A 115,343-nucleotide genomic window follows, 5' to 3' on the forward strand; every position below is an offset into this window, starting at 1 on the left:
GAGTCCGGCGCCCACGGCTACCTGCTCAAAGACACCACAGCCACCGAACTCGAGCACGCGCTGGAAGCCTTGCGCAACAACGAACGTTACTTGAGTCCGGCCATCGCCCACACCGTGATCAACCAAGCGCTGACCCGCAATCAGAAGCAGCAGCCGGAAACCGCCGACTCGCACAACCTGACTGCCCGACAGCTGGAAATCCTGCGTTTGATCGTGCGCGGCAAATCCACCCGGGAAATCGCCAATGGCCTGGGCTTGAGCATCAAGACTGTCGAGACCCACCGTTCGCAGATCATGAAACGCCTGCAAATCTACGATGTGGCGGGCCTTGTACTGTTCGCCGTGCGCGAACAGATCATCAGTCTGGACGACTGACTGACGGCTTGATGGTCAAGAGCGGCGAACTCCTCGGCAGGTGAACCTGCAACGCCGCTGGCCGTGCCTCGAACCGCATGCTGCTGCCTTCCAGCGGCTCACCATCAAGATTGATGTACAGCCCTTCAGCGACCTTGATTTCGACCCAAGGCAATCGGGTTCTTACAAACATGTTGTCGATACCGAAACCATCGCTGAGCAGCGACTTCAATGTGCCGGCCAACTCCTGTGGTGCTGGCAAGATGCTGATATCAAGCAAACCGTCATCGGCCAGCGCCTGCGGACACAATACATGTCCGCCACCCGCCTGACGCCCGTTGCCGATTCCCAATGCCAGCAACTCGCCGCTCCAGTGAAAATCCGGCCCTTGCAGCTCACCATAAGCGGCATGCAGCTCACTGAACCGCGACAAACCGGTGAACAGGTAGGCTGCACCACCCAATACTTTTTTCAGCTCCTCTGAAGTATTGGCCGTGACCTGACTGCCGAAACCGCCGGTAGCCATATTCAGGAAGACCTGCCCGCCCACTTCCCCCAGATCAATGTCACACGGCGGTACATCGAGAAGCTCAAGCGCATTGGCCGGCTCCTGCGGGATCCCTGCTGCGCGGGAAAAGTCGTTGGCGGTTCCCAAAGGCAATAGCACCAGACTGGCTTTACCCGGATGCGCCGCGAGGGTTTCGGCGATGTCGCGCAACGTGCCGTCTCCGCCGCCAGCAATAATTTTCGTGTAACCGTCCGCCAACGCTTGCTCCACCCATCGCTGGGCATCCCCCGCTTCCCAGGTCAAGCGCACCGCCAACTCCCAGCCTTGCTTGCGCTTGTTCTCTACCGCGGTGCGAACGGCCTCGTTGAGTGCCTGCTTGCCATGCAGAACCAACAGCGCCCGGCGTTCACTCATAGCGTCACTCCCTGAATTGAATCGATTGAAACATGTTGACCGCCGTGTCGCGCAAAAAAGCCACAGGAATGACAATTAATTCAATTGCCGGCCGAAGCGTCCTACACACAGGTACTTTTTCTTACGAAACATGCGGAATCGGCTCAATTGACCACACAGGACAGTTGGGTCAACGTGTGCCGGCGGTATCAATCATCAATCCGACAACACAAGGACGTGCATGTAATGAGTGGAAACTCCCCAAAGTTTTTTAATAGCTCGAAAGATGAAAAAGGTAGCTGGCGTACATTTGAAACAGCAAGTGGATATGTCCATGTCAAGCCATGAAGCCAGAATGCCAGTGAGTCCGGTTGCCCCTCTCGCCGAATGTCGTGCGAGTCACAAGTCCGATTTCAAAAACAGCACCAAGACCACTGGAGAAACTGATATGGAACCTCGTGTGACCGAGCTGGAAACCCACCTCAAATACATTCGACGGGACATGGACGAAGTCCGGAGTGACGTCAGAACGATCAAACACCGTCTCGCCTACTCGGCGGGCGCAACAGCCGTAGTGCTGTGTCTGCTGGGTTGGGTGGCCAATAGCCGATTCGACCAGCTTGTTGCACTGATCAGCCATTGACCGAACGAAACATTGCAGGCGTCGACAGGATCAGTCGACGCCTGCATTTGCGGGGCGGGGGTCAGCCCAGGAGATCACTCAGCGGAATGAAGACGACTTCGTCTCCTTCAAGCAGAGTGCTCCCCTCCAATACTTCAACCAATCCGTCTGCCCACACGGCGCTGCGCAGCACACCTGAGCTCTGGTTGCGGTAGATAGTCGCCCGCCCCTGCTCAAGACGACCCCGCAAGTATTCACGCCGGTTGCCGGCAACAGGCCAGACAAAGCCTGCTGGCACCTTGAACTTCAGAGGGCCGACATCCCGCACACCTTGGCGCCTCATCAGGTAAGGCCGAGCAAGCAACGCGAAGGTCACCAACGTCGAAGCCGGGTTACCGGGCAACCCGATAACGGGCGCATTGCGGAAATGGCCAAATGTCAGCGGCTTTCCGGGTTTGATTGCCAGCTTCCAAAGGCCCAGTTCGCCCTCTTCTCGCAAAGCGATACCCAGAAAATCAGCCTCCCCCACCGATACGCCTCCAGTGGAAAGAATCAGATCAACATCCTGCAACTCACCCAAGCGAGCACGGGTGGCCGCCAGATCATCCGGAAGAATGCCCGCGTCGATCACTTCACAGCCCAGACGCTGTAACCAGCTGCACAGCAGCACCCGATTACTGTTGTAGATCTGCCCTGGCCCCAGCGGTTGACCCGGCTCGACCAATTCGTCGCCGGTGGAAATCACCGCCACTCGAACCTTGCGCACAACCGTCAGACCGGCGCAGCCCAGCGAAGCAGCCAAACCTTGCTCAATCGGGCCAAGCCGGGTTCCGGCCGACAGGATCAACTCACCGACAGTTGTTTCCTGGCCTTGTGGGCGAATGTTCTGGCCGATCTTCATAGGTTCGATGAAGCGTACGGTTCCATCGCTCTGAACGTCAGCGTTTTCCTGCATTTCTACGCAATCTGCGCCGGGCGGTACCGGCGCTCCCGTGAAGATGCGCGCACAGGTACCGGGTTTCAGAGTTTCGGGAGACTGCCCGGCAAACACCTTTTGACTGACTGGCAGAGGTTCGCCGGTCCAGTCGGCCAGGTTGAGGGCATATCCATCCATGGCGCTATTGGGCCAAGGTGGCAGATCGAGAGGCGAAATCAAATCTTCGGCCAGCACCCGACCTTCGACCAGCGCCAGTGGTAAATACTCATGCTCGACGATTGGCGAGGCCTCGGCCATATCCAGCAAACGCGCCAGCGCTTCCTCGACCGGCATCAGCGAGCCCATCTTGCCCGGCTTACCCACGGGACTCACAAGGCATCGCCTTTTTCAGATGAGGCACGAAATTGCACGGGCGGTGGCGAGCGTCCAGTTGCTCGCCAAGAATGCCATCCCAACCAGTGCGCACGGCGTTGGTCGAACCCGGCAAGCAGCAAACAAGTGTGCCATTCGCCAGGCCGGCCAGCGCACGGGACTGCACGGTAGAGGTGCCGATATCGGCCACCGAGATCTGCCGGAATAACTCGCCAAACCCATCCACTTGCTTGTCGAGCAAGCACGCGACGGCTTCAGGCGTGCTGTCACGCCCGGTGAAACCGGTGCCACCTGTGATCAGCACAACCTGCACGACATCGTCGGCAATCCAGTTGGCGACTTGCGCGCGAATTTTGTAGAGGTCATCTTTAAGCAAGACACGCTCAGCCAGAATGTGGCCAGCCGCAGTCAAGCGATCGACGAAGAGCTGACCCGAGGTGTCAGTTTCCAGGGTTCGGGTATCGCTGACAGTCAGAACCGCAATATTGAGCGGCACGAAAGGTACATCAGCCTTGGCTTTCATAGGCTCGTCCAGTTGTAGGGGAAACAGCCTGGTGTTATATCACAGCGCCCCCTTTTTTTGCCGCCCCTCTGGAGAGCAGCCATGACCTTGAAGACGCAACTGCCGCCCTGCTCCATTCTTCTCCTGGCAGGCGGACGCGGCCAGCGCATGGGCGGTCAGGACAAAGGTCTGGTGGAGTGGCAGAGCGAACCGCTGATCGCACATTTGCAGCGCAAGACTCGCCCACTGACTGATGACCTGATCATCTCCTGCAATCGCAATCGCGAGCGTTATGCGCTGTTCGCCGATCAATTGGTGATGGACGACGAGAGCGACTTTCCAGGACCATTGGCGGGCATTCGTGCTGGCCTGAAAGCCGCAAGCCATCCTTACCTACTGGTATTGCCATGCGATGTCCCGAGTATCGACGCAGCACTGCTGCACGACATGCGCGAAACCGCCAACCAGAATCCTGACAAACCTTTAATGTTGCGCCACGGCAAACACTGGGAACCTTTGCTCTGCGTGATTCCGGCCGCACTTTTACCAGCCTTCGAAGACGCCTGGGGCGCCGGTGAACGCAGCCCTGGCCGAGTGATGCGCAGCTTGGGCGCCACCGCCCTGCAATGCCCCGACAACGACCCGCGACTGGCTAACCTGAACACCCTGGACCTGTTAAATTCGCACAACACCGTGTCAGACTGACACTATCGAAGGAACTCTGACGTCTTGTGTACGTCTCAAGCTCAGTAACCAAAAGAATTCACATTCGGAGACACACTCATGACTCAACGGACCCTCGCCACTTTCATGCTCGCACTGGGCCTCGCTACCCTTGCCGGTTGCTCGTCGCCAACAGTGATCACCTTGAATGACGGTCGCGAAATCCAGGCCGTCGACACCCCGCAATACGATGAAGATTCAGGTTTCTACGAGTTCAAACAGCTGGACGGTAAAGAAACCCGCCTCAACAAGGATCAGGTTCGTACCGTTAAAGAGCTGTAAGCTCCACGTCGACAACGGATACAGAAAAGCCCGCATTTCCATGCGGGCTTTTTCATGAACACTCAAAAAGTACGGACGGCATCACCATTGCAGGGTGATACGACTCTCGAACTCGCGCTCCTCACCTGTTACCGGGTCGATAAAACGAAGTCCTTGCGCCAAGAGCTTCAGCGGATTGGCATAGTCGTCCTCAACGTCTTTTAGCGCATCCGGGTAAAACGGATCGTTGCAGATACTTGCCCCCAGCGCGGTCATGTGGACACGCAGCTGATGTTTCTTGCCGGTCACCGGAAACAGGCCATAGCGCCAGAGATCGCCATTCTTCTCCCGAACCTCGACAGCCGTTTCGGTGTTACTGACTCCCGGCCCCTCCTGCATGCGGAAAAACGGTTCACCATCGATCAGGCGGCTTTCATGCACCAACGGGAAATTCAGTTCAGGTAAGGCAGGGGCAATGGCTTCGTAGCGTTTGTCTATCTGCCGCGTCGGAAATAGCGACTGATACGCCGAGCGGGTTTGTGGATTGGCCGAAAAAATCACCAGCCCCGCCGTATGCCGGTCGATACGGTGCAATGGCACCAGATGGGGATTATCCAGACGCCGGATCAGCCGGCGCAGCAAGGTTTGCTCGACATACTCGCCGGCCGGCGTAACCGGAAGGAAGTGAGGTTTGTCAGCCACCACCAAGTGCTCATCGGCATAGAGAATCGACTCGACCACCGGGATCGGTTTTTCGTCCGGCACTTCGCGAAAATAGTGAATCCGCAAGCCTTCCTTGTAGGGCAAGTCCACCGCTATTGGCTGCCCATGACCATCGAGTACCCGCCCCCGGGCGATTCGGTCCAGCCATTGCTCGCGACCAATGGCGCTGAAATGCTCGCACAGACAATCGAGTACGGTCAGCCACTTACCGAGCGGCAGATAAAGCGTGCTGGCCTGATTTTGCGCAGCAGAGAATGTAGATATGGACATACGGAAATTCGGACCCTCAAGGCAGGCTGGCATTATCCAGCAATGAAGGAAGCGAACCTAGCGCAGAATCCTCAGGCAGGAATCAACTTGAGTGCCGCTGCCTCGGTGAATTCCTTGAGCCAGCGCAACACATCGACAGCCTCCCAGCGACCCGGGTCATACAAGGCGTAGAGCAAACCCTGATAGCCAACCACATCCAATTGCTTGTGGTAACCGGCGCGCTGAAACAAGGCCTCAATCTCGGCAAAACAAGTGTTGAAATGCAGTTTATTGAATGGCGTCTTGCCTTCCGTGACCAGTCCGTCAAGGCGCAATTCGAGAACGGCCTCGCGCACCACGTCAACCGACATCCGGTTCACGCTGTTCTTCAACTGTTCGACATTGACCACGGTTCGTCCCTCTGACCCAATTACTGTATGCCCATACAGTAACCGAATAAATCGTGAAGTGCCAAGGGATGGATTCGCATCGGCGACCAGCGGGATAATCCGGCAAAGCTCCTCAACCAAGGAACGCCGCGACCTCATCGGCACTGAACGGCCAGCCCAGTTCCGCACCGGTGTCGACTCGGCGCAGCACCGGAATCCGCAGGCTATAGGCCTCAAACCAGCGCTCGTCCTCAGCGATATCCACCAGTTCGACAAGCAGGCCGTGCTCGACAAAGGGCATCAATTCGGCTTCAGCGACTTCACACAAATGACACCCCAGGGTGCCGAACAACTGACATTCAGGAGGCATGGTTACTCAACCAAAAATTTAATGAAATTATTCTAGGCCTCCCCTGGAAACCCGTCGAGCCACCACCGCCCAAAGGCTTCAGCGCCTCTTTGGCGCTTCACTCGCAAAACCCTGACGCAAATCAGTTCACGCAATAACCAATTACGCGATGCTCCCGCTCTTTTTGCCTCTACGCTTGAGAAGCCAGAGCCTGACATCGGAGTGCCTAGTGTTTGCCAACCTGTTGATCATCCTCGCCTCATCCCTCGTGATGATTGCCCTGTTCCGTCGTCTGCGGCTACCGCCGGTGCTGGGTTACCTGTGCGTGGGGCTGCTGGTCGGGCCGAGCGCATTCGACTGGGTCAACGAGAGTGAACACCTGCCAGACGTGGCCGAACTGGGCGTCGTGTTTCTGCTGTTTTCGCTGGGCCTGGAGTTTTCCCTGTCGAAGATGATTGCGTTGCGCCAGGTGGTGTTTCGCCTGGGCAGCCAGCAGGTGCTGATCAGCGCAGCGCTGTTGGGTCTGCTGCTGATGCTGCTGGGCATGCCGATGACTCCAGCGCTGCTGCTCGGCGCCGGACTGTCATTGTCGTCCACGGCGATCGTGACCAAAGAGCTCGGCAGCCTCGGCGAGGTATTCAGCAGCCACGGCCAGAATGCAGTCGGCGTATTGCTGTTTCAGGACGTTGTCGCCGTTTTGCTGCTGACGCTGGTGCCGGTGTTCGCCGGCAGCAGCGATCAAGCATGGTATTGGGCATTGCCGCTGACCCTGGCGAAAACCGGGGTGCTGTTTGTCGGCCTGCTGTTCGCCAGTCGCTGGTTGCTGCCTCGGCTGTTCCAAGAAGTGGCCGCTTCGCGCTCTGCAGAGTTGTTTGTGCTGTTGGCGCTGGTAATTGTGCTACTGACTGCATGGCTGACTCATCTGCTGGGTCTGTCCCCTGCACTTGGCGCCTTCCTCGCCGGCATGTTGCTGGGTGAAAGCCACTATCGGCATCAGATCGAGGCCGATATCCGGCCCTTCCGCGACATTCTGCTCGGGGTATTTTTCGTCAGCATCGGCATGCTGATCGATCTGCAATTGTTCGTCAGCCACAGCCTGTTGATTCTCGGCCTCACACTCGGATTGATGGTCATCAAGGGCATAGTTGTGGCGCTTCTGGTGAAGTGGCGCGGCAGTGACAGCGAAACCGCGTGGCGCAGCGGTCTGGCCCTGGCCCAGGGCGGCGAATTCTGTTTCGCACTGATGGCGCAAATGCAACAAAACAGCCTGATGCCCGAGGAATTGGGGGCGATGCTGCTCGCGGCAACCTTCTGCTCGATGCTACTGACACCACTGTTGCTGCGGGCTGCTCCACGCATCGCTGCGGCCCTGCATCGCAAACCCAACCAGGAAGCACAGATCGAGGAGATCAGCGCGCTCAACGCCGAACTCGACAAGCATGTGGTTATTTGTGGATACGGCCGCGTCGGTCAATCGATCGGCCGCTTCATGCGCAACGCGCAGCAACCCTACATTGCCTTGGACAACGACCCGGTGCGGGTACAGGAAGCCGCAACCGGGGAAAGTGACGTGCATTATGGCGATTGCTCACGCGCAGATCTCCTGACCGCCGTCGGCCTGCTTCGCGCAAGGCTGCTGGTGATCGCGGTGGATCAGAGCGATGTCGCCCTGCGCATCCTCAAGGAAGCCCGCCGGCTCAACGCACATGTACCGACTCTGGTGCGCACCCGCGACGACAGTCAATGGGCCGAATTGAAAGCCGCCGGCGCCACCGAAGTGGTGCCGGAACTGTTGGAATCGAGCCTGATGCTGGCCTCGCACGCCTTGATCATGCTCGGTTTGCCGGCGCATCAGGTACAGGAAAAAGTCGATCTGGTACGCATTGATCGCTATCGCCTGCTGCACGGTTTTTACCCCGGTGCCGACCATGAGGAAACTTAGTCCTGACTCACCGCGCCGATCTTGTGCAATGACAGGTCGGCGCCGTAATACTCCTGTTCCTGACTCAGGCGCAGCCCATGCAATGCCTTGATCACACCGTACACGGCGAAACCACCAATCAGCGCCACTGCAACGCCGAGTGCGGAGCCAATCAATTGGCTGATCAGACTCACGCCACCGAGACCGCCGAGCGCTGTCTGGCCGAAGATCCCGCACGCAATCCCACCCCAAACGCCGCACAAACCGTGCAATGGCCACACACCCAACACATCGTCAATGCGCCATTTGACCTGCGCAGCGGTAAAGCACCAGACAAACAGTGCACCGGCAATGGCCCCGGTTATCAGCGCGCCGACCGGATGCATCAGATCAGAGCCTGCGCAGATCGCCACCAACCCGGCCAACGGGCCGTTATGCAGAAAACCCGGGTCATTGCGTCCGACGATCAATGCCGCCACGGTGCCACCGACCATCGCCATCAACGAGTTGACGGCCACCAGACCACTGACCCCTTGCAGCGTTTGCGCGCTCATCACGTTAAAGCCGAACCAGCCAACAATCAGGATCCACGAGCCCAATGCCAGAAACGGGATGCTCGACGGCGCGAAGGCCACCAGTCGCCCTTCGCGATAACGCCCGTTGCGCGGGCCGAGCAACAACACCGCCGCCAGCGCCAGCCAGCCGCCCATGGCATGCACCACCACAGAACCGGCGAAGTCATGGAACGGCGAACCGAACTGCGCCGTCAGCCAGGCTTGCAGGCCATAGTTGCCGTTCCAGATCATCCCTTCGAAAAACGGATAGATGAATGCCACGATCAGCGCCGTGGCGCACAATTGCGGAACAAAGCGTGCTCGCTCGGCAATGCCGCCGGAAATGATCGCCGGAATCGCCGCTGCAAAAGTCAGCAGGAAGAAAAACTTCACCAGCCCATAACCATGATCGGCGCTCAACACCGCCGCCGGTTGCATGAAGGTCACACCGTAAGAAATCCAGTAGCCTATAAAGAAATAGGCCAGGGTCGAGACGGCGAAATCGCTGAGAATTTTCGACAATGCGTTGACCTGGTTTTTCTGGCGGACCGTACCGACCTCCAGAAAAGCGAAACCGGCGTGCATTGCCAGCACCATCACCGCACCGATCAAAATGAACAACGTATTGGAGCTGTGAACCAGCGTGTCCACAGCGCTTTGCAGATTTTCCATAAAGAGGCAGACCTGAGGGCTTAAAAAGGCACCAAAGCAGTTCATGCGGGCATTTCATGCACCAAGTTGCGACCAAGCCGTCATTAACCCTAGGGGCTGATGAACCACCTTGGCGCACAAGGTCGATGTCCTGACACGAACATGGATTGTTGGAATTAGGGTTTTTCTGCTTGCGTGCCCAGCAACCGCGCACGACAGCTGGGCGACGCACCACGACACAGCAAAAGTTGTACCAGTCATTTGTACTGAACCTTCGCGCAGGGCTCATACTCGAACGATTCAGACGCCACCTACGGAGATCCACCATGGCCAGCATCAAGGCAAAGACTGCTCAAGAAATCCTGATCAACGACTTCCAGACATTAGTCGCCGACACCGAACGGTTGCTCGAGCACACCGCCAGTCTGGCGGGCGATCAGGCCGATGAACTGCGTGATCAGATCCACGACAGTCTGCTGCGTGCAAGGGAAACCCTGAAACTGACCGAAGACACTCTGCGCGATCGTAGTCAGGCCGCTGTCACTGCCACGGAAGATTACGTATCGGCCAACCCTTGGCAGTCCGTTGGTATCGCGGCAGGCGTCGGCTTCCTGATCGGCCTGCTGGCCACTCGGCGCTGATCATGTCGATCGGTGAATCCGGCCCGACTGCGGGCACCGCCTCCTCCACGCGGCGTTTGGGCGCTGCCGTCCTTGGCTTGTTGCACAGTCATGTCGAGCTGTTCGGCATCGAATTGCAAGAGCAGAAAGCACGCACCGTTAGCCTGTTGCTCTTTGCGGGCCTGGCGTTGGTGTTTGCCCTGCTGTTGCTGGTCGGTTTGTCGACATTGGTGTTGATTGTGTTCTGGGACACCTACCGTCTCCCGGCGATCATCGGCCTGTGCGTGTTCTACACCTTGGCGGCAATCTTCTGTGGCTTGCGCCTCAAGGCTGCGATCTTCGATGAATCCTCGCCCTTCCACGGCACGCTCGAAGAGCTGGCCAATGACCGGGAGCGCCTGCTGCCATGAGCCTGCCTGAACTTCCTCATAACAGCTCACGCCGGGAAATGCGCAAAGCGCTTATCCGCCTTCGTATGGAAATGCACCGGCAGGAAATCCGCCATGAAGCCGGTCAGGTGATGCAGCCCCTGCAGCGGATGCGCGGCATGACACAAAACCTGCAGGGTGGCTTGGGCATCAAGCACGCGCCGCTGTGGGGCGTGGCGGCTGTCACACTGCTGGGCTTTATTACCGGCAAAGGCGCGAAAAGCGGCGGCGTCGGGGGGCTGACCCGATTGATTCGTCTGGGCACCAGCCTTGGGCCGCTGATCAAACTGGTGATGCAGGGTTCGGGCAAACGCTGAACGGACGCATCTGGCTACATTCTTGCAATAGCCGCGAGATGAACCTCCTGTATCCGGAGGTTCAATCCTCTCGCGCCTACCCGGTAGACGGGGTCCAACCAGAACAAGAACGACTAAGGAGGCCCCGTGATCGACGGGCAACCGCTCGCCTGCTTTCAGCCTTTCATCGACACGGCCACCGGACGCATAGCAGGCGTCGAAGCGTTAGGACGCCTGCGTCAGGCTGACGGTCAACTGACCTCGGTCGGGCCATTGTTCGCCGACAGCCGCACGCCTGCCATCGCGCTGCGCCGCCTTGATCGGCAGATTCGTGACAACGCCCTGAGTCGCTTGCATGAAGCCCCGGCTGACTGGTTTCTCAGCCTGAACATGTCGCCGCGCTGGATCAGTCGACTGCGCTCCGATCAAGCGCTACCCAGCCTTAAACAACTGGCACGCCATAATGTTGATCCGCAACGTATCGTGTTCGAAATCACCGAATTGGGGGGCAATGGTGAGCGCCTTGCCGAAGTGGTCGCGCGCTATCGCCAGGCCGGTGCGCGGATTGCCATCGATGACTTTGGCGCCGGTTATTCGCAACTTGATCGAGTGCTGGCGTTGCAACCGGATATCCTCAAACTCGACATGCGTTTATTTCAGGCCGCCGCCCTAGGCGGCCCGAGCAGTGATGTTGTGAAAGCGCTTGCACAAATGGCCGAGAAAACCGGCTGCTGGATCATCGCCGAAGGTGTCGAGACCGAAGCCCAACTGAATTTCGCCCTCGAGTGCGGTTCACGTTACGTGCAGGGTTTTCTGTTCGCCCGGGCCCAGGAAGCCTTCTATCCGACAGACGCTTTTGTGCAACGTTTTGCCGAGCTACGCCAGCGGTACGTTCGACAGAAACTCGCCGAACGCGGACGGTTGATGCAGATGCGCAAGCAACTCAGTGAATTAATGGCAATCCTGCAAAACTGGGCTCAGGCTCACGCGCCACTCAGTGCATTGCCACAACTGGAGGCCTTCCCATGGCTGCTGCGGTTTTATCAATGCGACCGTCACGGCACGCAACTGACTCCCAATCTGGAATGGCGCAACAACGGCTGGGTCGCCGATAACCGTTATCTGGGGCACAACTGGTCATGGCGCCCGTACTTCTACCATTTGCTCGCCGAAGGCTGGGAGGAAAGGCGCCTGACCCTGTCCAACACCTACCGCGATGCCACCAGCAACCAGTATTGCCTGACGGCCGGACAGTTTTTCGACAACGGCGAACGGTTGCTGTTGATCGACATCGATGCGGCGGGGCTGTAGTTCCGCTTGCAGGTGCCGCCGTGAACCGGGAAGCTAGGGCAATTCAGTCACCAGACGGAGAGAATCAGCCTTGGATTGGCACACCCTGCTCAACCGCGAACGCCTCGGAAAGCCCCTGCACAGCCCGCAAGAGCTCGGCCGCAGCCCTTTCCATAAAGACCATGACCGCATCATTTTCTCCGGCGCCTTCCGCCGCTTGGGTCGCAAGACCCAAGTGCATCCGGTGTCGAGCAACGACCACATCCACACGCGCCTGACCCATTCACTGGAAGTCAGTTGCGTCGGCCGTTCGTTGGGCATGCGCGTCGGTGAAACCCTGCGCAATGCCCTTCCCGATTGGTGCGATCCCGCCGACCTGGGGATGGTCGTGCAATCGGCTTGTCTGGCTCACGACATCGGCAACCCGCCGTTTGGCCATTCAGGTGAAGATGCCATTCGCCACTGGTTTCAACAGGCGGCCGGGCGTGGCTGGCTTGATGGCATGAGTGAAGCCGAACGCGCCGACTTCCTCAATTTTGAAGGCAATGCCCAGGGTTTCCGGGTGCTCACGCAGCTTGAGTACCATCAGTTCGACGGCGGCACCCGCCTGACCTACGCCACGCTTGGCACGTATCTGAAATACCCGTGGACAGCCCGTCACGCTGACTCCCTTGGATACAAAAAACACAAATTCGGTTGCTATCAGAGCGAGTTGCCACTGCTCGAACAGATCGCTCACAAGCTTGGACTGCCGCAACTGGAAGACCAGCGCTGGGCGCGCCATCCGTTGGTGTACCTGATGGAAGCCGCCGACGACATCTGCTATGCCCTGATCGACCTCGAAGACGGTCTTGAGATGGAGTTGCTGGAATACGCCGAAGTCGAATCGCTGCTGCTCGGACTGGTGGGTGATGATCTGCCGGAAACCTATCGTCAGCTTGGCCCGCAGGATTCGCGTCGACGCAAACTGGCAATCCTGCGTGGCAAGGCCATCGAGCATTTGACCAACGCGGCGGCGCGGGCCTTTGTCGAGCAACAGGACGCACTGCTCGCCGGCACGTTGCACGGCGATCTGGTCGAGCACATGCACGGCCCGGCCAAGCGCTGTGTATTGAACGCCAAGGACATTGCCCGCAAGAAGATCTTTCAGGACAAACGCAAAACCCTGCACGAAATCGGCGCCTACACGACGCTGGAGATTCTACTCAACTCGTTCTGCGGTGCTGCACTGGAACAACACAACGGGCGCACGCCGTCGTTCAAGAGTCGACGTATTCTCGATTTGCTGGGCAATAACGCACCGGATCCGCAGGGTTCGTTGCACACTTCATTTTTACGCATGATCGATTTCATTGCAGGCATGACCGACAGCTACGCCAGCGAAATGGCGCTGGAGATGACCGGTCGCTCCAGTCGCTGATTCGGCCCCATTCGGTCGGCATTCAGCCGGCTGAATGTCTGGCGATCACTTTCTCTGCTCAATCGCTTATGAGACGGGCACATTCAGCAGTTTTATGGCGCGACGTAACGGCAAAACAAACAAAAACAAACAAGCCACGAATCAGCACACTTAAACACCTATAAAAAACCATTAACAACCAGCACTTGCAAAACATTCAAGCCGAACTATAAGCCACTGCAATTCCTGTACATCCTTACGCCCAACCTAGTTCGACCGTAGTACCTTTCCTCATTAACTGTAGGAATAATCCGATAACGCGACTGAAGCCAAGTCACTTCATGCGAGCCTTCATCTATCTGGGCTAAGGTGCGCGCTTTATTCGTGCTTGTATGGGATTTGATTATGAACTCCGTTTTTATTGTCGACGATCACCCGGTCATCCGTCTCGCCGTTCGCATGCTGCTGGAACATGAAGGTTATAAGGTCGTCGGAGAGACCGACAATGGGGTCGATGCCATGCAGATGGTGCGCGAGTGCATGCCGGACCTGATCATTCTCGACATCAGCATCCCAAAACTCGACGGTCTGGAGGTACTGGCGCGATTCAACGCCATGAGTTCGCCGTTGAAAACCCTGGTACTGACCGCGCAATGCCCGACTTTATTCGGAATTCGCTGCATGCAATCCGGTGCGTCGGGCTATGTATGTAAACAGGAAGACCTAAGCGAATTGGTCAGTGCTATAAAGGCGGTACTTTCCGGTTACAACTATTTCCCCAGCCAAGCGTTGAATCCGGTTCGCAGCGACGATATTCGTTATACAGAACTGGAACTCTTCAAGTCCGTCAACGATCGCGAGTTGATGGTATTGCAACTGTTTGCCCAAGGACGCACCAACAAGGAAATAGCCAAAGGCATGTTTCTCAGCAATAAAACCGTCAGCACCTACAAAAAACGCCTTATGCAGAAACTCAAAGCCAAGTCCCTTGTAGAGCTTATCGAGATGGCCAAACGTAACGCACTCGTGTGAGAGCCAGCATGCCCAGTCGTTTAAAAGACTATTTAATTACGTTGAGTGCCGGTCTGTTCTTGAGCAGCAATGTGTTCGCCATGCCTTTTGATTCACCGGACTATAACTTGCTCAGCCGCTCGGCGAGCGAATCGGTGCCAGTGGCACTCGAACAGTCTCAACGACAGTGGCTGCAAACCCGTAGCGAGTTGGTACTGGGCACCTCCGCTCCCGATTACCCCCCCTTCGACATGACCGCCAGCGGTCGCGATTACGAGGGGCTGACCGCCGACTATGCGGGGCTTCTCAGTCAAACCATCGGTTTGCCGATCCGGGTCAAACGCTTTCCCTCCCGGGAGGCCGCGATTCACGCGCTCATCGACGGCCAGGTTGACCTGCTGGGTACGGCGAACGGGTTCGAAGCCAGTAATGCCGACATCACGCTATCCGAACCGTACGCAATTGATCAGCCAGTGCTCGTTACCCGCGAAGACGAAAACCGCTCCCTGACCGAAGGCCTGGCAGGCCTGCGACTGAGCATGGTGTATCACTACTTGCCGCCCCCTGACGTCAAGATGCTTTATCCCAAAGCGCTCATTACCTGCTACCCCTCCTATCAAAACGCGATCAACGCCGTCGCGTTCGATCAGGCCGATGTATTTCTCGGTGACACGCTTTCCACCCATTACATGATCAACAAGGGCCACCTGAACAACGTCCGCATGGCCAATTTCGGCAAGCAGGAAGCCCTCGGATTCAGCTTCGCCGTACGGCGTAACAATCCGCAATTGCTGGGCATCATCGACGCCGTGCTCAAAGCGGTTCCACGCAGCGAACGGGACAACATCGCCAAGCGCTGGAGCGCAGGCAGCGACCTGCTCCTCACCGATCAGAAGCTGCAATTGACCAGACGCGAAGAAACATGGCTCAAACAGCATCCCGTGGTGAGTGTGGTGGTGAATGAAGCATACGCGCCGCTGACCTTCTTCGACGGCGACGGCAATTTTCGAGGAATCAGCGCAGACCTTCTCGAACTGATCCGCCTGCGCACCGGCCTGCGCTTCGAGATCCATCGCAGCCGTAACGACGCGCAGATGATCAAACAGATCGACAGCCATAAGGCCGATCTCATAGCAGCACTACTACCAACTGCCGAGAGGGAAAAAACCCTGAACTTCAGTCGGCCCTATCTGGAAAACTCTTACGTCTTGCTGACACGCAAAAGCGCTGACAGCCCATCCAATCTGGGTCAGCTCAAAGACAAGCGGCTAGCGATTGCCCAAGGCAATCCGATGGTCGAGTATTTGCGACGCGAGTTCCCACGTATCCAGTTGATCGAAACAGAAGATACATTCAGCGCCGTCTCGCTACTCGCCGAAGGTCACGTTGACGGCGCGGTGAATTCATTGGTGATCGCCAACTACTTCATTTCTTCGCGGATCTTCGAACGCGCGTTGCAAATCACCACCACCATCGGCACCGGTCAGGCAGCGTTCTCCCTGGCAACAGCCCGTGATAACAAGGAACTGGGTTCGATCATCAACAAAGCGTTGCTGAGCATTGCCCCCGAAGAGCTCGGCGTGATCAACGGCCGGTGGCGCGGTTACTCCAGCGCCTCGCAGAACATCTGGCGCAACTATCAGCGCCTGTTCTATCAAGTGATCACAGGAGCCTGTCTGGTCCTGCTGCTCCTGCTGGCCTGGAACGCCTACATGCGACACCAGATCAAACAGCGCCAGGCAGCCGAGCGAGCCTTGAGCGACCAGTTCGAGTTCATGAGCTCACTGGTCAACGGCACACCACACCCGATCTACGTTCGCGACCGCAAAGGTCTGTTGCAAAGCTGCAACGACAGCTACCTCGAAGTGTTCAATGCCAGACGCGAGGACGTTATCGGCAAAAGCGTCATGCAAGGCACTCTGAGCAACGCCTTCGAAGCGCAGGCGTTTCAAGCCGATTACCAGCGCGTAGTGAACGAAGGCATTCCCCAGTTACTGGATCGTCCCCTGCACATCGGTAACCGCCGGCTGACGATCTATCACTGGATCATCCCGTATCGCGACTCCAGCGGCGAAGTAAAAGGCATAATCGGTGGCTGGATCGACATCAGCGAGCGTCGCCAACTGTTCGACGAGTTGCGCACCGCCAAAGAGCAGGCAGATGAGGCGAACCGTGCCAAGAGCACTTTTCTTGCCACCATGAGTCACGAGATCCGCACACCGATGAATGCTGTGATCGGTATGCTCGAACTGACGCTCAAACGCATGGATCAACAGCATCCGGACCGTTCATCGATCGACACCGCCTACCATTCGGCCAAGGATCTGTTGGGCTTGATCGGCGACATTCTCGACATCGCACGGATCGAATCCGGACGCCTGAGCCTTTGTCCGGAACGGGTCAATCTGGTCGACACGGTGGCGTCTGTTGCCAGAATTTTCGACGGCCTCGCCCGGCAGAAAAATCTCGCCCTGCAAATCATCTTCAATCCGCCGGATCTGGCGGTCGACGTGCACCTGGACCCACTGCGCTTCAAGCAAGTGCTGTCCAATCTGGTCAGCAACGCCATCAAGTTCACCGAGCGAGGACATATCAGGATCACCCTTGACCTCATGAGCACGGAGGTGCCGGCTCGTGCGCTGATGCAACTGACCGTACAGGACAGCGGCGTCGGTATCAGTGCCGAGGATCAGCAGCGTTTGTTCGCACCCTTTGCCCAGGCGGAGAACAGCCATCAGCAGGCCAGAAGCGGCGCAGGTCTGGGCCTGGTCATCAGTCGCAATCTGTGCGAAATGATGGGCGGACAACTGCAATTGAGCAGCCAGCCCGGTATCGGCACTCAGGTATGCATTTCCTTGCCGCTGGAAACCTTGCTGGCCCAGGTGAGTACGGCCCGAAGTGACCCCCCTGTCAAAACTTCGCTGGCGCCCCTGCGCGTACTTGTGGTGGACGATCACCCTGCCAACCGCTTGTTGATGTGTCAGCAACTGGAGTTCCTCGGTCATCACTTCAGCATCGCCGAGAACGGTCGCTGCGGACTTGAACTGTGGAAGGATGGCGGGTTCGACCTGGTGATTGTTGACTGCAACATGCCCCTGATGAATGGCTATGAACTGACCCGCGCCATTCGCCAGCAAGAGCTGCAGAGCCGCTGCCCACCCTGCACGGTGCTGGGCTTCACCGCCAATGCACAACCCGAGGAGATACAACGTTGCAAACAGGCCGGCATGAACGATTGCCTGTTCAAACCCCTGAGCCTGAGTCTGCTCAGCCAGTGGCTCGATGACATCGTCCCGGTTTCACCCCCCCCTGCATTCAACCTGCAAAGTCTGAACATGTTGACCGGCGGCAATCCTGCACAGGCTCGGCGGCTGCTGGTTGAACTGCTCAAAAGCAGCCGTCTCGACCGACAGGAACTGCTCGCGTTGTCGCCGCAAGACAATCCCGGAGCCTTGGCGGTGGTCGCTCACAAGATCAAAGGCGCCGCGCGCATCGCTCAGGCAACGCGCGTAATCGAATGCTGTGATGCCCTTGAACAGGCCTGCGCGCAGGCATTGGCAACGGACGAGATCGCCCGCCGTTGCGAAGCGAGCAACCGGGCAATACTCGAACTGGAACAAGCCTTGCAACAACAATTAGCGTTGTCCGATCAAGGCACAATGAGCGTGCCTTAACTATGCTTGGCGCTGAGCAGTGAGTTAACCATCAAGGAGAACCGGAAATGCCCAGCCCACTGCGCCCGGAACAACGCCGGTTCCCGCTGCACGTGCACATCAGTGTCATGTTCACGTTTCTCCTGTTGCTCACGGGCGTGGTACTGGGACTGTTCAATTATCGCCAGACGACGCAGATCATCCTGTCGAGCAGTGAAAAGCTGTTCAACAGGATCGAACAGGACGTGCGCCTGGACATGTCCGCGACCTATCAGCCAATCCGGCACCTGTTGAGCCTGCTGGCGGACAATCCCGCCACACAGGCCACGCGTCTTGATCAACGCTTGCCGCTGCTCAGACCGTTCAGCCAGTCGCTCACAGACAACCCGAACCTGGCCTCGCTCTATCTGGGTTATGCCAATGGCGATTTTTTCATGGTCCGCCCGCTACGCACCACTGCCTTGAAGACACTGCTCAAGGCTCCGGAAGCGGCGGCGTATCAGGTCTGGAGCATCGAGCATGACCAGCAGGGCAAGATGCATTCGCAATCGCTGTTCTTCGACCTCGCCCTGACGCCAATCAGCCGCCAGGACAATACCGAAGACGCCTACGATCCGCGCAGCCGCGCCTGGTTCCTCGACGCCCGCCAGCAAACCGAGCAGATCACCACCGAACCCTATGTGTTTTTCTCCACCCTCAATGTCGGCACCACGCTGGCCCGACGCAGTGGCGAGAATGCGGTGATTGGCGCCGACCTGACATTGGCCGCCCTGTCTGCCACCTTAAGCAAGCATGTCGTCACGCCTTCCACCGAAATTGTCCTGTTCGATGCCGACGGCAATGCCGTGGCTTATCCCGATAGCAGCCGCCTGATCGTCGATGATCGCACCGCGCATCTGGCCAGGGCGGCCGACTTGAGCCCGAGCCTCCATGCGCTGCTGTCCGGTGCACACACAGGCAATCGACTGGAAGCGAATGGCCGGCAATGGATCGTCGCACGCAGCAGCATTCAGGAAGGCGGCCCGAAAGGTTTGCAATTGGCGTTGCTCGTGCCGGAAGACGAACTGTTGGTCGATGCCTATCGCATGCGCTGGCAAGGTGCGTTGATCACCTTGGGCACCTTGTTGTTGTGCCTGCCATTGGGTTGGGTGATCTCGCGAATTCTGGTCAAACCGCTGCATGCGCTGGTGAAGGAAGCGGACGCGATCCGCAGTTTCGATTTCAACTTTCCGCTGGCACGGCGCTCTCCGGTACTTGAAGTCGACCAATTGAGCGTGTCGATGGCCCGAATGAAAGATACCTTGGCAAGTTTCTTCCGGATTACCGACACCCTGGGGGCCGAAACCCGGTTCGCACCTCTGCTGCAACGGGTACTGTTCGAAACGGTGCAGATCGCCCAGGCACAGGCAGGGCTGATCTATCTGCGTGAAAATGATGACAGCCGCATGGAGCCTTACGGGCTGGTGATCAATGGCACACCTCAAGCGTTGGAGGCGTTCGATATTCAGGGGCACGACCTGCACGAAAGCCAGGGCCCCGCATGGTTTGAACAATTGGTCAGCGCCGACAATGTGGTGAGCAACATTGGTGTCGATCAGGCCGGGGATCTGCAGAAAGTCTTGCTGGCAATGGCCTCGCCGCGCATCCATCTGATCGGCATCCGCCTGCACAACCGCCACGACGAAACCATCGGGCTGCTGATTCTGCTGATCAACGACAGCGGCACCCCGGCCGACCTCGAAAAACTGCGACCCGACCGCATTGCCTTCTTGCAGGCAGTCTCCGGTGCCGCTGCTGTCAGTATCGAGAGCCAACGCCTGCAAGCCAGACAGAAACAACTGCTCGATGCATTCATTCAGTTACTCGCCGGGGCCATCGACGCCAAGAGCCCCTATACCGGCGGGCATTGTCAGCGAGTGCCGGAGCTGACCCTGATGCTCGCCCAGGCCGCTGCGGCAAGCCAGGCGCCCGCCTTCAAGGCCTATCAGCCCACCGAGGATGAATGGGAAGCCTTGCACATTGCCGCGTGGCTGCACGACTGCGGCAAGGTCACGACGCCGGAATACGTGGTCGACAAGGCCACCAAACTGGAAACCCTCAACGACCGCATCCACGAAATCCGCACCCGTTTCGAAGTGCTCAAGCGCGATGCCTGGATCATTTACTGGCAGGCCCTGGCCCTGGGTGGAGACGAAACCTCACTGGTCGAACGGCGCGATGCAACCCTGTGCGAACTGGACGAAGACTTTGCCTTTGTGGCCCGCTGCAACCTGGGCAGTGAAGCGATGGCCGAAGCGGATCTGCAGCGCCTGCAGGATCTGTCCCAACGCACATGGGTGCGGACGCTGGATGACCGTTTGGGCGTGTCATGGGAAGAAAACAAGCGTCAGGCGAAAACGCCAGTGCAGAGTTTGCCAGCGCACGAAAAGTTGCTGGCGGACAAACCCGAACATTTACTTGAACGCGACGCAAACGAGTTGATTGCGGACGACAATCCATGGGGCTTCAAGCTGGATGTGCCGCGCTACAAATACAATCGCGGCGAGCTGTATAACCTGAGCATCGTGCGCGGAACACTGACCCGCGAAGAGCGCTACATCATCAATCACCACATGGTGCAGACGATCATGATGCTCAGCCACCTGCCCTTCCCCGGCCACCTCGACAGCATTGCCGAAATCGCGGGTGGCCATCATGAAAAAATGGACGGCACCGGTTACCCGAAACGCCTGAAGCGCGAAGAGATGAGCCTGCCAGCAAGAATGATGGCGATTGCCGATATTTTCGAGGCACTCACTGCGGCTGATCGCCCCTACAAGAAAGCCAAGTCGTTGAGCGAGGCCCTGGGGATCATGGCTACCATGTGCCGCGAGGCGCACATCGATGCGCAGTTGTTTGGATTATTCATCAACGACGGCGTGTACATGCAGTACGCCGAACGTTTTCTCGATCCACACCAGATTGATGCGGTGGATACGGCCAGCCTGTTGCAAAAGGCCGGCCTTGGCGGGTGATCAGCAGTCGGTCAGGCGCAGGAAGATCGCCGCCAGTTGCTCGATACCCGTCTGATCGGTGGCACCAAATCGCGCAAGCTTCGGGCTGTCGAGGTCAAGAACACCGATCAGGCGCCCCTCCTTGACCAGCGGCACGACCAGTTCACTGTTCGAGGCGCTGTCGCAGGCGATATGACCGGGAAACGCGTGAACGTCTTCAACCCGCTGGGTCTGCCGAGTGGCCGCTGCGGCGCCACACACACCGCGCCCGAACGGAATACGCACGCAAGCGATCTGGCCCTGAAACGGGCCGAGCACCAGCTCTTCGTGGCGATTGAGGTAGAAACCCGCCCAGTTCAGATCCTCGAGCTGGTTGAACAGGAACGCGGAAAACTGCGCAGCGTTGGCGATAAAATCGCGCTCATCCGCCAGCAGCGACTCCAGTTGCGCGGCCAACATGCCATAACCTTCGAGGCCCTGGCCGCTTTGTTGCAAATCAATCATGCCTTGTGCTCCAACAATTTCAGTCCCACCCAATAACGGGCGAATTGGTACGCGCAACGTCCGTTGCGATTGCCGCGGCCGGTGGCCCAACGCACGGCAAGGATGTCCAGTGCTTCGTCGCGCTGCCAGCTCAGGCCAGCCTTGGCGGCCAACTGGCCGATCCAGTGTTCGACAACATTCAGGAAGTGTTCTTGGGTAAACGGATAAAACGACAGCCACAGACCGAAACGATCCGACAGCGCGATCTTGTCTTCCACCGCTTCACTGGGGTGCAGCTCGCCGTCGACGCGTTTCCAGTTCTCGTTGTCGCTTTCCTTCTCCGGCACCAGGTGACGGCGATTGGAAGTGGCGTACAGCAAGACGTTGTCCGGCGCCTGCTCCAGAGAGCCGTCAAGCACGCTTTTGAGAATGCGGTAATCACCTTCACCGGATTCGAACGACAAGTCATCGCAGAACAGCACAAAACGTTGCGGCAGTTTGGCAATCTGCTCGACCACACGCGGCAAGTCGGCCAGATGGTCGCGCTCGATCTCGATCAGGCGCAGGCCAGCCTTGGCGTGCTCGGCGAGCAACGCGCGTACCAGCGAGGATTTGCCGGTGCCGCGCGAGCCCCAGAGCAAAGCGTGGTTGGCCGGCATGCCGTCGAGGAATTGCCGGGTGTTGCGCCCCAGTTGCTCAAGCTGACGGTCAACACCGATCAGGTCGGACAGCCGCATGTCGAGGCTGACTTCCAGCGGCAGCAGAAAACCGCTGCGTCCGTCACGCTGCCAGCGCGCAGCCAGGCAAATACCCCAATCGATGACGGGACGAGGGACCGGCAACAACGGTTCGATCCGCGCCAGAACAGACTCGGCACGTTCAAGAAAAGCATTCAATCGGGAATCCACGTCTTCTCCTCGGACACTTTCACAGTGATGATGGCGATCCAGCGACGACACTCAGATCAAAATTCCCGCGCCGAGCCTTGTTACAAGGCGATTCGGGAACCTCGGTATCCGTACATGATCGACTATGCTTGAGCAGCGAAGGGAAACGGAAGTGGTTCAACACCCCATGGATATCAAATTCACTCACCGGCTGTCATACAAACAAGCCAGGCTTACTGTGCTGGTCGGGTTCATTCTCGGCACGCTGCTCAGCCTACTGCAAATCGGCATCGATTATGCCAGTGAAGACGCCGCCATCAACCGTGAAATCCTGTCTTTGCTGGAGATCAGCCATAACCCGGCATCACGCATTGCCTACAACATCGATGCCGAACTGGCCCAGGAACTCGCCTTGGGCCTGCTGCGCTCACCGGCAATCATTTCTGCGCAACTGATCGACAACAACAATACGGTGCTGGCCAGTGTAAAACGCCCTGAGCTGCAAAACGGCTATCGGGTGATCAGCGATTTCCTCTTCGGCGCCAAGCGTCAATTCGAAGATCGCCTGTATCTGGATCACCTGCCCAACGAATCGCTGGGAATCCTGAGTCTTGAAGTCGACACCTACACGTACGGCAGCCGCTTCCTGCGCCGGGCCGAGGTCACACTGCTCAATGGCTTCGCGCGCAGCCTGATCCTGACCGGCATTCTGCTGGCGCTGTTTTACGTGATGCTGACCAAACCGCTGGTTCGCGTCATTCGCGAGCTCAGCGGACGTGACCCTCGCAGCGCCGAAGCGGCCACGCTGGAATGCCCGGCCGGGCATGCCAACGATGAAATCGGCGTACTGGTCAAAGTCGCCAATCAGCAATTCGAGAACATCGCCACCGAGATCCAGCAGCGGCGCAACGCCGAAAACCGTCTGACCGAATACCTCGGCCAACTGGAAGACATCGTCTCGACACGGACCGCCGAACTCAAAGCGATCAATACCCGGCTCAGCCAGTCTAATCAGGAGCTTGAAGTCGCCCGCGGCACTGCGCTGGAGATGGCCGAAGCACGGTCGGCGTTCCTGGCCAACATGAGCCATGAGATCCGCACGCCACTCAACGGTCTGCTGGGGATGATTGCGCTATCACTCGACGGACCGCTGAATGCCGAGCAACAACAACAGCTATCAATCGCCCACGACTCGGGCAAAGTGCTGGTGGAGTTGCTTAACGATATTCTCGACCTCTCTAAATTCGATGCAGGGCAACTGGAACTCGAGCACATCCCGTTCGATCTCGGCTCATTGATCGAGGACACCGCCAACCTGCTGTCGCAGAACGCGGCGCCGAGCGTCGAGCTGACCTGCCTGATTGATCCGCACTTCCCCGCACTGGTGCTGGGCGATCCGACCCGGGTTCGGCAGATCGTCAGCAACCTGCTGTCCAACGCCCTGAAATTTACCCGCTTCGGGCGGGTGGATGTGCGATTGTCGACCTACAAGGATGGCGTACGTATCGAAGTCTGCGACACCGGTATCGGTATCGCACAGGAAGCACAGGTGAAGATCTTCCAGCCGTTCACTCAGGCAGGTGCCGGCATTACCCGCCAGTACGGAGGCACAGGACTGGGATTGGCGCTGACTTACAACCTCTGCGAAGCCATGCAGGGACGCCTGAGTATCAGTTCCGAGACAGGTTTCGGCAGCCAGTTCTGCGCCGAGCTTCCGCTGCCCTGCCATACCCGAGCACTGGCTCCGGTTCTTCTTCAAGGCAAAGTCCTCGCCATTACCGCCGCCAGCAGTGGCTTGGCAGAGTTGTTGAAAAATCTGCTGCCGGTCTGGGGCCTTGCATACGAACAACGCACTATTGATGACTCGCTGCTGGGGCTGTCGCCCGATGTGCTGATCACTGACTGCCCTGAGTGCCTGTTCGGACTGCGTCCGACACTCACCGCTCCGATCCTGCTGGTGACCGCCTACGGCAGTTTCCTGCCCAGCGAAGAAGCCGCAGCCCTCGCCCCGTTGCAACAGCAGGCCCGACCACTGGCGCGTAACGCGCTCTATCAGAATCTGCGGCGCACCCTGAACCCGGAGGTCGCCACCATCAACGATGCACAACTCGAAACTTCGCCCCCCGTCAGACGCGGGCGCGTGCTGCTGGTCGAGGACAACCCGGTCAATCAACTGGTGGCCAAAGGCATGCTCGGCAAACTGGGCTGTGATGTCGTGGTGGCTGCCCATGGCGCCGAAGCGCTGGATCAGTTGGAGTATCAGGAATTCGATCTGGTGCTGATGGACTGCAACATGCCCGTGATGGACGGTTATGAAGCGAGCCGACAGATTCGTCAGAGCGGACGCTGGCCAAACCTGCCGATTGTCGCGTTGACCGCCAACGCTATGTCCGAGGAGCGCGAACGCTGTCGGGCGGCGGGCATGAGTGACTACTTGGCCAAGCCGTTTCGCCGTGAAGAGCTGGCGGCATTGCTGGACCAATGGATTACGACTACGCCAGCGCTTTGATTTGGCCCAGCAAGTGATCGAGTCCGTCGCGCAAGTCACTCAATCGATCCAGATCCACACCGCTGTCGCACAGCAGACGGGCCTTCAGTGGCCCGACCTGCTCGCGTAGCGCTTGTCCCGCCGCCGTCAGGCTCAAATGCACCTCACGCTCATCGCGCACCGAGCGCTGACGCTGTACCAGTTGAAATTGCTCCAGCCGCTTGAGCAATGGGGTCAAGGTGCCGGAATCCAGCGCCAGTCGTTCGCCAAGTGCCTTGACCGTCGGTTGCTCTGGCGCGCTGGCCTGCCATTCCCACAACACCAGCATCGCCAGGTATTGCGGGTAGGTCAGGCCAAGCTGATCGAGCATCGGCTTGTAGGCGCGGATCACCGCACGGGAAGCGGCATACAGCTTGAAGCACAACTGACTGTCGAGGTTCAGCGAATCGACGGACAGGCTGTTCATTTGAGCAGGGCTTCGATCTCGCGGCTCAGATCCTGCGGTTTGGTGGCCGGCGCAAAGCGCTTGACCAACTGGCCATCCTTGCCAATCAGGAATTTGGTGAAGTTCCACTTGATGCCCTCAGAACCGAGTAGACCCGGAGCGCGCTTCTTCAATTGCACAAACAATGGGTGGGCGCTGGTGCCGTTGACTTCGATCTTTTTGAACAGCGGGAAGCTGACACCGAAATTCAGTTCGCAGAACTCACTGATCGCGCCTTCATTGCCCGGCTCCTGCTTGCCGAATTGATTGCATGGAAAGCCCAGAACTACCAGACCTTGATCCTTGTAGGTCTGCCAGAGTTCCTCCAGCCCTTTGTACTGTGGGGTGAAGCCGCACTTGCTGGCAGTGTTGACCACCAACACCGCTTTACCGGCGAAATCAGCCAAGGTTTTTTGCTCACCCTTGATGGTGGTGCAAGGGATATTAAGCAGGTTGTCGCTCATGGGGCGCGCTCTGAAATCAGGAAGAAGACGAAAACATAGCGAGCAATTGAATTGCATGCAATTTAATTAATGGGATCGACCCTGCCCAGAAGCAGCCGAAGGCTGCGATCTGTGATTTTGAAAGATCAAAAGATCGCTACCTTCGTCAGTTCCCGGGGGGGCGCGTTACGAGCGGGGTACCAGTTCCAGACACACCGAGTTGATGCAATAGCGCAAACCAGTCGGCGGCGGACCGTCCGGGAAGACGTGCCCCAAATGCGCATCACAGCGCGCGCATTTCACTTCAGTACGAATCATGCCGTGGCTGATATCGCGGATTTCGGTCATGGCACTTTCGCCGATTGGCGCGTAGAAGCTAGGCCAACCGCAACCGGAATCGAATTTGGTCGTGGAGTCGAACAATGGCTCGTTACAGCAGACGCAGTGGTAAACACCATCAGTTTTGGTGGCGTTGTACTTGCCGGAGAACGGTCGCTCGGTCGCACTGAGGCGGCAAACCTCGTACTGCTGCGGATCGAGCATGGCTTTCCATTCTTCCAGGGTTTTTTCCAACTTTTCCATCATCACACCTCAGCGGCTGAAAAAGCCCGATCTGTACCTTTTCCACGGATCGGGCGGCACGTATGATTGCGCCTCGTCACACGCCAGTCTGGCAGCCAGACCGGGCGCATTCAAACGGATTCTGGGCACTACGCCTCAAGACATTCGCCTGTACGAAGACGCAGGAATCCCAGCACGGTTGTCCATCCACCGTCTGGACCGTTCATTTTCGGGATCACATCGCCATGCAGTTCAGCAAATCGAACAAGCTCGCCAACGTCTGCTACGACATTCGCGGCCCGGTGCTCAAGCACGCCAAACGACTGGAAGAGGAAGGCCAGCGCATCCTCAAGCTGAACATCGGCAATCCGGCGCCGTTCGGTTTCGAAGCGCCGGACGAAATCCTTCAGGATGTGATCCGCAACCTGCCGACCGCGCAAGGCTACAGCGATTCCAAAGGTCTGTTCAGTGCGCGCAAGGCCGTGATGCAGTACTACCAGCAGAAACAGGTCGAAGGTGTCGGCATCGAAGACATCTACCTGGGTAACGGCGTTTCCGAGTTGATCGTGATGTCGCTGCAGGCGCTGCTCAACAATGGCGACGAAGTATTGGTGCCGGCCCCAGACTATCCGCTGTGGACCGCTGCCGTGAGCCTGGCCGGCGGCAACGCGGTGCACTACCTGTGCGACGAAGGCGCCGACTGGTTCCCGGACCTGGCCGACATCAAGGCCAAAATAACCCCGAATACCAAGGCCATGGTGATCATCAACCCGAACAACCCGACCGGCGCGGTGTATTCGAAGGAAGTGTTGCTGGGCATGCTGGAACTGGCCCGTCAGCACAACCTGGTGGTGTTCTCCGACGAAATCTACGACAAGATTCTGTACGACGACGCGGTGCACATCTGCACCGCGTCCCTGGCCCCGGATCTGCTGTGCCTGACCTTCAACGGTCTGTCGAAGTCCTATCGCGTGGCTGGCTTCCGTTCCGGCTGGATCGCGATTTCAGGACCGAAACACAACGCCCAGAGTTACATCGAAGGCATCGACATGCTGGCCAACATGCGTCTGTGCGCAAACGTGCCAAGCCAACATGCGATCCAGACCGCATTGGGCGGCTATCAGAGCATCAATGATCTGGTACTGCCGCAAGGTCGCCTGCTGGAACAGCGCAACCGTACCTGGGAACTGCTCAACGACATCCCGGGGGTGAGTTGCGTCAAACCGATGGGCGCGCTTTACGCGTTCCCACGGATCGATCCGAAGGTCTGCCCGATCCACAACGACGAAAAATTCGTCCTTGACCTGTTGCTCTCCGAGAAGTTGCTGGTGGTGCAAGGCACGGCATTCAACTGGCCGTGGCCGGATCACTTCCGCGTCGTCACCCTGCCCCGGGTCGACGAGCTCGAAATGGCCATCGGCCGCATCGGCAACTTCCTCAAGTCCTACCGCCAGTAGATGGCCAGCAGTGCGCAACGGCCCGAACGTTGCGCACTGTCTGATTCAGCAACACTTCTGCGCTCCCCTCCTCCACACGCCCTCTACACTTGCGATTCGCACCGGTCATATACGTCTGACGCAATGGCGACGGGTCGCGGCTGTGTGTCGTCCGTGTCAGTGTCTGTTGTGGGAAATGGGGCGTGCGCCGAAGAAATCGCTGTAGGACACAGTTTGAAATAGTCACCCGGTTGAATAGCCGGGTGCAGCACCTTATATACCCCGCAGTACGCTACATCTTTAGCTTGAGGAGATTTCTACAACCATGATGCGCATCCTGCTGTTTTTGGCCACTAACCTGGCGGTCGTGCTGATAGCCAGCATCACCCTGAGCCTTTTCGGCTTCAACGGGTTCATGGCGGCCAACGGGGTTGATCTCGACCTCAGTCAGCTGCTGGTTTTCTGTGCGGTCTTTGGTTTCGCCGGCTCCCTGTTCTCGCTGTTCATCTCCAAGTGGATGGCGAAGATGAGCACCGGCACTCAGATCATCAGCCAGCCACGTACCCGGCATGAGCAATGGCTGCTGCAAACCGTCGAGCAATTGTCCCGCGAAGCCGGGATCAAGATGCCCGAAGTCGGTATCTTCCCGGCCTACGAAGCGAACGCGTTCGCCACTGGCTGGAACAAGAACGACGCACTGGTCGCCGTCAGTCAGGGCCTGCTCGAGCGTTTTTCGCCCGATGAAGTGAAAGCCGTGCTGGCCCACGAAATCGGCCACGTTGCCAACGGCGACATGGTCACCCTGGCGCTGATCCAGGGCGTGGTAAACACTTTCGTGATGTTCTTCGCGCGGATCATCGGCAACTTCGTCGACAAGTTCTTTTTCAAGAACGAAGAAGGCCGGGGCATTGCCTACTACGTGGCCACCATCTTCGCCGAACTGGTACTGGGCATCCTGGCCAGTGCGATCGTCATGTGGTTCTCGCGCAAACGCGAATTCCGCGCCGACGAAGCCGGTGCACGTCTGGCCGGCACCAGCGCGATGATCGGTGCACTGCAACGCCTGCGCGCCGAACAGGGCCTGCCGGTACACATGCCGGACACCCTGAATGCGTTTGGCATCAACGGTGGCATCAAGCAGGGCTTCGCCCGCATGTTCATGAGCCACCCGCCGCTGGAAGAGCGTATCGACGCTTTGCGTCGTCGCGGTTGAACCTGCCCATATAAAAAAAGAGGGCCCGCAGTGATGCGGGTCTTTTTTATTGCTTCGAGTAATGGGCTGCTTTTGCTGACGTCATCGCTGGCAAGTCAGCGATGACTTCAGTACTGCCCCCCAAAAAAACTAATGACTGGAAATACGGTAAACCCTCTCCTCCAACCGCGTCACGCCAGCCTGCAAGAACTTCCAGCTCTCCCCCAGCACATCCTGCTGTTCCAGCACTTGCACCTGCCAGCCACCGCCCAGCAACCGCTGCACCTCATCGTCCAACACCGCGAACGGCGGCCCGGACATCTTTGACTGATCGTAATCCAGCGTAATCAACACCCCTTGCAAGCCCTGCGGCAAGATCTGCTGAAGGTGCGCCGCATACTGCTCACGCATCGGTGGCGGGAGCGCGATCATCGCTGCCCGGTCGTACAGCGCTGTGCAATCGGCGACATCGTCCGCTTTCAGTGCAAAGAAATCACCACACCACAGCTCGATAGATCCAGCGCGATATACCTTGAATACGCCCCTCTCGCTGATTTGCGGGGACACCCGCTGCTCGCTGAAAAAATCCTCGACAGCTTTTTCCGACAGCTCAACCCCTAAAACCTTGTGGCCACGCCCGGCCAGCCACAGCAAATCCAGACTTTTCCCACACAGTGGCACCAGTACGCGGGCCGATACAGGGATCGGCAGATCCGGCCAGTGCCGCTGCAAATGGGGGTTCACCTCAGGCTGATGAAAGCCGATCTGGTCAGATGCCCACTTCTTGTGCCAAAACTCAGGCTGCATGTGTCGTTCCTAAAAAATCGATCAAAAAGCGTTAAAACTTATATTAGATTTAGATCAATGAACTGACTGAAGATGGCTCATCTTACCGCTCAGGAACCCGTCCATGCTTCCCAGCCTGTTTATCTCCCATGGATCGCCCATGCTCGCGCTGGAGCCCGGCGCCAGCGGCCCAGCCCTCGCACGACTGGCCGCCGAATTGCCCAGGCCCGAAGCCATCGTGATTGTCTCCGCACACTGGGAGAGTCACGAATTGCTGGTCAGCAGCCATCCGCAACCCGAGACATTGCATGACTTCGGCGGTTTCCCGCGCGCCCTGTTTGAAGTGCAGTACCCGGCGCTGGGCAATCCGCAACTGGCTGCCGAGGTCGCCGATCTGCTGACCATCAACGGTCTCCCCGTGCGCCTCGACCCACAGCGCCCGTTCGATCACGGCGTCTGGGTGCCGCTGTCTCTGATGTATCCCGAGGCAAATATTCCAGTGGTGCAAGTTTCGTTACCGAGTCGCGGCGGTCCGGCACTGCAAACACGCGTCGGCCGTGCGCTGGCAAGCCTGCGCGAACAAGGGATTTTGCTGATCGGCTCTGGCAGCATCACTCACAACCTGCGTGAGCTGGACTGGCATGCCGGTCCGGAGAGCGTCGAGCCGTGGGCAAGGGAATTCCGTGACTGGGTGATCGACAAGCTTGCGACCGATGATGAAGCGGCGCTGCATGACTACCGCCAGCAGGCGCCTAACGCGGTGCGCAGCCATCCAAGTGATGAGCATTTGTTGCCGTTGTACTTCGCTCGGGGTGCCGGGGGTGAATTCAGTGTGGCGCATCAGGGCTTCACGATGGGTGCGTTGGGTATGGATATTTATCGTTTCGGCTGACGCCTTCGCGAGCAGGCTCGCTCCCACAGGTTTTGTGGGAGCATAAAAAACAGGCAAAAAAAATCCCCGAACCAGTCGGGGATTTTTTATGTTCGATCAATCAGCCCAGGGCGGATCAATCTTCGCGATAGCGACGCAGTTTCAGCTGCTTACCGGCAACGCGAGTGTCCTTCAGCTTGGTCAGGAGTTTGTCCAGACCATCTTCCGGCAGCTCAACGAGGCTGAAGCTGTCACGCACCTGGATGCGACCGATCGCTTCACGGGCCAGACCACCTTCGTTGAGGATGGCGCCCAGCAGGTTTTTAGCGGCGATACCGTCACGCGCACCCAGCGCGGTACGGCAACGCGCACGGCCTTCGCCCAAAGGAATTGGCGCGCGACGCTCGCGATCACCACGGTCCGGACGGTCACCGCTACGCTCAGGACGGTCGCCACGCGGTGCGTTGTTAGGCACCAGTGGACGTTCCTTCTCGATCGCAGCCAGCGTCAGCGCTTGACCATTGGTGGCCTTGCGCAGCAGAGCAGCAGCCAGAGCACGCGGCGTGCAACCGATGTCTGCAGTCAGACGATCCAGCAGCTCACCGTGAGTCGATTCAGCATCGGCAACCAGCGGCGCCAGGCTGTTGGTCAGTTTCTTGATGCGCGCATCGAGAACTGCCTGAGCGTCCGGCAGGCGAACCTCGGCAACTTTCTGACCGGTTACACGCTCGATCACTTGCAACATGCGGCGCTCACGCGGAGTCACCAGCAGCAATGCGCGACCTTCGCGACCGGCACGGCCAGTACGGCCGATACGGTGAACGTAGGACTCTGGATCGTACGGCATGTCCACGTTGAACACGTGAGTGATGCGCGGAACGTCCAGACCACGGGCAGCAACGTCGGTCGCCACAACGATGTCCAGACGACCATCCTTGAGCGAGTCAATTACGCGCTCACGCTGGTTCTGGGCGATATCACCGTTCAGCGCAGCGGCTTTGTAGCCTTTGGCGTCGAGGGCACTGGCCAGATCCAGGGTCGCTTGCTTGGTGCGCACGAACATGATCAGAGCGTCGAAATCTTCCACTTCCAGCAAGCTGAGAACGGCCGAAGTCTTCTGGTCAGCGTGAACCAACAGGTGAGCCTGTTCGATCGCGGTAACGGTTTGGGTCTTGGTCTGGATCTTGACGTGTTGCGGATCGCGCAGGTGGCGTTCGGCAATGGCGCGGATCGACTGCGGCAGGGTAGCCGAGAACAAAACGGTCTGACGGGTCGCTGGCAGAGCCTTGAAGATGACTTCCAGGTCATCCATGAAGCCCAGTTTCAACATTTCGTCAGCTTCGTCGAGAACCAGGTGGTTCACGGTCGACAGCACTTTCTCGTCGCGACGCAGGTGGTCGCACAGACGGCCCGGAGTGGCGACAACGATCTGTGCGCCGTTACGGATAGCCTTGAGTTGCGGGCCCATCGGCGCGCCGCCGTAAACGGCGACAACGGTGACGCCTGGCATTTGCTTGGCGTAGGTTTCAAAAGCGGTTGCTACTTGCAGCGCCAACTCTCGGGTTGGCGCCAGGATCAGGGCTTGCGGTTCGCGCTTGGCAGGATCGATGCGGTGCAGAATAGGCAGTGCGAACGCGGCGGTTTTACCGGTACCGGTTTGCGCCTGGCCAATCATGTCCTGGCCGGCCATGATGATCGGGATCGATTGCTGCTGAATCGCCGAAGGCTCTTCGTAGCCGGTCGCTGCGACGGCTGCAAGAATATTCGGGTTAAGATTAAAAGCGGCGAATCCGCCGGTTTCCTGGGTCATGGGTCTGCCTCTAAGTGCATCCGCAAAGACCCATGCTCCAAAGCTGCGCATGCCGTGTTGAGACTCAAGAGTCGCCCTGGCAGCTTTGTCGGCGGGGATTTGCGAAAACGAATGAATGAGAAAAAGAATCGTCCGGGAAGAGCCCGCAATGCGGACGTGCAGCCGAAGCTGACTTCGGGAAATTGCGCTACCTAAACGCGGCCAGGTTAAAGGCCGGCGCGCACTATACCGGATTTTGCCCAAAAAGGGAGCTTTTTTTATCGCCTGAATGCGTGCGTCACCGCTGTGTAATGGGGTTTTGCGGATAATCGCGCCAAGGTCTATTTTTCAAAGGCCCGGCCCTACGGGTGATGACGCTAAAACGATTCACCGATGTGCGGCATACCGTCGCTGCCCGCCCTTCCCGCCTGAGGATTTAGCCATGAATCAGCCCTGCCCCGGCCGTGTCAGCCGAGAACGTCGTGGCCATGTCCACCTGATCGGCCTCGACCGAGCGGCCAAGCGCAATGCGTTCGACCTCGACCTGCTCAATGACTTGAGCCTTGCCTACGGCGAGTTCGAGGCCGACAGCGAGGCGCGGGTGGCGGTGGTGTTCGGGCATGGCGAGCACTTTACCGCTGGTCTGGATCTGGTGAATGCGAGCGCCGCCCTTGCGCAAGGCTGGCAAGTTCCGACCGGCGGTTGTGATCCATGGGGGGTGTTCGTCGGCCCACGGGTGAGCAAACCGGTGCTTGTCGCGGTGCAAGGCTACTGCCTGACCATTGGTATCGAGTTGATGCTGGCGGCGGATATCAACCTGTGTGCGAGCAATACCCGCTTCGCGCAAATGGAAGTTCAGCGTGGGATCTTTCCTTTTGGTGGCGCGACTTTACGTTTTCATCAGGTGGCCGGCTGGGGCAATGCCATGCGTTGGTTGCTGACCGGGGATGAGTTTGATGCCCACGACGCATTAAGGCTGGGGTTGGTGCAGGAAGTGATGGCCAGCGAAGATCTGCTGCCACGGGCGATTGAACTGGCTGAGCGGATTGCCCGACAGGCGCCGTTGGGGGTACAGGCGACTTTGCAATCGGCGCGACAGGCGCGCTATGAAGGTGAGACGGCGGCGGCGCAGGGGTTGCCGACGCTGGTGAAAAAGTTGCTGAGTAGTGAGGATGCCAAGGAAGGTATCAAGTCGCTGGTTGAACGGCGCCCGGGCATCTTCAAAGGGATCTGAGAAATGTGGTGCTCTTCAGGCCCTCTTCGCGAGCAAGCCCGCTCCCACATTTGGAATGCATTTCAAGTGTGGGAGCGGGCTTGCTGGCGAAGGGGTCAGCACTGAAGACTCAAGTCGCCGGACGAATCGCCTTGATCAACGACTGCAACGAATACCCCAACTGCGGCGCCAGCGCTTCAGCCCGGGCGGTCAATGCCTGCATGTCCAGTGCCTGATCGAGATCCGCCGGGACAATCAGAATCACATTGCCCTCCTTCACCGGCAACTCCCAGTAATGTCGATGATAGAGCCCGCGCAACAACGCCGCGCCCAGCGGCTTGCCGTCATCGGTGGCCCACTGATTGATCACCAGCCAGCCGCCCGGATTCAGACGCTTCTGACAGTCACCCAGGAAACGCCAGGCAAGGTGCCCGACACCCGGCCCGACATCGGTATAGAGGTCGACAAAAATCAGATCCGCAGGCTCGGCAGTTGCCAGCAACTCGAGCGCATCGCCAACACGAATGTACAGACGCGGATCATCATCCAGCCCAAGGTATTCAATGGCCAGACGCGGCACGTCGGGACGCAGCTCAATCGCTTCGACATCCTCCAAAGGCAGGAACTTGAGGCAGGCCTGAGTCAGCGTACCGGCGCCCAGTCCGAGGAACAGCGCACTCTCCGGCCGCTCATGGCACAACGCGCCAATCAGCATCGCCCGGGTGTAGTCGTATTCCAGCCAGCTCGGATCAGCGGTGAACACGCAGCTCTGCTCGATTGCATCGCCGAATTCGAGAAAGCGGTAATCAGCCACTTCCAGCACGCGAATCACGCCGAACTCATCCTGTACTTCGGCGAGCAGATGCTCGACGCGTTCCTCAGTCATTTCGTCTCCTGATGGTCACCGGGCGCGGTGACGCGATGGCACCGCTTTGGCGCCGTGGCAAAGCGGCGATTGTCGGCGAAGGGGCAGGAACAGGTCACGCACTAATTTGCTGATACCATGGCCTTCCGTGCGTAGAACCTTAGAGACCGTGATGAACCAACCCTGGAGCCCTGAAAGCTGGCGTGCCCTGCCGATCCAGCAACAACCCCAATACCCCGACGCCGCGCACTTGCGCCAGGTCGAGCAGACGCTGGCCAGCTATCCGCCACTGGTGTTTGCCGGCGAAGCACGCGAACTGCGTCGTCAGTTTGCCGAGGTGACTCAGGGGCGGGCGTTCCTGCTGCAGGGCGGTGACTGCGCCGAAAGCTTTGCCGAATTTTCCGCGGCGAAAATTCGCGACACGTTTAAAGTGTTGCTGCAAATGGCAATCGTCATGACCTTCGCCGCGGGTTGCCCGGTGGTCAAGGTTGGGCGTATGGCCGGCCAGTTTGCCAAGCCGCGCTCAGCCAACGACGAAACCATCGGCGGCGTGACCCTGCCGGCCTACCGTGGCGACATCGTCAACGGCATCGGTTTTGACGAAAAAAGCCGTGTGCCGGACCCGGAACGCCTGCTGCAGTCTTATCACCAGTCCACCGCGACACTGAACCTGTTGCGCGCCTTCGCCCAGGGCGGTTTTGCCGACCTGCATCAAGTGCACAAGTGGAATCTCGATTTCATCGCCAACTCGGCGCTGGCCGAGAAGTACAGCCACCTCGCTGGCCGCATCGATGAAACCCTGGCTTTCATGCGCGCTTGCGGCATGGACAGCTCGCCGCAATTGCGCGAAACCAGTTTCTTCACCGCCCACGAAGCACTGCTGTTGAACTACGAAGAAGCCTTCGTGCGTCGCGACAGCCTGACCAACGATTACTACGATTGCTCGGCGCACATGCTGTGGATCGGCGACCGCACCCGTCAGCTCGACGGCGCTCACGTCGAATTCCTGCGCGGTGTGAACAACCCGATCGGGGTGAAAGTCGGCCCGAGCATGGATCCCGACGATTTGATCCGCCTGATCGACGTGCTCAACCCCGACAACGATCCGGGTCGCCTGAACCTGATCGCGCGAATGGGCGCGAACAAGGTCGGCGATCACCTGCCAGCACTGATCCGTGCGGTGCAGCGTGAAGGCAAGCAGGTGCTATGGAGCTGTGACCCGATGCACGGCAACACGATCAAGGCCAGCAGCGGCTACAAGACCCGCGATTTTGCGCAGATCCTCGGCGAGGTGAAACAGTTCTTCCAGGTGCACGAAGCCGAAGGCACTTATGCCGGAGGGATTCATATCGAGATGACCGGGCAGAATGTCACCGAGTGCATTGGTGGGGCGCGGCCGATCACTGAAGATGGCTTGTCGGATCGTTATCACACGCACTGTGACCCGCGCATGAATGCCGATCAGTCGCTGGAACTGGCGTTTTTGATTGCTGAGACGCTGAAGCAGGTTCGCCGTTGAATCAGTCTGGCATCTAGCGTCTGACAGGCCGCATTCGCGAGCAAGCCCGCCCCCACACTGGTTTAGTGAACAACACAAATCCAGTGTGGGCTTGCTCGCGAAGAGGCCCAATCAATCAACATCAATTTGCGCCAATGCCACCCGCAACCGCCCCGCACTCTCGCGCTCACAATTAAGTTTCACCGTCTCCAACCCCAGCCAATCCGCCATCCGCCGTAAATTCCCCGCCAGCGCCAGCATCCCCTCGTCATCCAGCCCCGCCGCCTCCTCGTGTAACGCCTGCACCGCCAGTCGCCCCGATGCCCGTTCGGAACGCAGATCGACCCGCGCAGCAATCCGTTCGTTGTGTAGAAACGGCAACACGTAGTACCCGTAAACCCGTTTGTCCTGAGGCGTGTAGATCTCCAGTCGATAGCGGAAATCGAACAGACGCTCGGTGCGACTGCGCTCCCAGACCAATGAATCGAACGGTGATAACAGCGCGCTGGCCGCTACCTTGCGCGGGACTTTCGGCTCCGGCAGGCAATAGGCGATTTGCCGCCAACCGGCCACTTCACAGGTGAGCAACTGTCCGGCCTCAACCAGTTCGGCAAGGCGCGGACGGGCATCTGCCGGATTCAAACGAAAGTAGTCACGCAGATCTTTTTCCGTGCCGACGCCCAGTGCTTCAGCGGCATGCAGCAATAATCCGCGCTGCGCTTGGGCCTCATCAGGCAGGGTCTGCTGCAGGATCGACGCCGGCATTACCCGCTCGGGCAAATCATACAAACGCTCAAATCCGCGCCGCCCCGCCACTGTCACTTCGCCGGTGGCGAACAACCATTCCAGCGCATGTTTCTCCGCGCTCCAGTCCCACCAAGGCCCAGCCTTGTCTTCGCGGGTCGACAGACTGCCGGCACCCAAAGCACCCTGTGCTTCAACAGACGCCAACACCCGACGAATCGTGCCCTGCTGCTCGCGACCGAACTTCGCCAACTGCTGATAGATGCCTTCGCCACGTTTGGCGCGCTGCATCCGCCACGCCAATAACGGATACATCGACAGCGGCAGCAACGATGCCTCATGCCCCCAATATTCGAACAACGTACGACGCCGTCCCGAACTCCAGGCCGCCTGGTCGAGCAAGTCAGAAGAATAGGAACCGAGACGGGAGAACAGCGGCAGATAGTGCGAGCGCACCACGGCATTGACGGAGTCGATCTGCAAAAGGCCCAGCCGTTCGATCAGCCGGTTAAGGTGCGATGCCTTGACGGTCGGCGGCTGGCGCCCGTTGAACCCTTGGGCAGCCAGCGCCAGACGTCGAGCCTGTTTGGGGGAAAAGGACAGTGTCGCGGGCATGAGCATCTCCTTGTCTGCTCGCAACCTACCTCACCTGAAAGTGGTTTGTGTAGTAATGCCCTGATCATTTGTGCATCGGATCGTCCCAGAATGGCCGCACCGACTCATGTTCGACGTCGGCGCGACTGACGCCGATGTCTTTCAGCGCTTCGTCACTCAGGCTGGCGAGCAACTCGCGTTCGCGGTGAAGCTCGTACCAACGGCTAAACTTGTTCAGCAGATCCGAGATGAGATGAACAGGAACTCTTGCATCGCTTGCATAGACTTTTTGACCTTTCATCGTATTGCCCTCCGTTGTGGATGGCCCAAGTCTCGCGCCGGCGCTAAGATCAATCCAACGAATGTTTCTGATGGCATTCATCACGGAGATTCATCAATTGTCGGCCTACCTCAGTATCGATACCGATGTCCTGCGCACCTTTGTCGCGATTGCCGATCAGGGCGGTTTCACCCGCGCTGGCGAGATGGTCAACCGCACGCAATCAGCGGTGAGCATGCAGATGAAGCGTCTGGAAGAAGACGTGTTGCAGCGTCAACTGTTCGAGCGTGATGGCCGTCAGGTGCGGCTGACTGCAGAGGGTCAGGTTCTGCTCGGTTACGCGCGGCGCATCCTCAAACTGCATAGCGAAGTGTTCAACACCTTGCGCGAGCCGCACATGGTCGGCACCGTGCGCATCGGCACGCCGGATGATTACGTGATGCGCTTTCTGCCGGGAATCCTGTCGCGGTTTGCGCAGTTCTATCCGCTGATCCAGATCGAAGTGCATTGCGAATCGACCAGACAGCTATTGCAGCGCACCGACCTGGACCTGTCGATCGTGACCCGCGAGCCGGGCAACGAGATTGGTCAACTGCTGCGCAAGGAGCGCTTCGTCTGGGCCGAGGCGCAAAACTTCAGCGCCCACGAACAGACGCCGTTGCCTTTGGCGATGTTCAACAGTGATTGTTTCTGTCGCTTGTGGGCATGCAATGCGCTGGACGCAATGGGCCGCGATTACCGCATCGCCTACAACAGCACCAGCCTGTCGGCGCTGATGGCGGTGGTGAGCGCGGGTCTGGCGATCACCGCCCAACTGGAAAGCCTGATCACCCCGGACATGCGTATTCTCGGTGCCGACGAAAATCTGCCGCTGCTGCCCGAGGCGAGCATCATGCTGATCCGCAACCTGAACAAGCCTTCGCCGATTACCGAGTGCCTGGCCGAGCACATCGTCGACGGCTTCAAACTTTAATCGCGAGCATCACCGCACACAGCACCAGAAAGCCGCAGAACAGCCCACGCAGAATTTTTTCCGGCATTGCGTGGGCAACTTTCACGCCCCAACTGATGCTCGCCAGACCGCCGATGGCCAGTGGCAGGCCGATCATCCAGTCAACTTCGTGATGCACCGCGTAGGTGACCAGGGTGACGCCAGTGCTTGGCAACGCCAGCGCCAGCGACAGGCCTTGAGCAACCACCTGAGTGGCACCGAACACGCTGGTCAGCACCGGTGTCGCCACCACAGCGCCACCGACACCGAACAACCCGCCCATGGTTCCGGACGCCGCGCCGAGTACACCCAGCCATGGCCAGGAATAGCGCATCCGGGATGTCGTTGCTGGCCGCGCGCCTAATATGCGCACCAGGTTATAGAGGGATAACACGACCAGAAAGGCGACAAAACCGATGCGCATCGTCTGCGCATCGATGCCCACCGCCCAGATCGAGCCGATCCAGGCAAAAAAGAAGCCCATGACAGCCAGCGGCAACGCATGCCGCAGTTCGATGCGATTGCGCTGATGGTAACGCCACAACGCCAGCATCACGTTCGGCACCACCATCACCAGCGCGGTGCCTTGGGCAATCTGCTGGTCGAGCCCAAACCACACGCCCAGCAAAGGAATGGCAATCAGGCCGCCACCGATGCCAAAGATGCCACCGAGTGTGCCGAGGGCCGCGCCGAACAGCAGGTACAACAAGAAGTCCATCACAGCCAAATTCCTCTTACGTCAGGCGATTCATCCTACGCAGTCGCGGCTGGCAGGGAAACGCACAGCAACGCACAATGGCTATGCCGATTTCGCAAAAGCGTTGAACCGACATGAACCCCAATCAATTGACCGATCAACTCGGACTGTTTCTCGATGTGCTGGAAAGCGGCAGTTTTTCCGCCGCTTCACGCCTTCATCCACTGACGCCTTCGGCAGTCGCTCGACGCATCGACAGCCTTGAAAGCGCGGTCGGCAGCCAGTTGTTCATCCGCAGTACACACGCCGTGCGCGCCACCCCCGCAGGCATGGCCTTTGCCGAACGGGCGCGGCGGATCGTCGCCGAACTGCAACTGGCCCGTGCCGAAGCCGTTTCCCTGAGCAGTGCGCCAGAAGGCTTGATTCGCATCGATGCCCCGGCAGCGTTCGGGCGGCGGCACTTGGCGCCGGTCATTGCTGACTTCCTCGTTCTGTATCCAGGGCTGGATGTGCAGTTGCACCTGATCGACAGCTTCGTCGATATGAGCGGTTCGAACCTGGGCAAAGTGGATCTGGTGCTGCGGGCCGGACAACTGGCCGACACACGGCTGGTGGCCACTCCACTGGCAAGCATAGTGCGCATTGCCTGCGCCAGCCCTGACTATCTCAAACGCCGAAGCGTGCCAAACCATCCCGCGCAATTAAGTGAACACGACGGTCTGGACTGGGAAGGCCTCGCCCCGCCCTTTGCCTGGCGTTTCGAGGCAGACGGGAAGATGCAACTGCACCGTCCCGCACGCATTCGCATGAGTGCCAACAACGCCGAGGCACTGGTGTGTGGCGCCTTGGCCGGGCTTGGGATTGCGCACCTGCCAACCTGGCTGGCCAGCGAATACCTGTTGCGCGGCGAGTTGCTGCCGCTGTTCTGCGAGCACGGCCTGCCTGCGCCGGAATCCGCGGGCATCTACGCATTGCGCATGGAACGGCAAACCCATTCGCGCAGTCATTTGTTGCTGGAATACCTCAAGACCCGATTCAGCCCTGTGCCGCCGTGGGATCTGGCACTCCAGCGTGATCTGGGCCGCCACTAGAACTGGAGAATTATCTGGCGCATTAAACATTCGGACGCTAGATTCATGACCATTCCCGATCAAGGCTTTGACATGACATCCGAACGCGACACCTGCGACGACCTGCTGCTGGGCAATCAGGCTTGCTTCGCCCTGCACTCGACCTCACTGATGATGACCAAGGTCTACAAACCGATGCTGCAAGCGCTGGGCCTGACCTATCCGCAGTATCTGGCGATGATGGTGCTGTGGGAGAAGGATGGTCTGACTGTCGGAGAAATCAGCACACGACTGCTGACGGATCCGGGTTCGTTGACGCCATTGCTCAAACGCCTGGAAGGCGAAGGCTTGCTCAGCCGCACCCGCAGCCGTGAAGACGAACGCGTGGTGATTGTCGAATTGACCGAGCAGGGCCGGGCACTGAAGGAAAAAGCCAAAACAGTTCCGCAATGCATTCTAGGCGCCAGCGGCTTCACCCTGGAGCGCCTGCAAAATCTGCAGGCAGAACTCCAGGCGCTGCGCAGCCACCTGCAAGACAGCCTCACCTGAATCCACTACCTTCCCCTCTGTGGGAGCGCGCAAGCCCACTCCCACAATGTTTCTGCGCCAATTCAAAAATTCCTTTCAGATCATGCACTTTTGACGATTAGCGGACTGTTCACACGTCAGGGCTGATATTTTTTCGAAAATTTATCTTGCGCGCAAAATATTGGCGAGCTACATTCATCTCGCACTTACTTAGCGCGCAAACAATTAGCGCAAAAAAAGACACTACACGAGGCTCACACCATGCAAACTCTCTACACTGCAATCGCAACTTCCACCGGCGGCCGTGATGGTCGCGCAATCTCCAGCGACAACATCCTCGACGTCAAACTCGCGACCCCGAAAGAACTCGGCGGTGCCGGCGGCGCGGCGACCAACCCTGAACAACTGTTCGCTGCCGGCTACTCGGCCTGCTTCATCGGCGCACTGAAATTCGTCGCCAGCCAGACCAAACGCAAAATCCCGGACGACGCTTCGATCACCGCCCACGTCGGCATCGGTCAGATCCCTGGCGGTTTCGGTCTGGACATCGATTTGCACATCAGCCTGCCGGGCCTCGATGAGGACGACGCGCAAAGCCTGGTCGACGCAGCCCACCAGGTCTGCCCGTACTCCAACGCCACCCGCGGCAATGTTGATGTACGTCTGCACACCACCGTTTGAGATAAACGCAAAAAACCTGTGGGAACGGGCTCGCTCGCGAAGGCGTCCTGTCAGTCAACCCTTCACTGGATGCAACAACGTATTCGCGAGCAAGCCCGCTCCCACAGAGAATGAGCAACGGCATAAATCGCAGGCACAAAAAACCCGACTCAATGGTCGGGTTTTTTCTTTCCGCAAAAAACTGTGCTTATTTGGCACGGCCTTTGTAGGAACCGCCTTCGCGGGTGTCGATCTCGATCTTGTCACCGATTTCGATGAAGTCAGCAACCTGCAACTCAGTACCGTTGCTCAGCTTGGCTGGCTTCATGACTTTGCCGGAAGTGTCGCCGCGAGCCGAACCTTCGGTGTAGTCAACTACGCGCACGATGGTGGTCGGCAGCTCTACGGAAACCAGACGCTCTTCGAAGAAGATCGCTTCGCAAACATCGGTCATGCCTTCTTCAACGAAAGGCAGAACGGCTTCGATGTCTTCAGCGTTCAGCTCGTACATGGTGTAGTCAGTGGTGTCCATGAACGTGTAGGTGTCGCCGCTGATGAAGGACAGGGTCGCTTCTTTGCGGTCGAGGATTACGTCGTCCAGTTTGTCGTCAGCGCTGTAAACGATCTCGGTCTTGTAACCGGTCAGCAGGTTTTTCAGCTTGGTCTTCATGATCGCGCTGTTACGGCCCGACTTGGTGAATTCAGCTTTCTGAACCAGCCAAGGATCGTTTTCGAGACGGATCACGGTACCGGGTTTCAGTTCTTTACCAGTTTTCATTGCGAATATCCGAATTTGGATGGGATTTACAAAAATCTAGGCCGCGTATCATATCCAATTTAGGTAAAACTGTACCAGCGCCGCGGCAAGATCGGCCTGCAAGCCCTGTTCCAGACACCACGCTTCGGCATTATTCTGCAGTTCTGGCCAATGATGACGGGCCGTGAGCCAATGTTCGCCGATCGGCTGACCGGCACTCCACGCCCGCCAGAGACCGCTCATCGCCTCGGCAGCGGCCGGCGAAAGTTCCTTTGTGTACAACGCAAGGAAGGCATCGAGCTTGTCCAGATGGATGTCTTCGTCCTGCTGATAAATGTGCCAGAGCATTGGCCGCCCCGCCCATTGCGCCCGCACGAACGAGTCTTCCCCGCGCACCGCATTGAAATCGCAGCACCAGAGCAGATGATCGTATTGATCCTGGCGGACGAACGGCAGCACCTGCACCGTCAGCGATTGACGAATATGAATCGCCCCGACGTCGAGATTTTCCATCCCAAGCCATCGCGCGACGTCGCCGAGTATCCGACCTTCAGGCACCAGCAGATGGGTTGGCTTTGCATCGGTTGCCAGCACATCGAGCCAACTGGCCAAACCGGCGTTCTCATAGGCAAACAGCGAAATCAGCTGGGCTTCAGGCGCGCGGTCGATCCCAAGACCGTGCAGGAATTCTCGCTGCACTTGGGGATCTTGCTGAAACTGCCGACGCTGTTCGAGTAAACCTCGTTCACGCAACAATCCGCCCGTTCCTGGACGGAATCCCGGAAAGAAGAATATCTTCTGCACCGACTTATACTTCACCGATGGCAGGCCGTGGCAACCCACGACCCAGTCTTCGGCGCTGAGATAGTCGAGGTTCATCCACAACGGCGGTTGTTCCCGCTCGGCCATGGCGCTCATGTAATCACTCGGCAGTTGGCAGGCGAACGCGGCGATCACCACATCAGCGGCGTCCGTCTCTAACCATTCGCCTGGCCAGTGTCGCACCTCCACACCTTGCTGCCATTGTTGCGCGGCGTTGATATCGACTTGCGGACAAATGCGTTCGAATGCGCGCAAGTCATCGACCCACAACCGCACTGTCAGCGAATGCTCAGCCACCAGTTGCCGGGCCAAGCGCCAGGTCACGCCAATGTCGCCGTAGTTATCGACCACGGTGCAAAAAATATCCCAGCGGGTTTTCGGTTCCGGCATTCAAGACTCCCGTTGGCAAAACACCGATTGTCCGCATAAATGACCTCATGCAGAAGAGCCGACGGCGATTAATCTTCGTGCGACAATCACCACTTGCCCGCACCCATCCGCCAGGAGGCAGCCATGCCCTACCGTCCTAACCCGCGTCGCCCCTTGCCGGTCCAGCTGAGCGCGCTGCATTTGACCGGCAGCATTGCCCTGGGCATATGGCTGGGTTTTCTTGCCATAGCGCTGACGTGCTGGCTGGCTTCACGCGTTCTGTTCAACGAACAACTGGCGCCGGTCGCTCAGGCTGTACAGCAATTGGCCAACCCGCCAGCCGTCCAGACACAACCGGACATTGCCCCGCAGAGTCCGCTGTTCGAGCAGTACGAAGAAAATCTGCGCAAGAACGAGCAGCAAAATCGCCTTGATCAGGCACGCAGCAGCGGCCGCAACCAGTCAAACCCGAAATGCCAGTTCTGGCTGCAACAGGACCAAACCGCGCCAAGCGAAAAAAGCCGCGCCAACGTTTTACAATTCTGCGATTGATCATGAACAAGCACACTGTCCACCAATTGATTCTCGACAAACTGCGCATCGACCTCGACATCGCCGAACGCGCTGCGCAGACCGCTTACGAAACCGCCACCCACGAAGAAAACATCGCCGAAAACAAGTACGACACCCTCGGGCTTGAGGCATCGTATCTGGCGGCAGGGCAAGCGAAACGGGTCGAGGAAATTCGCCAGTCACTGGCGCTGTGCCAGAACCTGACGCTGCGCGCCCACGACGAAAACCGAGGTATAGAAGTGGGCGCCCTGCTCGGCCTGGAAGATGAAAAGGGGCGCGAGCAGTGGCTGTTTCTGGCCCCGGATGCGGCGGGCCTGAAAGTCGATGTGGTGGGTCAGCCAATTACCGTCATTACCCCACGCTCGCCACTGGGCAAAAGCCTGCTAGGCAAGCTGGAAGGTGATGAGGTCGAGATTCTGGTGGCGGGCACCCGGCAACAGTTCACTGTCACCGAGGTGCTCTGAGGCGGGCGCTTAGTGAACGGGCAGTTCGACACCGTCGAACAGATCTTCCAGTTCCTGCTTGTTGTGACACTGGATAGCTTTGGCCATCACTTCGCGGGTCAGGTGTGGTGCGAACTTCTCGATGAAGTCGCACATGAACCCCCGCAGGAAAGTACCACGACGGAAACCGATCTTGGTCACGCTCGATTCGAACAGTTCGCTGGCATCGAGCACCACCAAGTCGTTGTCGAGTTTGGTGTCGACCGCCATCTTCGCCACGATGCCTACGCCCAGCCCCAAGCGCACGTAAGTTTTGATCACGTCGGCGTCGGCGGCGGTGAATACTACTTTCGGCGACAGGCCACGATGACTGAAGGCTTCGTCGAGTTTCGAACGCCCCGTAAAACCGAACACATAAGTCACGATCGGGTATTCAGCCAGCGCTTCGAGGGTCAGCTTCGGCAGCTTGGTCAGCGGGTGGCCCTGCGGCACCACCACGCAGCGGTTCCAGCGGTAGCACGGCATCATCACCAGATCGCCGAACAGCTCCAGCGCTTCGGTGGCGATAGCGAAATCAACGGTGCCGTCAGCGGCCATTTCGGCGATCTGCATCGGCGACCCCTGGTGCATGTGCAGCGCCACGTCCGGGTATTGCTTGATGAAATTGCTGATCACCGGCGGTAATGCATAACGCGCCTGGGTGTGAGTCGTGGCGATCGACAGGGTGCCTTTCTTCTCGTTGGAGAATTCCTGGGCGATCTGCTTGATGCTTTCGACTTTGCGCAGAATCTCACCGGCGGTGGTGATGATGCGCTCGCCGGCCGGCGTCACGCGGGTCAGGTGCTTGCCGCTGCGGGCAAACACTTCGACGCCGAGTTCGTCTTCCAGCAGACGGATTTGTTTACTGATGCCCGGTTGCGAGGTGTAGAGGCTTTGGGCTGTAGCGGAAACGTTGAGGTCGTGGTGCGCCACTTCCCAGATGTAGCGCAATTGTTGAAGCTTCATATGTATCCCTCAAAGCAGGTAGACGCCACGGGCATCAGCGACGATATATAACTATATTAATGGTTCGAATAATAAATCTAGAACTTTTTTATCAAAGCGCCATTATTCCTGCTTCAGCGATCCTCCCGCCGCCGACGCTCCACCAGCGGCACCAGATACACCGGCACCTTGGCCAATTGCAGGACTCGAGCCGCCGTGCGCCCCAACGGCGTTTCCGCGCCCACCCCGTGGCTGTGACTTCCTACGATCAGCAAATCGACAGAGAGTTTCTGTACCTGATCGAGAATCACCTGCGACGGATCGCCCTGCAGCACGCGCACCGCTCGAATGCGCTGCAGATCCAGTTCGCCCTCGTCTCCCAGTTCTTCGCGAAAACTTTCCAGTACCCGCTGCTCGATATTGGCGATGACTGTTTTCAAACCCTGGCTGTGGAATTCGTTCAACGCCTGCTCGTCGAGATAACTCTGCAACACCGATTCGGCAAACAACCCCATCGGCTCCACCGCATGCACGACGTACAGGTCGGCATCGAACGTTCGCGCCAAAGCCAAGGCGTGCTGCATCACTAACGGTGCGTACAGACCGAGGTCAGTGGCATACAGCATCGAACGAATCATATGACCCCCTCGCAAGCCAACATGGCGCAGATTTGATTCAGCTTAGCAGTGCCTTGACGAGTACGACGTGTGACGCAACGTCTTGAAGCACCGGGGCTTTAGATCGACGGTTCGTTGCTGATGCCATGAGGCACGTGGCCAGTAGCGACGACTTCGCGGGCCAGTTCGCAATGGCCGGTCTGATCATCAAAGAACACGTCGGCAACAAAGGCCTCAAGAAACGCCGACTTGGTCAGGCCGCCGAGGAACAGCGATTCGTCGAGACGGATATCCCACTCGCGCAACGTGCGAATCACCCGTTCATGCGCCGGCGCCGAACGCGCCGTCACCAACGCCGTGCGGATCGGGCAGTCGTCGTCAGGGAACTCGCGCTGCAGCAAATTGAGCGCGGCGAGAAAGCCCTTGAATGGTCCACCGCGCAAAGGCTCACGGGCCGACTCACGCTCCTTGGCTTGAAACGCCTCCAGCCCGCCGGACTGATAGACGCGCTCAGACTCGTCGGAAAAGATCACCGCGTCACCGTCGAAGGCGATGCGCAACTCGTCGCTGGCCGCACGGCTGGCGCCCCCGGATAGAATCGTCGCGGCGGCGAAACCGGCATCCAGTGCCGCACGCACATCCTCGGCATGGGTGGAGAGAAACAGATCGCAGCCGAACGCTTTCAGATACGGATAAGGACTGCGCCCGCCGACAAACGCCGCACGGGAAATCGCCAGACCGTAATGGTGAATCGAGTTGAACACTCGCAGGCCGGTGTCGGCGCTGTTGCGTGACACCAGAATCACCTCGACCCGAGCACGACCGAGGCGACTGTTAAGACTCAGGAGTTTTTCCACCAATGGGAACGCATCGCCGGGCGCGAGAATCTCGTCTTCGTGCTCAATCTGGTATTGCCGATAGGCTTCAACGCCGCTCGACAAGTAGACCTTGTGGCTCTCGCTCAGGTCGAACAAGGCGCGCGATGAAATCGCCAGCACCAGTTTGTCATCGATGTTCTTGGCCATGCCTACCCGCCCTTTCACAAAAAAAACTTAAACGTTGCGGCGGTCGATAAAACCCAACGTGCGATACAACGCTTCGATACGTGGCAACTCGCAGCCCGCCGCTTTCGCAGCCGACAGTGGCCGGACATAAATCGCCTCGAGTTCCAGAGCACGCTTATGCAAAAAGTCGTGGTGCATGCTCGGCCAGTAATCGGGCATTTTCTCGGTCATCATGAACAGGTACTCGGCGTAACCGGGCGGCATGTCGTGCCCACAAGCCTTCGCCCCCTGCACCACTTCGGTCATCAACGCCTGGATCAACGCGCGGCTGTCGGCGTCGGCCATCAGCGGCGTGGTACTCGCGCCGAGCAACACCGAAAGACCGTTGTAGGGGATATTCCAGACCAGTTTCTGCCAGCGTGCCTGCTGCAGATTGGGCATCGCCTGCGAGTCGATACCCGCGGCGCGGAACAAAGTGCAGCCCTCTTCGACAATCGCCATGCGCTCGGCATCATCGATGGCCGGGCCGCTGTGGTAACCGACATTCACAGCACCCAAAGCTTGATGGGTTATTTGCCCAGGCCCTTCACGGTGTACACAGATAAGGCACAGACCTCCGAGCAGGTGCAACGAATCGGGCAGCCGTTCACGCAGACTGTCCTCGACGTCCAGACCATTCTGCAATAGCAGCACTTTCGCGCCGGGCTTCGAGGCTTGAATGATCGACGGGGCAAGACCAACATTGCTGGTGGTCTTGGCGCCGACCAACAACCAGTCACACGGCGGCATGTCTTCGGCCGAAGCATAGGCCTGCACAGGGTTCAACGTCAGCGGACCATGCACCGCACTGTTAACGTGCAAGCCGCGCTCGGCCACCGCCGAGAACTCGCTGCGCAACAGGAAATGCACATCGAATCCGGCGCGCGCCAACATCAAACCGTAGAAACCACCAATTGCGCCGGTGCCGATAATCCCCACCACCGGTTTGCTGATTGTCCCCATTTATGGCAACTCCTCTGATATTCGAACCAAGGCCTGAGCCAATGCCTCGTTGAGTGCATCGACCGTCAGGCGCGTGTGCAATGCCCCAAAGAACTCGCCGTCGCGCACGACAAACAGCGCCGGCAAATGAAAGACCTGATAACGCGCCACCAAGCCACCGTTTTCGCCGGCGTCGATCCAGCACAAGCGATCCACCGTCAGATCGAAACCCGGCAAGACCTCACGGGCATACCGGCAACTGGCGCAACCGACGCTGGTGAAAATCACCAGCGAAACGCCACTCATCGCCAACAGCCGCTGGTCAGCGTCGAAATCGGTCAGCTGCGATTCGACCACTATACTGGGGGAAACAATGTCAAATGGCCGACACAGGGAGTCTGTGCTCATGGGACGTTTCATTCCTCATCCGGACGAAGTGCCGGTTGAATTAACCTTGCTCAAGCCTGAGTGTATTTCCAGACAACAGCTGCACACTATCAGCCTCGGCGGGATCGCTTGCAATTATCACCGCGCCTGGCGCCATGGCACGGCGCTGCAAATCCGCATGCCGACGCTCAATGCCAATATCTGTTATCCCGGCTATGTGGCGTGGTGTCTGCGGCGTAAAAAGGGGTATCTGGTGGGCATCGCCTTCACCGATGAACAGGCGCTGTTCAGTGCGCGAATGGGTGAGCAAGTGTGTCAGATCGAACGCTATTGCCGAATAAACGATGCTCACGATGCCCTGCAGGATATTCAGGCGTTAGCCCTGCACTGGGTCGAGCAACATGCCGACGAGTTCTCCCACGACAGCGTTCGCAAGGCTTTCGCGCAGCCATTGCTGGATTAGGCTCTGTTCTAAACAGTGACTTGCCCATTGTCGAGCAGGCGTCTAACGCGCTAAGGTTCCGCTCCCCGACGCGCTTAAATCTGCTGTGCTCCGCCGCGCGGGGATCGCTGGCGGCCGGCACCCGTGACCTGACGAGTAAACGATGGCTGATTTACCGATCAACGACCTAAACGTCGCCTCTAACGAGACCCTGATCACTCCTGATCAGCTCAAGCGTGATATCCCTCTGAGCGACGCTGCCCTGCGCACCGTCACCAAGGGCCGCGAAGTCATTCGCAACATTCTTGATGGTACCGACCACCGTCTGTTCGTAGTGATCGGCCCGTGCTCGATCCACGACATCAAGGCTGCCCACGAATACGCCGAACGCCTGAAGGTGCTGGCCGAGGAAGTCTGCGACACCTTGTACCTGGTCATGCGCGTATATTTCGAAAAGCCGCGCACCACCGTCGGCTGGAAAGGCCTGATCAACGATCCGTATCTGGACGACTCGTTCAAGATCCAGGACGGTCTGCACATCGGTCGTCAGTTGCTGCTGGATCTGGCCGAGAAAGGCCTGCCGACTGCCACCGAAGCCCTCGACCCGATCTCCCCGCAATATCTGCAGGACCTGATCAGTTGGTCGGCTATCGGCGCGCGCACCACCGAATCCCAGACGCACCGTGAAATGGCTTCCGGCCTGTCTTCGGCCGTCGGCTTCAAGAACGGCACCGACGGCGGCCTGACTGTAGCGATCAACGCCCTGCAGTCGGTGTCCAGCCCGCATCGTTTCCTCGGAATCAACCAGGAAGGTGGCGTATCGATCGTCACCACCAAAGGCAACGCCTACGGTCATGTGGTATTGCGCGGCGGCAACGGCAAGCCGAACTACGATTCGGTCAGCGTCGCCCTGTGCGAGCAGGCGCTGAACAAGGCCAAGATCAAGCCGAACATCATGGTCGATTGCAGCCACGCCAACTCCAACAAGGATCCGGCCCTGCAACCGCTGGTGATGGAGAACGTCGCTAACCAGATCCTCGAAGGCAACCAGTCGATTATCGGTCTGATGGTCGAGAGTCATCTGAATTGGGGCTGCCAGGCGATTCCAAAAGACCTCGCCGACCTGCAATACGGCGTGTCGATCACCGATGCCTGCATCGACTGGTCCGCCACCGAGAACACCCTGCGCAGCATGCACGCCAAGCTCAAGGATGTGTTGCCAAAGCGCGAGCGCAGTTGATCCGCGTTTTACAGGCATAAAAAAACGCCGGGCATTCATTGCCCGGCGTTTTTGTGTGTGCTGTTCAGATTTTCGCAGCGCGGCGCTGATGACGCTCCATGTAGCGCTCGACGTAGGAGCACGACGGAATCACCGTGTAGCCCATTTCCTCGGCGTATTGCAACGCGCTTTCCGTCAGCGCTGCGGCAATGCCACGGCCACGCAGGGCGTTGGGCACAAACGTGCGATAGATATCCAGGGTCTGTTTACCCAGATCCATATAGGTCAGGTAGGCACGATGACCGTCCACATTGGTCTCGAACTGATGACCAGCCTGGTCATGGTGGATGGACAACGCCTCGCTCATCACTACTCCTCGCGGGTCTTGAATTTTGACCCCTACCTTACCGATGTTTTTCCGGCGAAGGAACATCTACGCCACCCCCGTGCCTGATGGACAACGAGAAGAGCCACACCGATCCCACGCAACCGAGCACCTGATAAATAGTAGGCACCATTGGCAAAAATGCTCAAGGTACGCTCGTCATCACGCGACTTGACGGGGGAGCTCCGATGGACGCAGGGATGGCCTGGAGAAGATATCTCCCGGGCCGCTCACCTGAACATTGCCGGATGTTGAGACTTAAGACGTGCCGCCTTTTATAAAGTCACCTCAACATGGACAAAGATAAGCGAAGCAGCGCGCAAAATCGGAACAAAAGTATGGACGGATTCATCTAGACAGACTTTAGACAACTCTGCAAAAACAGCACATGACAACGGGAACTTTTTCTCATTGACTCGCTCAGCGCGGGGCTTGTAGCTGGATGTTTTTTATACAGGGCAGTTAAAATTTGCTCGAAAAAGAATCAGCGCCTACAATTTTTTTTGCTTCTTGCGCTACGTCAGTTTACTTACTACAAGTAATGGGTAGTATGTACGCCGGCTATTTCCTCAATCCGAGGAGACAGCCACTTAATTGAAAGTCCTTGAAGGGGAACACGATGAACAACGTTCTGAAATTCTCTGCTCTGGCTCTGGCCGCAGTTCTGGCTACCGGTTGCAGCAGCGTATCGAAAGAAACCGAAGCACGTCTGACCGCTACTGAAGACGCAGCTGCTCGCTCCCAGGCTCGTGCAGACGAAGCTTACCGTAAAGCTGATGAAGCTCTGGCTGCTGCTCAAAAAGCACAACAGACTGCTGACGAAGCTAACGAGCGCGCTCTGCGCATGCTCGACAAAGCTAGCCGCAAGTAATAGTCCCTCGGGATTATTATCAAGCCGACCCATTTTTTGGGTCGGCTTTTTTATTGTCGGTACTTTTGTCCTGGCCATAAAAAACCCGCCGATGCCTCAAGCATCGACGGGTTCGAATCCGACCTTACTGCAGCAGGTCGATCGGCGTGTTCGAAACAATCGGCGCCGACGTGTTTGGCGTACCGATTTCGGTTGGCAGACCATCCTCGGCCGCCACCACATCACGCACCACATCCCAGTTCACGCGCAGGTTATTAGTGATGTCATCACGCTTGAGCATCGCGTTGATCACCGCTGTGTGCTTGTCGACCACCGACGGATCGCCCTTGTCGTCGATCGGTGTGTGCGCCTCCAGGTAAACCTTGCCGCCACTGCTCCCGAACTTGTAAGCCTCATTGAGGATACGCACCGAGGTACCGACCGGCACCATGCTGGCCATCTCGAGCACGTTATTGTTGAACATGCGGAAACAGCCGTGACTGGTACGCATGCCGATGCCGAATTTCTTGTTCGATCCGTGGATCAGATAGCCCGGCGTGCCGAGGGTGAATTTGAAAGGCCCCAGCGGGTTGTCCGGACCGGCCGGCACCACGTTTGGCAGCGGATCACCATCAGCAGCGTGTTCAGCCTTGATCGAGGCTGGAGGTGTCCAGGTCGGGTTCGGCGTCTTGGCAATGATCGATGTGTGCGCGATTGGCGAACCCCAGCCCTCACGACCGATCCCCAGCGGGAACGTGTACACCACGTTCCGGCCTTTCGGGTAATAGTAGAGACGGTATTCGGCCAGGTTGATGACAATGCCTTCACGCGGACCCGGCGGCAGAATGAAACGGGTAGGCAGAACGATCTCGGTGCCGGCGCCGGGCAACCAGGCATCGACGCCCGGGTTGGCCGCGAGCATTTCCGAATAGCCCAGATCGTAGGCGGTGCCCAGATCAGCGAAGGTGTCTTCGTACTTGGCTTTGATCACCTGCACCTGACCAATGATGTCTTCACCAGGCGGTGGCAGGGGAAACTCCAATGCAGCAACGGGACCGGCCACACACAGGGCGGCAAGAGACAGGCAGCGGGTGACGGCAGGAAAGCGCGGCAACATCCGGAACATCCTTCGCATGATCAACAAGGGTATTAGAGCGCGATTGTACACCGCACCTTGGGAATTCGGGGAGCCACAAGACCTGCGGCGAGGTGGCTGGCTACCACGCCGCGGTCAACTTATTGACTCAAGATCTTAGAGTTCGAAGCGCAACTCAGGCCAGATCGGCGAGGTGCCGCGCTTCTGCGACTCCAGAATCGCCCGGCACAGCGAGCACAGGCGCTGATCCTGAAACACCCGACGATCCACGCTCGACCAGCGCGGCTGCGCCGGTAGGAGGCTGCCACACAGGGTCCGATCCGCAGAGCCACCGAGTTCCAGTTGACGGGTCACCAGATGCACCCGCACTTCCTGGCAGGCGAACAGATCCAGCTGTTCGTCAGGCTCGATCAGTTGGTAGGCAAAAAGGGACCAGGCAGAACGTGGCATTGGGGGCTCCGAATAAGGGGGCGCCACATTAGCCGAAAGCCTGCCGCTAGAAAAGCCTCATAACAACGGTTTTAGCGTAGGCCAGACATTTTCCAGCAACTTGCCCTGAGCCCCGACTGCCGGGTGCAAACCATCAGCCTGCATCAAGTCTGGATGACCGCCCACGCCGTCGAGGAAAAACGGTACCAGCGGGATCTTTTTTGCGTCGGCGAGTTTGCCGTACACATGGGCAAAAGCATCGGTGTAACGCTTGCCATAGTTGGGCGGCAGTTGCATGCCAAGCAACAGCACCTTGGCACCGCTCTGGCGGGAGCTGTCGATCATCGAGGCAAGATTTTGTTGCAATTGAATTGGCGGCATTCCGCGCAAGCCGTCATTGCCACCCAGTTCGAGGATCACCAGGTCGGGCTTATGCTCTGCAAGCAGCGCGGGCAGCCGCGCCTGGCCTCCGGCACTGGTGTCACCACTGATGGAGGCATTCACCACTTTATCGTCGAAACCCTCCTGTTTGAGCCGTTGTTCTAGCAACGACACCCATCCCAAGCGGGTATCCAGCCCGAAACCGGCGCTGATACTATCCCCAACGATCAGGACAGTACCCGCCGCTGCGTTCTGGGCCATGCACATCAAGGCCAGGCCAGCACTCAAAAACCACACACGCATCGGATTCTCCATGGGCGCAAGCATTCTCACCGCGAAGAACCTCAGCAAAGTGGTTCCCAGCGCGGAAGGTGAACTGACTATCCTGCACGAACTCAGCCTGGAACTGAACAAGGGCGACAGCCTGGCCATCGTCGGCGCGTCCGGTTCCGGCAAATCCACCCTCCTCGGCCTGCTTGCCGGTCTCGATTTACCGAGCAGCGGTGAGGTCACCCTCGCCGGCCAGTGTCTGAGTAATCTCGACGAAGACCAGCGCGCACGGGTGCGTGCCGAACATGTGGGTTTCGTCTTTCAATCGTTTCAATTGCTCGACAGTCTCAACGCGCTGGAAAACGTCATGCTGCCGCTCGAACTTGATGGCCGTAAAGACGCCCGCGAGCGCGCCACTGAACTGCTGCAACGGGTCGGCCTCGGTGAGCGTCTGACTCACTCGCCGCGCCAACTCTCCGGCGGCGAACAACAGCGCGTGGCGATTGCCCGAGCCTTTGCCGCCGAGCCTGACGTGCTGTTCGCCGACGAACCCACCGGCAACCTCGACAGCCACACGGGCGAGCGCATCAGCGATTTGCTGTTCGAATTGAACAAGGAGCGCGGCACCACACTGGTGCTGGTGACCCACGACGAACGCCTGGCCCATCGCTGCCGGCGCCTGATCCGACTTGAAGCCGGGCTGTTGGTCGCCCCTCTGGAGCCTTGATGGCACGCCTGCCGCTGCTGCGACTGTTCAGTCTCGCCATCCGTCAACTCATGCGCGATGCCCGCGCCGGGGAACTGCGGGTGTTGTTCTTCGCCTTGGTGGTTGCCGTAGCGGCAAGTACCGCCATCGGCTATTTCGGCGCCCGCCTCAATGGCGCCATGATGCTGCGCGCTACCGAGTTTCTCGGCGCCGACCTGGTACTGGAAGGCAGCTCACCGGCCCGCCTGGAACAAATCAGGACCGGCACCGAATTACGCCTTGATCACGCGCAGGTCGTGGAATTTTCCAGTGTCATCGCGACTGACAACGGCATTCAGTTGTCGAGCATCAAAGCGGTCGACCGCGCCTATCCATTGCGCGGCGAACTGAAAAGCGCCCCGGCGCCCTTCGCCACGCAAGAGCCCGGCGGCGAACCACAGCCCGGCGAGGCCTGGGTCGAGTCACGCCTGCTGACCGCGCTGGACCTGAAGATCGGCGACAGCATCGACGTCGGCATGAAACCCCTGAAGCTCACACGGGTACTGACTTACGAACCGGACAGAGCCGGTAACTTTTATAGCCTGACGCCACGCGTGCTGATCAACCTCGACGATCTCGCCGCGACCGGCGTGGTGCAGCCCGGTAGCCGAGTGAGCTATCGCGAACTGTGGCGCGGCGAACCGCAAGCACTGGAAACCTATCGACAACTGATCAAGCCAGGGCTGGCGGCGAATCAGCGAATTGAAGATGCCCGCGATGGCAATCGGCAGATTGGCGGCGCGCTGGGCAAGGCCGAGCGCTATCTGAACATGGCCAGTCTGGTTGCGGTGCTGCTGGCTGGCGTGGCGGTGGCGTTGTCGGCGAACCGTTTTGCCAGTCGTCGTTTCGATGCCAGTGCATTGCTGCGCTGCCTCGGCTTGTCGCGACGGGAAACCATGTTGCTGTTCAGTATTCAACTGACGGCACTTGGGCTGTTCGCCGCCCTCAGTGGTGCGTTACTCGGTTGGCTGGCGCAACTGGGCTTGTTCGCGCTGTTGCATGATCTGCTGCCGAGTGATGTTCCGCCAGGTGGCCTGTTTCCGGCCCTTGCCGGGATCGCGACCGGGCTGGTGGCACTGGCCGGGTTCGCTCTGCCGCCACTGGCGGCGTTGGGACGAGTGCCGCCACTGCGAGTCTTGCGCCGCGACATGCTCCCGATCCCGTCGAGCACCTGGATGGTCTATGGCGCGGCGCTCGGCGCGCTGGGCCTGATCATGTGGCGCCTGAGCCTTGATCTGTTGCTCACATTTGCCTTGCTTGGCGGTGGCGTGGTCGCCGCAATGGTGTTGGGTGGCTTGCTTTTGTTGTTGCTCAAAAGCCTGCGGCGCATGCTCGCCCGTGCTTCTTTGCCGTGGCGTCTGGGCCTGGGTCAATTGCTGCGTCATCCGCTCGCAGCAGCCGGCCAATCGCTGGCATTCGGGCTGATCCTGCTGTCCATGGCCTTGATCGCCCTGCTGCGTGGTGAACTGCTCGATACTTGGCAAAATCAACTGCCGAAAAATGCGCCCAACTATTTTGCCCTGAACATTTTGCCGGCGAACAAACAGGCCTTTACCGATCACCTGATCAACGTATCAGCGCAAGCGGCGCCACTGTATCCGGTGGTGCCAGGGCGCCTGATCAGCATCAATGGCGAAGCGGTGCAGCAGATCGTCAGCAAGGACTCTGCTGGCGACCGTGCCATTCAACGCGACTTGAGCCTGACCTGGGCCGCCGACTTGCCGCCCGGCAATAAGCTCACCGCCGGGTCGTGGTGGACTGAACAGCCCACTGACGATGTTCCCGGGGTGTCGGTGGAAGGCAAAGTCGCCGAGAGCCTCAAGCTCAAACTCGGCGATCACATGGTGTTCAGCGTTGGCGGGGTCAATCGAGAAGCTAAGGTCACCAGCCTGCGCGAGATCAACTGGGACAATTTCCAGCCGAACTTCTTCATGATCTTCCAGCCCGGCACATTGAAGGATCTGCCGGCGACCTACCTGACCAGCTTCTATCTGGCGCCTGGACACGACCAGCAGATCGTCGATCTGTCGCGGGCCTTCCCGGCTGTGACCATTCTTCAGGTCGAAGCCCTGCTCGAACAACTGCGCAGCATCCTTGCTCAGGTCACGCTGGCTGTGGAGTACGTGTTGTTGTTTGTGTTAGCTGCGGGAATGGCGGTGCTGTTTTCCGGGTTGCAGGCAACGCTGGATGAGCGTATTCGCCAAGGTGCATTGCTGCGAGCACTGGGCGCGGAGCGGCAGTTGCTGATCAAGGCACGTCGCATTGAGTTCGGTTTGCTCGGCGCGGTCAGCGGACTGCTCGCGGCCATTGGTTCGGAAGCGGTGAGCCTGGTGCTGTATCGCTACGCCTTCGATCTGCCGTGGCATCCGCACCCATGGCTGCTGGTGCTGCCGCTGATTGGCGCGGCGCTGATCGGGGGCGCGGGCGTATTCGGTACACGTCGGGCACTCAACGCAAGTCCGCTGACAGTGTTGCGCGAGGGTTGATAGACTCCAGCCGTCTAACTCACAAGAAGCTGCCATGAGCCGTTATTGCCCTCCCCGTACCGCCGGCACCGCGCTGATCACACCCGAAGGTGAAGCGCGGATGCGCGCTGAATTCCATGAACTGTGGCATGTGCGCCGTCCACAGGTCACGCAGTCGGTCAGCGAGGCGGCGGCTCAGGGTGATCGCTCGGAGAACGCTGAATACACCTACGGCAAAAAGATGCTGCGCGAGATCGACAGCCGTGTGCGCTTTCTCACCAAACGGCTGGAAGCGTTGAAGGTTGTCAGCGAAAAGCCCAGCGACCCGAACAAGGTCTACTTCGGCGCTTGGGTAACCATCGAAGACGAAGACGGCAAGCAATCACGCTACCGCATCGTCGGCCCGGATGAACTGGATTTGAAACTGGGCCTGATCAGCATCGACTCGCCGCTGGCCCGCGCCCTGATCGGCAAGGCGCTCGACGCAGAAGTGCGGGTACAGACGCCGACTGGCGAACAGTTCGTGTACATCGTGGCAATCGACTACCCCTGAAAACCCTAGCGACGGGTAATCAAGCCTTGCCGTGCGACGCGGACCAGTTGCGCGATCATGTGCGGCACGTCTTCCTGGCTCGGCGCCTGAATCACGGCCAGATCAAAACTGTCAGTGGCAAACCGTGCCAGCGACTCGCCGTCCTCGACAAACTGGATCAGAAACGCGGCGGGGCCGCCGCTGCGACGTGGCCAGCCATCGAGATAACGCAACAGCGTCGGCTGATGTTTGCCGCCAAGCAGGATTTTTGGATTGCGTTGGGTGATATGTGCCGTGATCGGCGCGGGACGTGCTGGAGGGCGTAGTGCATTCATCGTGTCGTGTCTCTGCCTCAAAAGTCTGCGTGGCAGGTGAGAGGCAACACCGAACCAGCGCTTTAGCGGTATTTCGAAGCCCTGTTCCGGCTTCTGACGGCAACTGTTGTAGTCACCTGGCGCCCCGCAAGTAGCTGTTTAAATCGGCGCATGAGCAGCATCCTAGAGAACGTGACCGATCAGTGTCAAGAATCAGCCGCAACAAAAAAGGCTCGCACAATGCGAGCCTTAGGCGTGAGTCAGAGCGCTCAACCGGCGATGGCGCGATCCACCGAGAGCTTGCCAGCACCTTCGATCAGAACGGCAAGGCTGCCACCGAGCAACGCCAGCGCGAACTCGTAACCATTGTTGGCCATGAACAGACCGTTGCTGATGTGCACGGTGAAGATCGCAACCAGCGACAGGAACGTCAGGCCCAGCGCCGCCGGACGAACCAGCAGGCCGATGATCAAGGCCAGGCCGGCGAAGAACTCGGTACCGCCGGCCAGCGTGGCCATCACATACCCAGGCGTCAGACCGAGGCTTTCCATGTACTGCGCAGTGCCAGCCAGACCGTAACCGCCGAACAGACCGAAGAGTTTCTGCGAGCCGTGGGCGGCGAAGATCACGCCGACAGCGATGCGCAGAAGGGTCAAGCCGTAGCCTGCGCGGGTGAACAGAACCTTGTTGATCAGAGAGCTCATGGGGCATTCCTTGTTTTGCGAGAAGTGTGTGTGGATTGGCCGCTATATTAATCAGTAAATTCTATGTTAAAAGCGCAAATATTTCGCCATAACAATCGATTTATTAGATTATTTTCGTGAGACAACTTTCTGCCCACCGGGCTCCAACGATTCCCGCTCCCGGTCGAACGCCAAGTAATACTTGTTCACGCTATTAACATAGCTGACCGGCCCCATTCCTACCTGCTCCATGGCAATGCGCTCGACCTGAAAGAACCACTGATCAGGATTTAGCCCCCGCCGCCGGGCCTCGGCACGCATACCCTGGACCCGCTCCGGCCCGATGTTGTAAGCCGCCAGCGTGAACGCCATGCGCTCGCGCTCATTGAGCTTGGGGCTGGCGAAGAACTTGCGGCGGATCATCGCCAGGTATTTGGCCCCGGCCTGCACATTCGCATCGAGATTCTGAATATTGTTCACACCAACCCGTCGCGCTGCGGACGGGGTGATCTGCATCAGCCCGGTCGGGCCACTGCCGCTGCGGGCATTGGGCTGCAGGCGCGACTCTTTGAATGCCAACGCTGCCAGGTTCAGCCAGTCCATGTTTTGCGCCGCAGCATGCTTTTGCAGCACGGGGCGCAATTTCTCCAGACGCTGACGGTCAGCCTTGGCCAATGGATAGTGGACTTTATACAGACGGCGATAGATGCGCAGAAACGCTACGTCTTCGTTCGACGGTTTCTTGTAACCGCTGAGGAAGCGATCAATGCTCGCCCGCAGCATTGATGCATCCCGGCGTACGAACCAGTATTCCTCGCCAGGATCGCCGACCCTCAGTTGCCGATCAACGCGCAGCTTGGGCAGGATCTTGCCCCAGCGCTCGGCAATCGGTTGCTCGACGATGGTCAGGTGAAAGATGCCGCCCTGGACCATTTCCAGTACATCTTCGACCGCCAGTGTCGGATCGACCCATTCAATCTTGATCGGTGCCAGCTTATGCAGCGCCAGTTTCTGATTGAGTTGGCTGACCGCTTCCCCCGCTGCACTGCCGGTGGGCAGGGCGAGGGTTTTGCCGGCGAGTTGCTCAAGCTTTGTGTAGCGCCGCTCGCCCTTGATGCCGACCAGCACCAGCGGCACGTTGCTGGCTATCGGCTCACTGCTGGCGACCGCACGGCCAGGTTGCAAATAAAGCAATTCACCGGGCGCCACCAGATCACCCTCACCGCGCTGCAAGGCACCGAGCAGTTGATCCTTGGCTTTGGGAATGATCTTGAGGGTGATTTCCTGGCCGTCACGCGCATGGCCGTTGAGGTATTGCTCGAAGGCGCGCAGGCGATGGTATTCGATGCCGATGGCCTGACCCTGGACTTCGCCGGAGCTGTTACGGCTCTGGTTGACCAGCACCCGCAGCACGCGACTGCTGCGAATTTCGGACAAGTCCCGCACCTTGGCGGCCGGCACGGCTTGCAGCGGCCCGGGCAGGCGCGCTACCGCCGTCATCGGCAGCAGTAGCGATCCACACAACAGCAGCAAAACCGAGGGACGAATCATCCACTCTCCGAAAAGAATACGGGGCGATTTCACCGCTGAGAGGTCAAAATCACCGACGAAAACAGAGCGCCTGGAGCGCTGGCAAAGTGCGAGAGAGTGGCACAGTAGTGGCCACCATACCAACACTAGCCGTCTAGCGGCCTCAACAGACAGTCATAAGCCGTTGTAGTTCTTGGCTTTTATGATGAATCTACAGCTCTGGTATGCTTTCCGGCCTTCGGCCCGAGGTAGCAACCATGCAACTCATCGATATCGGCGTCAACCTGACCAACCCAAGTTTCGCCGACAAACACCAGGCCGTACTCGACCGCGCCTACACCGCCGGGGTCTGCCAACTGGTGCTGACCGGCACCAGTGTGGAGGGGAGCGAACAGGCACTGGAACTGTGCCAGCAACTGGATGACAGTGGGCAACGGCTGTTCGCCACCGCCGGGATTCACCCCCACTCAGCCAGTGACTGGAATGCCGACAGCGCCCGGCGCCTGCGCAGCCTGCTCAAAGAAGGCAACGTGGTCGCCGTGGGCGAATGCGGGCTGGATTTCAACCGCGATTTCTCACCGCGCACCCAACAGGAAAAAGTCCTCGAAGAACATCTGGCAATGGCCGTTGAGCTGCAATTGCCGGTGTTCCTGCATGAACGCGACGCCAGTGTGCGCCTGCTGGAGATACTCAAAGACTTCCGCGATCAACTACCTGCGGCCGTGGTGCATTGCTTTACCGGCGAGCAAAAGGCGTTGTACAGCTACCTCGATCTGGATCTGCATATCGGCATCACGGGCTGGATTTGCGACGAGCGCCGGGGCACGCACTTGCATCCATTAGTCAAAGAGATCAAGCGCGGCCGGCTGATGCTGGAAAGCGATGCGCCTTACTTGCTACCGCGCACCCTGCGCCCGAAACCGAAGAATGGCCGCAATGAACCGGCGTACCTGAGCGAAGTGCTGCGCGAAGTGGCGTTGCATCGGAGTGAAACCGAGGAAGATCTCGCCGCGCACTCCACCGCTTGTGCCCGGGCATTCTTCAACCTCCCCTCCCTCCCCTGACACACACAACAACCATTGTGGGAGAGGGCTTGCTCGCGAAAGCGCTGAGTCATATAAATAAATAGCGACTGACACAATGCTTTTGCGAGTACAGCCGGACAGCATCGGCTGTTGACGCACATCAAGATCTGCAGAGCTGCATAGCGGCACAATGCTGGCACCTTGCCAATGCTGTTTCCGCTATCAGAGAAAACCTCCATGGGTGCCTGGCTTAGCAATATCTCGCTGAAATACAAATTCTGGGCGGTCAACGCGGTCGCCTTTGTCACCACCCTGCTGCTGGTGTTGTACGCCGTGCAACTCGAACAGCAGGCCCGCAGTCACGCGGCGCAAGCGTCGGCGCAAGCCCAGGCGCAACTGCTCAAGGCCTGGCCGGCCGGGCAGGCGCTGCCCAAGACTGATCAGGTGCTGACGTTTAAACGCGGCGAAGCCCCACGTCTCAATGACCAACCACTGCTGGAGATCACCGACAACAACGGCTGGAACGAGATCAACCACCTGCCACTGTTCGGCGACAACCCGTTGATGGGCGCCGAAGTGTTCAGCCGTGCCGACGGCCAGCAAGTAGCAGTCATCGCCTACGGCCCAAGCCTGAAGCAAGTGTTCGGCGAGCGCTTCGCCAACTATGCCGTGGCGGTGTTCATCCTGATGCTGGCGATGCTCGGCGCTTCGCAGTTGCTGATCCGCTTCCTGCTCAGCCAGCTCAACACGTTGAAAGACGTGATGTTGCACGTTGAGAAAAGCGGCGATCTTTCAGCCCGTGTACCGCTGGCCGGAAAGGATGAGGTCGGGCAGATGGCCAACGCGTTCAACGCGATGCAGGCCGGTTATCAGCGCGTCGTCACCACCGTTGCCAACACTGCGCAGCAACTGGATGTCGGCGCTGCGCGTCTGGCGTCGAGCATGAACGAAGTGCGCCACGGCATGCTCGGCCAGCAAAGCGAAACCGATCAGGCTGCCACCGCGATCAACGAGATGACTGCCACGGTTTATCACATCGCCCAGCACGCAGGCGCCACTCGCGATCTGTCGCAGACCGCCGACGGCTTGGCTGGTAGCGGTCAGCAAGTGGTTGCGCGGGTGCAGCATTCGATTGCCGGTCTGTCCAGCGGTGTACAACAGACCGCCGAGATGATCCAGCGCCTGGCCGAGGACAGTCAAAAGATCAACGGCGTGGTCAGCGTGATTCACAGCATCGCCGAGCAAACCAATCTGCTGGCGCTCAATGCCGCCATTGAGGCCGCCCGGGCCGGCGAAATGGGCCGTGGTTTTGCCGTGGTCGCCGATGAAGTTCGCAACCTCGCCAAACGGGTGCAGACCTCGACCGACGAGATCACCACCATGGTTTGCGCTTTGCAGGCCGGCACGCGCGATGCGGTGGATTTCATGCAGGAGAGTTCGTACAAGGCCGACGACTGTGTGCAGCAAGCGCAGGAGGCTGGCGAAGCACTGGCGCATATCACCGGCGCAGTGGCGCAGATGCGTGAAAGCAATACGCAGATCGCCGTGGCGGCGGAGCAACAGAGCCAAGTGGCCGAGGACATGAATCGCGCAGTGGTCAGCATCCGTGATGTGACCGAAAACACCGTGCAGCAGACCGTGGATTCAGCGACGACCAGTAATGAGTTGGCGAAACTGGCTGGAGAGCTGAGCAAGGCGATTGGGCAGTTGAAACTCTGAGGGCTTCTTCGCGAGCAAGCTCGCTCACATTGGACTTGTGAACGACACAGTTCCCTGCGGGAGCGGGTTTGCTCGCGAAGGCGTCAGATCAACCAACATCGCATCCCAGCGTCGTCCCTATCGTGTCCATAGCCAAGCTTGATTCGCCGACCTTCCCACTCAGGCCTATGCTTCAACCCATGTGTTCAACATGGATCGAGGAGTAGTCAACATGGGCAAACGTCATCCCAACCTTCCCGCGTGGCAATGGCGCGCGTACCCGACCAATCAGCAGCAGTCGACCCACCAGGCGCTGCAACTGATTGCCGTACCTTTGTTTATCATTGCGTTTCTTTTGATCGTGTCCGGGGTGTTCAGTCTGAGCCTGGCCAGCGTGGCCATTGGCGTGGTTGGCGTCGTTGCGGCACTGGGTTTGCAGCGCCGTAACCACAGCCTGGAGGCGTAAGCCCGCGTTGCGGGCTTCAGGCAAAAATCGTGACGGTCTGGCGGCTCATCGCGATCAGTTCCCCTTCAGCACTCCAGAGCTTGGCGGCGGCATGCCCGTAACCGTCGGCGGCGTACTCGGTTTCCACCCGATATTTGCACCAGTCCAGCGTGCTCACATCGCGCAACGGCTGCACGAATTCGACGGTCCAGGTCAGCGTGCTGCCCGCCGCCACTGTCTTCAGGTGCGGTAACAATGACGGCGGCCACGCATCCACCAGCGCCAGAATGTGCGATTCAGTGACAGGTTCGTCCTTCACATCGCCACGCAAACGCACCCAACCGCCCATGTCTCGCGATGGATTGCCCGTGAATGGCAGGCCACCCACACTCCAGCGCATCGCCAGATGGCGCATGAACTCAGGGGTCACACCTTTGATGTACGGCAGTTCCTGGCAGTCGTCCAAAGGCTTCATCTCTGGGGCAGGAAGGGCTGGCACGGCCACTTGCGATGCTCGCGAGGCGCCGAAGCTGCCTTGCACCAGCGTCACCACCTGACCGTTCTGCATGGCCCGGCCCAACACCTGGCTGACGGCTTTACCTTCGCGCAGCACATCGACTTGAAAAGTCACCGGTACTTCGGGCTCGACCGGACCAACAAACGTGATCGCCAACGAACGCACCGGGCGATCGGCAGGCACCTTTGCGCGCATGGCTTCGTATTGCAGCGCGGCAACCAGACCACCGAAACTGGCGCGGCCCTGCGCCCATTCGGCTGGGATGGTCAGTTCCGGTTCGCGGCGGACCGCTTCGAGCAAATCGCAAAAGCGCATGGCAACCTCAGAAAACGAAAAGTGAATGCAGAGATCTTAACCAGCCAGGCAGAGCGCCGCAGCGTCTATTCCGGTCAAATAGACTGACATCTCGGACATGATGAAGCCCACTCCCACAGTGGGTGTATTTAGGACTGAGGATTATTTGAAGCAGGTTGAACTGAGTTTTTCGAGTACGCGATCGGCCTTGCTTTCGGCTTTGATCATGGTCGCCCGCCACGTCGCGACGCAGGGCTGCAGATCCGCTTCCTGTTCGGCTTTTGCCAGCCACTGCCAGCAATCGTGCCAATCGCCCAAGGCGCCTTGCGCCGACTTCAATCGCGCCAGCGCCGCTTGCGGCAAACGGTCCAGTTCAGGGTAGGCTTCGATGCCATAGCGCACACGCTTGATCAGCAAGCGCAAGCGATGACGGTCGTGGGCCGGATCGTGCAGCGCCTCATCGAGTTTTTCCCATTGCTTGCCGAGGCGTTTTTCGATGCGCTTTTCCAGCCCCTTGAGCAACCCCTGACGCTGGGACGCACGCAGAAAACGCGGGAACGCGTCGAGAATCATCAGCAGCGAAGCCACCTCGCTGCTCGCCGCCAGCGTCGGATAGGCCTCGGCCATCTGTGCCATGCGCCGTTGCGCGGCTTCGGGTTGATCGTGCTGGAGCAAGTACGCCGCCAACACCTCGCGGTCGCGCCACGGAGTGGTCAATTGACCGACGGCCGAGGCAGCACCCTCAAGTTGCTCGACACCCGGCAAGCCACGCAAGGGTCGCAACAGACTGCGCAAGCGGCGCACCGTCGTGCGCAAATCGTGTAACGCCTCGGGATCGGTCCGCGCAGTCAACCGCGCCTGACAGGCCAGCAGTCGCACTTCCAGGCTCAGAACATGGGCCACCAACCGGCCAACCAACGCTGACATCACTTGCTCCTGATTCAAATGGCTCGGGGGAAGCGTCTGCCGACATGGCAAAACCACCTCCCTGCACTATGTCAGCAGCTTAGCGCCCGGCGCGGGATTCGCGAATGTAGAAACGGGCCTTCTCGGCTTTCTTGCTGCAACCCTCAAAACCCTCGAATTGTTGTTGGGTCTTGGCCGCCGTCAGCAGCGACAGGGCTTTGGAGTAACTGACGGTACCGGCAAAACCTTCGGCCTTGGCCAAGTCCAGCTCATGCCATGCGGTGTCGAGCTGGCTGCCGCAACTGTCGCGGTAAGCGGTTTTACCGGCGCAACCGGCCAATGCCAAAGCAATCAACGGAACACAGATCCAGGCTTTCATCACTCACACCTCAACGTTAGGTCAACAGTCGTGCAGTTAAGACGGTCAGGCAGCGAAAAAGTGCCTTACCGGCATATGAAACCGCGCGGATGAAGAGGATAGCGCCAGAGGGGCACACCGCCGTAAAAAACGACGCTCCCGGCGCACTGAACGACCTTGGCGATTGAGCCGCCCGCTCGATGAGTGCATTGTGGCCCCCTGTCCGGAGGAAGTTTGATGAAAAAGCGTGTCGCACTCGTACTGGGCTCCGGTGGTGCCCGGGGCTATGCCCATATCGGCGTCATTGAAGAAATCGAGAAGCGCGGCTACGAAATCGCCTGCATTGCCGGGTGTTCGATGGGTGCCGTGGTCGGCGGGATCTACGCCGCCGGCAAACTCGACGAATATCGCAACTGGATCGAAAGCCTGGATTACCTCGACGTGCTGCGGCTCGTGGATGTGAGTTTTCGGCTGGGAGCGATTCGTGGCGAGAAAGTCTTCGGCCAGATCCGCAAGATCGTCGGCGAAATCAACATCGAAGACCTGCGCATTCCCTACACCGCCGTCGCCGCCGACCTCACCAATCAACAGGAAATCTGGTTCCAGGAAGGCTGCCTTCACCAGGCCATGCGCGCCTCAGCGGCGATTCCCAGCCTGTTCACCCCAGTGATGCAGGGCAACCGCATGCTGGTGGATGGCGGGATTCTCAATCCGCTGCCGATCGTGCCGGTGGTGTCCAGCCACTGTGATCTGATCATCGCGGTCAATCTCAACTCGACCAACCAGCGGCATTACAAATTGCCGGTGATCCAGCGTCCGCCGGCGTTTCGCTCGCGCTTCGACAGCTTGATCAGTTCGCTGGGTTCGAAGATGCCGTTCCGTCGCACCCAGGCCGAGCAATTACTGCGCCTGGAACAGGAAGCCCTGAGGGCCGAAGCGGCGGACATCAATCCGTGGCTCGAAGGTGTCGAACCCGAAGCCCAACAACCCGCTGCCGCCCCCGAACGCGAAGGCGCACCGAAATCCGCGACCGGCTCGTTCATCATCGATAACGTCGGGCCAGCATCATTGCTGGACTTGATCAACCAGAGCTTCGAGGTGATGCAGACCTCGCTGGCGCAGTACAAGATCGCCGGGTACCCACCGGATATCCTGATCAACGTACCGAAGCGGGTTTGCCGGTTTTTCGAGTTCTACAAGGCGCCGGAGTTGATCGCACTGGGCAGAGAAATTGCTCGGGATACGCTGGATCGATATGACAGCGAGCAGAGCAGAGAGCCCTGAAGTTCTAGGCTGCCTGTCAGGGCCTCTTCGCGGGCAAGCCCGCTCCCACAGGGTTCTAGGGTGCTATTGAAATGTGCGTATCACACCGACCACTGTGGGAGCGGGCTTGCTGGCGAAGACGTCGGATCGATCAACGCAACACTAAAGGCTGCTCTCACTCAATAGCCGATAACCCACTCCCGCCTCCGTCACGATAAACCGCGGCCGCGTCGGATCATCTGCCAGTTTCTGGCGTAAATGCCCGACGACAATCCGCAGATAATGACTGTCCTCGGTGTGCGTCGGCCCCCAGATATCCTTGAGCAATTGCTGCTGGGTGATCACCCGCCCCGGATGCCGCGCCAGTTGCGCCAGCACTGCGTATTCCTTGCGGGTCAGCGCCACTTCGACGCCGTCGAGCAATACGCGCCGGTAGGCCAGATCCACCGTCAGCGGGCCGAAATTCAGCGCGGCCTGCTGCACCTCTCCCGCTGGCGCCTGACGCAACAATGCACGCACCCGGGCGAGAAACTCCTGAATGCCGAACGGCTTGGTCACGTAGTCATTGGCGCCACCATCCAGCGCCTGGACTTTCTGCCCTTCACTGGCGCGCACCGACAGCACCAGCACCGGCGTCGTCGCCCACTCACGAAACTCGCACAGCACTTGCTGGCCGTCCATGTCCGGCAGGCCGAGGTCGAGCACCAGCAGATCGGGTTTGTTCAGCGCCGCCTGCGCCAACCCCTCGGCGCCGGTGCCGGCCTCCAGCACTTTGTAGCCTTGGGAAGCCAGGCTGATGCGCAGGAATTTGCGGATCTGCGGTTCGTCGTCGATGACCAAAATGGTCGCGGTCTGGCTCATGAATTCACATCAACACAAAGGATTGGCGAGAGAGTAGCGCAGTCGGATTCAGGCTTCACTGTCCATCCCCGGTTGCGTCTGCAACGGCAGGTGCAAGGTGATGCAGGTGCCGCGTCCATCGATACCGTCGGCAACGCTGATGCGCCCGCCATGAGCGCCGACCATGCCCTGACAAATCGCCAACCCCAGACCGGTGCCCTGACCGCCCCGATCACCGCGGGCGGCGGTGTAGAACATGTCGAAAATCTTCGCCCGCTCGTCTTCGGGAATACCCGGCCCTTCATCGCTGACCGAGAAGAAAATCTCGTCGTCATTCGCCCCCGAACTCAGTTGCAAGCGACCGTGGCTTGGCGAGAACCGTGCGGCGTTTTCCAGCACATTGACCAGTGCCTGCTCGATCAGCGCGGCATGCACAAACAGTAGCGGCAACTCGGACGGCACATCGGTACTGACCTGCAACGGCGCCAGCACGGCGCGCAGACGATTGAGCGAACTGCCGACGATGTCGGCCGGCGACACCCAGTCCCGCGCCAGTTTCAACGCACCATGGCCCAGACGCGTCATGTCCAGCAGATTCTGGATGTAGCGGTCGAGGCGTTCGGCTTCATCGCGAGTGCCTTCGAGCAGTTCGCGGCGATCCTCCAGCGGGATCGCTTCGCCCAGTGCCAGCAGGCTGTCGATGCTGCCGCGCATGGACGTCAGCGGCGTGCGCAGGTCGTGGGACACCGAGGCCAGCAAGGCGCTGCGCAATTGTTCGGTTTCGCCGTGCAAGCGCGCCGCTTCAAGATCGTCGGCCAATTGCGCCCGGGCCAACGCTTGCGCCAGCGGTTGACTCAACGCCGTCAGCAAGCGCCGCCGCTGCCCGCTCAACGTTTGGCCTTCTTTGGCGCAGACACCGAGCAACGCCAAGGGTCCGTCCTCGACGGAAAGCGGCCACCACCACCAGCGCCCGAGCGGCAAGGTGCCAGTGCCCATGCCGGCCGGTTGATCGTGCTGCCAGGCCCAGTCGGCGGCGGCACGTTCGGACTCAGTCAATTCGAGCGGGGCGCCGGTTTCGACGTTCCAGACGCCCTGCCCGTCGCGATTGAGCAGGCACAGTTGCAAATCGCTCCAGCCATTGAGGTGCTGCGCGGCGGCGTTAACCACCGCTTGGCGATCGGTGGCGGCGGTCAGTTTGCGCGACAGGTCGAGCAGCTCGCTGGTCTCTTCCTGAGTGTCGCGCAACGCCTGCAACTGTCGACGCTGACGCGCCGCGAGGTTGCCGGTGAGCGCCGCCATCAACAGGAAGAACAGCAACGTCAGGACGTCTTCTTCACGCTGAATACTGAAAGAGAAATTCGGCGGTATGAATAGAAAGTCATAGGTCAGAAACGACAGCGCCGCACAGGCCAGCGCCGGGCCAAGGCTGCTGCGCACTGCCACCAACAACACCGCCGCGAGGAACACCAGCGAGATGTTCGGCAGCGCCAACACACTCGACACCGCCCACGCCAAGGCACTGGCCAACACCGTCGCCAACAGCGCCAGCGCATAGTCGAACCAGACCCATGTCGGCGCTGATCGCAAGCGTGGTTGATGCTGTTGCTGATCGCTGTCGAGGACGTTGATTTCCAGGCCAGGGGCCTGACGCAACAACCGGGCGGCCAGTCCTCCACCAAACAAGCGACGACGCAGACGCGGGCGGGACTGGCCAACCAGCAACAGACTCGCACGCCGCTCGGCGGCATGCTGGATCAGGGTTTTCGCCACCTCACCGGCACGCAGCAACACCACCTCACCGCCCAGACGTTCGGCCAACTGCTGAGCACTTTGCAGGCGCAAGCGCGATTGCTCGTCGCGCACACCGCCGTTGTCGATGTGCACCAGACTCCACGGCAAATGCCGACGTTGCGCGACCCGACTGGCGTGACGCACCAAGCGTTCAGCCTGCGTATCGCCATCGACGCCCACCAGCAAACGACCGCGAACCGCCGGGGCGGCCTGGCCGAGTTGGCGATAGCCTTGGGCAAGATCGTTATCGACTTGCGCCGCAGCGGTTTGCATGGCCAATTCGCGCAACGCGGTGAGGTTGGTCTGGGTGAAAAATGCATCGATGGCGGCCCGCGCCTGCTCCGGCACGTAGACCTTGCCTTCGCGCAGACGTTCGAGCAACTCACGCGGCGGCAAGTCGATCAGCAGCAGTTCATAGGCCTCTTGCAGTACCCAGTCCGGCAGGGTTTCACGCACCTGCACGCCGGTGATGCCGCGCACTTGATCGTTGAGGCTTTCCAGGTGCTGGACGTTGACCGTGGTGAACACGTCGATGCCGGCGGCGAGCAGTTCCTGGATGTCTTGCCAGCGTTTGGTATGACGGCTGCCAGGGGCGTTGCTGTGGGCCAGTTCATCGACCAGCACCAGTTTCGGTTTGGCCGCCAGCAGGCCATCGAGGTCCATTTCTTCGAGCATCACGCCACGGTATTCCGAGCGCACCAACGGTTGCTGCGGCAGCCCGCCGAGCAGCGCTTCGGTTTCAGCGCGACCGTGGGTCTCGACGACACCGGCAATGACTTTCACGCCTTGGCGCAGTTGGATGTGGGCGGCCTGGAGCATGGCGTAGGTCTTGCCAACGCCGGGGGCGGCGCCGAGGAAAACCTTGAGCCGGCCACGGCCGTCGCGGGGCAGATCTGCTAACAGCGCGTCGGCGCGGCCGGAGTCACTCATGCTTGATGCTCTCTCTTCCTGATAGTTATGCGGTGACTGTTGTGGCCTCTTCGCGAGCAAGCCCGCTCCCACAGGTTCAGTGTTGCACTTGTGGGAGCGAGCCTGCTCGCGAATGGCCGCGCCGCCGGTTCAGAGTTTTTCCAGCGCCATGTTCAGTTCCAGCACATTAACCACCGGCGGCCCCACCAGCGGCTGTTCGATGTGCGCATCGAGCAGTTGCTGCACGGTCGCTACCGGCAGGTTGCGTGCTGCCGCAACACGCGCCAGTTGATAGGCAATTGCCGCCGGAGGCAAGTGCGGATCGAGGCCGCTGCCGGAGGTGGTCAGCAGCGCCAGCGGCACCGGGCCTTGCCCTGGAACTTGCAGCTTGTTGGCGTCGTCGATCACCCGGCTGGCGAGTGCCGGATTGCTCGGGGCCAAGTTGCTTGCGCTGCTGGAAACCGTCGCAAACGCACCCGCCGAAGGACGCGAATGAAACCAGGCATCGCCAACAAAATCCTGGGCAATCAGTGACGAGCCACGGACTTTGCCTTCAGCGTCGTGTACCAGACTGCCGTTGGCCTGATCGGGGAACGCAACGTGCGCGACACCGGTCACCACCAGTGGATAGGCAACGCCGGTGACCAGGGTCATCAGCACCAGCAGGCTCAGGGCCGGACGTATCATTGTGGACATTTCAAAATCCTCGAATTCAAAAAGCAGATACCGCGTTAATCAGTTGGACCGTGTCGAGTTCATCGCCAGCAGGCTGGCTCCCACAGGGGAACGCACTTCAAATGTATGAGCGAGCCTGCTCGCGATGGCGTCAAACCAGATGCAACGCCGTGAGCAACATGTCGATGGCTTTGATCGCCACAAACGGCACCACAATCCCGCCCAATCCATAGATCAACAGATTGCGCCGCAGCAACGCCGCCGCACTCGCCGCCTGCACGCGAACGCCACGCAATGCCAGCGGAATCAGCACCACAATGATCAAGGCGTTAAACACAATGGCCGACAGAATCGCGCTCTGCGGACTGGTCAGGTGCATGATGTTCAGCACGCCCAGTTGCGGATAAATCGAGGCGAACAGCGCCGGCAGAATCGCGAAGTACTTGGCCACGTCATTGGCGATGGAAAAGGTCGTCAGCGCACCGCGTGTCACCAGCAATTCCTTGCCGATCTGCACCACGTCCAAGAGCTTGGTCGGGTCGCTGTCGAGATCGACCATGTTGGCCGCTTCCCGCGCCGCTTGCGTACCGTCGTTCATCGCCATTCCCACGTCAGCCTGCGCCAGTGCCGGGGCGTCGTTGGCGCCGTCGCCGCACATCGCGACCAGACGACCGTCGTTCTGCTCGTGACGAATACGCGCCAGTTTTTTCTCCGGGGTGGCTTCGGCAAGCACGTCATCGACGCCCGCTTCAGCCGCGATGGCCGCTGCGGTCAACGGGTTGTCGCCGGTGACCATCACGGTGCGAATCCCCAACTTGCGCAGTTCGGCAAAGCGCTCGCGAATGCCCGGCTTGACCACGTCCTTGAGATGGATCGCGCCAAGCAGCCTGCCGTCGACGCAAACCAGCAACGGCGTACCGCCGCTCTGGGCGATCTTGTCGATTTCCCGCGACAGGGCCGGGGCCAGATCGGCGCGTTGTTGCCCGAGGAAACTCAGCAGCGAATCGACCGCACCTTTGCGATACACGCGGCCCTGATAATCGACACCGGACAAGCGGGTTTCGGCGCTGAACGGCACGGCGGTCAGGGTTTCCGGGGCCGGCTCGGGCTGCGGATGCAAACCGCGCAGGTACTCGACGATGGATTTACCTTCGGCGGTTTCGTCCGCCAGCGAGGCGAACAGTGCGCCTTCGGCCAGATCGCGAGCACTGACGCCTGGCGCTGCATACACCGCGCTGCAACGACGGTTGCCGAAGGTGATGGTGCCGGTCTTGTCGAGCAGCAGCACATGCACATCGCCTGCCGCTTCGACTGCACGGCCGGACTTGGCGATCACGTTCAACCGCACCAGACGATCCATCCCGGCGATACCGATGGCCGAGAGCAAACCGCCGATGGTGGTCGGAATCAATGTGACCAGCAGCGCCACCAGGAACACCAGTGGCAGGCTGCCGTGGGCGAAGTGAGCGAACGGCTGCAGGGTCACCACCACCAACAGGAAGATCAGGGTGAGGCCGATCAGCAGGATGTCCAACGCCACTTCGTTCGGCGTCTTCTGGCGCTTGGCGCCTTCGACCAGTGCGATCATGCGGTCGAGGGTCGATTCACCGGGGTTGGCGGTGATCTCCACCAGCAGCCAGTCGGACACCAATCGAGTGTTGCCGGTGACGGCTGAGCGGTCGCCGCCGGACTCGCGAATCACCGGGGCCGATTCACCGGTAATTGCCGCTTCGTTGACTGCGGCGATCCCTTCGATGACTTCGCCGTCGCCGGGGATCATCTCCCCCGCATCGACGCGCACCACATCGCCTTTGCGCAGGCTGCTGGCCGGGACGACCTGAAAGCTGCCATCGGCCTGTTTGCGCCGGGCGCTGAGGCCTTCGCTGCCCGCCTTGAGGCTGTCGGCGCGGGCCTTGCCGCGACCTTCAGCCAAGGCTTCGGCGAAGTTGGCGAACAGCACGGTGAACCACAGCCACAGGGCGATCTGCGCGGCAACGAAGGTCGGCACCTGACTGTCTGGAATGAAGCACAGCACGGTGGTGAAAATCGCGGTCAGTTCGACCACCAGCATCACCGGCGAACGCGCCAACTGCCGAGGGTCGAGCTTGACGAAAGCTTGCACCAGCGCCGGGCGCCACAGGGCCGAGATCGCGGTTTTCGCTTGTTCCGGTGCTTTGACGGCAACGGGTTTGATTGCGGGCATATTCATCATTGACTCCTCAGCTCCCTATACCAAAGGCAGCCATACTCAGATGTTCAGCGATAGGTCCCAATGCCAGGGTCGGCAAAAAGGTCAGGCCGCCCACCAGCAAAATGGTCACGGTCAACAGGGTCACGAACAGCGGGCCATGAGTCGGGAAGCTGTTCTGGCTAATCGGTGCGGTCTTCTTCATCGCCAGGCTGCCAGCCAGTGCCAGCACCGGGAGGATGTAACCGAAGCGGCCGAGCAACATGCCGAAGCCCAGCATCAGGTTGTGATACGGGGTGTTGGCACCGAAGCCTGCGAACGCCGAACCGTTGTTCGCGCTGGCCGAGGTGTAGGCGTAGAGCAACTGGCTGAAACCGTGTGGCCCGGGGTTCGTCACTGCGGCCACCGGACCTGGCAGGCTCGCGGCAATCGCACCGAGCACCAGCACGCCAATCGGCATCACCAGCAACGTGACCACCAACAACTGCACTTCGCGCGCCTGGAGTTTTTTACCCAGATATTCCGGTGTGCGGCCAATCATCAGGCCGGCGAGGAACACCGCGATCAGCACGTTGAGCAACATGCCGTAGAGACCCGCACCGACACCGCCGAAGATCACTTCGCCGACCATCATGTTGACCAGCGCAACCATGCCGCTGAGCGGGTTGAGACTGTCATGCATACCGTTGACCGAACCGTTCGACGCGGCGGTGGTGGTTACCGACCACAGCACCGTGGCGGTGGTGCCAAAGCGCGCTTCCTTGCCTTCGAGCGGTGCGGTCTGTTCGACGGCGACGTTGTTCAGCGCAGGATTGGGTTGGTACTCGGCCCACAGCGAAGTCGCGCCGCCGATCAGAAACAGAGCGAGCATGCAGGCGATGATCGCGCGGCTCTGACGCAGGTCTTTGACGTAGTGGCCGAAGGTAAAGACCAGCGCTGCCGGAATCAAAATGATCGAAGACACCTCGAACAAGTTGCTCCAGGCGCTCGGGTTCTCGAACGGGTGCGCCGAGTTGACGCCGAAGAAACCGCCACCGTTGGTGCCCAGTTGCTTGATCGCAATCTGGCTGGCGGCCGGGCCGAGCGGGATCACTTGATCAACACCTTGCAGGGTCACCGCATTCACGTAATGCGCGAAGGTCTGCGGCACGCCTTGCCAGACCAGAAACAGCGCCAGCAGCAGGCACAGTGGCAGCAGGCCGTAGAGGGTGGCGCGGGTCATGTCGACCCAGAAGTTGCCGAGGGTTTTCGCCGACTTGCGACCGATACCACGGCACAGCGCCACCAGCACGGCCAGGCCGGTGGCGGCGCTGACGAAGTTCTGCACGGTCAGGCCAACCATCTGACTCAGGTAGCTCAGAGACGCTTCGCCGCTGTAGGACTGCCAGTTGGTATTGGTCATGAAACTGACCGCGGTGTTGAACGCTTGCGTCCATTCCATGCCCGGCAGGTTCTGCGGGTTCAGCGGCAGATGATCCTGGAACAACAGGAGCGAGAACAGCACAAGGAAACCGGCCAGGTTGAACGCCAGCAGCGCCAGCGCGTACTTCTGCCAGCTCTGTTCATCCTGCGGATTGACCCCGGCCACGCGAAAACAGCCGCGCTCGACCGGGCCAAGAATCGGCGTCAACCAGGTGCGCTGGCCTTCCATCACTTTGTAGTAGAAGCGCCCGAGAAACGGCGCCGGCAGCAAGACCACCGCGAAAAACGCGAGGATCAGCCAATAGTCATAACTGTGCATAGCCGCTCCTAGTTCCGATCCGCGCGCAACAGCGCAACCAACAGATAAGTGAACAGCCCCACTGCCAAAAACAGTGACACCCCGTCCAGAACGCTCATGGAAGATCTCCGTGTTACGGCGTATTGCCGTGTGTGCAGGCATTGTCGGAAAGGAGGCTGTAAAGGAACGAGAGCGAGGGGGTTGGCTGGGCATAAAGAAAGCGTAAAGAGTGGGTTTATGCCGGCGTTACAGCCAGGTTTTGCCCTGCCTGGGCCGGCCTCATCGCGGGCAAGCCCGGCAACAGATTCTGCGGTCAACACAAAACCCTGTGGGAGCGGGCTTGCCCGCGAAGACGGCAGCCCAAACAACATCGCACCCAACTGGCGCACAAAAATGTGCCCATCAGTAATGAACATCTTGGATAACGACAGCTTTCAGCCTATTGCGACATGTTCCGGCGCAATGGCACGCCCACTGCACACACCCTCCCCCGAGCTTTCCAAACCGTTCAGGGAGCAAACACATGAACACACAACTCAAACCCACGCTGGGCACCTTGCACCTGTGGGGCATTGCCGTCGGACTGGTGATTTCCGGCGAATACTTCGGCTGGAGTTACGGCTGGGGCGTCGCCGGGACACTGGGCTTTCTGGTGACCTCGTTCATGGTCGCGACCATGTACACCTGCTTCATCTTCAGCTTCACCGAACTGACCACTGCGATTCCCCACGCGGGCGGACCGTTTGCCTATAGCCGCCGTGCCTTCGGCGAAAAAGGTGGATTGATCGCCGGGATGGCGACGCTGATCGAATTCGTCTTCGCGCCGCCGGCAATTGCGCTGGCCATTGGCGCTTATTTGAATGTGCAGTTTCCCGGACTTGATCCGAAACACGCGGCGGTCGGTGCGTACATTGTGTTTATGGGCCTGAACATTCTCGGCGTGAAACTGGCGGCAACGTTCGAGCTGATTGTTTGTGTACTGGCAGTGGCCGAATTGCTGGTGTTCATGGGCGTGGTCGCGCCAGCGTTCAGCTTCAGCAACTTCGCGCTCAATGGCTGGGCCGGCTCGGATGTTTTTGGTGCGCCCGCGATTGCCGGCATGTTCGCTGCCATCCCGTTCGCGATCTGGTTCTTCCTCGCCATCGAAGGCGCGGCGATGGCTGCCGAAGAAGCCAAGGACCCGAAACGCACGATTCCCAAGGCGTACATCAGCGGCATCCTGACCCTGGTGTTATTGGCCATGGGCGTGATGTTCTTCGCGGGTGGCGTGGGTGACTGGCGCACGCTGGCGAACATCAACGACCCGCTGCCGCAAGCGATGAAAGCGGTGGTCGGCGACAATTCCGGTTGGCTGCACATGCTGGTGTGGATCGGCCTGTTCGGGCTGGTGGCGAGTTTCCACGGGATCATCCTCGGCTACTCGCGCCAGTTCTTCGCCCTCGCCCGCGCCGGTTATCTGCCTGCTTCACTAGCCAAACTGTCGCGTTTCCAGACCCCGCACCGCGCCATCATTGTCGGCGGCATCATTGGCATCGCCGCGATCTACAGCGATGGCCTGATCAACCTCGGCGGCATGACCCTCACCGCCGCGATGATCACCATGGCCGTGTTCGGCGCAATCGTGATGTACATCATGAGCATGCTCAGCCTGTTCAAACTGCGTAAATCGGAGCCGAATCTGGAGCGTACTTTCCGCGCGCCATGCTATCCGTTGATTCCGATGATCGCGTTGGTATTGGCCGTGGTGTGCCTGGTGGCGATGGCCTGGTTCAATGCGTTGATCGGGCTGATCTTCCTCGGTTTCATGGCCGTCGGGTTCGGCTACTTCCTGCTGACCGGCCAGTTGCGCGCCGATGCGCCGGCCGACGCGATGCTCACGGGCCAGTAAACCCTTCATGTAGGAGCTGCCGAAGGCTGCGATCTTTTGATCTTGTTTTTAAAAAAGCAAAGTCAAAAGATCGCAGCCTGCGGCAGCTCCTACATGGATTTCGGGTGTACCGGGCATAAGCGGCCTAGAATGGAACCACTGCGGAGTCACTCCGCTCAAAAGTGGTAAGCAGCGTTGCACGGCGAAATCCTCGTCCGTCACGCTGCATTAAGGAGAGCCGTTATGCCCTGGTATGCCTGGTTGATTCTGGTTGTTGCAATCGGCTCGATCGTTGGCGGTTTGATGATGCTGCGCGACACCGCCAACAAGGTCGAACTGACCGATGAAGAGCGCAAACGCGTGGCTGAACGCAACGCCGAAGCTGACGCGAAAGAAGCGCAAGACCGCTGACAAAAACCCCGCCTGATTAGGCGGGGTTTGTTTTTGCGAGCACGATTGGACTTATCTGCATGCTTTTTAGAAGTAGAAGTACAGTCACCATTTAATTTTCAGTGGTTAAGATGGTGGCATTGTTGCGGAGAGTTCCACATGCGTTACTCGCAGGACCATAAAGCCCAGACCCATCAGCGCATCATCAAGGACGCCTCTGCACGATTTCGCAAGGACGGAATCGGGGCGACAGGCCTGCAACCCTTGATGAAAGCACTGGGGTTGACCCATGGCGGTTTTTATTCGCACTTCAAATCCAAGGACGAGTTGGTCGAGAAGGCCCTGCAAGAAGCCGGCGCACAACTGGACGCACATTGCGCGATGCTGTTTTCCGAAGAACGTCCACTGGAAGCCTTCATCGACAGTTATCTCTCCGAATGGCACCACACCTCACCCCAGGAAGGTTGCCCGTTACCGACCATGTCTTCGGAACTCGGTCTGCGCGGCCAGCCCAGTCCGACCACCGACGCGGTTCTCAATGCGCGACTGCAGCAAGTACAGAATGCGCTGGGTGGCGAAACCGCCGCCGATCGCAGCGTCGTGATCATGGCGACATTGCTAGGTGCGCTGGTGCTGGCGCGCAGCGTCGAAGATCCGGATCTGGCCCAGCGTATTCTCGGCGTCACGCGCGCTCATCTGAAAAACCAGCAGGATTAATCTTCCCAGCGCTTGAACAGCACGCTGGCATTCACCCCGCCAAATCCGAAGCCGTTGGACAAGGCATATTCGATGGGCATCGACCTCGCTTCGCCGTGGACAATATCCACGCCTTCACTCGCCGGGTCTGGATTGTCGAAGTTAAGCGTCGTCGGCACCTTTTGGTCGCGAATCGCCAACAAGGTAAAGATCGCCTCCAGCCCGCCGGCCGCACCGAGCAAGTGGCCGGTGGCGGACTTGGTCGAGGTCACGGCGATGTTCTTTTCGCTGCCGAACAATGCCTTGATCGCCGCCAACTCACCGAGATCTCCAACCGGCGTTGAGGTGGCGTGCGCATTCAGATGCTGCACCTGATCCGGCGTGACCCCCGCTTGTGCCAAGGCCAGTGTCATCGCCCGACGTGCACCGCTGCCATCTTCCGGCCCGGCGGTCAGGTGATAGGCGTCAGCCGTGGTGCCGTAACCGACCAATTCGGCCAACGGTTGCGCACCGCGCGCCAGCGCATGCTCCAGCGACTCGATCACCAACAGCCCGGCGCCTTCGCCCATGACGAAACCGTCGCGACCACTGTCGAACGGCCGCGAGGCACGCTCCGGGGTGTCGTTATAACTGCTCGAGAGCGCCCGCGCTGCCGCGAAACCGGCAAGACTGACGCGGTCGATACAGGCTTCCGCGCCGCCGCACACCGCGATATCCGCTTCACCGGAGCGAATCAAGCGCGCAGCATCGCCAATCGCCTGAACCCCGGCAGCACAGGCAGTCACCGGTGCGCCGAGCGGGCCCTTCAGACCATGCTGAATCGAAACGTGACCGGCGGCGAGATTGACCAGGAACGACGGAATGGTAAACGGCGACAAACGCCGCGGGCCACGGCTGTCGGTGGTGCGCACCGCATCGGCAATTGCGCCGAAGCCACCGACACCAGAGCCGATGATCGTCGCGGTACGCGCTTGATCGTCTGCGTCAGTGGGATGCCACCCCGCCTGCTGCAATGCCTGTCGGGCCGCTTCCATGGCAAACAGAATGAAGCGGTCCATCTTCTTTTGTTCTTTCGGTGGCGTGGCACGATCCGGGTCGAAACCGGCTTCGGCATCCTCTTCCACCGTCGGCACCCGTCCGCCGACACTGGTGGGCAGATCCGCGACCACCGCTTCCGGCAAATTGCGTATACCGGAACGACCGGCCAGCAAACGCTGCCAAACCGCTTCGACACCGCTGCCCAACGGTGAAACCAGACCCATGCCCGTGACCACTATTCGACGCTGATCCATACCGCGGTTACCTCCGATCAATTCAATTGCCTGCCTTGTAGCGTTGGGCTGCCGAGCTGCGTGAAAGGTTCGGTGCCATGACATGCCGCGCGGCTACGAAAGCCTGCCACTCGCCGGCATCGGGCAGTGACGGAATGGTGACCAACTCGCCCTGATCCAGCCCGGCCAACGCCGCATCGACCATTTCACCGGCCTCCATGACCATCTCGGCAGGAATGCCGCTGGCGTCGATCCCGGAGCGCTCCCAGATTTCAGTGCGGGTTACGCCCGGCAACACGGCCTGGACTTCCACACCGGTCCCATCCAGTTCGGCGTTCAGCGACTGGGTCAGGCTCAGTACGTAAGCCTTACTCGCGCTGTAGGTCGCGTTGAACCGCTCGGGAAACAATGCGACCACCGAGGCGATATTGATGATCGTGCCACGCCCGGCTTTGGCAAAACTGGCGGCGGCAGCAGAAGCCAGACGCGTAACGGCGGTGATGTTCAACTGAATCAGGCGCTCCAGTTGATCAAGGTCGGCATTGGCCAACAGACCATCAGCGGCAACGCCGGCATTGTTCACCAACAGACTGATGCTTGAATCGCTGCGCAGGCGCTGCTCGAGTTTGAGCACATCATCCTTTTGCGTCAGATCGGCTTTGAGCACCTCAACCTGAATTCCGTGGGCATCACGCAACGAGGTTGCGGCGCTCTCCAGACGTTCCTTGTCGCGGGCCACCAGCAGCAGATCAAAACCGCGGGCAGCCAGACGTTGCGCGTAAATGGCACCGATGCCGGAAGAAGCGCCGGTGATGAGAGCGGTGCCTTTCGATTGGACAGAATTCATCAAATATTCCTCAAACGCTGTGGGATCAATCGCCTCTGAGAAAGGCTGCTTCAGATGGCGCGGAAATTATTATAGGCATAATCTCAACTCAATATGATAGCCATAATTTTTAATCGTCCGACGAACGCTTACTGCCGTTTCACCGCGCTCACGGCGCCGCGAAACAAAAAAGGCCGGTCTCAATGACCGGCCTCTTGGCGTTGAACAATCAGCTTAGTTGACTTCCAGCTTGTCGCGATTGCGATCCAGAATCGCCTTGCCGATTCCCTTCACTTCCAGCAGTTCCTCCACCGAAGCGAATGGCCCGTTTGTTTCGCGATAGGCAACAATCGCTTTTGCCTTCGCTTCACCCACGCCGGACAGTTCTTTTTGCAGTGTCGCCGCATCGGCATCGTTGAGGTCGAGTTTTTCACTCGCAGAGGGGGCCGTGGCATTCAGCACCAAAGGAGCCTTTGGCGCTTGCTCTGGCGTCACGGGAGCCGCGATAGCGGCGATCGACGCGCTGGTGAGCAAAGCAAACATCAAAGAATAGAAGTAACCGGTACGCATAAGTGACGCTCCATCATCATTTGAGAAAGCAGCTTTTCCGAAGCTGCTCCCCAAACTTAGGCGATGATCTGAGCCTGTCAAAAATGTGTTCGTTACAGGATGTGAAACAATCAGGGTTCGAGTCGGCGCTGCTGGTAGATCCAGTCAACGATCTCACCATCAGGGGTATAACCGCTGACGGTTTCACGCAGAAGTTGACGGACGCGCGAGTAATCATCTTTCTCAACCGCAACAAGCAGTTCGCTCAGCTTGGCCTTCAGCACATCCCACGGCAGGTGATCTTCATTGGCCGTCATGATCATCGGGTGCGGTGTTGCTGCAACGTTGTCGCCGATCAACAATTCTTCGTAAAGTTTTTCACCGGGACGCAGACCGGTAAATTCAATGGCCAGATCACCCTGTGGATTGCGATCAGAACGAATGCTCAAACCGGACAGATGAATCATTTTTTCCGCCAGTTCGACGATTTTGACCGGCTCGCCCATATCCAGAACGAAGACGTCCCCGCCCTGCCCCATCGATCCGGCCTGGATGACTAATTGCGCCGCTTCGGGGATGGTCATGAAATAGCGAGTGATTTTGGGATGCGTGACCGTCAGCGGACCGCCTGATTTGATCTGGCTATGGAATAGCGGAATAACCGAACCAGACGAACCCAGCACATTACCGAAGCGCACCATGGTGAAGCGCGTCTTGTTGACTCGGGAGACATTGGAGTTGTCGCCAAACAATACCGGGGCAATTTCACGGCTCAAAGCCTGAAGAGTCAGTTCGGCCAAACGCTTGGTGCTGCCCATGACATTGGTCGGACGCACAGCCTTGTCGGTAGAAATCAATACGAAGTTTGAAACGCCAGACTGCAATGCTGCCTGGGCAGTATTGAGCGTGCCGATAACATTATTGAGAACACCTTCAGCGATATTGTGCTCGACCATCGGCACGTGCTTGTAAGCAGCCGCATGGTAAACCGTGTCGACCTTCCAGGTTTTCATCACATCCAGAAGCTTGTCCTGATGACGGATGGAACCGAGGATCGGCAATAGCTTGACCGATACAGACTCACGGCAGCCACGCTGCTCCAGTTCGGAAAGAATGCTGTAAAGGTTGAACTCGCTATGTTCAAACAATAACAGCGTGGTCGGCTGCAAGGAAAATATCTGTCGACACAGTTCAGATCCGATGGATCCCCCTGCCCCGGTCACCATGACAATCTTGCCCTTGATACAGCGTTCCAGCAGGTCAGGCTGAGCCGGAACCGCGTCGCGCCCCAGCAAGTCGGCAATATCGACTTCCTGAATGTCCTCGACCTTCACACGCCCACTGGCGAGGTCAGTGAAATTGGGAACACTGCGCACATGCAGGGGGAAACCTTCAAGTAGGTGCAGAATCTCCCGGCGGCGGGCACGTGTAGATGATGGAAGAGCCAGGAGAATCTCCTGAGCCCCAGTCACATCAATCATCTGCTGGATATGTTTGGGCTTATAGACTTGCAGGCCGGAAATGGCACGATCAGCGATGCTTGAATCATCATCGATGAACGCAACAGGCCGCATCACTCGGCCCATGCGCAATGCAGCCACCAATTGATTCCCAGCCACACCGGCACCGTAGATAGCCACTTTCGTCAACCCATCATCGCGGTTGGTGAACGGTACGTGCTGTGCAGCATTGAACCAGTCACCCATGAAGTACTGGCGCATCAACAAGCGCAGTCCCCCGATAATGACCAGGCTCAGCCACCAGTAGTTGAAAATGATCGAGCGAGGGACAACTGTTTCGTGGTTGCTGTACCAATAGACCACCAATGCAAGAATCAGCGAAGACAAACTGACCGCTTTGATGATGGCCACGAGTGCGTCATTGCCAAAGTAACGCATGACGGCACGGTACATACCGAAACGAATGAACAAGGGAATAGCCACGACCGGGGCGCAAACGAACAGCCAAAGATGTACTTTGATCGGGTTGACCATCTCATCAACGCCAAGACGCACGATAAACGCCATCCACAGTGCGGCCCAAACGAGGACTGTATCCGTCAGCACTTGGATCAATCGTTTCTGCCTGCGCGGCAGCGCCAACAAAAATACGCGTAGCTTTCCCATATTCCCTCGCACCAATCTGACCTACTCCATTGGTTGAACCGGCTGACGCATTGTACGGAGTAAAAGATCCGGGTTACAGAAAAAACACGGGCGAAAGCACGCAGACTAATCGATAGAGGCGACCGTCTCGTTTAACACTGGCGGATTTTTTGCGCAACGATGGCGAATCCGGCAACGCCGCCCTTCATGAAAGGAGTTCGGTTGCCGTTGATCAGAAACGCCTGAGGGGCATAGGCCCCGCAGGCGCGGAAAGCCGTACCTATGCAGCAGACTGCTGGGGCTGCTTCTTGCGGAGTATGAGCAGGCACATGACACCCAGCAAATAGCCGATCACCCCGCAGATCGCCAGAAGAGTAGCGGTACGGAAATAGGGCATTTCGAATTGCGCCACTGCCTTATAGTTGCCTGCAGGCATTTCCCAGTACCGGAAGCCGTGAATATCCTTGGCTTGTATTTTGATTCCGCTATCGAGAGTCATCGTCCAGCCTGGAAAGTAAGTTTCATTTTCGAGGAAACCGAATCCGGAGTCAGATTTGACAACATATTGAATCTGGTTGGGCTTATACAACGTAAGCCTTACTCGCTCATGGGCGGCACTGTTCTGCGACTTGATAGCGGCGATGGCCTCTTCCGCACCTGGCTGAGCTTTGAACAGAACCGGCGTCCACGCTTTTTTCGCGTACGTCAGCAAATCAGGATTATCCATGATGTACCGCTGACGAAGAAACTGCATGGGCCCGGAGTAATCCCCCACCATGTAAATACCGGTGAGGTAACCCTGATAGCCATAGACGTAACCGCGGAACTCATCGCTACGCTCGGCCCGAGTGTCGAGGCCCTCGATGCGCTGGGTGAGCAGTTTGGCCGGAGTCTCCAGTGACCCGAACTTGCGGAAATGCTTCTCGCCAGTCTCCAGGCTGTTCCAATAAACCTGACCCGCTTCGATACGTATGAAGTCAGCTACTTGAATTGAGAAAAACAACACGAAAATAATCAGTGGACTCAATTTCAGGCGATGGATGCACAGCGCGACGATAACCCACAGGATCATAACGAGCGAGAAGACAAACGCGTCCTGGTTTACCAGCAACGGATCCACAACGAAGTAAGTCAGTACACCGAAAAGGACAAACCTGATCAGACGATCTTTCACCACGCCAAAGCTGCTTGCCTTGTACTCCTGATAACCGAGCATGGCGAAATATATAAGCGCCAGCGCAATAAACCCACGATAGTCAGCACTCGGGAATCGGCTGTAACCCAGAGGTGGAAACAACCTGACGATGATGTCGAAAGCCCAGCCACCCATAGCCATGAGCAATGTACAGCAGGCAACAGCCGCCATTCCCAGATTGCGTTTGAATATGCCCATGTTCACGAAAAAGATGAACACGAACGGAATGATCAGAATGTGCAGCGACCGCATCGAAACATCATTGGGAAGCCCGGCATAATCAATGCGCTGCATCAGACTCGTCAAATTCACAGGTGAAAAAAACGTTTTCGCCAGGCTGCCAGCCTCAGAGGATCTGGCAATCTCCCCCTTGAGCATCAGCACTGGGAAAAATGCCGGCGACGCCATTATCACGCCGCTCATCATCAGTGCGCCGCCAATGACAAAGTGTTTCCATGAACATTCTCTGGCAACAGCGGAGACAAAAATCAAAACGAATGAAATGAACAACATGCTGATCGAAACGCCCGGATATCCGCCTGTCCACTGAAACAGCAACATCAGCGGAAGGATAATCACCGGAAACGGTTTGACACCGTTCTTCATGAGATCTACCAGACCCGCAAAAATCCACGGTAGAAATACAAAACTGCGCACGATATCAAGGTGTTCAGAGTTGCAGAAAAATCCGCCAAACAAGTTATAGGCAACACTGCCAATCGTGGCGGTTAAAACATCATGGCCCGCTTTGCGCAAAAGCACGTAGGCGCCAATGCCTGCAAAAAACACATGAAGCACTTGAAATACAACCGCCGCATGTACGGTGTAGGGCACGTCAAATACATAAAAGAAATAGTTTGGCAAATAAAACAGACCCGACTGCATGTTCATCAGCAGTGGGTAGCCCATTCCCTGGAAAGGAACCCACAAGGGGAACTGTCCTAATTGCAGGGACGTCAGCCAGTAATTGGGAACGGCATGGTAGGTGATTGAAAAGTCCCAAGGAAAGACATTTTGCCCAAACACATGATCGTAAAAAACGTACAAATTCAAAAAAGCCAACAAAGCGATCACGAACAGCCATGACGGAAGCGAGCGAAACAGGGAGTTCAACTTTTTGGCAAAATGAATCAAAAGAAAAACCAGCAGTGCTGCAGCAACGCCAGCCGCCGCGCTCAATAATGCCCTGGCCTTGCTGAACTGACTCACATCAAAATGCAGTTCGAGCTCAGGATCAAAAGCGTCCGCGTGCATGTCAATAACGGTTTTGCCAGAGACGCTGTCTATCTTCTCAATTTGATTGAGCGGCTTGAATGACACTCCGCCTGACAGCAACTCCACACCGAAGAGAGTGACGTTTGTACCCCTGACCTCAACGCTTCCAGGCGAATTGAAAGGATCCCAGCGAACGGGAGATGCCACAATTGAAAGTGGATAAGCCAAGTGATTATCGCCTTTCTTCACAGCCAACTGCAGGGAGTTTTCTTCGCTGTAACTTATCCCGTCATTAAAAAACATTTGAGACACGCCGGACACACTCGACACCACGTCAATATTCAGGACGGGGCGACTAAAAGGCGAAACAAAAATCATGAAACCAAACAAAACCGCAAGAACCAGAATGCCGCGGCAATACTCCGCAAGTGTTTTTTTCTGGAGAATGTAAGAACGGAAAAAAGCATTCATATACAAAAGACAAACTCTTGGATTTTTAGGAATTCGGAAAAAAACGCTTGCAAAATACAGCACTAGTGCAAAAAAAGCGAGGCATGGTGGCACGCTTCCAGCGCTGACTTATCAACAGTTTATTGCTATCGCACGGTCTCATCCCCTCGGCAAAAAGCCCTGCGCTTACTCCACCCCTTACGCGTCGCGGAGGTCATTTTTCCGCAGCCGCCGATGCTCGAGTTAAGGACGCCGCGCCTGCTCTGCCAATTGTGAAATAAGCCTTTGCCCTTTATCATGCGGGCAGCCAAAAATTCTGGATAAACCATGGACGCCAAACAACAAATCCCTCTCTTTTCAGCCGTTGCCGCAAACGCGGGCATCGATTTTTCCGAACCCCTCATGCGTGTCGTCAATCGTCACTGGTACATCATGGGTGAAGAGGTCAAAGCGTTTGAGCGCGAATTTGCCGACTACGTTGGAGTAGAGCACTGCATTTCCGTTGCCAATGGCTCCGAAGCCCTGGAAATCGCGTTGCTCGGCATGGGAGTTGGCCCTGGTGATCGCGTCGTCACCGTCGCTAATGCCGGATTCTATAGCAGCACTGCCATCAGAGCAGTTGGCGCCGAGCCGGTTTACGTCGATGTCGACGCCAGCACGCTTACTATGCGCCCTGAATCGCTGAAGCAAGCGTTGAGCAAGCCGGCGAAAGTTGTCATCGTCACGCATCTTTATGGCCAACTGGCAGATATTCAGAATCTCGCTTCGATCGCCCGAGCATCGGGCGCAGCGGTGCTGGAAGACTGCGCCCAATAACATGGTGCTCGCTCGCAAGACGGCCAATGTGGCTCCTATGGCGACCTTGCCTGCTTCAGCTTTTACCCGACGAAAAATCTCGGTGCACTGGGGGACGGAGGTGCGATCGTCACATCCTCGCCAGAGATTGCCGATCGTTTGCTTAAGTTGCGGCAATATGGCTGGGCATCCAAGTACCACGTGACCGTGCCTCTGGGGCGCAATAGCCGACTGGATGAGATGCAGGCCGCCATCTTGCGCGTCAAGCTTCCACTGCTCGACCAATGGAACGCAGAACGCCGATCCATCGCGAAGAAATACTGTGAAGCTTTCGCAGCACTGCCGGTGAAATTGCCCGCCAGCCTGGGCGATGACTTTGTCGCACACTTGTTTGTATTGCGAGTGGAAAACCGCGAAGACTTCACCCTTTATTTGAAAGAACACGGCATCAGCACCGACATTCACTATCCTGTTCCCGATCATTGGCAAACAGCTTATACATTGAATCAGTCGATCAGTTTGCCGGTTACTGAATCCGCCAGTTCGAAACTTGTTTCGCTTCCGTGCTTCCCTGGCTTGACCAATGAGCAAATTGCTCGCGTCATCGAAGTCGTCTGCAACTTCTTCAAACAGGGGGTTTAGTGTGTTATCGCTTGTTATTCCAGTCTACCGCAACGAAGAATCAATCCCTTCGTTGCTACAAGCGATAGAAGACCTGAACACTAAACTCCAAGGTGAACTGGAAGTAGTATTTGTTGTAGATGGTAGTCCAGACCGTTCATTCGAACTGCTGCGCGATGCCCTGCCAACGCAGCCGTTCGTATCACAACTGGTGCTTCTATCGAAGAACTTTGGTTCGTTCATGGCGATCAGGACGGGGCTCCAACACGCCAAAGGCACGACCTTTGCGGTCATGGCGGCAGATCTTCAGGAGCCTCCGAGCCTTGTTCTGACCATGAACGAGGTTCTGAAAAACCAACCTGTCGATGTGGTTGTAGGAGTTCGGGAAAGCCGGGAAGACCCGTTTCTTTCAAAGCTTGCCTCGAAAACGTTCTGGGGGCTTTACAAGCGCTATGTCATTCCGGAAATGCCTGCCGGCGGCGTGGACATGTTCGGCTGCAACCTGGCTTTTCGCGACAATCTTCTGAAGCTGGAAGAGCGCCATAGCTCTCTCATCGCACAGATTTTCTGGCTAGGTTTCCGTCGAGAGGTAGTGCTCTATTCCCGCGTGGCGCGGGAGCACGGCAAATCGGCGTGGACGCTTCGGAAAAAAGTCAATTACCTGATGGATAGCGTTTTTTCCTTTACAGATCTGCCTATCCGCTTATTGATCAGGGTCGGCGCGGCTGGCTCGTTTATTTCGTCGCTGTATGGCATCAGCGTAGTTTTTTCCAAGCTGGCTGGACTCATTGAAGTACCGGGCTACGCGATGACGCTATTCATGATCACCTTTCTGGGTAGCCTCAATTTACTTGGTCTCGGCGTTGTGGGCTCGTATGCCTGGCGAACCTATGAAAATACCAAGGGACGTCCATTGGCAATCCCGATGCAATCCCTTGAATTTGGAGTCAACAAATGACCGATTCACGTAATTTTTTTGTTCATGAGCGAGCGATTTGCGAGTCCCAAACTGTTGGGGCCGGATCGCGAATCTGGGCATTTGCACATGTACTCCCGAATGCAGACATCGGTGAAGACTGCAATATTTGTGATCATGTTTTCGTTGAAAATGATGTGGTTATCGGTTCTCGCGTGACACTTAAGTGTGGCGTGCAGGTCTGGGACGGCATCACCATTGAAGATGATGTGTTTGTCGGGCCAAACGTGACATTCACCAATGATATCTTCCCACGCAGCAAGGTTTATCCGACCGAGTTCGCCAGGACCATCATCAGAAAAGGCGCCTCGCTAGGTGCCAACTCGACCATTCTGCCTGGCATTACCATCGGCTCATCGGCAATGGTCGGCGCAGGTTCGGTTGTCACCAAATCGGTGCCACCTAACGCGATCGTTGTAGGGAATCCGGCAAAGATCATTGGCTATGTCGACGCCAAAGCGACGAATGCCACGACAGTCGAAAGCCCTAGCAAAGTGGGAGCGTCTGAAGTTTACCCTTGCGGCGTGACCCTGCATCGCATGCTTGAAGCGGTCGATATCCGCGGCAGCCTCAGCGTCGGGGAATTCGAGCGAGACATTCCTTTTTCAGTGAAACGATATTTCCTCGTTTCAAATGTTCCTACCGCTGAAACCCGCGGTGAACACGCGCACCGTGAATGCCATCAGTTTTTGATCGCGGTGAAAGGGACCGTCCATGTGGTCGCCGACAACGGTACAAACCGGCAAGAGTTTGTGCTCGACTCCCACACTCTTGGCTTGTTCCTGCCTGCAATGACGTGGGGCATTCAGTACAAATACTCGTCTGACGCAGTGCTCCTGGTATTTGCTTCCGAACATTATGAGGCAAGCGACTACATTCGCGATTACGACCAGTTCCTGCTGGAAAAGAAAGACGCCGGGCAGCTGTGACGTGAATCTGAAAAAACTGACCGAGATAAAATTTTTCCGCTTCTTGCTGACCGGCGGACTCAACACCGCCGCCACTTACGCGCTCTATCTGATACTGCTTAACTTCTTCGCTTATACGACAAGTTATTCGATCAGCTACGTATGCGGGATTCTATTGGCCTTTCTTCTAAGCCGATACGTTGTATTTAAAGAACACCAGGGATTGAAATCGGTCATTTTTTTCCCACTGATTTACCTGGCACAGTATCTGTTCGGCTTATTCGTCGTGTGGTTCTGGGTAAGGATTCTATTCTTGCCGGAATTTCTGGCACCACTCGCTGCCATTGTTCTTTCGCTACCCCTGACCTACACGTTGAGCAAGCTTGTTTTCATAAAACCGAAACACTCTGAACCCAAAGTCTGATCAGGTGCGAACGCCAACCGCATTACATCCTTAGCACAAGGAATAAACCGCCCATAAAAAAGCCGATGTGGATAATACGCTCGCTGTCTCGAACGTATCAGCCTCATCGGCTTTTTTATTGCTCATTCCCTGGCTTAGGCAAGCGCCCTTTCAGAAAGCAGCGCTTGCTCCAACGCACTTACTCCTGCCCTTCAGAGCTTGCCGAGCGATAACCCTCGCAAGACTTGGCGGCTCGGTCCTTGGCGAGAGAATAAGCCTCGTGCAATGACTTGTGCCGCTCCAGACGAACACTCGGATCGGCGGGAGTACGGAACAGTGAAGTGGTTTTCGCAACGTAGGTGAACGTGTTGCCGTAACCATACCTCAGCCACAGATTCCAGTCCTCGAGGTGACTCATATCGGTTTCGAACCCGCCCCGCTCCAGGTAAAGCGAGCGCTGAAACAGCAGGGACTGAATCGGAATGAAGTTGTGATCCAGCAACGTATCGTAGTCATACTCGTGTTTGTAGTATGACGGCGTCTCATGACTGACTTCGGTGTAGCGTCCGTCAGCTGCGACGTTAGTGCCTACTTCCATTGCCGGCGAGTAAGCCGCCACCGAATCGGGTTTATTGGCCAAGGCCGCAACCAGCACCTCGACGTGATCGGAAAACAGCAGATCGTCGTCATCCAGGAACATGCAGTAAGTGCCTTTGGCCATTTCCAGGCCGTAGTTGCCGGTGACGGACCGGCCGACTTTGTCCATGCCATAGAAACGAATGGCGCGGCCTTCAGGACGCTGGAATTCGGCAACCAGCTCCTTCATCGTTTCACCTCCATCCTCTACCACCACCAGCTCGACATTCGGATAGGTCTGATTCAAAACCGACATGATCGACTGGCGCAGGAACTCGTTCCGATTACGGTAAGTTCGAGTAACGATCGTTACCAGCGGCACTTCGGCCAGAGGCTCTCCTACCGTCCAGAATGCCCCGTCGCGGATCATTTCATAGTCAAAACCGCGGAACGGAAAGTAGGCCTGGCTGTTCGAGCCTTTGCCGGACAGAAAGTGTGGAAACTTACGCACGATCTTGCGGATATTGGCGACCAGATCGCGACGCACACCCGCGTAGACTTCAGGTCGGAACAGCAAGGCACTTTGCAGCACCAGCGCACCAAACTTGTCGCTGACATCGCCATAGCGCAGACGCAGGTAGGCATTCGCCAACGTACTGCCGGTAAACTGGATCGGCTTGACGTGATTTTCATGTTCATAGGTGTAGTGATAGACCACCGCTGAAGGGCAATACTTCAACTGATAACCGTATGAACGGAACCGGTAAGACAATTCGACATCTTCGCCATACATGAAAATTTCGTGTTCGTAGCCGCCGACTTTTGCGTAGGCCGAACGTCGGATCAGAATACAGGCATGGGAAGACCAGTTGGTCTCATGGGTGACCGGATCGTAGTATTTAGGATGCTCATAGGGCGCTTGGCGCAATTCCCAGGATGCAACGGCTCCCAACTTATCCGCGTTCGCAGTCGCAACTACCTTGGCAATCGAATCAGGTGCAAAGACGATGTCGATGTTACTGATCAGAATAAATTCCGATTGTCCGGACTTGATCGCCCTGTCATGCCCCAGACCAAAACCAACGTTCTCACCTTGAACGACTTCAAACCCTGCAACCTCAGCGCCAAGCAGTGCTTTCCAACGGAGCAAGTCCTCAACGGTGCTGTCTTTGGAGCCGTTATCGACGAAACACAGATTCAAATGCTGGAGTGGATAGTCCTGTGCCTTCAGGGAGGCGAAGAATCCATCCACCCATTTGCTGCTGTTATAGGTAACGATCGAGACATCAATGATCGGCTGTACATCGAACACAGGCACATCCAGCGAGTAGCCAAAACGCCGGTCGGCAATGACTTGCAACGACTTCAGATTGTGTTGCGAGTTGATGACTCGCATGAATTTGGCTTGCACAGCCTTGATGCAATGCCTCAATCGCATGCGCACGCCAATCAGAAATGGCAACCGCTGATAAATAGGCCGCAGCACGGCGCGAGGATTGCTGAGCCTGTTTCGAAGCGTCCACAGCACACGCCGGCCACCGCGAATGGGTCGGGTAAGGCGCCAGGACTTCGAGGCATAAACATCATCGAGTGTGCGTTTGAGCTCTTCAACTTCCGCTTTGCTCGATTCAATCTGCTGTTGCAGCGACTCGCGCTCAATAAGCAGCAGCTTCTGAATCCGCACAGATTCTTCATTGCCCAAATACGGGTATTGCAACGCCCCGGTAAAGTTACCTTCTATGATCGAGAGCTGATCATTGGCCACCAGCAACTCATGCCTGACAGCTGCCAGCTCGCTTTGGGTGGCCAGATACGTTTCACTCAGCGTGGAAAGATCGACCTGGGCTTCCTCTGCCTTGCCTTCCAGCCAACTGATATAGGACTGCTGACGGAAACTCTCAAGATCCGGATCAAACGCGTTTCTCGACAGGTCGACAGGCAGCGCTCGCGGCAACCGGGAAAGGTGCGCCGATGGTTCACGGAATTGCGCCTCGCTCAGAAAGTAGCGTACCCGCGCGAAGTCCAGAACCTGCGCGCGCAAATCCCGGGTGCAAGGTGCCACAGCGCCATGAGCCTGCCACAACGCCGGGAGGTCCTGCGGTTGTTCGACATCAATGGTCAAACCTGTCCCGCTGTAGGGAGCCTTACCGAGGGTATAAACGGTTTTCCCGGCCAAAGCGGCTTCGAAGCCTGCGGAGGAGTTGATGGTGAATACCACATCGGCGTCAGCGATCAGATCCGCGATGTTTTCTTCCTTGCCCGCCACTTGGACATGCTCAGGCAGATCCGGCACTTCATCCAGAGGATGGGGCTTGACGATGACGGTGAACGGCGCGCCCTCAATCGAAGCCAGAACATGTCGAACATACTCGTCCATGCTGGCAAACGGCGATCCCATGATGATATTGGAATCGTCTTGAACCTGAAGCAGGATCAACACCGTCGGGACACGACCGGAATCCTGGCGAGGATAACTTTCTTCCATCTGTGCCAGGTTCGCCAAGGCGGCAACGCTTGGTACTCCGCCGGACTTCTGTTGGTACTCGAGGAATTCCGCGCTGAAGCCACTTCGCGCATTCACGCCGCGACTATCGGAGTAGTAAGCCATCGGATTGGGCGCACGAAGCATGCCCAGTTCGTTGAACAACAACGGTATGCCTGCAGCTGAACACGCAGTATCGAGACTGCCGTCGTAGTTCCAGCAGAACATCAGGTCCGGCTCGACATTGTCCAGGAGTGAAGCTACGAATTGATCGTGAAAGTCCAGTGGCTGCTGTTCAAGCAGGCATTTCCAATCACTCATCCACTCGGCATTTCCGGCCTGCGGATAATCAAGATTGTAGGAGGACGGACTGATCCAGTCGTATTTGAAGTCCGGATACTGCTCGCTCAGTTCATTGGAGCCGACAAAAACACATTCCCAACCCTTATCGGCAAATGTATCGGCGAGCGGCAGATAAATGTCGACGATGCTGCTGAACAACGTCGGGCGATCCCGCAAGATCAGCGGCAGCGTGTAGAACACCACTCGCTTGTATTTGCGTGAAGCAACTTTGACAGCAGGATCACCGGCCGCGATGCTTTGAGGGGGCACATTGAATTTGACTACGGAATTGGCCGCGACAACCGTACCACGGCCAACTTCCGCACCTGCCAGCACCGATACACTGGCGCCAATCCAAACGTCATCTCCAATGCTCACCTCGGCCAGCCGCATGCCCTGCTCGGTGATCGGCGTGTGCAAATGATATCGATGGGTGGACGAGGTGATGCACACATTGGGGGCGATCAGGACATTCTCACCGATGGTGACTTTGCCACTGCCGTTGATCCACGTTCCGTAATTGACGACCGTCCCGGAGCCAATACGCACGCTGCCTCCCGCACCGCATTCAATGACGACGTTGTCGCACAGCTGAACGCCATCCTCAATGATGCAGTCAGCCGTATCGTCCAGATGAAACTTGACGGTATCCGCGACTTTTGCATTACCAATCTTAAGCATGATTCAAGCAACCTTAACAACGTTGACTGTTGACGGGCAATAAGCGACTCCGACGATCTGACGCCCGCCCGACACGCTGAGTTTGCGCATGGGCCAACGCTGATCCAGTTCAACGCGCTCGCCATCCAGGCTGGCCATACCAATAAAGAGAAAATATTCCCCCGGCGCCACATTGAGCGGGAAGGAAAAACTGACTTTGTGCGCACCGGCATCAAGGTCGAACTTGCACCCGGCCAACAGGGTATTGTCACCGGCCACATCGACACCCTTGGCGTCGCGCAACGAGTAGCCCATCACGACTTCCTTGATGTCCATGGAGGACTGCACATAACAGTGCATGGTGACATCTTCGGTAGGTTCGAAGTGGTTGGTCTGGGTGCCGTCGGCGCTGTAGAAATCCACCGCGTTTATTTTCGCCGCACCTGAACCGAATCGAACTTCCGAGATATCGCCCAATTCCTTTTCGTAGGACACATCGGCATGCAATTCCTCGGCTTCTGGAATCGCTACTGCACTGCTGTTACGAACCTTCTTTTCGTAGTTCTTGGTCGCGGTCAGCACGTCGGTGCTGTAATCGATGATCTGCCCGTTCTGCATCACGATGACTGCCTGACAGAAGCGAATAACCGACTGAGTATCGTGAGAAACGAAGAGGATCGTGGTGCCGCGCTCCTGCATATGTTTCATCTTCAACATGCACTTGAGCTGGAACCCCGCATCACCCACGCTGAGCGCCTCGTCCACGATCAACACATCGGGCTCGACATTGATTGCCACGGAAAAAGCCAGACGCGCAAACATGCCGCTGCTGTACATGCGCACAGGCTGATTGACGAAGTCACCAATGTCGGCAAATTCCAGAATGGCCGCAATACGCGTCTGCATTTCCGCATGGGAGTAACCCATGAGGGATCCTTGGAAATAGATATTCTCGACGCCGGTGTAGTCCGGATTGAAGCCGGCCCCAAGTTCCAGCAGCGACGCAACACGACCCACAACCTGGACTTCGCCGCTGGAAGGCGTGAGTACGCCGGTGAGGATTTTTAACAGAGTACTTTTGCCCGCACCGTTTTTTCCGAGAATCCCCACGGTCTGTCCTTTCTCGACGTTGAAAGAAACGTCAGTCAGCGCGTGGAAATCGTGATGCCGGTGCTTTCCGAAAGGTGAAAGCGCCTCGATCAGGCGGTCAACAGGCTTGTCATAGAGGCGATAAACCTTACTCACGTTACGGACGCAGATTGCGCTCTCATTCACTGCATTCATTACAAAACATCCGCGAAGTGAGGTCTTAATTTTTTGAATGTGCGCCAGCCTATCAGCGCTAGAACGATCAACACTCCCCAAAAGACCAGAGTTTGAGTCGGTCGCTCCCAGAACCAGATATTGCGAATGAGCGAATCCCTGAATCCTTCGACGATGTAGGCAAACGGGTTCAGGCGCAGGTAAGACCCCGCACGCCCCTGAATGGCATCTATATCCCAGAACACCGGGGTCAACCAAAACCCAAACTGCGTAGCCATCGCCACCAACTGACTGAGGTCCGGGAAGAAGATCACTACTGAGCTGGTAATCCACGCAATTGCCAGGAGCAGCATGAACAGGCAGGCGATGTAATAGCCGACTTGCAACCAGTACAGATTTGGCTGATAGCCATAAATCACGAACAGCAGCAGCAGGATGAACACGAAGAAAATGTGTACCAGTACCGCTGAGGTGAGCTTGACCAGTGGCAACAGAGAAACCTTGAAGACAATTTTCTTGACCAGAAAACTGTTCTCCTTGACAGCCGTACAACCGGAATTCAATGCCTCGACTGTAAAGAACCACGGCACCAGCCCGCACACCAGCCAGAGGACGAAAGGAAAGTCGCCATGAGGTGCTGCCTTGAAGCCGAACTGAAACACGAACCACAGGATCAGCGTTGTCGCGCACGGCTGAATAAAGACCCACAAGAAACCAAGATAGTTGGTCAAATAGCGGGCGCGGAGATCATTTGAAACCAGGCTCAACAAAATCCTGCGATCCGCCAGCATCGTCCTCAACCAGTTCATTGAAAGTCACCGTGTGTCACAAACACATTCACCACCACTTCAAAACCACCGCATGACATCATGAATTCCATTTAACGATCCGGGCTCATCGACTTAAGTTTTTTCCGATTTCCGGAATTGATACGGGCTCGGCTTTATCTGCACGAACCGGCAATCTGGATTTGAAATTCAACATCCGTTTCTCAACCAGATGCCAGGACAGGTAACCGAGCATCAGCGTAATAACGATCGTCACGCCCAGATAAAGCGGATACGAAATATCCGGAAATTTGAATAGAACGAACTGTTGCACCGGGAAAGCGTAGATATAGACCCCGTATGAACAGTCCCCTATCCGGTTGACCCAACTACCCAGCCAGCTGCTGGATAAACCGTAGGCCAACACCACATACGGCAGGGTGAACCACAGCAGGCCTTTGGAAACCTGCACATAGGGTGCAAGCAGGATCGTTGCCATTATCAGCACGCAAACGCCGGAGAGACTGAACCAGCGCTCAAGCCGCCATTTCGCATAACAGGCACCGATCATGAAATAGATGCCGGTGAGAAAAACATACTGGACACCGGTCCCGTATATCACCACCAAAGGGGTCTCGCGCCAGCACCAAAAAATCACTATCGCTGCAAACAGCGCAGTCGTGGCAGTATAAATCCAGCGCCCGCCCTTCAATGCCATTCCCAGGCCCATCACCACCAGGTACATGAAAAACTCGATGGGCAAACTCCACAGCGAACCATTGACGACGCGGGGGAGTTTCGCGTTTTCAAGAACACCAGGAAGAATGAACACCGGTTTCAAGAAAATGTTTTTCAGATAACCCCACGTGAGCGGTTGTGCAAAGTACTCACGAACCGTCAGCGTGGAAAACAGGGGACCCAGGATAAAAGCGCTGGCAACCACTACGACAATCAATGCAGGAAAAATCCGCAGTGACCGCTTCATCAGAAATGCTCTGGCGTGGGGCGTGGAGTCCCAGCTCTTTACGATCAGATAACCGCTGATGATGAAAAAAATGTTGACGCCAAGACTGCCATAGGTCGAGTCCATAAACCCGACAGGTAAATTGCCATACAAATCAAAAGAGTGTGCGTAAAGAACCATCAGCGCAGCAACCAGCCGAAGCAGATTTAAATTGTTATCCTTGTGCTGCATTTATAACTGCTCCGACACTCATTGAACTGAACAAGGCAATTGGGCTGAATTGTCGTAAGAGTCTTTGAATATTGGCCCGCAATACGACACCCTCTTGCATGTCAATCCTGAAAATTCCGCATATTCGCCGAACCAAGGGCGCGGATCATATCATTATCCGATTCACGCTCCCACGCCCTGCATCATCCGAGGGAATTGCCTGCGGTTACGCTCCAGTCTCGGTGACGGGCTCACGATTGCCGGCCTTGAACCGGACTGCTAGCCAGAACAGCGGAGCGTACGCAAAGATCAGCGCGATGACACCGGGAACTACGTCCAGAGCCGCGACAATGGCCCACGGAAACAACCAGAACACATTCAGTCCGACCACCGCGAGCGTCACCGCCTTGTGGCTCTGATACTGGCGCGAGGCATATTGATAGGCATGACTGCGATGAGCTTGGTAGACCTTGTCCCCGTTCAACAGCCGCCGGCAAAGAGTCCAGGTCGCATCTACCACAAAGACGCCGAGAAGAATCAACCAACTCCAGAGGAGTTCAGGGGAACGGCTTGCAGCGTCAAGCGAGAGAATACCCAGCGCAATACCCAGAAATCCGCTGCCGGCATCCCCCATGAAGATCCGGGCCCGTGGAAAATTCCAGCACAGAAAACCGCCCACTGCGACACTCAACAGGAGCACGCATTGAATTGACGTTTCCTGCCCGACGAGAACATAGAGCAACGCACTGGCAAGACAGGCAAAAAGCGCTTCGACACTGGCCAGGCCGTCGATACCGTCCATGAAGTTGTAGAGATTGAGAATCCAGACCAGATAAATTGCCGCAAGGCCGTTGCCTATCCAGCCCAGATCAATCACTGCACCTAGTACCGTGACAGGGGCCAGCCCATCGATCCAGAATAAAGCCCAAATGGCAGCCGCAAAATGACCAAGCAGGCGCCACCTGGCTGCGATATGCCCGTGATCATCGGCAAACCCGACGATAGCCACCAGCAGCCCGCTACCCGATAAAGCGTAGAGCGTCGCGTTATCCATCAGGCCCATACCACCCAGAACGGGCAGTGAAATCAGAAACCCAAGCACTATCGCCACACCGCCGCCACGAGGCGTCGGCACCGAGTGCGAACTGCGGTCATTGGGGATGTCCATCAGACTTTTCGACAAGGCGTAGTGACGCAACCCCCAAGTCATCGCCCAGGACAGCGCAAAAATCGTAATGAGCAAACCGCCAAATATCATGTCTTTTGCTTTTCCAGAAAATGGTTCGCAGTACGGCGCATGGCAGTATCAACGTCGATCGGTGGGACCCAACCCAACAACTCGCGGTTTTTGCTGATATCGACCTGCAAAGACTCACAGACTCGCTGGGCAACGTCGCGCCTGCCGACGAGCGCCCCCCCGAGCAGCAGCAGCGCCGCAGGCACAGGTAACAATAGAGCCTTCACTCCAAGTGCAGATGCCAGGCGCTTGAGCAAGCGAGGTGTCGACAAATCGTCACCATCGCTTACCAGAAACGTTTGCCCTGCCGCCGCCGGGTGATCCAGGCACGTTTCGATGAGATCGACCAAATTGCCGATCGCAACCATACTGCGCTGATTGCGAATGCCGCCCAACGGCAACACGAAACCTTTTTCGAGCCATTTGAGAAGACTGAGAAAATTGGCTTTCACCCCGGGCCCATAGACCAGCGGAGGACGAATGATCACTACCTGCATACCCGTCTGCTCGCCAAGTTGACGCAATGCCTGTTCGGCTTCGTGCTTGGAAATGCCGTATGGATCCTGCGGCGACGCAGTGTCATCGGCAGTAAACGGTCGCCCCGGATCCGTGCGCTCGCCATTGACCTTGACCGAACTGATGTAAACGAAGCGCTTGACGCCGGCCTGCGCAGCCATACGAGCCAACTGCATCGTGCCTTCGACATTTACCCGGCGAAACTCGCCAAGCGCATCACCCGCCGTCTCATTCATGACGTGCACCCGCGCCGCCGCATGGACGACCACCTGCACGCCAGCCAATTGTGTGGCCTCGCATGTCCCCGACGCGAACCTGGCGATAGGACACAAGCCTTGAAGACGAGTTGCAGCGCGGACGGCAGCCACAGGGGCAAATTTTTTTCGTACGAGCAAGTGCAAGACCAAGGCTTCTCCGACGAAGCCGCTCGCTCCGGTAACCCAGACCTTGGGCGCATTCATTTGGCAGATTTCCCGAGAAGTGCAGTGGCCCAGCAAATCACGAAAAACAAAGCACGATCCCTCATGCGGCGACGGCAACGCCAGGCGGAAAACGACAACCTGATCAACTGCCAGCGGCGTAACTCAAGCCATGAGCCGACAAACGAATCACTGTCCTTGCCGACCAGTCGTGCAATGAGTGCAACCTGGTTGAACCACCAGCCGTCATGAATGGTTTTGTAGCGCGCGATCATTGAACTGAAGCCGGTGTTAGCTCCTACTTGATTACTATCGTGCTGGCGGTAATCCATTGAAGGACGAGGATCGATGTACCAACTGAAACCATGGCTGCGAGCAAAGGCATAGCAATACCAGTCATGCAGACCTACCGATTGCAAGGTATCCCACTGTGCCAGCATCGACTGCTTCATCGCCTGCACCAATGGTGCTCCCAGCACATAGGTGCAGCCCGGACCGGCAGCCTCGAACAAATAATCCCAACGGGTCTGCGGTTGCGCCTTGTTGAGCAGATGTGTCCTGCCATCGTCCCAAAACGCGGTGACATTGCTGGAACAGGCATCCACATCCTTCTCAAGCAATGAAGCGATAGCGCGCTGCAATTTATCGGAGTGCCAGATATCGTCCTGATCAGCGAAGGAAACATAGTCGTAGCTCGTCAGGTCGACATCGCGGATCAAACGGAAAAAATTGCGCGATGCCCCGCCGAAGCGAAAACCGGACGGCAGCACAACGATATTCTGGTGGTCTGCGGCGAATTGCGCGCACCACGTTTCGGTTTCATCGGTGGAGGCATCGACGCTGATATAGACGGTAACGTTAACCGCGGATTGAGCGAGGATCGAAGCCAGTTGCTCCTCGATCCATTGCGTTCCGTTGTAGGCAGCCAGCAAAACTGCAACCTTGGGTGATCTGACTGGCATGCCATTCCTGCTTGCACGATTGAAACACTGATAATTGAAAAACTGATACTCGTGATTAGCGAGCGCTCAAGTCCAGGAGCTTCTGCAAATATTGTCCATAACCGGTTTTTTTCAATGCATCAGCCTGAGCGCCCAGTTGCTCAGCAGTGATCCAGCCGTTGTGATAAGCAATCTCTTCCAGGCAGGCCACTTTCAAGCCTTGGCGCTGTTCGATGGTATGGACGAAATGGCTCGCTTCCAGCAGTGAGTCATGAGTCCCGGTGTCCAGCCAGGCAAAACCGCGCCCCAGCATCTCGACATTGAGGGTCTTGCGCTCGAGGTACGCGCGATTCACGTCGGTAATTTCCAGCTCGCCACGCTCAGAAGGCTTGATGCCCTTGGCGATCTCGACAACATCATTATCGTAGAAATACAGGCCGGTTACCGCGTAGTTGGACTTGGGGTTCAACGGTTTTTCTTCGATACTCAGCGCGCGGCCACTCTTATCAAACTCGACAACGCCGAAACGTTCCGGATCGGAGACGTGATAACCAAAAACGGTCGCACCCTTTTGCTGGGTGCTCGCCGAACGCAGATTGTCCGAGAAATGCTGACCGTAGAAGATATTATCACCCAGAATCAGGCAGCAAGGATCCTCACCGATGAACTCTTCGCCAATGATGAACGCCTGTGCCAGACCGTCTGGGCTCGGTTGTTCGGCATAGGTGAGTTTGATCCCATAGACACTACCGTCGCCCAACAGCTTGCGGAAACAAGGCAGGTCTTCAGGTGTGGAGATAATCAGAATCTCGCGCATGCCAGCGAGCATCAACACCGACAGCGGATAAAAGATCATCGGCTTGTCGTAGATTGGCAGCATCTGTTTGGACACGCCCAGAGTCAACGGATGCAGGCGCGTGCCCGAGCCACCGGCGAGGATGATGCCTTTACGATTTGTCGTGGTCATTTGTTCAGAACTTCCCTAAGCATTCGGGTTACACCACTTTGCCAATCCGGCAAGTGTAGAGAAAAATTGCCGCATAGCTTCTGAGTATTCAAACGTGAGTTCAGAGGCCGACGCGCGGGTGTCGGATAAGCAGTCGTTTCGATCGGGCTGATCGTCTCGACGGCAAGCTGCTCACCGTTATCTTGAGCAAATGCAATTACATGGCTGGCATAACCATGCCAGGAGACTTCACCTGCGGCTGCCAAATGATACAAACCCGACAGTTCAGGCCGCTGCAACACTTGGCGGATAGCCAACGCGGTGACATCGGCAATCAGATCAGCCCCTGTCGGCGCTCCGATTTGATCGGCGATGACGCTCAGCGTGTCGCGATCTTTGGCCAGACGCAGCATGGTCTTGGCGAAGTTATTGCCTCGAGCGCCGTAGACCCAGCTTGTCCGGAAGATCAGATGTTTGCATCCGGACGCAGTGATGGCTTGCTCACCCGCGAGTTTGCTTTGGCCATACTGATTGACCGGAGCAACCGCATCGGTCTCCTGCCAAGGTGTGGTGCCTTGGCCACTGAAGACATAATCGGTCGAATAGTGAATCAGCCAGCCACCCAGAATCTCAGTTTCCTCGGCCAAGAGCCGACTCGCCTGAGCGTTTACCCGGTCAGCCATCTCGCTTTCCGATTCAGCTTTGTCGACAGAGGTATACGCTGCCGCGTTGACGATGATATCGGGGCGGACTCGACGGATAGTTGCGCGCAACGCATCCAGATTGGACAAGTCACCACACAAACCTTCAACGGCATGGCGATCAAGTGCGATCAACTCGCCGAGCGGGCCAAGGGAGCGCTGTAGCTCCCAACCTACCTGGCCATTTTTGCCGAGCAGGAGGATCTTCATGCCTTGTTCGTGCGATCTGCGTAGTTCTGGTCGATCCACTGCTGGTAGCTGCCGCTTTTGACGTGAGCAACCCACTCAGTGTTGTTGAGGTACCACTCGACAGTCTTGCGAATACCGGTTTCGAAGGTTTCTTCCGGCGTCCAGCCAAGTTCACGCTGGATCTTGCTGGCGTCGATTGCATAACGCACGTCGTGACCAGGGCGATCCTGAACATAGGTAATCAGACTGGCATGCGGGCGATGTGCCGAGTCAGGGCGCAACTCATCGAGCAACGCACAAAGGGTGTGCACGACTTCAATATTCTGCTTTTCATTATGTCCGCCAATGTTGTAAGTCTCTCCGACAACACCTTCGGTCACAACTTTGTACAGCGCGCGGGCGTGATCTTCGACATACAACCAATCACGAACCTGATTGCCTTTGCCATATACCGGCAGCGGCTTACCTTCCAATGCATTGAGAATGATCAGCGGGATCAATTTCTCAGGGAAGTGGCAAGGGCCGTAGTTGTTCGAGCAGTTGGTGACCAACGTTGGCAGCCCATAAGTACGGGCCCAAGCGCGAACGAGGTGATCAGAGCTGGCCTTGCTCGCCGAATAAGGCGAACTTGGCTGATAAGGCGTGGTTTCGGTAAAGAGATCTTCCGGGCCTTCAAGATCGCCGTAAACTTCATCGGTCGAAATATGATGGAAGCGGAAATTGGCTTTACGCGCATCATCCATTGCAGCCCAATATTGACGGGCAGCTTCCAGCAACGTGTAAGTGCCGATGATGTTGGTCTGGATAAACTCGGATGGACCGGTAATCGAGCGATCGACGTGGGACTCTGCGGCCAAGTGCATGATGGCATCTGGTTGGTGCTCACGCAGGACACGGTCGATCTGATCACGGTCACAGATATCGACGCGCTCGAACACGTAGCGCGAATCACCGCTCACCTCGGCCAATGACTCAAGGTTACCGGCATACGTCAGTTTGTCGACGTTGATGACTGCGTCGTTGGTATTGGAAATGATGTGACGAATGACTGCCGAGCCGATAAACCCGGCGCCACCGGTAACTAGAATTTTCACGCGAAACCATACCCTTGAGCTGCGGACGGCGCCACCAACGAGCGCGGTCTAATCCATGAATGCAAAAGCCTCCATATACGAGGCTTCTGTCAGAGTCAGTCTGAATCGATGTGGGAATTTGCCACTATCGAACAAGGGCTGCATTTTACAGCTTAATGAATCTTTTACTAATGGATATAGACAGGTAGTGGCGCAATTTCGACAGACGCCCTGCACCTGTCGCATTCAGACAAGACGCTTGCGCGCTGCTCTGGACGAACGTCCCAGAAACAGCCCAAGTATCGGGCCGAAAATCATACCGAGGAGCAAGGCAAGCATCACGACCAGCGATACTGGAAGTTCAGGACCTGCCCAACCCAAAAACAGCAAAGAAACAGACTGCTGGTTCTCAAGCACGAAAGCAAGGATAGCCAACACCAATAAAAGAATAAAAACGCCAAGAAGTATGCGTTTGAGATTACGCATGAACGTCTCCCTGATAGTCAGCAGCGAGGATCAAACGCCCTCCTCCTCTTCCTCATTAACACGATCACGCAACTCTTTGCCCGGCTTGAAATGCGGGACAAATTTACCGTCGAGGCTAACGGACTGGCCAGTCTTTGGATTGCGACCAACGCGCGGTGCACGGTAGTGCAGAGAGAAGCTGCCAAACCCGCGGATCTCGATGCGATCACCGGTGGCCAGACATTGGGACATTTGTTCAAGCATGGTCTTGATGGCCAACTCCACATCCTTGGATGAGAGCAGCCCTTGATGGGTGACAATTCGTTCGATCAACTCCGACTTCGTCATATTTTTCCCTTCTTTTTCAAGCAGCTAGATCAGCGCTTGAAAGGTTTTAGCATGCCCGGAAGATTTTGAACAGCCCAGGGATTGACATATCTTCTTCAGCGCTGAAACGCCCGCTTTCAGGGCATAAACTCACTCGCCAGGATCACCCCACGCTCAACGGCATATCACCAGCATGGTCCGGGTCACGTACCCAGCAGGATTGAAACCAAACGGAAACTCATCTTCATCTTTGGCATCATCAGATCGAGTGATCACCTTGTAACCCGCCCCCTTACACTCCTTCGCCGCTCGCTTTTGACACCTCTCCCAGCCAGAGCCCAGCCCAGAGCAATCAACTTCAATGCCGCTGACACCACGCACCGCATGGGTCTTGGCATTTGTAGTACAGCCTGCAAAAACCAGTACCGCTATGAGGACAATAAACTTGCTCATCCATTTCCTTATGCCAGGCAACGCCCGACTACTACACGCTTAAGACCAAGCTTAGTCGCGAATAGGCGATTGATCCCATTAAAGAAACAGACAATCTGGCGATTGGATTGGTTTCACAGGCAGCACTGATTCGCGCAGAAGAAAACCAGGACTCATCAAATCACAGACACAAAAAAGGGCGACCGAAGTCGCCCTTTTTAATGATCAAGCAGAACTTAGTTCTGTTTGGCCATTGCCTGGCGCAGCAGTGCCGCCATGGTGGTTTCGCCGGTAGCAGCTTCCGGAGTCTCTTTCAGGCTCTGGATTGCTTCTTTCTCTTCAGCGTCGTCTTTCGACTTGATCGAGAGCTGGATTACGCGGCTCTTGCGGTCAACGCTGATGATCTTGGCTTCAACTTCCTGGCCTTCTTTCAGCACGTTGCGCGCGTCTTCAACGCGGTCACGGCTGATTTCGGAGGCTTTCAGGGTCGCTTCGATGTCGTCAGCCAGAACGATGATGGCGCCTTTGGCGTCAACTTCTTTCACGGTGCCAGTAACGATTGCGCCTTTGTCGTTAACCGAGACGTACTCGGAGAACGGATCGCTTTCCAGTTGCTTGATACCCAGGGAGATACGCTCGCGCTCTGGGTCAACGGACAGGATAACGGTGTCCAGCTCGTCGCCCTTCTTGAAACGACGTACGGCTTCTTCGCCCACTTCGTTCCAGGAGATGTCGGACAGGTGAACCAGACCGTCGATGCCGCCGTCCAGACCAATGAAGATACCGAAATCGGTGATCGACTTGATGGTGCCGGAGATTTTATCGCCCTTGTTGAACTGGCCAGAGAAATCTTCCCACGGGTTAGATTTGCACTGCTTGATGCCCAGGGAGATACGACGACGCTCTTCGTCGATGTCCAGAACCATAACTTCCACTTCGTCGCCGACTTGTACGACTTTCGAAGGATGGATGTTTTTGTTGGTCCAGTCCATTTCCGAAACGTGTACCAGACCTTCAACGCCTTCTTCCAGCTCAGCGAAGCAGCCGTAGTCGGTCAGGTTGGTTACACGAGCGGTAACGCGAGTGCTTTCTGGGTAACGGGCTTTGATAGCAACCCATGGATCTTCGCCCAGTTGCTTCAGGCCCAGGGAAACACGGTTGCGTTCGCGATCGTATTTCAGAACCTTAACGTCGATTTCGTCACCAACGTTGACGATCTCGGAAGGATGCTTGATGCGCTTCCAAGCCATGTCGGTGATGTGCAGCAGGCCGTCCACGCCACCCAGATCGACGAATGCGCCGTAATCGGTGAGGTTTTTGACGATACCTTTGACTTGCTGGCCTTCCTGCAGGGATTCCAGCAGAGCTTCACGCTCGGCGGAGTTCTCGGCTTCCAGGACGCTGCGACGGGAAACGACAACGTTGTTGCGCTTCTGGTCCAGCTTGATGACCTTGAATTCCAGCTCTTTGCCTTCCAGGTGCGTGGTGTCGCGCACTGGACGGACGTCAACCAGGGAACCTGGCAGGAACGCACGGATGCCGTTAACGTCGACAGTGAAGCCGCCTTTAACCTTACCGTTGATAACGCCCTTGACCACTTCCTCAGCTGCGAAGGCTGCTTCCAGAACGATCCAGCATTCAGCGCGCTTGGCTTTTTCACGGGACAGCTTGGTTTCACCGAAACCGTCTTCAACCGAGTCCAGCGCAACGTGAACTTCGTCACCGACATTGATAGTCAGATCGCCAGCGTCGTTGTAGAACTGCTCAAGCGGGATGAGTGCTTCAGACTTCAGGCCAGCGTGAACGGTTACCCAGCGAGCTTGGTAATCGATATCAACGATAACACCGGTGATGATGGAGCCTGCCTGAAGGTTCAGGGTTTTTAGGCTTTCTTCAAAGAGTTCCGCAAAGCTTTCGCTCATTTTAATTCCTGTAAATGAGGGCGAAGGATACGCCCATCTCCACACCCCAGACGGTGTGGGTTAGTTTCATATAGAAGAAGCGCCGCAGGACTATGACTGGTCCCCTGCAACCTTCTTGGTCACCCGGCGATATCGCGAATGGCGATCTCGCTCATGATGCGTTCAAGCACCTGATCGATGGACAACTCCGTGGAATCCAGCTGTATCGCGTCAGCCGCCGGTTTAAGCGGGGCTACCGCTCGCTGGGTGTCACGCTCGTCGCGTGCACGGATCTCATCTAGCAGACTCGACAGACTAACACCCTCGACTTTGCCCTTCAACTGCAAATATCGGCGGCGCGCCCGCTCCTCGGCACTGGCGGTCAGGAAAATCTTAAGCGGCGCATTCGGAAAAACCACCGTACCCATGTCGCGACCATCGGCCACCAGCCCCGGCGCCTCCTGAAAAGCACGCTGGCGCTGCAACAGCGCCTCGCGCACGGCCGGCAACGCAGCCACCTGAGAAGCGCCGGAACCGACACTTTCAGTACGGATGACATCGCTGACTTCGTCACCTTCCAGAATGATGCGCTGCAACTGACCGTCGGTCGCCGCGATGAACTGCACATCCAGATGAGCGGCGAGTTTCTTCAGCAGCTCCTCATTGGTCAGGTCGACACCATGGTTGTGGGCGGCAAAAGCCAGCAAACGGTAAAGCGCACCGGAATCCAGCAGATTCCAGCCCAGACGCTTGGCCAGAATCCCGGCGACGGTGCCCTTGCCCGAGCCACTTGGCCCATCAATGGTGATGACCGGTGCAATGTTCTTCACGACTGAGCCTCTTGTGCCACACGAATACCGACCTGCCCGCACAGCGCGAGGAAGTTCGGGAACGACGTCGCGACGTTGGCGCAATCATGGATGCGGATCGGTGCAGTGGCGCGCAGCGAGGCCACGCTGAAAGCCATGGCAATACGGTGATCGCCGTGACCATGCACTTCGCCGCCGCCGATCTGGCCGCCGTCGATGATGATGCCGTCCGGGGTCGGTTCGCACTTGACGCCCAGCGCCAGCAAACCGTCCGCCATGACCTGGATGCGATCCGATTCCTTGACCCGCAGCTCTTCTGCGCCGGTCAGCACAGTGCGCCCTTCGGCACAGGCGGCTGCCACGAACAGCACCGGGAATTCGTCGATGGCCAGTGGAACCAGCTCTTCAGGAATCTCGATACCTTTGAGCTTAGCTGCACGCACGCGCAGATCAGCGACTGGCTCGCCGCCGACTTCACGCTGGTTTTCCAGAGTGATGTCCGCCCCCATCAGGCGCAGGATGTCGATGACGCCGGTACGGGTCGGATTGATGCCGACATGCTCAAGCACCAACTCCGAACCTTCGGCGATCGATGCCGCCACCAGGAAGAACGCCGACGACGAGATGTCGCCTGGCACTTCGATATGGGTCGCCGTCAGCTTGCCACCGGACTCGACCGACGCCGTAGCGCCATTGACGCTTACCGGGTAACCAAAACCGCGCAGCATGCGCTCGGTGTGGTCACGCGTCGGCGCCGGCTCGGTGACGGTGGTCTTGCCTTCAGCGTACAGGCCGGCAAGCAGCAGGCAGGACTTCACCTGGGCACTGGCCATCGGCATGGTGTAAGTCAGGCCTTTGAGCTTGTGCCCGCCACGAATGGTCATCGGCGGACGACCTTCAGCCGCGGTTTCAATCACCGCGCCCATTTCACGCAGCGGATTGGCCACGCGATTCATCGGACGCTTGGACAGCGAAGCATCGCCCGTCAGGGTGCTGTCGAAGTTCTGCGCGGCCAGCAGGCCGGACAGCAGACGCATCGACGTGCCGGAGTTACCCAGATAGATCGGGCCCGGCGCAGGCTTCAGGCCGTGCAGGCCGACACCGTGAATGGTCACGCGGCCGTGGTGCGGCCCCTCAATGACCACGCCCATATCGCGAAATGCCTGCAAGGTCGCCAGGGCGTCTTCGCCCTCGAGGAAGCCTTCGACTTCGGTGACGCCTTCGGCCAGCGAACCGAGCATGATCGAACGGTGGGAAATCGATTTGTCACCCGGTACGCGAATCCGACCGGACAGGCGGCCACCAGGTTGAGCCAGGAAGATCAGATCGTTGGAATTCATAGCGTCCACATAGGCCCTGCGGGCCAGGATTTTACTGAAATGCTCGCGGGCAACCCGGGCGCGAGTGAAAACGCCCAACAATTGGTGCCCATCCCCTGCATCGACCGCGTCGCGCAAGGCGTCGAGGTCGCTGCGAAATGTATCGAGTGTGCGCAGGACAGCCTCGCGATTGGCGAGGAAGATGTCGTGCCACATGACCGGGTCGCTTCCGGCGATTCTTGTGAAATCGCGGAAACCGCCAGCAGCGTAACGGAAGATCTCAAGATTTTCATTGCGTTTGGCCAACGAATCGACCAAACCGAAGGCCAGCAAGTGCGGCAAATGACTGGTCGCAGCCAGCACTTCGTCGTGGCGCTCGACCTGCATGTGCTCGACGTCGGCACCCAATTCACGCCATAGACGATCAACAACAGCCAGCGCGGCCGGATCGGTTTGCTCAAGCGGCGTCAGAATCACTTTGTGACGGCGGAACAGTCCAGCGTTGGAAGCCTCCACCCCGCTCTGCTCGGAGCCGGCAATCGGGTGCCCCGGCACGAAACGCGCCGGCATGCCGCCGAATGCTTCGGTCGCCGCACGCACCACGTTGCCCTTGGCGCTACCGACATCCGTCAGGATCGCCTGCTCCAGATCCATGCCCGCCAGACGGGCCAGCACTTTCTCCATGGCCAGAATCGGCACTGCCAATTGAATCACGTCAGCGCCACGGCATGCCGCTACCAAGTCATCTTCGCAGCGATCAACCACACCCAACTCGACCGCGAGCTTGCGCGATTGCGGGTCGAGATCGACCCCGACCACCTCGCGGCAGATACCGCTTTCACGCAAGCCTTTGGCAAATGAACCACCGATCAACCCCAGACCGACCACCACCAGGCGACCGATCATAGGTGCAGCAGATTGCAACGCAGTGACATCACCCACGAGCCAGAACCTTGCGCAGCGCTTCGAGGAAGCGGCTGTTTTCCGCCGGCAGACCGATGGTCACCCGCAGGTGATTCGGCATACCGTAGTTAGCCACCGGACGCACGATCACGCCCTCAGCCAGCAAGCCTTGAAACACCGGGACCGCCACTTGGCCGAGGTCGACGCAAATGAAGTTGCCTTTGGATTCGATCCAGCTCAAACCCAACTCACGGAAACCTGCTTGCAGTTGTTGCATGCCGGCCTCATTGAGCTGACGGCTTTGCGCCAGATACTCTTCGTCCTTCAGCGCTGCACAGGCCGCAGCCAAGGCCAGGCTGTTGACGTTGAAGGGCTGGCGCACGCGGTTCAGCACGTCCGCCACCACCGCCGTGGACAGACCATAACCCACGCGCAATGCCGCCAGACCGTATGCCTTGGAGAAGGTGCGCGAAACCAGCAGATTCGGATACGCCGCCAGGAAATCCAGACCATCGGGCAAGTCGCTGCCCTCGGCGTACTCGATATAGGCCTCGTCCAGCACCACCAGCACATGCTCCGGAACGTCCTGCAGGAACTCGTCCAGCGCCTCTGCGCCGAACCAGGTACCGGTCGGGTTGTTCGGGTTGGCGATAAACACCACGCGGGTATTGGCATCAATGGCCGCGAGCATGGCCGGCAGGTCATGCCCCCAATCCTTGGCGGGGACTACTTTGGCCTGAGCGCCAACAGCTTGAGTCGCAATCGGGTACACCGCAAAAGCATGCTCGCTGAACACTGCGTTCAGGCCCGGCGCCAGATAGGCGCGCGCGACCAACTCGAGAATATCGTTGGAGCCGTTACCGAGAGTGACCTGGTTCAGCTCGACACGGCACTGCTCGGCCAGCAGGGATTTCAACGCAAAGCCGTTGCCATCCGGATAACGGGTCAGCTCGGCCAGCTCCTCGCGGATCGCCGCCAAGGCTTTCGGACTTGCACCCAGAGGGTTTTCGTTGCTGGCCAGTTTGACGATTTTCGCCGGATCCAGACCCAGCTCGCGCGCCAGTTCGTCCACAGGCTTGCCCGGAACGTACGGCGAAAGTTGTTGCACGCCCGGCTGTGCCAGAGCGAGGAAATTGCCACTCATTTGCTACCGCCCTTAGAGAACTGCTTTCGGGTAGGAACCCAGCACCTTGAGTGCTACCGCTTCCTGACTGATCTTTTCCAGTACACCTTTGACCAACGGATCACGGTGGTGGCCGACGAAGTCGATGAAGAACACGTAGGTCCACTTGCCGCTACGCGACGGTCGGGTCTCGATGCGAGTCAGGTCGATGCCGTTGTCATGGAATGGCACCAGTAGCTCATGAAGCGCGCCAGGCTTGTTGCTCATGGACACAATGATCGACGTCTTGTCGTCGCCGGTCGGCGGCACTTCCTGGTTACCGATCATCAGGAAGCGCGTGGAGTTGTCCGGGCGATCCTCGATTTTCTCGGCCAGACGAGTCAGACCATAGAGCCCAGCCGCCATATCACCGGCAATCGCCGCCGAGTTCCATTCACCTTTAACCCGTTTGGCCGCTTCGGCGTTGCTGGACACCGCCACGCGCTCGACATTCGGATAATGCGCGTCCAGCCACTTGCGGCACTGCGCCAGCGACTGCGCGTGGGAATAGATGCGGCTGATGCTGTCGGTCTTGGTGTTTTCACCCACCAACAGATGATGGTGAATCCGCAGCTCGACTTCGCCACAGATGACCATGTCGTGCTCGAGGAAGCTGTCCAGCGTGTGGTTGACCGCGCCTTCGGTGGAGTTTTCCACCGGCACCACGCCGAAATTCACCGCACCGGCCGCCACTTCACGGAATACTTCGTCGATCGCTGCCATCGGCTTGCTGATCACCGCGTGACCGAAGTGCTTCATGGCCGCCGCTTGGGTGAAGGTACCTTCAGGGCCGAGGTACGCCACTTTCAGCGGCTGCTCCAGCGCCAGGCACGAAGACATGATCTCGCGGAACAACCGCGCCATCTCTTCGTTGCCCAGCGGCCCCTGATTGCGTTCCATCACCCGCTTGAGCACCTGAGCTTCGCGCTCAGGACGATAGAACACCGGCACTTCGCCTTCGGCCAGCGAGGCCATCTTTACTCGCGCGACTTCCTGGGCGCAACGCGCACGCTCACTGATCAGCTCGAGGACTTTGGTGTCCAGAGCGTCAATGCGAACGCGCAGCGCCTTGAGTTCTTGCTCGGACATCAGCCGTGTTCCTTCTCGAATTCAGCCATGTAGGCCACCAGCGCATTGACTGCGGTGATGTCGACGGCGTTGTAGATGGAGGCGCGCATACCGCCCACAGAGCGGTGACCCTTGAGGTTGAGCAAGCCGCGCTCATCAGCACCGACCAGGAACGGCTTATCCAGACGATCATCAGCGAGACGGAATGGCACGTTCATCCACGAGCGATCCGACTTGTTGATCGGGTTGCTGTAGAGGCCGCTGGCGTCGATGAAGTCGTACAGTGTGCGCTGCTTGACATCGTTCAGCCTGGCGATGGCTTCAACGCCGCCCTGCTCTTTCAGCCACTGGAATACCAGACCAGACAAGTACCAGGCCAGAGTCGGCGGGGTGTTGTACATCGAGCCGTTATCGGCCGCGACTTTGTAGTTGAGCATGGTCGGGCACAGCGAGCGCGCCTTGCCCAGCAAGTCTTCGCGGATGATGTTGACCACGATGCCGCTCGGGCCGATATTCTTCTGCGCACCGGCGTAGATCATGCCGAAACGCGAGATATCGACCGGACGCGAAAGGATGTCCGAGGACATATCGGCCACCAGCGGCACGTCGCCGGTTTCCGGGATCCACTGGAATTCCAGACCGCCAATGGTTTCGTTCGGCGCGTAGTGAACGTAAGCGGCGTCCTTGGACAGATTCCACTCGTTCTGGCCCGGAATGGCGAAATAATCGTAAGGCTTGGCGGTAGCGGCGACGTTGACGTGACCGTAGCGCGAGGCTTCTTCGATGGCTTTCTGCGACCAGATACCGGTATCGATATAGTCGGCCGAGCCATTTTCCGGCAGCAGGTTCAGGGGAATCTGCGCAAACTGCTGGCTCGCGCCACCTTGCAAAAACAGCACTTTGTAGTTCGAAGGGATATTCAGCAGGTCACGCAGATCCTGCTCGGCCTGGGTGGCAATGGACACGAACTCATCGCTGCGATGACTCATTTCCATAACCGACAGCCCCTTGCCGTGCCAGTCAAGGAGTTCACCTTGAGCGCGTTGCAGGACAGCTTCGGGAAGCGCCGCAGGGCCGGCGCAGAAGTTATAGGCTCGCTTGCTCACATCCAATCTCGCTCTGACTTGGTGATACACAATAATTCGGTCATTCAGAAACTTTCATACCAGACAAATAACAAGGGGGCGAATTCTCATCCGCCCCCTCGCTTGTCCGCTTATTCCTGCGGTTCTTCGTCAGCTGCGGCGTCCAGTTGCTGATCTTCAACAGCGTCGTCGATCACGACCTCCGCGCCGGACACCAGCCCTTCTTCGCCTTCGAGCTCTTCGCCCTCGACTTCCGACGGCTCCTGAACTCGCTCCAGACCGACCAGCGTTTCATCGGTGGCCAGCTTGATCAGGGTCACCCCTTGGGTGTTGCGACCCAGGCTGGAGACTTCATCAACGCGGGTCCGCACCAGCGTGCCCTGATCGGAAATCAGCATGATTTCCTCGCCTTCCTGAACCTGGATTGCACCGACGAGCTTGCCGTTGCGCTCTTTGGTGACCATTGCAATCACACCCTGACCACCGCGACCACGGCGAGGGAATTTGCTCAGCGCGGTGCGCTTGCCGAAACCACGCTCGGAAGCGGTCAGAATCTGCGCGCCCGACTCAGGAATCAGCATGGAGATCAGCTTCTGATCCTTGAGGATCCGCATGCCGCGGATACCGCGAGCACCACGACCCATTTCACGCACGGCGGCTTCAGCGAAACGAATCACCTTGCCAGCGTCGGAGAACAGCATGATTTCTTTCGCGCCATCAGTGATGGCAGCCGCGATCAACGTGTCACCTTCCTTCAGCTTCAGGGCGATCAAGCCATTGGAGCGCGGACGGGCGAAGCGTGCCAGCGGCGTCTTCTTGACGGTACCGGAAGCCGTGGCCATGAAGATGAATTCGCCAGTCGGCTCAGCGACCAGCTCGGCCGTTTCGCCGTCGATTTCTTCCAGCTCGGCAGCTTCTTCAGCTTCAACCACTTCGCCTTCGATGATCACATCGTCGGCATCATCTTCATCGTCAGCACCGGCGCGTTTTTGCAGGGCCTCAAGATCGATCTGTAGCATCGTGGTGATGGTTTCATCGGCTTCCAGCGGCAGCAGATTGACCAGCGGACGACCACGCGCGGCACGCGATGCCTCAGGAATTTCGTAAGTCTTCAGCCAGTACACCTTGCCTTTGCTGGAGAACAGCAACAGCGTGGAGTGACTGTTGGCAACCAGCAGGTGAGCAATGTAGTCCTCATCCTTGACGCCAGTCGCCGATTTGCCTTTACCGCCACGACGCTGAGCCTGGTACGCAGCCAACGGCTGGGTCTTGGCGTAGCCACCGTGGGAAATGGTCACAACGCGCTCTTCTTCCGGGATCATGTCGCCCAGAGTCAGGTCGAGGCGTGCATCGAGAATCTCGGTGCGACGCTGATCGCCGTATTCGGCACGGATCACTTCCAGCTCTTCGCGGATCACTTCCATCAGGCGCACGGCGCTGTTGAGGATGCGGATCAGCTCGCCGATCTGGTTGAGAATCTCTTGATACTCGGCCAGCAGCTTTTCGTGTTCCAGACCGGTCAGGCGGTGCAGACGCAGCTCCAGAATGGCTTGCGCCTGTTCTGGCGACAGGAAGTACTTGCCCTCGCGCAGACCGTATTGCGGGTCAAGGTTTTCCGGACGGCACGAATCGGCACCGGCACGTTCAACCATCGCCACCACCGCCGAGGATTCCCAAGGCGTGCTGATCAGCGCTTCCTTGGCTTCCGACGGCGTTGGCGACGCCTTGATCAGGGCGATCACCGGGTCGATGTTCGACAGGGCAACGGCCTGGCCTTCGAGAATGTGCCCACGCTCACGCGCTTTGCGCAGTTCGAACACGGTGCGGCGGGTGACAACTTCGCGACGGTGACGGACGAAGGCTTCCAGCAGATCCTTGAGGTTGAGGATCCGCGGACGGCCGTCGATCAGCGCAACGATGTTGATGCCGAACACCGATTGCAGCTGGGTCTGGGCGTAGAGGTTGTTGAGGATCACCTCTGGCACTTCGCCGCGACGCAGTTCGATCACGACGCGCATACCGTCCTTGTCGGACTCGTCGCGCAGTTCGGTGATGCCTTCGAGTTTCTTCTCTTTCACCAGCTCGGCGATCTTCTCGATCAGACGCGCCTTGTTCAACTGGTAAGGGAGTTCGGTGATGACGATCTGCTGACGGCCACCGACTTTGTCGATGTCTTCAACGATCGAACGCGCACGCATGTAAATGCGCCCGCGACCGGTGCGATAGGCTTCGATGATACCGGCGCGACCGTTGATGATCGCGGCGGTCGGGAAGTCCGGACCGGGAATGTATTGCATCAGCTCGTCGACAGTCAGCTCGGGATTGTCGATGAGCGCCAGGCAACCGTCGATGACTTCACCGAGGTTGTGCGGCGGGATGTTGGTCGCCATGCCCACGGCGATACCGCTGGAACCGTTGACCAGCAGATTGGGAATACGGGTTGGCATGACCGCCGGGATCATTTCAGTGCCGTCGTAGTTCGGCACCCAGTCCACGGTTTCCTTGTGCAGGTCAGCCAGCAACTCGTGCGCCAGCTTGGTCATGCGCACTTCGGTGTATCGCATGGCCGCGGCGTTGTCGCCGTCCACCGAACCGAAGTTGCCCTGACCGTCGACCAGCAGATAACGCAGCGAGAATGGCTGCGCCATACGGACGATGGTGTCGTAGACCGCTGTATCACCGTGCGGGTGATACTTACCGATCACGTCACCGACAACACGGGCAGATTTCTTGTACGGCTTGTTGAAGTCGTTGCCCAGCTCGCTCATCGCGAACAGCACGCGACGGTGCACGGGCTTCAAGCCATCGCGCGCATCCGGCAGTGCACGGCCGACGATCACGCTCATCGCGTAATCGAGGTAGGACTGTTTCAGCTCGTCTTCGATATTGACCGGGAGGATTTCTTTGGCCAGTTCGCCCATGAGAAGCTCGATTCCTTTTTCTGGTGAAACCTCGTCATATCCATAGGGATCACGAAGCTCGTCGATGCAGGCTGAGTGCCATGCGCCGACTTACGACAAATCAACAAGTTGGACCCTGGATTTGCGCAGTGAAGACAACCCCGTGGGACTGCCTCGGAAAACGCCGGATGCTACCACAATCGCCGCCACGCACCTATCCCCCACAAGCGCATGGAGCATAGTTAGTTAGCTGGTAATCGCCTGAAAGGGGGACGAGAGACGCTTAGAGCCTCTTCGAATGCAGAATCGGAGGCTTGTTTACCTATGTTTATTGACTTTTAAGGCCTCATCGCTGGCGCGCCCACTCCCACAGGAGCGGTGGCGGTCACAGAACCCGTGGGAGCTGACTTGCCAACGATGAGGCCCTTTGAGGCACAACAGCCCGTTAATGCAGGCGCTTGCGGCACATCAACTGGGCCATTTTGGCGGTATCAGGACGTTCGACGATGCCCTTCTCGGTCACGATCGCGTCGATCAGATCCGCCGGCGTCACGTCAAACACCGGGTTGAACGACTCAACATCTGCGCCGACACGCTTGCCGCCCACTTCCAGCAACTCGGCGCCGTCACGCTCCTCAATCGGGATGTCATCACCACTGGCCAGGTTCATGTCGATGGTCGAACTCGGCGCTACCACCATGAAACGCACGCCGTGGTGCATCGCATTGACCGCTAGTTGATAGGTGCCGATCTT

Annotated in this window: 107 protein-coding genes and 2 pseudogenes (2 of these 109 cut by a window edge); 42 read left to right on the forward strand and 67 right to left on the reverse strand. The window is 57.9% G+C overall.

What is annotated here, in order from left to right:
- Window positions 1–375, forward strand: partial view of a response regulator transcription factor gene (locus K5E40_RS00245; protein ID WP_160058885.1) — the 3' portion only. 285 nt of this gene lie to the left of the window's left edge; 375 of the gene's 660 nt are visible here — the last part of the coding sequence; its start codon lies off the left edge, out of view; the stop codon is at window positions 373–375.
- Here the strand turns inward: K5E40_RS00245 and yegS are convergent.
- Window positions 359–1,276, reverse strand: a complete 918-nt coding sequence (gene yegS, locus K5E40_RS00250; RefSeq protein WP_221729169.1) for a lipid kinase YegS — start codon at window positions 1,274–1,276, stop codon at window positions 359–361. The two genes, K5E40_RS00245 and yegS, sit on opposite strands and share 17 nt — an antisense overlap.
- A gap of 313 nt (window positions 1,277–1,589) precedes the next feature.
- Here yegS and K5E40_RS00255 point away from each other — a divergent pair, with 313 nt between their 5' ends.
- Window positions 1,590–1,898, forward strand: coding sequence for a hypothetical protein (locus K5E40_RS00255; RefSeq protein WP_221729170.1), 309 nt, complete (start codon window positions 1,590–1,592; stop codon window positions 1,896–1,898).
- Window positions 1,899–1,959: 61 nt separating this feature from the next.
- Here K5E40_RS00255 and glp read toward each other — a convergent pair whose 3' ends face one another.
- Together glp and moaB are read right to left on the reverse strand one after the other, a co-directional pair.
- On the reverse strand, window positions 1,960–3,186 hold the full coding sequence (glp, locus tag K5E40_RS00260; RefSeq protein ID WP_221729171.1) for a gephyrin-like molybdotransferase Glp: 1,227 nt from the start codon (window positions 3,184–3,186) through the stop codon (window positions 1,960–1,962).
- The gene (gene moaB / locus K5E40_RS00265) at window positions 3,170–3,709 is read right to left on the reverse strand and encodes a molybdenum cofactor biosynthesis protein B (RefSeq protein ID WP_221729172.1); all 540 of its coding nucleotides are present in this window, start codon (window positions 3,707–3,709) and stop codon (window positions 3,170–3,172) included. Before moaB ends, glp begins: the two co-directional genes overlap by 17 nt.
- Window positions 3,710–3,790: 81 nt before the next feature.
- Between moaB and mobA the strand changes: the two genes are divergently transcribed.
- Entirely contained in the window at window positions 3,791–4,393 is a 603-nt protein-coding gene (gene mobA, locus K5E40_RS00270; protein ID WP_221729173.1) for a molybdenum cofactor guanylyltransferase MobA, read from the forward strand.
- 78 nt (window positions 4,394–4,471) lie between these two features.
- Complete coding sequence (locus tag K5E40_RS00275) at window positions 4,472–4,693, forward strand: YgdI/YgdR family lipoprotein (RefSeq protein WP_221729174.1); 222 nt, start codon at window positions 4,472–4,474, stop codon at window positions 4,691–4,693.
- An 81-nt stretch (window positions 4,694–4,774) separates the two neighbouring features.
- On the opposite strand, the gene K5E40_RS00280 is transcribed toward K5E40_RS00275, so the two are convergent.
- From K5E40_RS00280 to K5E40_RS00290, 3 genes are all read right to left on the reverse strand, one after another.
- The gene (locus K5E40_RS00280) at window positions 4,775–5,665 is read right to left on the reverse strand and encodes a pseudouridine synthase (protein ID WP_221729175.1); all 891 of its coding nucleotides are present in this window, start codon (window positions 5,663–5,665) and stop codon (window positions 4,775–4,777) included.
- 71 nt (window positions 5,666–5,736) lie between these two features.
- A complete protein-coding gene (locus tag K5E40_RS00285) occupies window positions 5,737–6,054 on the reverse strand; it encodes a transcriptional regulator (RefSeq protein WP_221729176.1) in 318 nt (105 codons plus the stop codon).
- 112 nt (window positions 6,055–6,166) lie between these two features.
- Complete coding sequence (locus tag K5E40_RS00290; RefSeq protein WP_221729177.1) at window positions 6,167–6,403, reverse strand: glutaredoxin family protein; 237 nt, start codon at window positions 6,401–6,403, stop codon at window positions 6,167–6,169.
- A gap of 208 nt (window positions 6,404–6,611) precedes the next feature.
- Between K5E40_RS00290 and K5E40_RS00295 the strand changes: the two genes are divergently transcribed.
- Window positions 6,612–8,324 carry a monovalent cation:proton antiporter-2 (CPA2) family protein gene (locus K5E40_RS00295; RefSeq protein ID WP_221729178.1) on the forward strand — a complete coding sequence of 571 codons (1,713 nt, stop codon included), beginning with the start codon at window positions 6,612–6,614 and terminating at the stop codon, window positions 8,322–8,324.
- On the opposite strand, the gene K5E40_RS00300 is transcribed toward K5E40_RS00295, so the two are convergent.
- A complete protein-coding gene (locus K5E40_RS00300; protein ID WP_221729179.1) occupies window positions 8,321–9,529 on the reverse strand; it encodes an ammonium transporter in 1,209 nt (402 codons plus the stop codon). The two genes, K5E40_RS00295 and K5E40_RS00300, sit on opposite strands and share 4 nt — an antisense overlap.
- A 305-nt stretch (window positions 9,530–9,834) precedes the next feature.
- Between K5E40_RS00300 and K5E40_RS00305 the strand changes: the two genes are divergently transcribed.
- From K5E40_RS00305 to K5E40_RS00340, 8 genes are all read left to right on the forward strand, one after another.
- Window positions 9,835–10,149 (forward strand): YqjD family protein, encoded by a 315-nt coding sequence (locus tag K5E40_RS00305; RefSeq protein ID WP_221729180.1) that lies wholly within the window; start codon window positions 9,835–9,837, stop codon window positions 10,147–10,149.
- Window positions 10,150–10,151: 2 nt separating this feature from the next.
- Window positions 10,152–10,538, forward strand: a complete 387-nt coding sequence (locus tag K5E40_RS00310) for a phage holin family protein (RefSeq protein WP_221729181.1) — start codon at window positions 10,152–10,154, stop codon at window positions 10,536–10,538.
- Complete coding sequence (locus K5E40_RS00315) at window positions 10,535–10,873, forward strand: hypothetical protein (RefSeq protein ID WP_221729182.1); 339 nt, start codon at window positions 10,535–10,537, stop codon at window positions 10,871–10,873. The genes K5E40_RS00310 and K5E40_RS00315 overlap by 4 nt, the downstream gene beginning before the upstream one ends.
- Window positions 10,874–10,999: 126 nt before the next feature.
- Window positions 11,000–12,163 carry an EAL domain-containing protein gene (locus tag K5E40_RS00320; RefSeq protein ID WP_221729183.1) on the forward strand — a complete coding sequence of 388 codons (1,164 nt, stop codon included), beginning with the start codon at window positions 11,000–11,002 and terminating at the stop codon, window positions 12,161–12,163.
- A 70-nt stretch (window positions 12,164–12,233) separates the two neighbouring features.
- Complete coding sequence (locus K5E40_RS00325) at window positions 12,234–13,562, forward strand: deoxyguanosinetriphosphate triphosphohydrolase (RefSeq protein ID WP_221729184.1); 1,329 nt, start codon at window positions 12,234–12,236, stop codon at window positions 13,560–13,562.
- A gap of 384 nt (window positions 13,563–13,946) precedes the next feature.
- Window positions 13,947–14,573, forward strand: a complete 627-nt coding sequence (locus K5E40_RS00330; protein WP_103304761.1) for a response regulator transcription factor — start codon at window positions 13,947–13,949, stop codon at window positions 14,571–14,573.
- A gap of 8 nt (window positions 14,574–14,581) precedes the next feature.
- Window positions 14,582–18,226, forward strand: a complete 3,645-nt coding sequence (locus K5E40_RS00335) for a transporter substrate-binding domain-containing protein (protein WP_221729185.1) — start codon at window positions 14,582–14,584, stop codon at window positions 18,224–18,226.
- A gap of 47 nt (window positions 18,227–18,273) precedes the next feature.
- Entirely contained in the window at window positions 18,274–21,219 is a 2,946-nt protein-coding gene (locus K5E40_RS00340; RefSeq protein WP_221729186.1) for an HD domain-containing phosphohydrolase, read from the forward strand.
- Here K5E40_RS00340 and K5E40_RS00345 read toward each other — a convergent pair whose 3' ends face one another.
- Together K5E40_RS00345 and K5E40_RS00350 are read right to left on the reverse strand one after the other, a co-directional pair.
- On the reverse strand, window positions 21,220–21,702 hold the full coding sequence (locus K5E40_RS00345; RefSeq protein ID WP_221729187.1) for a GAF domain-containing protein: 483 nt from the start codon (window positions 21,700–21,702) through the stop codon (window positions 21,220–21,222).
- Window positions 21,699–22,589, reverse strand: coding sequence for an ATP-binding protein (locus K5E40_RS00350; protein WP_221729188.1), 891 nt, complete (start codon window positions 22,587–22,589; stop codon window positions 21,699–21,701). Before K5E40_RS00350 ends, K5E40_RS00345 begins: the two co-directional genes overlap by 4 nt.
- A 166-nt stretch (window positions 22,590–22,755) precedes the next feature.
- On the opposite strand from K5E40_RS00350, the gene K5E40_RS00355 reads away from it, so the two are divergent.
- Window positions 22,756–25,077 carry a response regulator gene (locus tag K5E40_RS00355; RefSeq protein ID WP_221729189.1) on the forward strand — a complete coding sequence of 774 codons (2,322 nt, stop codon included), beginning with the start codon at window positions 22,756–22,758 and terminating at the stop codon, window positions 25,075–25,077.
- On the opposite strand, the gene K5E40_RS00360 is transcribed toward K5E40_RS00355, so the two are convergent.
- The 3 genes from K5E40_RS00360 to msrB form a co-directional block, all read right to left on the reverse strand.
- A complete protein-coding gene (locus K5E40_RS00360; RefSeq protein WP_221729190.1) occupies window positions 25,061–25,522 on the reverse strand; it encodes a MarR family winged helix-turn-helix transcriptional regulator in 462 nt (153 codons plus the stop codon). The two genes, K5E40_RS00355 and K5E40_RS00360, sit on opposite strands and share 17 nt — an antisense overlap.
- Window positions 25,519–26,004, reverse strand: coding sequence for a glutathione peroxidase (locus K5E40_RS00365; protein ID WP_221729191.1), 486 nt, complete (start codon window positions 26,002–26,004; stop codon window positions 25,519–25,521). The genes K5E40_RS00360 and K5E40_RS00365 overlap by 4 nt, the downstream gene beginning before the upstream one ends.
- Window positions 26,005–26,169: 165 nt before the next feature.
- Window positions 26,170–26,565, reverse strand: a complete 396-nt coding sequence (gene msrB, locus K5E40_RS00370) for a peptide-methionine (R)-S-oxide reductase MsrB (protein WP_221729192.1) — start codon at window positions 26,563–26,565, stop codon at window positions 26,170–26,172.
- Window positions 26,566–26,789: 224 nt separating this feature from the next.
- On the opposite strand from msrB, the gene K5E40_RS00375 reads away from it, so the two are divergent.
- On the forward strand, window positions 26,790–28,001 hold the full coding sequence (locus K5E40_RS00375) for a pyridoxal phosphate-dependent aminotransferase (protein ID WP_042560257.1): 1,212 nt from the start codon (window positions 26,790–26,792) through the stop codon (window positions 27,999–28,001).
- 304 nt (window positions 28,002–28,305) lie between these two features.
- Window positions 28,306–29,193: a protease HtpX gene (htpX, locus tag K5E40_RS00380; RefSeq protein ID WP_221729193.1), complete on the forward strand. Its 888-nt coding sequence runs from the start codon at window positions 28,306–28,308 to the stop codon at window positions 29,191–29,193.
- A gap of 129 nt (window positions 29,194–29,322) precedes the next feature.
- Here the strand turns inward: htpX and K5E40_RS00385 are convergent, their stop codons facing one another.
- Complete coding sequence (locus tag K5E40_RS00385) at window positions 29,323–29,979, reverse strand: thiopurine S-methyltransferase (RefSeq protein WP_221729194.1); 657 nt, start codon at window positions 29,977–29,979, stop codon at window positions 29,323–29,325.
- Window positions 29,980–30,082: 103 nt separating this feature from the next.
- Between K5E40_RS00385 and K5E40_RS00390 the strand changes: the two genes are divergently transcribed.
- Window positions 30,083–30,850, forward strand: coding sequence for a class III extradiol ring-cleavage dioxygenase (locus K5E40_RS00390; protein WP_221729195.1), 768 nt, complete (start codon window positions 30,083–30,085; stop codon window positions 30,848–30,850).
- 115 nt (window positions 30,851–30,965) lie between these two features.
- On the opposite strand, the gene K5E40_RS00395 is transcribed toward K5E40_RS00390, so the two are convergent.
- The gene (locus K5E40_RS00395) at window positions 30,966–32,639 is read right to left on the reverse strand and encodes a DEAD/DEAH box helicase (protein WP_221729196.1); all 1,674 of its coding nucleotides are present in this window, start codon (window positions 32,637–32,639) and stop codon (window positions 30,966–30,968) included.
- A gap of 421 nt (window positions 32,640–33,060) precedes the next feature.
- Between K5E40_RS00395 and K5E40_RS00400 the strand changes: the two genes are divergently transcribed.
- On the forward strand, window positions 33,061–33,852 hold the full coding sequence (locus tag K5E40_RS00400) for a crotonase/enoyl-CoA hydratase family protein (RefSeq protein WP_221729197.1): 792 nt from the start codon (window positions 33,061–33,063) through the stop codon (window positions 33,850–33,852).
- 109 nt (window positions 33,853–33,961) lie between these two features.
- Here the strand turns inward: K5E40_RS00400 and K5E40_RS00405 are convergent, their stop codons facing one another.
- Window positions 33,962–34,717 carry a spermidine synthase gene (locus K5E40_RS00405; protein ID WP_221729198.1) on the reverse strand — a complete coding sequence of 252 codons (756 nt, stop codon included), beginning with the start codon at window positions 34,715–34,717 and terminating at the stop codon, window positions 33,962–33,964.
- A gap of 151 nt (window positions 34,718–34,868) precedes the next feature.
- Between K5E40_RS00405 and K5E40_RS00410 the strand changes: the two genes are divergently transcribed.
- The gene (locus K5E40_RS00410; protein ID WP_221729199.1) at window positions 34,869–36,215 is read left to right on the forward strand and encodes a class II 3-deoxy-7-phosphoheptulonate synthase; all 1,347 of its coding nucleotides are present in this window, start codon (window positions 34,869–34,871) and stop codon (window positions 36,213–36,215) included.
- A gap of 111 nt (window positions 36,216–36,326) precedes the next feature.
- Here the strand turns inward: K5E40_RS00410 and K5E40_RS00415 are convergent, their stop codons facing one another.
- Window positions 36,327–37,553: a winged helix-turn-helix domain-containing protein gene (locus tag K5E40_RS00415; protein ID WP_221729200.1), complete on the reverse strand. Its 1,227-nt coding sequence runs from the start codon at window positions 37,551–37,553 to the stop codon at window positions 36,327–36,329.
- A 64-nt stretch (window positions 37,554–37,617) separates the two neighbouring features.
- On the reverse strand, window positions 37,618–37,833 hold the full coding sequence (locus K5E40_RS00420) for a DUF1127 domain-containing protein (RefSeq protein WP_221729201.1): 216 nt from the start codon (window positions 37,831–37,833) through the stop codon (window positions 37,618–37,620).
- 97 nt (window positions 37,834–37,930) lie between these two features.
- Between K5E40_RS00420 and K5E40_RS00425 the strand changes: the two genes are divergently transcribed.
- Window positions 37,931–38,785: a LysR substrate-binding domain-containing protein gene (locus K5E40_RS00425; protein WP_221729420.1), complete on the forward strand. Its 855-nt coding sequence runs from the start codon at window positions 37,931–37,933 to the stop codon at window positions 38,783–38,785.
- Here the strand turns inward: K5E40_RS00425 and K5E40_RS00430 are convergent.
- On the reverse strand, window positions 38,775–39,524 hold the full coding sequence (locus tag K5E40_RS00430; protein WP_221729202.1) for a sulfite exporter TauE/SafE family protein: 750 nt from the start codon (window positions 39,522–39,524) through the stop codon (window positions 38,775–38,777). The two genes, K5E40_RS00425 and K5E40_RS00430, sit on opposite strands and share 11 nt — an antisense overlap.
- A gap of 110 nt (window positions 39,525–39,634) precedes the next feature.
- Between K5E40_RS00430 and K5E40_RS00435 the strand changes: the two genes are divergently transcribed.
- The 3 genes from K5E40_RS00435 (at window position 39,635) to K5E40_RS00445 (ending at window position 41,779) form a co-directional block, all read left to right on the forward strand.
- Window positions 39,635–40,591, forward strand: coding sequence for a LysR family transcriptional regulator (locus tag K5E40_RS00435; protein ID WP_221729203.1), 957 nt, complete (start codon window positions 39,635–39,637; stop codon window positions 40,589–40,591).
- 72 nt (window positions 40,592–40,663) lie between these two features.
- Complete coding sequence (locus K5E40_RS00440; RefSeq protein WP_221729204.1) at window positions 40,664–41,119, forward strand: MarR family winged helix-turn-helix transcriptional regulator; 456 nt, start codon at window positions 40,664–40,666, stop codon at window positions 41,117–41,119.
- Window positions 41,120–41,359: 240 nt separating this feature from the next.
- Window positions 41,360–41,779, forward strand: a complete 420-nt coding sequence (locus K5E40_RS00445; protein ID WP_221729205.1) for an organic hydroperoxide resistance protein — start codon at window positions 41,360–41,362, stop codon at window positions 41,777–41,779.
- A 187-nt stretch (window positions 41,780–41,966) separates the two neighbouring features.
- Here K5E40_RS00445 and K5E40_RS00450 read toward each other — a convergent pair whose 3' ends face one another.
- On the reverse strand, window positions 41,967–42,536 hold the full coding sequence (locus K5E40_RS00450) for an elongation factor P (protein ID WP_028619992.1): 570 nt from the start codon (window positions 42,534–42,536) through the stop codon (window positions 41,967–41,969).
- Window positions 42,537–42,584: 48 nt separating this feature from the next.
- The gene (gene earP / locus K5E40_RS00455; RefSeq protein ID WP_221729206.1) at window positions 42,585–43,727 is read right to left on the reverse strand and encodes an elongation factor P maturation arginine rhamnosyltransferase EarP; all 1,143 of its coding nucleotides are present in this window, start codon (window positions 43,725–43,727) and stop codon (window positions 42,585–42,587) included.
- A gap of 123 nt (window positions 43,728–43,850) precedes the next feature.
- Between earP and K5E40_RS00460 the strand changes: the two genes are divergently transcribed.
- Window positions 43,851–44,258 (forward strand): hypothetical protein, encoded by a 408-nt coding sequence (locus tag K5E40_RS00460; protein ID WP_221729207.1) that lies wholly within the window; start codon window positions 43,851–43,853, stop codon window positions 44,256–44,258.
- 2 nt (window positions 44,259–44,260) lie between these two features.
- Window positions 44,261–44,743, forward strand: a complete 483-nt coding sequence (locus K5E40_RS00465) for a GreA/GreB family elongation factor (RefSeq protein WP_221729208.1) — start codon at window positions 44,261–44,263, stop codon at window positions 44,741–44,743.
- A gap of 9 nt (window positions 44,744–44,752) precedes the next feature.
- Here the strand turns inward: K5E40_RS00465 and cysB are convergent, their stop codons facing one another.
- From cysB to K5E40_RS00490, 5 genes are all read right to left on the reverse strand, one after another.
- The gene (gene cysB, locus K5E40_RS00470; protein WP_221729209.1) at window positions 44,753–45,727 is read right to left on the reverse strand and encodes an HTH-type transcriptional regulator CysB; all 975 of its coding nucleotides are present in this window, start codon (window positions 45,725–45,727) and stop codon (window positions 44,753–44,755) included.
- Window positions 45,728–45,840: 113 nt separating this feature from the next.
- Window positions 45,841–46,344 (reverse strand): universal stress protein, encoded by a 504-nt coding sequence (locus K5E40_RS00475; RefSeq protein WP_221729210.1) that lies wholly within the window; start codon window positions 46,342–46,344, stop codon window positions 45,841–45,843.
- A 98-nt stretch (window positions 46,345–46,442) separates the two neighbouring features.
- The gene (locus K5E40_RS00480; protein ID WP_221729211.1) at window positions 46,443–47,348 is read right to left on the reverse strand and encodes a 5'-nucleotidase; all 906 of its coding nucleotides are present in this window, start codon (window positions 47,346–47,348) and stop codon (window positions 46,443–46,445) included.
- 27 nt (window positions 47,349–47,375) lie between these two features.
- Window positions 47,376–48,329 (reverse strand): putative 2-dehydropantoate 2-reductase, encoded by a 954-nt coding sequence (locus tag K5E40_RS00485; RefSeq protein WP_221729212.1) that lies wholly within the window; start codon window positions 48,327–48,329, stop codon window positions 47,376–47,378.
- On the reverse strand, window positions 48,330–48,716 hold the full coding sequence (locus tag K5E40_RS00490) for a co-chaperone YbbN (protein WP_221729213.1): 387 nt from the start codon (window positions 48,714–48,716) through the stop codon (window positions 48,330–48,332).
- On the opposite strand from K5E40_RS00490, the gene K5E40_RS00495 reads away from it, so the two are divergent.
- Both K5E40_RS00495 and K5E40_RS00500 read left to right on the forward strand, forming a co-directional pair.
- A complete protein-coding gene (locus K5E40_RS00495; protein WP_221729214.1) occupies window positions 48,715–49,158 on the forward strand; it encodes a PilZ domain-containing protein in 444 nt (147 codons plus the stop codon). The genes K5E40_RS00490 and K5E40_RS00495 overlap by 2 nt on opposite strands.
- A gap of 142 nt (window positions 49,159–49,300) precedes the next feature.
- Window positions 49,301–50,377, forward strand: coding sequence for a 3-deoxy-7-phosphoheptulonate synthase (locus K5E40_RS00500; protein WP_221729215.1), 1,077 nt, complete (start codon window positions 49,301–49,303; stop codon window positions 50,375–50,377).
- Between the two features lie 64 nt (window positions 50,378–50,441).
- On the opposite strand, the gene K5E40_RS00505 is transcribed toward K5E40_RS00500, so the two are convergent.
- Complete coding sequence (locus K5E40_RS00505; protein WP_003226804.1) at window positions 50,442–50,723, reverse strand: GNAT family N-acetyltransferase; 282 nt, start codon at window positions 50,721–50,723, stop codon at window positions 50,442–50,444.
- A gap of 637 nt (window positions 50,724–51,360) precedes the next feature.
- On the opposite strand from K5E40_RS00505, the gene oprI reads away from it, so the two are divergent.
- A complete protein-coding gene (oprI, locus tag K5E40_RS00510; RefSeq protein WP_002553018.1) occupies window positions 51,361–51,612 on the forward strand; it encodes an outer membrane lipoprotei OprI in 252 nt (83 codons plus the stop codon).
- A gap of 124 nt (window positions 51,613–51,736) precedes the next feature.
- On the opposite strand, the gene K5E40_RS00515 is transcribed toward oprI, so the two are convergent.
- From K5E40_RS00515 to K5E40_RS00525, 3 genes are all read right to left on the reverse strand, one after another.
- Window positions 51,737–52,708 (reverse strand): L,D-transpeptidase family protein, encoded by a 972-nt coding sequence (locus K5E40_RS00515; RefSeq protein ID WP_221729216.1) that lies wholly within the window; start codon window positions 52,706–52,708, stop codon window positions 51,737–51,739.
- 135 nt (window positions 52,709–52,843) lie between these two features.
- A complete protein-coding gene (locus K5E40_RS00520) occupies window positions 52,844–53,137 on the reverse strand; it encodes a hypothetical protein (protein WP_007955656.1) in 294 nt (97 codons plus the stop codon).
- Window positions 53,138–53,194: 57 nt separating this feature from the next.
- Window positions 53,195–53,800, reverse strand: a complete 606-nt coding sequence (locus K5E40_RS00525; RefSeq protein ID WP_221729217.1) for an arylesterase — start codon at window positions 53,798–53,800, stop codon at window positions 53,195–53,197.
- Window positions 53,801–53,810: 10 nt separating this feature from the next.
- Between K5E40_RS00525 and K5E40_RS00530 the strand changes: the two genes are divergently transcribed.
- Genes K5E40_RS00530 through greB form a run of 3 tightly spaced genes read left to right on the forward strand, consistent with a single transcriptional unit; the run spans window position 53,811 to window position 57,530 of the window.
- Window positions 53,811–54,494, forward strand: coding sequence for an ABC transporter ATP-binding protein (locus tag K5E40_RS00530; protein WP_221729218.1), 684 nt, complete (start codon window positions 53,811–53,813; stop codon window positions 54,492–54,494).
- Entirely contained in the window at window positions 54,494–56,998 is a 2,505-nt protein-coding gene (locus K5E40_RS00535; RefSeq protein WP_221729219.1) for an ABC transporter permease, read from the forward strand. The genes K5E40_RS00530 and K5E40_RS00535 overlap by 1 nt, the downstream gene beginning before the upstream one ends.
- 34 nt (window positions 56,999–57,032) lie before the next feature.
- The gene (gene greB / locus K5E40_RS00540; protein WP_221729220.1) at window positions 57,033–57,530 is read left to right on the forward strand and encodes a transcription elongation factor GreB; all 498 of its coding nucleotides are present in this window, start codon (window positions 57,033–57,035) and stop codon (window positions 57,528–57,530) included.
- Between the two features lie 5 nt (window positions 57,531–57,535).
- On the opposite strand, the gene K5E40_RS00545 is transcribed toward greB, so the two are convergent.
- The 3 genes from K5E40_RS00545 to K5E40_RS00555 all read right to left on the reverse strand — a co-directional run bounded on the left by K5E40_RS00545 (window position 57,536) and on the right by K5E40_RS00555 (window position 60,057).
- Window positions 57,536–57,844 carry a class I SAM-dependent methyltransferase gene (locus K5E40_RS00545; protein WP_221729221.1) on the reverse strand — a complete coding sequence of 103 codons (309 nt, stop codon included), beginning with the start codon at window positions 57,842–57,844 and terminating at the stop codon, window positions 57,536–57,538.
- A 248-nt stretch (window positions 57,845–58,092) separates the two neighbouring features.
- Window positions 58,093–58,527: a DoxX family protein gene (locus K5E40_RS00550; RefSeq protein ID WP_221729222.1), complete on the reverse strand. Its 435-nt coding sequence runs from the start codon at window positions 58,525–58,527 to the stop codon at window positions 58,093–58,095.
- A 108-nt stretch (window positions 58,528–58,635) separates the two neighbouring features.
- Entirely contained in the window at window positions 58,636–60,057 is a 1,422-nt protein-coding gene (locus K5E40_RS00555; protein ID WP_221729223.1) for a transglycosylase SLT domain-containing protein, read from the reverse strand.
- A gap of 236 nt (window positions 60,058–60,293) precedes the next feature.
- Between K5E40_RS00555 and K5E40_RS00560 the strand changes: the two genes are divergently transcribed.
- The 3 genes and pseudogenes from K5E40_RS00560 to K5E40_RS00570 all read left to right on the forward strand — a co-directional run.
- Window positions 60,294–61,100 carry a TatD family hydrolase gene (locus tag K5E40_RS00560; protein ID WP_221729224.1) on the forward strand — a complete coding sequence of 269 codons (807 nt, stop codon included), beginning with the start codon at window positions 60,294–60,296 and terminating at the stop codon, window positions 61,098–61,100.
- A gap of 198 nt (window positions 61,101–61,298) precedes the next feature.
- Window positions 61,299–62,780 (forward strand): methyl-accepting chemotaxis protein, encoded by a 1,482-nt coding sequence (locus tag K5E40_RS00565; RefSeq protein WP_221729225.1) that lies wholly within the window; start codon window positions 61,299–61,301, stop codon window positions 62,778–62,780.
- 211 nt (window positions 62,781–62,991) lie between these two features.
- Window positions 62,992–63,222 (forward strand): annotated as a pseudogene (locus K5E40_RS00570) (terminase); the annotation flags it as partial.
- A gap of 19 nt (window positions 63,223–63,241) precedes the next feature.
- On the opposite strand, the gene K5E40_RS00575 reads toward K5E40_RS00570, so the two are convergent.
- The 3 genes from K5E40_RS00575 to K5E40_RS00585 form a co-directional block, all read right to left on the reverse strand.
- Window positions 63,242–64,036, reverse strand: coding sequence for an acyl-CoA thioesterase II (locus K5E40_RS00575; protein WP_221729226.1), 795 nt, complete (start codon window positions 64,034–64,036; stop codon window positions 63,242–63,244).
- Between the two features lie 141 nt (window positions 64,037–64,177).
- Window positions 64,178–64,942: a CHAD domain-containing protein gene (locus K5E40_RS00580; protein WP_221729227.1), complete on the reverse strand. Its 765-nt coding sequence runs from the start codon at window positions 64,940–64,942 to the stop codon at window positions 64,178–64,180.
- A gap of 79 nt (window positions 64,943–65,021) precedes the next feature.
- The gene (locus tag K5E40_RS00585) at window positions 65,022–65,300 is read right to left on the reverse strand and encodes a hypothetical protein (RefSeq protein ID WP_221729228.1); all 279 of its coding nucleotides are present in this window, start codon (window positions 65,298–65,300) and stop codon (window positions 65,022–65,024) included.
- Between the two features lie 216 nt (window positions 65,301–65,516).
- Here K5E40_RS00585 and K5E40_RS00590 point away from each other — a divergent pair, with 216 nt between their 5' ends.
- Window positions 65,517–66,563: a patatin-like phospholipase family protein gene (locus tag K5E40_RS00590; protein WP_221729229.1), complete on the forward strand. Its 1,047-nt coding sequence runs from the start codon at window positions 65,517–65,519 to the stop codon at window positions 66,561–66,563.
- 141 nt (window positions 66,564–66,704) lie between these two features.
- Here the strand turns inward: K5E40_RS00590 and K5E40_RS00595 are convergent, their stop codons facing one another.
- The 6 genes from K5E40_RS00595 to kdpF all read right to left on the reverse strand — a co-directional run bounded on the left by K5E40_RS00595 (window position 66,705) and on the right by kdpF (window position 74,784).
- A complete protein-coding gene (locus K5E40_RS00595) occupies window positions 66,705–67,403 on the reverse strand; it encodes a response regulator (protein ID WP_221729230.1) in 699 nt (232 codons plus the stop codon).
- Between the two features lie 48 nt (window positions 67,404–67,451).
- Window positions 67,452–70,103: a sensor histidine kinase KdpD gene (locus K5E40_RS00600; protein WP_221729231.1), complete on the reverse strand. Its 2,652-nt coding sequence runs from the start codon at window positions 70,101–70,103 to the stop codon at window positions 67,452–67,454.
- Window positions 70,104–70,232: 129 nt separating this feature from the next.
- Window positions 70,233–70,778: a potassium-transporting ATPase subunit KdpC gene (gene kdpC, locus K5E40_RS00605; protein ID WP_221729232.1), complete on the reverse strand. Its 546-nt coding sequence runs from the start codon at window positions 70,776–70,778 to the stop codon at window positions 70,233–70,235.
- 130 nt (window positions 70,779–70,908) lie between these two features.
- The gene (gene kdpB / locus K5E40_RS00610; protein ID WP_221729233.1) at window positions 70,909–72,966 is read right to left on the reverse strand and encodes a potassium-transporting ATPase subunit KdpB; all 2,058 of its coding nucleotides are present in this window, start codon (window positions 72,964–72,966) and stop codon (window positions 70,909–70,911) included.
- Between the two features lie 10 nt (window positions 72,967–72,976).
- Window positions 72,977–74,686 carry a potassium-transporting ATPase subunit KdpA gene (kdpA, locus tag K5E40_RS00615; RefSeq protein ID WP_221729234.1) on the reverse strand — a complete coding sequence of 570 codons (1,710 nt, stop codon included), beginning with the start codon at window positions 74,684–74,686 and terminating at the stop codon, window positions 72,977–72,979.
- A gap of 8 nt (window positions 74,687–74,694) precedes the next feature.
- Window positions 74,695–74,784, reverse strand: coding sequence for a K(+)-transporting ATPase subunit F (gene kdpF / locus K5E40_RS00620; protein WP_221729235.1), 90 nt, complete (start codon window positions 74,782–74,784; stop codon window positions 74,695–74,697).
- A gap of 404 nt (window positions 74,785–75,188) precedes the next feature.
- Between kdpF and eat the strand changes: the two genes are divergently transcribed.
- The 3 genes from eat (at window position 75,189) to K5E40_RS00635 (ending at window position 77,639) form a co-directional block, all read left to right on the forward strand.
- On the forward strand, window positions 75,189–76,553 hold the full coding sequence (gene eat, locus K5E40_RS00625) for an ethanolamine permease (protein WP_221729236.1): 1,365 nt from the start codon (window positions 75,189–75,191) through the stop codon (window positions 76,551–76,553).
- Between the two features lie 222 nt (window positions 76,554–76,775).
- Complete coding sequence (locus tag K5E40_RS00630; protein WP_064503201.1) at window positions 76,776–76,943, forward strand: DUF2897 family protein; 168 nt, start codon at window positions 76,776–76,778, stop codon at window positions 76,941–76,943.
- 138 nt (window positions 76,944–77,081) lie between these two features.
- The gene (locus K5E40_RS00635; RefSeq protein ID WP_221729237.1) at window positions 77,082–77,639 is read left to right on the forward strand and encodes a TetR/AcrR family transcriptional regulator; all 558 of its coding nucleotides are present in this window, start codon (window positions 77,082–77,084) and stop codon (window positions 77,637–77,639) included.
- On the opposite strand, the gene fabF is transcribed toward K5E40_RS00635, so the two are convergent.
- From fabF to K5E40_RS00660, 5 genes are all read right to left on the reverse strand, one after another.
- Entirely contained in the window at window positions 77,636–78,910 is a 1,275-nt protein-coding gene (gene fabF, locus K5E40_RS00640; RefSeq protein WP_221729238.1) for a beta-ketoacyl-ACP synthase II, read from the reverse strand. The two genes, K5E40_RS00635 and fabF, sit on opposite strands and share 4 nt — an antisense overlap.
- Window positions 78,911–78,932: 22 nt before the next feature.
- Window positions 78,933–79,736, reverse strand: a complete 804-nt coding sequence (locus tag K5E40_RS00645) for an SDR family oxidoreductase (protein WP_221729239.1) — start codon at window positions 79,734–79,736, stop codon at window positions 78,933–78,935.
- Window positions 79,737–79,949: 213 nt separating this feature from the next.
- Entirely contained in the window at window positions 79,950–80,285 is a 336-nt protein-coding gene (locus K5E40_RS00650; protein WP_221729240.1) for a helix-hairpin-helix domain-containing protein, read from the reverse strand.
- A 110-nt stretch (window positions 80,286–80,395) separates the two neighbouring features.
- Window positions 80,396–82,390: a nucleoside-diphosphate sugar epimerase/dehydratase gene (locus K5E40_RS00655; RefSeq protein WP_221729241.1), complete on the reverse strand. Its 1,995-nt coding sequence runs from the start codon at window positions 82,388–82,390 to the stop codon at window positions 80,396–80,398.
- 259 nt (window positions 82,391–82,649) lie between these two features.
- Window positions 82,650–85,250, reverse strand: coding sequence for a hypothetical protein (locus K5E40_RS00660; protein ID WP_221729242.1), 2,601 nt, complete (start codon window positions 85,248–85,250; stop codon window positions 82,650–82,652).
- Window positions 85,251–85,661: 411 nt separating this feature from the next.
- On the opposite strand from K5E40_RS00660, the pseudogene K5E40_RS00665 reads away from it, so the two are divergent.
- From K5E40_RS00665 to K5E40_RS00680, 4 genes and pseudogenes are all read left to right on the forward strand, one after another.
- Window positions 85,662–86,666: pseudogene (locus K5E40_RS00665) on the forward strand (DegT/DnrJ/EryC1/StrS family aminotransferase).
- Complete coding sequence (locus tag K5E40_RS00670) at window positions 86,608–87,603, forward strand: glycosyltransferase family 2 protein (RefSeq protein WP_221729243.1); 996 nt, start codon at window positions 86,608–86,610, stop codon at window positions 87,601–87,603. Before K5E40_RS00665 ends, K5E40_RS00670 begins: the two are co-directional and overlap by 59 nt.
- Window positions 87,600–88,550 (forward strand): WxcM-like domain-containing protein, encoded by a 951-nt coding sequence (locus K5E40_RS00675; RefSeq protein WP_221729244.1) that lies wholly within the window; start codon window positions 87,600–87,602, stop codon window positions 88,548–88,550. Before K5E40_RS00670 ends, K5E40_RS00675 begins: the two co-directional genes overlap by 4 nt.
- Before the next feature lies 1 nt (window position 88,551).
- On the forward strand, window positions 88,552–88,953 hold the full coding sequence (locus K5E40_RS00680; RefSeq protein ID WP_311775934.1) for a GtrA family protein: 402 nt from the start codon (window positions 88,552–88,554) through the stop codon (window positions 88,951–88,953).
- A 178-nt stretch (window positions 88,954–89,131) separates the two neighbouring features.
- Here the strand turns inward: K5E40_RS00680 and K5E40_RS00685 are convergent, their stop codons facing one another.
- From K5E40_RS00685 to mtnA, 21 genes are all read right to left on the reverse strand, one after another.
- Window positions 89,132–93,013, reverse strand: coding sequence for a glycosyltransferase (locus tag K5E40_RS00685; protein ID WP_221729246.1), 3,882 nt, complete (start codon window positions 93,011–93,013; stop codon window positions 89,132–89,134).
- Between the two features lie 3 nt (window positions 93,014–93,016).
- The gene (locus K5E40_RS00690) at window positions 93,017–94,276 is read right to left on the reverse strand and encodes an ABC transporter ATP-binding protein (protein WP_221729247.1); all 1,260 of its coding nucleotides are present in this window, start codon (window positions 94,274–94,276) and stop codon (window positions 93,017–93,019) included.
- Window positions 94,276–95,064, reverse strand: a complete 789-nt coding sequence (locus K5E40_RS00695; protein WP_221729248.1) for an ABC transporter permease — start codon at window positions 95,062–95,064, stop codon at window positions 94,276–94,278. The genes K5E40_RS00690 and K5E40_RS00695 overlap by 1 nt, the downstream gene beginning before the upstream one ends.
- Window positions 95,065–95,149: 85 nt before the next feature.
- The gene (locus K5E40_RS00700; protein WP_221729249.1) at window positions 95,150–96,217 is read right to left on the reverse strand and encodes an acyltransferase; all 1,068 of its coding nucleotides are present in this window, start codon (window positions 96,215–96,217) and stop codon (window positions 95,150–95,152) included.
- A gap of 205 nt (window positions 96,218–96,422) precedes the next feature.
- Window positions 96,423–97,454 carry a glycosyltransferase family 4 protein gene (locus K5E40_RS00705; protein ID WP_221729250.1) on the reverse strand — a complete coding sequence of 344 codons (1,032 nt, stop codon included), beginning with the start codon at window positions 97,452–97,454 and terminating at the stop codon, window positions 96,423–96,425.
- A complete protein-coding gene (locus K5E40_RS00710) occupies window positions 97,451–98,410 on the reverse strand; it encodes an NAD-dependent epimerase/dehydratase family protein (RefSeq protein WP_221729251.1) in 960 nt (319 codons plus the stop codon). Before K5E40_RS00710 ends, K5E40_RS00705 begins: the two co-directional genes overlap by 4 nt.
- Window positions 98,407–99,330, reverse strand: a complete 924-nt coding sequence (locus K5E40_RS00715; RefSeq protein WP_221729252.1) for a glycosyltransferase — start codon at window positions 99,328–99,330, stop codon at window positions 98,407–98,409. Before K5E40_RS00715 ends, K5E40_RS00710 begins: the two co-directional genes overlap by 4 nt.
- Window positions 99,331–99,385: 55 nt before the next feature.
- On the reverse strand, window positions 99,386–100,276 hold the full coding sequence (gene rfbA, locus K5E40_RS00720; RefSeq protein ID WP_221729253.1) for a glucose-1-phosphate thymidylyltransferase RfbA: 891 nt from the start codon (window positions 100,274–100,276) through the stop codon (window positions 99,386–99,388).
- Window positions 100,273–101,166 carry a dTDP-4-dehydrorhamnose reductase gene (rfbD, locus tag K5E40_RS00725; protein WP_221729254.1) on the reverse strand — a complete coding sequence of 298 codons (894 nt, stop codon included), beginning with the start codon at window positions 101,164–101,166 and terminating at the stop codon, window positions 100,273–100,275. Before rfbD ends, rfbA begins: the two co-directional genes overlap by 4 nt.
- Window positions 101,163–102,239: a dTDP-glucose 4,6-dehydratase gene (gene rfbB / locus K5E40_RS00730; protein WP_221729255.1), complete on the reverse strand. Its 1,077-nt coding sequence runs from the start codon at window positions 102,237–102,239 to the stop codon at window positions 101,163–101,165. Before rfbB ends, rfbD begins: the two co-directional genes overlap by 4 nt.
- A gap of 225 nt (window positions 102,240–102,464) precedes the next feature.
- A complete protein-coding gene (locus K5E40_RS00735; RefSeq protein WP_221729256.1) occupies window positions 102,465–102,704 on the reverse strand; it encodes a LapA family protein in 240 nt (79 codons plus the stop codon).
- A 30-nt stretch (window positions 102,705–102,734) separates the two neighbouring features.
- Complete coding sequence (gene ihfB, locus K5E40_RS00740; protein WP_003189779.1) at window positions 102,735–103,031, reverse strand: integration host factor subunit beta; 297 nt, start codon at window positions 103,029–103,031, stop codon at window positions 102,735–102,737.
- Between the two features lie 153 nt (window positions 103,032–103,184).
- Window positions 103,185–103,463: a hypothetical protein gene (locus K5E40_RS00745; RefSeq protein ID WP_221729257.1), complete on the reverse strand. Its 279-nt coding sequence runs from the start codon at window positions 103,461–103,463 to the stop codon at window positions 103,185–103,187.
- A 215-nt stretch (window positions 103,464–103,678) separates the two neighbouring features.
- Window positions 103,679–105,364, reverse strand: a complete 1,686-nt coding sequence (gene rpsA / locus K5E40_RS00750; RefSeq protein WP_221729258.1) for a 30S ribosomal protein S1 — start codon at window positions 105,362–105,364, stop codon at window positions 103,679–103,681.
- Between the two features lie 119 nt (window positions 105,365–105,483).
- On the reverse strand, window positions 105,484–106,173 hold the full coding sequence (cmk, locus tag K5E40_RS00755; protein ID WP_221729259.1) for a (d)CMP kinase: 690 nt from the start codon (window positions 106,171–106,173) through the stop codon (window positions 105,484–105,486).
- The gene (locus K5E40_RS00760) at window positions 106,170–108,377 is read right to left on the reverse strand and encodes a bifunctional prephenate dehydrogenase/3-phosphoshikimate 1-carboxyvinyltransferase (protein WP_260455464.1); all 2,208 of its coding nucleotides are present in this window, start codon (window positions 108,375–108,377) and stop codon (window positions 106,170–106,172) included. The genes cmk and K5E40_RS00760 overlap by 4 nt, the downstream gene beginning before the upstream one ends.
- 28 nt (window positions 108,378–108,405) lie before the next feature.
- A complete protein-coding gene (gene hisC, locus K5E40_RS00765) occupies window positions 108,406–109,518 on the reverse strand; it encodes a histidinol-phosphate transaminase (protein WP_221729261.1) in 1,113 nt (370 codons plus the stop codon).
- Between the two features lie 12 nt (window positions 109,519–109,530).
- Entirely contained in the window at window positions 109,531–110,625 is a 1,095-nt protein-coding gene (gene pheA / locus K5E40_RS00770; protein ID WP_027620100.1) for a prephenate dehydratase, read from the reverse strand.
- Complete coding sequence (serC, locus tag K5E40_RS00775; RefSeq protein WP_221729262.1) at window positions 110,625–111,710, reverse strand: 3-phosphoserine/phosphohydroxythreonine transaminase; 1,086 nt, start codon at window positions 111,708–111,710, stop codon at window positions 110,625–110,627. Before serC ends, pheA begins: the two co-directional genes overlap by 1 nt.
- Window positions 111,711–111,820: 110 nt before the next feature.
- Complete coding sequence (gene gyrA, locus K5E40_RS00780) at window positions 111,821–114,610, reverse strand: DNA gyrase subunit A (protein WP_221729263.1); 2,790 nt, start codon at window positions 114,608–114,610, stop codon at window positions 111,821–111,823.
- A gap of 424 nt (window positions 114,611–115,034) precedes the next feature.
- A protein-coding gene (gene mtnA / locus K5E40_RS00785) for an S-methyl-5-thioribose-1-phosphate isomerase (RefSeq protein WP_221729264.1) crosses the window boundary here: on the reverse strand, window positions 115,035–115,343 show its end. Its footprint extends 768 nt past the window's final position; the window shows 309 of its 1,077 coding nt (coding positions 769–1,077); its start codon lies beyond the right edge, outside the window; its stop codon occupies window positions 115,035–115,037.

The organism is Pseudomonas baetica, assembly GCF_019733355.1.
GTDB classification, from domain to species: Bacteria; Pseudomonadota; Gammaproteobacteria; order Pseudomonadales; family Pseudomonadaceae; genus Aquipseudomonas; species Aquipseudomonas baetica_A.

Coding starts and splice junctions, on each gene's coding strand:
- K5E40_RS00415 (WP_221729200.1), bottom strand. CDS start 37,553: ATGCCCGCGACACTGTCCTTTTCCCCCAAACAGGCTCGACGTCTGGCG.
- earP (WP_221729206.1), bottom strand. CDS start 43,727: ATGCCGGAACCGAAAACCCGCTGGGATATTTTTTGCACCGTGGTCGAT.
- rfbA (WP_221729253.1), bottom strand. CDS start 100,276: ATGACCACGACAAATCGTAAAGGCATCATCCTCGCCGGTGGCTCGGGC.
- K5E40_RS00490 (WP_221729213.1), bottom strand. CDS start 48,716: ATGAGCACAGACTCCCTGTGTCGGCCATTTGACATTGTTTCCCCCAGT.
- K5E40_RS00315 (WP_221729182.1), top strand. CDS start 10,535: ATGAGCCTGCCTGAACTTCCTCATAACAGCTCACGCCGGGAAATGCGC.
- K5E40_RS00565 (WP_221729225.1), top strand. CDS start 61,299: ATGGGTGCCTGGCTTAGCAATATCTCGCTGAAATACAAATTCTGGGCG.
- kdpB (WP_221729233.1), bottom strand. CDS start 72,966: ATGAATATGCCCGCAATCAAACCCGTTGCCGTCAAAGCACCGGAACAA.
- K5E40_RS00340 (WP_221729186.1), top strand. CDS start 18,274: ATGCCCAGCCCACTGCGCCCGGAACAACGCCGGTTCCCGCTGCACGTG.
- kdpC (WP_221729232.1), bottom strand. CDS start 70,778: ATGTCCACAATGATACGTCCGGCCCTGAGCCTGCTGGTGCTGATGACC.
- K5E40_RS00290 (WP_221729177.1), bottom strand. CDS start 6,403: ATGCCTCCTGAATGTCAGTTGTTCGGCACCCTGGGGTGTCATTTGTGT.
- K5E40_RS00435 (WP_221729203.1), top strand. CDS start 39,635: ATGAACCCCAATCAATTGACCGATCAACTCGGACTGTTTCTCGATGTG.
- K5E40_RS00555 (WP_221729223.1), bottom strand. CDS start 60,057: ATGATTCGTCCCTCGGTTTTGCTGCTGTTGTGTGGATCGCTACTGCTG.
- K5E40_RS00580 (WP_221729227.1), bottom strand. CDS start 64,942: ATGTCAGCGTTGGTTGGCCGGTTGGTGGCCCATGTTCTGAGCCTGGAA.
- K5E40_RS00560 (WP_221729224.1), top strand. CDS start 60,294: ATGCAACTCATCGATATCGGCGTCAACCTGACCAACCCAAGTTTCGCC.
- oprI (WP_002553018.1), top strand. CDS start 51,361: ATGAACAACGTTCTGAAATTCTCTGCTCTGGCTCTGGCCGCAGTTCTG.
- K5E40_RS00465 (WP_221729208.1), top strand. CDS start 44,261: ATGAACAAGCACACTGTCCACCAATTGATTCTCGACAAACTGCGCATC.
- htpX (WP_221729193.1), top strand. CDS start 28,306: ATGATGCGCATCCTGCTGTTTTTGGCCACTAACCTGGCGGTCGTGCTG.
- K5E40_RS00710 (WP_221729251.1), bottom strand. CDS start 98,410: ATGAATGCGCCCAAGGTCTGGGTTACCGGAGCGAGCGGCTTCGTCGGA.
- K5E40_RS00715 (WP_221729252.1), bottom strand. CDS start 99,330: ATGCCAGTCAGATCACCCAAGGTTGCAGTTTTGCTGGCTGCCTACAAC.
- hisC (WP_221729261.1), bottom strand. CDS start 109,518: ATGAGTGGCAATTTCCTCGCTCTGGCACAGCCGGGCGTGCAACAACTT.
- K5E40_RS00505 (WP_003226804.1), bottom strand. CDS start 50,723: ATGAGCGAGGCGTTGTCCATCCACCATGACCAGGCTGGTCATCAGTTC.
- K5E40_RS00645 (WP_221729239.1), bottom strand. CDS start 79,736: ATGAATTCTGTCCAATCGAAAGGCACCGCTCTCATCACCGGCGCTTCT.
- kdpF (WP_221729235.1), bottom strand. CDS start 74,784: ATGAGCGTTCTGGACGGGGTGTCACTGTTTTTGGCAGTGGGGCTGTTC.
- K5E40_RS00445 (WP_221729205.1), top strand. CDS start 41,360: ATGCAAACTCTCTACACTGCAATCGCAACTTCCACCGGCGGCCGTGAT.
- K5E40_RS00635 (WP_221729237.1), top strand. CDS start 77,082: ATGCGTTACTCGCAGGACCATAAAGCCCAGACCCATCAGCGCATCATC.
- K5E40_RS00375 (WP_042560257.1), top strand. CDS start 26,790: ATGCAGTTCAGCAAATCGAACAAGCTCGCCAACGTCTGCTACGACATT.
- K5E40_RS00700 (WP_221729249.1), bottom strand. CDS start 96,217: ATGCAGCACAAGGATAACAATTTAAATCTGCTTCGGCTGGTTGCTGCG.
- K5E40_RS00660 (WP_221729242.1), bottom strand. CDS start 85,250: ATGAATGCTTTTTTCCGTTCTTACATTCTCCAGAAAAAAACACTTGCG.
- mobA (WP_221729173.1), top strand. CDS start 3,791: ATGACCTTGAAGACGCAACTGCCGCCCTGCTCCATTCTTCTCCTGGCA.
- K5E40_RS00585 (WP_221729228.1), bottom strand. CDS start 65,300: ATGAAAGCCTGGATCTGTGTTCCGTTGATTGCTTTGGCATTGGCCGGT.
- K5E40_RS00400 (WP_221729197.1), top strand. CDS start 33,061: ATGAATCAGCCCTGCCCCGGCCGTGTCAGCCGAGAACGTCGTGGCCAT.
- K5E40_RS00530 (WP_221729218.1), top strand. CDS start 53,811: ATGGGCGCAAGCATTCTCACCGCGAAGAACCTCAGCAAAGTGGTTCCC.
- K5E40_RS00525 (WP_221729217.1), bottom strand. CDS start 53,800: ATGCGTGTGTGGTTTTTGAGTGCTGGCCTGGCCTTGATGTGCATGGCC.
- K5E40_RS00590 (WP_221729229.1), top strand. CDS start 65,517: ATGAAAAAGCGTGTCGCACTCGTACTGGGCTCCGGTGGTGCCCGGGGC.
- K5E40_RS00650 (WP_221729240.1), bottom strand. CDS start 80,285: ATGCGTACCGGTTACTTCTATTCTTTGATGTTTGCTTTGCTCACCAGC.
- K5E40_RS00670 (WP_221729243.1), top strand. CDS start 86,608: ATGAGCAAATTGCTCGCGTCATCGAAGTCGTCTGCAACTTCTTCAAAC.
- K5E40_RS00280 (WP_221729175.1), bottom strand. CDS start 5,665: ATGTCCATATCTACATTCTCTGCTGCGCAAAATCAGGCCAGCACGCTT.
- msrB (WP_221729192.1), bottom strand. CDS start 26,565: ATGGAAAAGTTGGAAAAAACCCTGGAAGAATGGAAAGCCATGCTCGAT.
- K5E40_RS00335 (WP_221729185.1), top strand. CDS start 14,582: ATGCCCAGTCGTTTAAAAGACTATTTAATTACGTTGAGTGCCGGTCTG.
- K5E40_RS00255 (WP_221729170.1), top strand. CDS start 1,590: ATGTCAAGCCATGAAGCCAGAATGCCAGTGAGTCCGGTTGCCCCTCTC.
- K5E40_RS00630 (WP_064503201.1), top strand. CDS start 76,776: ATGCCCTGGTATGCCTGGTTGATTCTGGTTGTTGCAATCGGCTCGATC.
- K5E40_RS00440 (WP_221729204.1), top strand. CDS start 40,664: ATGACATCCGAACGCGACACCTGCGACGACCTGCTGCTGGGCAATCAG.
- K5E40_RS00745 (WP_221729257.1), bottom strand. CDS start 103,463: ATGAGCAAGTTTATTGTCCTCATAGCGGTACTGGTTTTTGCAGGCTGT.
- moaB (WP_221729172.1), bottom strand. CDS start 3,709: ATGAAAGCCAAGGCTGATGTACCTTTCGTGCCGCTCAATATTGCGGTT.
- K5E40_RS00355 (WP_221729189.1), top strand. CDS start 22,756: ATGGATATCAAATTCACTCACCGGCTGTCATACAAACAAGCCAGGCTT.
- K5E40_RS00385 (WP_221729194.1), bottom strand. CDS start 29,979: ATGCAGCCTGAGTTTTGGCACAAGAAGTGGGCATCTGACCAGATCGGC.
- K5E40_RS00500 (WP_221729215.1), top strand. CDS start 49,301: ATGGCTGATTTACCGATCAACGACCTAAACGTCGCCTCTAACGAGACC.
- K5E40_RS00485 (WP_221729212.1), bottom strand. CDS start 48,329: ATGGGGACAATCAGCAAACCGGTGGTGGGGATTATCGGCACCGGCGCA.
- K5E40_RS00395 (WP_221729196.1), bottom strand. CDS start 32,639: ATGACCCAGGAAACCGGCGGATTCGCCGCTTTTAATCTTAACCCGAAT.
- K5E40_RS00450 (WP_028619992.1), bottom strand. CDS start 42,536: ATGAAAACTGGTAAAGAACTGAAACCCGGTACCGTGATCCGTCTCGAA.
- K5E40_RS00360 (WP_221729190.1), bottom strand. CDS start 25,522: ATGAACAGCCTGTCCGTCGATTCGCTGAACCTCGACAGTCAGTTGTGC.
- K5E40_RS00520 (WP_007955656.1), bottom strand. CDS start 53,137: ATGCCACGTTCTGCCTGGTCCCTTTTTGCCTACCAACTGATCGAGCCT.
- rpsA (WP_221729258.1), bottom strand. CDS start 105,364: ATGAGCGAAAGCTTTGCGGAACTCTTTGAAGAAAGCCTAAAAACCCTG.
- K5E40_RS00365 (WP_221729191.1), bottom strand. CDS start 26,004: ATGAGCGACAACCTGCTTAATATCCCTTGCACCACCATCAAGGGTGAG.
- K5E40_RS00575 (WP_221729226.1), bottom strand. CDS start 64,036: ATGCGCTTTTGCGATTTGCTCGAAGCGGTCCGCCGCGAACCGGAACTG.
- yegS (WP_221729169.1), bottom strand. CDS start 1,276: ATGAGTGAACGCCGGGCGCTGTTGGTTCTGCATGGCAAGCAGGCACTC.
- K5E40_RS00475 (WP_221729210.1), bottom strand. CDS start 46,344: ATGATTCGTTCGATGCTGTATGCCACTGACCTCGGTCTGTACGCACCG.
- K5E40_RS00460 (WP_221729207.1), top strand. CDS start 43,851: ATGCCCTACCGTCCTAACCCGCGTCGCCCCTTGCCGGTCCAGCTGAGC.
- gyrA (WP_221729263.1), bottom strand. CDS start 114,610: ATGGGCGAACTGGCCAAAGAAATCCTCCCGGTCAATATCGAAGACGAG.
- K5E40_RS00705 (WP_221729250.1), bottom strand. CDS start 97,454: ATGATATTTGGCGGTTTGCTCATTACGATTTTTGCGCTGTCCTGGGCG.
- fabF (WP_221729238.1), bottom strand. CDS start 78,910: ATGGATCAGCGTCGAATAGTGGTCACGGGCATGGGTCTGGTTTCACCG.
- K5E40_RS00685 (WP_221729246.1), bottom strand. CDS start 93,013: ATGCTTAAGATTGGTAATGCAAAAGTCGCGGATACCGTCAAGTTTCAT.
- K5E40_RS00300 (WP_221729179.1), bottom strand. CDS start 9,529: ATGGAAAATCTGCAAAGCGCTGTGGACACGCTGGTTCACAGCTCCAAT.
- K5E40_RS00760 (WP_260455464.1), bottom strand. CDS start 108,377: ATGATCGGTCGCCTGGTGGTGGTCGGTCTGGGGTTGATCGGTGGTTCA.
- K5E40_RS00655 (WP_221729241.1), bottom strand. CDS start 82,390: ATGGGAAAGCTACGCGTATTTTTGTTGGCGCTGCCGCGCAGGCAGAAA.
- ihfB (WP_003189779.1), bottom strand. CDS start 103,031: ATGACGAAGTCGGAGTTGATCGAACGAATTGTCACCCATCAAGGGCTG.
- pheA (WP_027620100.1), bottom strand. CDS start 110,625: ATGTCCGAGCAAGAACTCAAGGCGCTGCGCGTTCGCATTGACGCTCTG.
- K5E40_RS00550 (WP_221729222.1), bottom strand. CDS start 58,527: ATGAGCTCTCTGATCAACAAGGTTCTGTTCACCCGCGCAGGCTACGGC.
- kdpA (WP_221729234.1), bottom strand. CDS start 74,686: ATGCACAGTTATGACTATTGGCTGATCCTCGCGTTTTTCGCGGTGGTC.
- K5E40_RS00330 (WP_103304761.1), top strand. CDS start 13,947: ATGAACTCCGTTTTTATTGTCGACGATCACCCGGTCATCCGTCTCGCC.
- K5E40_RS00480 (WP_221729211.1), bottom strand. CDS start 47,348: ATGGCCAAGAACATCGATGACAAACTGGTGCTGGCGATTTCATCGCGC.
- K5E40_RS00495 (WP_221729214.1), top strand. CDS start 48,715: ATGGGACGTTTCATTCCTCATCCGGACGAAGTGCCGGTTGAATTAACC.
- K5E40_RS00275 (WP_221729174.1), top strand. CDS start 4,472: ATGACTCAACGGACCCTCGCCACTTTCATGCTCGCACTGGGCCTCGCT.
- eat (WP_221729236.1), top strand. CDS start 75,189: ATGAACACACAACTCAAACCCACGCTGGGCACCTTGCACCTGTGGGGC.
- K5E40_RS00420 (WP_221729201.1), bottom strand. CDS start 37,833: ATGAAAGGTCAAAAAGTCTATGCAAGCGATGCAAGAGTTCCTGTTCAT.
- K5E40_RS00735 (WP_221729256.1), bottom strand. CDS start 102,704: ATGCGTAATCTCAAACGCATACTTCTTGGCGTTTTTATTCTTTTATTG.
- greB (WP_221729220.1), top strand. CDS start 57,033: ATGAGCCGTTATTGCCCTCCCCGTACCGCCGGCACCGCGCTGATCACA.
- K5E40_RS00545 (WP_221729221.1), bottom strand. CDS start 57,844: ATGAATGCACTACGCCCTCCAGCACGTCCCGCGCCGATCACGGCACAT.
- K5E40_RS00695 (WP_221729248.1), bottom strand. CDS start 95,064: ATGAACTGGTTGAGGACGATGCTGGCGGATCGCAGGATTTTGTTGAGC.
- K5E40_RS00600 (WP_221729231.1), bottom strand. CDS start 70,103: ATGAGTGACTCCGGCCGCGCCGACGCGCTGTTAGCAGATCTGCCCCGC.
- rfbD (WP_221729254.1), bottom strand. CDS start 101,166: ATGAAGATCCTCCTGCTCGGCAAAAATGGCCAGGTAGGTTGGGAGCTA.
- K5E40_RS00515 (WP_221729216.1), bottom strand. CDS start 52,708: ATGTTGCCGCGCTTTCCTGCCGTCACCCGCTGCCTGTCTCTTGCCGCC.
- K5E40_RS00675 (WP_221729244.1), top strand. CDS start 87,600: ATGACCGATTCACGTAATTTTTTTGTTCATGAGCGAGCGATTTGCGAG.
- K5E40_RS00345 (WP_221729187.1), bottom strand. CDS start 21,702: ATGATTGATTTGCAACAAAGCGGCCAGGGCCTCGAAGGTTATGGCATG.
- K5E40_RS00305 (WP_221729180.1), top strand. CDS start 9,835: ATGGCCAGCATCAAGGCAAAGACTGCTCAAGAAATCCTGATCAACGAC.
- K5E40_RS00405 (WP_221729198.1), bottom strand. CDS start 34,717: ATGACTGAGGAACGCGTCGAGCATCTGCTCGCCGAAGTACAGGATGAG.
- K5E40_RS00410 (WP_221729199.1), top strand. CDS start 34,869: ATGAACCAACCCTGGAGCCCTGAAAGCTGGCGTGCCCTGCCGATCCAG.
- K5E40_RS00595 (WP_221729230.1), bottom strand. CDS start 67,403: ATGAGCCAGACCGCGACCATTTTGGTCATCGACGACGAACCGCAGATC.
- K5E40_RS00390 (WP_221729195.1), top strand. CDS start 30,083: ATGCTTCCCAGCCTGTTTATCTCCCATGGATCGCCCATGCTCGCGCTG.
- cysB (WP_221729209.1), bottom strand. CDS start 45,727: ATGAAGCTTCAACAATTGCGCTACATCTGGGAAGTGGCGCACCACGAC.
- K5E40_RS00535 (WP_221729219.1), top strand. CDS start 54,494: ATGGCACGCCTGCCGCTGCTGCGACTGTTCAGTCTCGCCATCCGTCAA.
- K5E40_RS00310 (WP_221729181.1), top strand. CDS start 10,152: ATGTCGATCGGTGAATCCGGCCCGACTGCGGGCACCGCCTCCTCCACG.
- K5E40_RS00690 (WP_221729247.1), bottom strand. CDS start 94,276: ATGAATGCAGTGAATGAGAGCGCAATCTGCGTCCGTAACGTGAGTAAG.